Source organism: Actinomadura sp. KC06 (assembly GCF_004348735.1).
GTDB lineage: Bacteria > Actinomycetota > Actinomycetes > Streptosporangiales > Streptosporangiaceae > Spirillospora.
Genome location: NZ_SMKT01000014.1, coordinates 1 through 81,198, shown reverse-complemented (window position 1 = coordinate 81,198; position 81,198 = coordinate 1). Strand labels below are relative to the sequence as shown.

At 70.1% G+C, this 81,198-nt stretch carries 116 protein-coding genes and 3 tRNA genes; 18 read left to right on the top strand and 101 right to left on the bottom strand.

Going from position 1 to position 81,198, the window contains the following annotated elements; translation table 11 throughout:
- Positions 1 to 552 (top strand): hypothetical protein (locus tag E1287_RS07605; RefSeq protein WP_131964125.1); only part of this gene is annotated, 552 nt, incomplete at its 5' end.
- Here E1287_RS07605 and E1287_RS07600 read toward each other — a convergent pair.
- From E1287_RS07600 to E1287_RS07435, 35 genes are all read right to left on the bottom strand, one after another.
- Complete coding sequence (locus E1287_RS07600; protein ID WP_131964124.1) at positions 549 to 1,046, bottom strand: hypothetical protein; 498 nt, start codon at positions 1,044 to 1,046, stop codon at positions 549 to 551. The genes E1287_RS07605 and E1287_RS07600 overlap by 4 nt on opposite strands.
- Positions 1,047 to 1,888: 842 nt before the next feature.
- Positions 1,889 to 2,569, bottom strand: a complete 681-nt coding sequence (locus E1287_RS07595; RefSeq protein WP_165968918.1) for a DNA/RNA non-specific endonuclease — start codon at positions 2,567 to 2,569, stop codon at positions 1,889 to 1,891.
- A gap of 307 nt (positions 2,570 to 2,876) precedes the next feature.
- Complete coding sequence (locus tag E1287_RS07590; RefSeq protein WP_131964122.1) at positions 2,877 to 3,593, bottom strand: hypothetical protein; 717 nt, start codon at positions 3,591 to 3,593, stop codon at positions 2,877 to 2,879.
- Between the two features lie 264 nt (positions 3,594 to 3,857).
- Positions 3,858 to 4,121, bottom strand: a complete 264-nt coding sequence (locus E1287_RS07585; protein ID WP_131964121.1) for a hypothetical protein — start codon at positions 4,119 to 4,121, stop codon at positions 3,858 to 3,860.
- A gap of 75 nt (positions 4,122 to 4,196) precedes the next feature.
- Complete coding sequence (locus E1287_RS07580; protein ID WP_131964120.1) at positions 4,197 to 4,904, bottom strand: peptidoglycan-binding domain-containing protein; 708 nt, start codon at positions 4,902 to 4,904, stop codon at positions 4,197 to 4,199.
- Entirely contained in the window at positions 4,901 to 5,077 is a 177-nt protein-coding gene (locus E1287_RS43575; protein WP_165968917.1) for a hypothetical protein, read from the bottom strand. Before E1287_RS43575 ends, E1287_RS07580 begins: the two co-directional genes overlap by 4 nt.
- Positions 5,074 to 5,340 carry a hypothetical protein gene (locus E1287_RS07575; RefSeq protein WP_131964119.1) on the bottom strand — a complete coding sequence of 89 codons (267 nt, stop codon included), beginning with the start codon at positions 5,338 to 5,340 and terminating at the stop codon, positions 5,074 to 5,076. Before E1287_RS07575 ends, E1287_RS43575 begins: the two co-directional genes overlap by 4 nt.
- Positions 5,341 to 5,345: 5 nt before the next feature.
- Entirely contained in the window at positions 5,346 to 5,603 is a 258-nt protein-coding gene (locus E1287_RS07570; protein WP_131964118.1) for a hypothetical protein, read from the bottom strand.
- 80 nt (positions 5,604 to 5,683) lie between these two features.
- Positions 5,684 to 5,971: a hypothetical protein gene (locus tag E1287_RS07565; protein ID WP_131964117.1), complete on the bottom strand. Its 288-nt coding sequence runs from the start codon at positions 5,969 to 5,971 to the stop codon at positions 5,684 to 5,686.
- Positions 5,971 to 7,029, bottom strand: a complete 1,059-nt coding sequence (locus tag E1287_RS07560) for a hypothetical protein (RefSeq protein ID WP_131964116.1) — start codon at positions 7,027 to 7,029, stop codon at positions 5,971 to 5,973. Before E1287_RS07560 ends, E1287_RS07565 begins: the two co-directional genes overlap by 1 nt.
- 55 nt (positions 7,030 to 7,084) lie before the next feature.
- On the bottom strand, positions 7,085 to 8,017 hold the full coding sequence (locus E1287_RS07555) for a hypothetical protein (protein ID WP_131964115.1): 933 nt from the start codon (positions 8,015 to 8,017) through the stop codon (positions 7,085 to 7,087).
- Positions 8,017 to 8,559: a hypothetical protein gene (locus E1287_RS07550; protein ID WP_131964114.1), complete on the bottom strand. Its 543-nt coding sequence runs from the start codon at positions 8,557 to 8,559 to the stop codon at positions 8,017 to 8,019. Before E1287_RS07550 ends, E1287_RS07555 begins: the two co-directional genes overlap by 1 nt.
- An 8-nt stretch (positions 8,560 to 8,567) precedes the next feature.
- Entirely contained in the window at positions 8,568 to 9,512 is a 945-nt protein-coding gene (locus E1287_RS07545; RefSeq protein WP_131964113.1) for a hypothetical protein, read from the bottom strand.
- Between the two features lie 54 nt (positions 9,513 to 9,566).
- Positions 9,567 to 10,817 (bottom strand): hypothetical protein, encoded by a 1,251-nt coding sequence (locus E1287_RS07540; protein WP_131964112.1) that lies wholly within the window; start codon positions 10,815 to 10,817, stop codon positions 9,567 to 9,569.
- A gap of 12 nt (positions 10,818 to 10,829) precedes the next feature.
- On the bottom strand, positions 10,830 to 11,777 hold the full coding sequence (locus tag E1287_RS07535; RefSeq protein ID WP_131964111.1) for a phage tail domain-containing protein: 948 nt from the start codon (positions 11,775 to 11,777) through the stop codon (positions 10,830 to 10,832).
- A 9-nt stretch (positions 11,778 to 11,786) separates the two neighbouring features.
- Entirely contained in the window at positions 11,787 to 16,499 is a 4,713-nt protein-coding gene (locus E1287_RS46585; RefSeq protein WP_131964110.1) for an NlpC/P60 family protein, read from the bottom strand.
- Between the two features lie 20 nt (positions 16,500 to 16,519).
- A complete protein-coding gene (locus E1287_RS07525; RefSeq protein WP_131964109.1) occupies positions 16,520 to 16,864 on the bottom strand; it encodes a hypothetical protein in 345 nt (114 codons plus the stop codon).
- Between the two features lie 86 nt (positions 16,865 to 16,950).
- Positions 16,951 to 17,286: a hypothetical protein gene (locus tag E1287_RS07520; RefSeq protein ID WP_131964108.1), complete on the bottom strand. Its 336-nt coding sequence runs from the start codon at positions 17,284 to 17,286 to the stop codon at positions 16,951 to 16,953.
- A 90-nt stretch (positions 17,287 to 17,376) separates the two neighbouring features.
- Positions 17,377 to 17,955, bottom strand: coding sequence for a phage tail protein (locus tag E1287_RS07515; RefSeq protein WP_131964107.1), 579 nt, complete (start codon positions 17,953 to 17,955; stop codon positions 17,377 to 17,379).
- An 84-nt stretch (positions 17,956 to 18,039) separates the two neighbouring features.
- The gene (locus E1287_RS07510) at positions 18,040 to 18,459 is read right to left on the bottom strand and encodes a hypothetical protein (RefSeq protein ID WP_131964106.1); all 420 of its coding nucleotides are present in this window, start codon (positions 18,457 to 18,459) and stop codon (positions 18,040 to 18,042) included.
- A gap of 29 nt (positions 18,460 to 18,488) precedes the next feature.
- A complete protein-coding gene (locus E1287_RS07505; protein WP_131964105.1) occupies positions 18,489 to 18,896 on the bottom strand; it encodes a hypothetical protein in 408 nt (135 codons plus the stop codon).
- A 14-nt stretch (positions 18,897 to 18,910) separates the two neighbouring features.
- A complete protein-coding gene (locus E1287_RS07500; RefSeq protein WP_131964104.1) occupies positions 18,911 to 19,327 on the bottom strand; it encodes a hypothetical protein in 417 nt (138 codons plus the stop codon).
- A gap of 11 nt (positions 19,328 to 19,338) precedes the next feature.
- Positions 19,339 to 19,680 (bottom strand): hypothetical protein, encoded by a 342-nt coding sequence (locus E1287_RS07495; protein ID WP_131964103.1) that lies wholly within the window; start codon positions 19,678 to 19,680, stop codon positions 19,339 to 19,341.
- A 41-nt stretch (positions 19,681 to 19,721) separates the two neighbouring features.
- Complete coding sequence (locus E1287_RS07490) at positions 19,722 to 20,423, bottom strand: DUF6093 family protein (RefSeq protein ID WP_131964102.1); 702 nt, start codon at positions 20,421 to 20,423, stop codon at positions 19,722 to 19,724.
- Positions 20,424 to 20,543: 120 nt separating this feature from the next.
- Complete coding sequence (locus E1287_RS07485; RefSeq protein WP_131964101.1) at positions 20,544 to 20,819, bottom strand: hypothetical protein; 276 nt, start codon at positions 20,817 to 20,819, stop codon at positions 20,544 to 20,546.
- A gap of 16 nt (positions 20,820 to 20,835) precedes the next feature.
- Positions 20,836 to 21,105 (bottom strand): hypothetical protein, encoded by a 270-nt coding sequence (locus E1287_RS07480; protein ID WP_131964100.1) that lies wholly within the window; start codon positions 21,103 to 21,105, stop codon positions 20,836 to 20,838.
- 1 nt (position 21,106) lies between these two features.
- Entirely contained in the window at positions 21,107 to 21,379 is a 273-nt protein-coding gene (locus E1287_RS07475; protein WP_131964099.1) for a hypothetical protein, read from the bottom strand.
- A gap of 22 nt (positions 21,380 to 21,401) precedes the next feature.
- Positions 21,402 to 22,562: a Mu-like prophage major head subunit gpT family protein gene (locus E1287_RS07470; protein WP_131964098.1), complete on the bottom strand. Its 1,161-nt coding sequence runs from the start codon at positions 22,560 to 22,562 to the stop codon at positions 21,402 to 21,404.
- Positions 22,563 to 22,675: 113 nt separating this feature from the next.
- The gene (locus tag E1287_RS07465; protein ID WP_131964097.1) at positions 22,676 to 23,050 is read right to left on the bottom strand and encodes a DUF2190 family protein; all 375 of its coding nucleotides are present in this window, start codon (positions 23,048 to 23,050) and stop codon (positions 22,676 to 22,678) included.
- Between the two features lie 16 nt (positions 23,051 to 23,066).
- Positions 23,067 to 24,887 (bottom strand): hypothetical protein, encoded by a 1,821-nt coding sequence (locus tag E1287_RS07460; protein ID WP_131964096.1) that lies wholly within the window; start codon positions 24,885 to 24,887, stop codon positions 23,067 to 23,069.
- 36 nt (positions 24,888 to 24,923) lie between these two features.
- Positions 24,924 to 25,289, bottom strand: coding sequence for a hypothetical protein (locus E1287_RS07455; protein WP_131964095.1), 366 nt, complete (start codon positions 25,287 to 25,289; stop codon positions 24,924 to 24,926).
- 10 nt (positions 25,290 to 25,299) lie between these two features.
- A complete protein-coding gene (locus E1287_RS07450; RefSeq protein ID WP_131964094.1) occupies positions 25,300 to 26,325 on the bottom strand; it encodes a hypothetical protein in 1,026 nt (341 codons plus the stop codon).
- A gap of 5 nt (positions 26,326 to 26,330) precedes the next feature.
- Positions 26,331 to 28,046, bottom strand: coding sequence for a hypothetical protein (locus E1287_RS07445; protein ID WP_131964093.1), 1,716 nt, complete (start codon positions 28,044 to 28,046; stop codon positions 26,331 to 26,333).
- 14 nt (positions 28,047 to 28,060) lie between these two features.
- Complete coding sequence (locus tag E1287_RS07440) at positions 28,061 to 29,506, bottom strand: hypothetical protein (RefSeq protein WP_131964092.1); 1,446 nt, start codon at positions 29,504 to 29,506, stop codon at positions 28,061 to 28,063.
- 29 nt (positions 29,507 to 29,535) lie between these two features.
- The gene (locus tag E1287_RS07435) at positions 29,536 to 29,853 is read right to left on the bottom strand and encodes a hypothetical protein (RefSeq protein WP_131964091.1); all 318 of its coding nucleotides are present in this window, start codon (positions 29,851 to 29,853) and stop codon (positions 29,536 to 29,538) included.
- A 132-nt stretch (positions 29,854 to 29,985) separates the two neighbouring features.
- Between E1287_RS07435 and E1287_RS07430 the strand changes: the two genes are divergently transcribed.
- Positions 29,986 to 30,312 carry a hypothetical protein gene (locus E1287_RS07430; protein ID WP_131964090.1) on the top strand — a complete coding sequence of 109 codons (327 nt, stop codon included), beginning with the start codon at positions 29,986 to 29,988 and terminating at the stop codon, positions 30,310 to 30,312.
- A 112-nt stretch (positions 30,313 to 30,424) separates the two neighbouring features.
- Here the strand turns inward: E1287_RS07430 and E1287_RS07425 are convergent, their stop codons facing one another.
- Both E1287_RS07425 and E1287_RS07420 read right to left on the bottom strand, forming a co-directional pair.
- Positions 30,425 to 30,658 (bottom strand): hypothetical protein, encoded by a 234-nt coding sequence (locus E1287_RS07425; RefSeq protein WP_131964089.1) that lies wholly within the window; start codon positions 30,656 to 30,658, stop codon positions 30,425 to 30,427.
- Between the two features lie 257 nt (positions 30,659 to 30,915).
- Positions 30,916 to 31,281: a hypothetical protein gene (locus E1287_RS07420; RefSeq protein WP_131964088.1), complete on the bottom strand. Its 366-nt coding sequence runs from the start codon at positions 31,279 to 31,281 to the stop codon at positions 30,916 to 30,918.
- 524 nt (positions 31,282 to 31,805) lie between these two features.
- Between E1287_RS07420 and E1287_RS07415 the strand changes: the two genes are divergently transcribed.
- The 4 genes from E1287_RS07415 (at position 31,806) to E1287_RS07400 (ending at position 33,378) form a co-directional block, all read left to right on the top strand.
- A complete protein-coding gene (locus tag E1287_RS07415; RefSeq protein WP_131964087.1) occupies positions 31,806 to 32,060 on the top strand; it encodes a hypothetical protein in 255 nt (84 codons plus the stop codon).
- Positions 32,061 to 32,191: 131 nt separating this feature from the next.
- Complete coding sequence (locus E1287_RS07410; RefSeq protein ID WP_131964086.1) at positions 32,192 to 32,458, top strand: hypothetical protein; 267 nt, start codon at positions 32,192 to 32,194, stop codon at positions 32,456 to 32,458.
- Entirely contained in the window at positions 32,455 to 32,874 is a 420-nt protein-coding gene (locus E1287_RS07405; protein WP_131964085.1) for a hypothetical protein, read from the top strand. The genes E1287_RS07410 and E1287_RS07405 overlap by 4 nt, the downstream gene beginning before the upstream one ends.
- Positions 32,875 to 32,997: 123 nt before the next feature.
- The gene (locus tag E1287_RS07400; protein WP_131964084.1) at positions 32,998 to 33,378 is read left to right on the top strand and encodes a hypothetical protein; all 381 of its coding nucleotides are present in this window, start codon (positions 32,998 to 33,000) and stop codon (positions 33,376 to 33,378) included.
- 140 nt (positions 33,379 to 33,518) lie between these two features.
- Here E1287_RS07400 and E1287_RS07395 read toward each other — a convergent pair whose 3' ends face one another.
- The 7 genes from E1287_RS07395 to E1287_RS07365 all read right to left on the bottom strand — a co-directional run bounded on the left by E1287_RS07395 (position 33,519) and on the right by E1287_RS07365 (position 36,848).
- Entirely contained in the window at positions 33,519 to 33,755 is a 237-nt protein-coding gene (locus tag E1287_RS07395) for a hypothetical protein (RefSeq protein ID WP_131964083.1), read from the bottom strand.
- Entirely contained in the window at positions 33,752 to 34,003 is a 252-nt protein-coding gene (locus E1287_RS07390; RefSeq protein ID WP_131964082.1) for a sigma-70 region 4 domain-containing protein, read from the bottom strand. The genes E1287_RS07395 and E1287_RS07390 overlap by 4 nt, the downstream gene beginning before the upstream one ends.
- Before the next feature lie 191 nt (positions 34,004 to 34,194).
- Positions 34,195 to 34,422: a hypothetical protein gene (locus E1287_RS07385; protein ID WP_131964081.1), complete on the bottom strand. Its 228-nt coding sequence runs from the start codon at positions 34,420 to 34,422 to the stop codon at positions 34,195 to 34,197.
- A gap of 96 nt (positions 34,423 to 34,518) precedes the next feature.
- Complete coding sequence (locus tag E1287_RS07380; RefSeq protein WP_131964080.1) at positions 34,519 to 34,884, bottom strand: hypothetical protein; 366 nt, start codon at positions 34,882 to 34,884, stop codon at positions 34,519 to 34,521.
- Positions 34,881 to 35,135: a hypothetical protein gene (locus E1287_RS07375; protein WP_131964079.1), complete on the bottom strand. Its 255-nt coding sequence runs from the start codon at positions 35,133 to 35,135 to the stop codon at positions 34,881 to 34,883. The genes E1287_RS07380 and E1287_RS07375 overlap by 4 nt, the downstream gene beginning before the upstream one ends.
- Complete coding sequence (locus E1287_RS07370) at positions 35,132 to 35,494, bottom strand: hypothetical protein (protein WP_131964078.1); 363 nt, start codon at positions 35,492 to 35,494, stop codon at positions 35,132 to 35,134. The genes E1287_RS07375 and E1287_RS07370 overlap by 4 nt, the downstream gene beginning before the upstream one ends.
- 91 nt (positions 35,495 to 35,585) lie before the next feature.
- Entirely contained in the window at positions 35,586 to 36,848 is a 1,263-nt protein-coding gene (locus E1287_RS07365; RefSeq protein WP_165968916.1) for a DUF932 domain-containing protein, read from the bottom strand.
- Between the two features lie 304 nt (positions 36,849 to 37,152).
- On the opposite strand from E1287_RS07365, the gene E1287_RS07360 reads away from it, so the two are divergent.
- A complete protein-coding gene (locus tag E1287_RS07360; RefSeq protein WP_131964077.1) occupies positions 37,153 to 37,395 on the top strand; it encodes a hypothetical protein in 243 nt (80 codons plus the stop codon).
- Between the two features lie 738 nt (positions 37,396 to 38,133).
- Here E1287_RS07360 and E1287_RS07355 read toward each other — a convergent pair.
- Positions 38,134 to 39,114, bottom strand: a complete 981-nt coding sequence (locus tag E1287_RS07355; protein WP_131964076.1) for an ATP-dependent DNA ligase — start codon at positions 39,112 to 39,114, stop codon at positions 38,134 to 38,136.
- Between the two features lie 187 nt (positions 39,115 to 39,301).
- Here E1287_RS07355 and E1287_RS07350 point away from each other — a divergent pair, with 187 nt between their 5' ends.
- Both E1287_RS07350 and E1287_RS07345 read left to right on the top strand, forming a co-directional pair.
- Complete coding sequence (locus E1287_RS07350; RefSeq protein ID WP_131964075.1) at positions 39,302 to 39,772, top strand: ClpX C4-type zinc finger protein; 471 nt, start codon at positions 39,302 to 39,304, stop codon at positions 39,770 to 39,772.
- Between the two features lie 60 nt (positions 39,773 to 39,832).
- The gene (locus tag E1287_RS07345) at positions 39,833 to 40,189 is read left to right on the top strand and encodes a hypothetical protein (RefSeq protein WP_131964074.1); all 357 of its coding nucleotides are present in this window, start codon (positions 39,833 to 39,835) and stop codon (positions 40,187 to 40,189) included.
- 39 nt (positions 40,190 to 40,228) lie between these two features.
- On the opposite strand, the gene E1287_RS07340 is transcribed toward E1287_RS07345, so the two are convergent.
- Positions 40,229 to 40,813 carry a hypothetical protein gene (locus E1287_RS07340; protein ID WP_131964073.1) on the bottom strand — a complete coding sequence of 195 codons (585 nt, stop codon included), beginning with the start codon at positions 40,811 to 40,813 and terminating at the stop codon, positions 40,229 to 40,231.
- Between E1287_RS07340 and E1287_RS07335 the strand changes: the two genes are divergently transcribed.
- Together E1287_RS07335 and E1287_RS07330 are read left to right on the top strand one after the other, a co-directional pair.
- Positions 40,794 to 41,144, top strand: a complete 351-nt coding sequence (locus tag E1287_RS07335; RefSeq protein WP_131964072.1) for a hypothetical protein — start codon at positions 40,794 to 40,796, stop codon at positions 41,142 to 41,144. The genes E1287_RS07340 and E1287_RS07335 overlap by 20 nt on opposite strands.
- 108 nt (positions 41,145 to 41,252) lie before the next feature.
- On the top strand, positions 41,253 to 42,284 hold the full coding sequence (locus E1287_RS07330) for a hypothetical protein (protein WP_131964071.1): 1,032 nt from the start codon (positions 41,253 to 41,255) through the stop codon (positions 42,282 to 42,284).
- 149 nt (positions 42,285 to 42,433) lie between these two features.
- Here E1287_RS07330 and E1287_RS07325 read toward each other — a convergent pair.
- Positions 42,434 to 42,507: transfer RNA gene (locus E1287_RS07325), tRNA-Met, on the bottom strand.
- 196 nt (positions 42,508 to 42,703) lie between these two features.
- Positions 42,704 to 42,889, bottom strand: coding sequence for a hypothetical protein (locus E1287_RS07320; RefSeq protein ID WP_131964070.1), 186 nt, complete (start codon positions 42,887 to 42,889; stop codon positions 42,704 to 42,706).
- Positions 42,890 to 43,300: 411 nt separating this feature from the next.
- Here E1287_RS07320 and E1287_RS07315 point away from each other — a divergent pair, with 411 nt between their 5' ends.
- Positions 43,301 to 44,608 carry an FAD-dependent oxidoreductase gene (locus E1287_RS07315; RefSeq protein WP_131964069.1) on the top strand — a complete coding sequence of 436 codons (1,308 nt, stop codon included), beginning with the start codon at positions 43,301 to 43,303 and terminating at the stop codon, positions 44,606 to 44,608.
- Positions 44,609 to 44,932: 324 nt separating this feature from the next.
- Here E1287_RS07315 and E1287_RS07310 read toward each other — a convergent pair whose 3' ends face one another.
- The 13 genes from E1287_RS07310 to E1287_RS07255 form a co-directional block, all read right to left on the bottom strand.
- Complete coding sequence (locus E1287_RS07310; protein ID WP_131964068.1) at positions 44,933 to 45,877, bottom strand: hypothetical protein; 945 nt, start codon at positions 45,875 to 45,877, stop codon at positions 44,933 to 44,935.
- 22 nt (positions 45,878 to 45,899) lie between these two features.
- Complete coding sequence (locus tag E1287_RS07305; RefSeq protein WP_131964067.1) at positions 45,900 to 46,145, bottom strand: DUF6221 family protein; 246 nt, start codon at positions 46,143 to 46,145, stop codon at positions 45,900 to 45,902.
- A 248-nt stretch (positions 46,146 to 46,393) separates the two neighbouring features.
- Entirely contained in the window at positions 46,394 to 46,756 is a 363-nt protein-coding gene (locus E1287_RS07300) for a hypothetical protein (protein WP_131964066.1), read from the bottom strand.
- A gap of 7 nt (positions 46,757 to 46,763) precedes the next feature.
- The gene (locus tag E1287_RS07295) at positions 46,764 to 46,955 is read right to left on the bottom strand and encodes a hypothetical protein (RefSeq protein WP_131964065.1); all 192 of its coding nucleotides are present in this window, start codon (positions 46,953 to 46,955) and stop codon (positions 46,764 to 46,766) included.
- Complete coding sequence (locus E1287_RS07290) at positions 46,952 to 47,539, bottom strand: DUF5565 family protein (protein ID WP_131964064.1); 588 nt, start codon at positions 47,537 to 47,539, stop codon at positions 46,952 to 46,954. The genes E1287_RS07295 and E1287_RS07290 overlap by 4 nt, the downstream gene beginning before the upstream one ends.
- 15 nt (positions 47,540 to 47,554) lie before the next feature.
- Entirely contained in the window at positions 47,555 to 47,815 is a 261-nt protein-coding gene (locus tag E1287_RS07285; protein ID WP_131964063.1) for a hypothetical protein, read from the bottom strand.
- On the bottom strand, positions 47,812 to 48,297 hold the full coding sequence (locus E1287_RS07280) for a hypothetical protein (protein WP_131964062.1): 486 nt from the start codon (positions 48,295 to 48,297) through the stop codon (positions 47,812 to 47,814). The genes E1287_RS07285 and E1287_RS07280 overlap by 4 nt, the downstream gene beginning before the upstream one ends.
- A 268-nt stretch (positions 48,298 to 48,565) precedes the next feature.
- Complete coding sequence (locus E1287_RS07275) at positions 48,566 to 48,982, bottom strand: hypothetical protein (RefSeq protein ID WP_131964061.1); 417 nt, start codon at positions 48,980 to 48,982, stop codon at positions 48,566 to 48,568.
- Positions 48,983 to 48,984: 2 nt separating this feature from the next.
- Positions 48,985 to 49,755, bottom strand: coding sequence for a hypothetical protein (locus tag E1287_RS45465; protein WP_243718719.1), 771 nt, complete (start codon positions 49,753 to 49,755; stop codon positions 48,985 to 48,987).
- Between the two features lie 124 nt (positions 49,756 to 49,879).
- Positions 49,880 to 50,389, bottom strand: a complete 510-nt coding sequence (locus E1287_RS45460; protein ID WP_243718717.1) for a nucleotidyltransferase domain-containing protein — start codon at positions 50,387 to 50,389, stop codon at positions 49,880 to 49,882.
- Positions 50,389 to 50,586: a hypothetical protein gene (locus E1287_RS07265; protein WP_131964060.1), complete on the bottom strand. Its 198-nt coding sequence runs from the start codon at positions 50,584 to 50,586 to the stop codon at positions 50,389 to 50,391. Before E1287_RS07265 ends, E1287_RS45460 begins: the two co-directional genes overlap by 1 nt.
- Positions 50,583 to 50,888 carry a hypothetical protein gene (locus E1287_RS07260; protein ID WP_131964059.1) on the bottom strand — a complete coding sequence of 102 codons (306 nt, stop codon included), beginning with the start codon at positions 50,886 to 50,888 and terminating at the stop codon, positions 50,583 to 50,585. Before E1287_RS07260 ends, E1287_RS07265 begins: the two co-directional genes overlap by 4 nt.
- 7 nt (positions 50,889 to 50,895) lie before the next feature.
- On the bottom strand, positions 50,896 to 51,600 hold the full coding sequence (locus E1287_RS07255) for a hypothetical protein (RefSeq protein ID WP_131964058.1): 705 nt from the start codon (positions 51,598 to 51,600) through the stop codon (positions 50,896 to 50,898).
- 566 nt (positions 51,601 to 52,166) lie between these two features.
- Here E1287_RS07255 and E1287_RS07250 point away from each other — a divergent pair.
- Complete coding sequence (locus tag E1287_RS07250; RefSeq protein ID WP_131964057.1) at positions 52,167 to 52,442, top strand: hypothetical protein; 276 nt, start codon at positions 52,167 to 52,169, stop codon at positions 52,440 to 52,442.
- Between the two features lie 308 nt (positions 52,443 to 52,750).
- Here the strand turns inward: E1287_RS07250 and E1287_RS07245 are convergent, their stop codons facing one another.
- The 4 genes from E1287_RS07245 to E1287_RS07230 all read right to left on the bottom strand — a co-directional run bounded on the left by E1287_RS07245 (position 52,751) and on the right by E1287_RS07230 (position 54,896).
- A complete protein-coding gene (locus tag E1287_RS07245) occupies positions 52,751 to 53,362 on the bottom strand; it encodes a hypothetical protein (RefSeq protein ID WP_131964056.1) in 612 nt (203 codons plus the stop codon).
- Between the two features lie 493 nt (positions 53,363 to 53,855).
- Positions 53,856 to 54,350 carry a hypothetical protein gene (locus E1287_RS07240; protein WP_131964055.1) on the bottom strand — a complete coding sequence of 165 codons (495 nt, stop codon included), beginning with the start codon at positions 54,348 to 54,350 and terminating at the stop codon, positions 53,856 to 53,858.
- A 46-nt stretch (positions 54,351 to 54,396) separates the two neighbouring features.
- Positions 54,397 to 54,783: a hypothetical protein gene (locus tag E1287_RS07235; RefSeq protein ID WP_131964054.1), complete on the bottom strand. Its 387-nt coding sequence runs from the start codon at positions 54,781 to 54,783 to the stop codon at positions 54,397 to 54,399.
- A gap of 40 nt (positions 54,784 to 54,823) precedes the next feature.
- Positions 54,824 to 54,896 (bottom strand) — tRNA-Leu (locus E1287_RS07230).
- A 1,001-nt stretch (positions 54,897 to 55,897) separates the two neighbouring features.
- Here E1287_RS07230 and E1287_RS45455 point away from each other — a divergent pair.
- Complete coding sequence (locus E1287_RS45455) at positions 55,898 to 56,434, top strand: hypothetical protein (RefSeq protein ID WP_243718715.1); 537 nt, start codon at positions 55,898 to 55,900, stop codon at positions 56,432 to 56,434.
- Here the strand turns inward: E1287_RS45455 and E1287_RS07220 are convergent.
- The 32 genes from E1287_RS07220 to E1287_RS07070 form a co-directional block, all read right to left on the bottom strand.
- Positions 56,401 to 57,273, bottom strand: a complete 873-nt coding sequence (locus E1287_RS07220; protein WP_131964053.1) for a hypothetical protein — start codon at positions 57,271 to 57,273, stop codon at positions 56,401 to 56,403. The two genes, E1287_RS45455 and E1287_RS07220, sit on opposite strands and share 34 nt — an antisense overlap.
- Positions 57,273 to 57,659, bottom strand: a complete 387-nt coding sequence (locus E1287_RS07215) for a hypothetical protein (protein WP_131964052.1) — start codon at positions 57,657 to 57,659, stop codon at positions 57,273 to 57,275. The genes E1287_RS07220 and E1287_RS07215 overlap by 1 nt, the downstream gene beginning before the upstream one ends.
- Before the next feature lie 96 nt (positions 57,660 to 57,755).
- A complete protein-coding gene (locus E1287_RS07210) occupies positions 57,756 to 58,082 on the bottom strand; it encodes a hypothetical protein (protein ID WP_131964051.1) in 327 nt (108 codons plus the stop codon).
- Between the two features lie 107 nt (positions 58,083 to 58,189).
- Entirely contained in the window at positions 58,190 to 58,438 is a 249-nt protein-coding gene (locus E1287_RS07205; RefSeq protein WP_131964050.1) for a hypothetical protein, read from the bottom strand.
- Positions 58,435 to 59,070: a hypothetical protein gene (locus tag E1287_RS07200; protein ID WP_131964049.1), complete on the bottom strand. Its 636-nt coding sequence runs from the start codon at positions 59,068 to 59,070 to the stop codon at positions 58,435 to 58,437. The genes E1287_RS07205 and E1287_RS07200 overlap by 4 nt, the downstream gene beginning before the upstream one ends.
- Positions 59,067 to 59,726 carry a hypothetical protein gene (locus E1287_RS07195; protein ID WP_131964048.1) on the bottom strand — a complete coding sequence of 220 codons (660 nt, stop codon included), beginning with the start codon at positions 59,724 to 59,726 and terminating at the stop codon, positions 59,067 to 59,069. Before E1287_RS07195 ends, E1287_RS07200 begins: the two co-directional genes overlap by 4 nt.
- Before the next feature lie 211 nt (positions 59,727 to 59,937).
- Positions 59,938 to 60,354: a hypothetical protein gene (locus E1287_RS07190; protein WP_131964047.1), complete on the bottom strand. Its 417-nt coding sequence runs from the start codon at positions 60,352 to 60,354 to the stop codon at positions 59,938 to 59,940.
- A 550-nt stretch (positions 60,355 to 60,904) separates the two neighbouring features.
- A complete protein-coding gene (locus tag E1287_RS07185; protein ID WP_131964046.1) occupies positions 60,905 to 61,189 on the bottom strand; it encodes a hypothetical protein in 285 nt (94 codons plus the stop codon).
- The gene (locus E1287_RS43565; protein ID WP_165968915.1) at positions 61,186 to 61,404 is read right to left on the bottom strand and encodes a helix-turn-helix transcriptional regulator; all 219 of its coding nucleotides are present in this window, start codon (positions 61,402 to 61,404) and stop codon (positions 61,186 to 61,188) included. The genes E1287_RS07185 and E1287_RS43565 overlap by 4 nt, the downstream gene beginning before the upstream one ends.
- Complete coding sequence (locus E1287_RS45450; RefSeq protein WP_243718713.1) at positions 61,401 to 62,105, bottom strand: helix-turn-helix domain-containing protein; 705 nt, start codon at positions 62,103 to 62,105, stop codon at positions 61,401 to 61,403. Before E1287_RS45450 ends, E1287_RS43565 begins: the two co-directional genes overlap by 4 nt.
- On the bottom strand, positions 62,098 to 62,274 hold the full coding sequence (locus E1287_RS43560) for a hypothetical protein (RefSeq protein WP_165968914.1): 177 nt from the start codon (positions 62,272 to 62,274) through the stop codon (positions 62,098 to 62,100). Before E1287_RS43560 ends, E1287_RS45450 begins: the two co-directional genes overlap by 8 nt.
- Complete coding sequence (locus E1287_RS07165) at positions 62,271 to 62,792, bottom strand: hypothetical protein (protein ID WP_131964043.1); 522 nt, start codon at positions 62,790 to 62,792, stop codon at positions 62,271 to 62,273. Before E1287_RS07165 ends, E1287_RS43560 begins: the two co-directional genes overlap by 4 nt.
- A complete protein-coding gene (locus E1287_RS07160) occupies positions 62,789 to 63,085 on the bottom strand; it encodes a hypothetical protein (protein ID WP_131964042.1) in 297 nt (98 codons plus the stop codon). Before E1287_RS07160 ends, E1287_RS07165 begins: the two co-directional genes overlap by 4 nt.
- On the bottom strand, positions 63,075 to 63,797 hold the full coding sequence (locus E1287_RS44605; RefSeq protein ID WP_207934069.1) for a histone-like nucleoid-structuring protein Lsr2: 723 nt from the start codon (positions 63,795 to 63,797) through the stop codon (positions 63,075 to 63,077). The genes E1287_RS07160 and E1287_RS44605 overlap by 11 nt, the downstream gene beginning before the upstream one ends.
- Before the next feature lie 568 nt (positions 63,798 to 64,365).
- Entirely contained in the window at positions 64,366 to 64,734 is a 369-nt protein-coding gene (locus tag E1287_RS07150; protein WP_131964041.1) for a hypothetical protein, read from the bottom strand.
- A complete protein-coding gene (locus E1287_RS07145) occupies positions 64,731 to 65,048 on the bottom strand; it encodes a hypothetical protein (protein WP_131964040.1) in 318 nt (105 codons plus the stop codon). The genes E1287_RS07150 and E1287_RS07145 overlap by 4 nt, the downstream gene beginning before the upstream one ends.
- On the bottom strand, positions 65,045 to 66,397 hold the full coding sequence (locus tag E1287_RS07140; RefSeq protein ID WP_131964039.1) for a glycosyltransferase: 1,353 nt from the start codon (positions 66,395 to 66,397) through the stop codon (positions 65,045 to 65,047). Before E1287_RS07140 ends, E1287_RS07145 begins: the two co-directional genes overlap by 4 nt.
- Positions 66,394 to 66,558, bottom strand: coding sequence for a hypothetical protein (locus E1287_RS43555; protein WP_165968913.1), 165 nt, complete (start codon positions 66,556 to 66,558; stop codon positions 66,394 to 66,396). The genes E1287_RS07140 and E1287_RS43555 overlap by 4 nt, the downstream gene beginning before the upstream one ends.
- Position 66,559: 1 nt before the next feature.
- Positions 66,560 to 67,138: a hypothetical protein gene (locus tag E1287_RS07135; protein ID WP_131964038.1), complete on the bottom strand. Its 579-nt coding sequence runs from the start codon at positions 67,136 to 67,138 to the stop codon at positions 66,560 to 66,562.
- Between the two features lie 19 nt (positions 67,139 to 67,157).
- Positions 67,158 to 67,700 carry a hypothetical protein gene (locus E1287_RS07130; protein WP_131964037.1) on the bottom strand — a complete coding sequence of 181 codons (543 nt, stop codon included), beginning with the start codon at positions 67,698 to 67,700 and terminating at the stop codon, positions 67,158 to 67,160.
- A gap of 190 nt (positions 67,701 to 67,890) precedes the next feature.
- Positions 67,891 to 68,268, bottom strand: a complete 378-nt coding sequence (locus E1287_RS07125) for a hypothetical protein (protein WP_131964036.1) — start codon at positions 68,266 to 68,268, stop codon at positions 67,891 to 67,893.
- A complete protein-coding gene (locus E1287_RS07120; RefSeq protein WP_131964035.1) occupies positions 68,268 to 68,540 on the bottom strand; it encodes a hypothetical protein in 273 nt (90 codons plus the stop codon). The genes E1287_RS07125 and E1287_RS07120 overlap by 1 nt, the downstream gene beginning before the upstream one ends.
- On the bottom strand, positions 68,533 to 69,474 hold the full coding sequence (gene recT / locus E1287_RS07115) for a recombination protein RecT (protein WP_131964034.1): 942 nt from the start codon (positions 69,472 to 69,474) through the stop codon (positions 68,533 to 68,535). Before recT ends, E1287_RS07120 begins: the two co-directional genes overlap by 8 nt.
- Positions 69,474 to 70,460, bottom strand: coding sequence for a lambda-exonuclease family protein (locus E1287_RS07110; RefSeq protein ID WP_131964033.1), 987 nt, complete (start codon positions 70,458 to 70,460; stop codon positions 69,474 to 69,476). The genes recT and E1287_RS07110 overlap by 1 nt, the downstream gene beginning before the upstream one ends.
- A complete protein-coding gene (locus E1287_RS07105) occupies positions 70,457 to 70,657 on the bottom strand; it encodes a hypothetical protein (RefSeq protein ID WP_131964032.1) in 201 nt (66 codons plus the stop codon). Before E1287_RS07105 ends, E1287_RS07110 begins: the two co-directional genes overlap by 4 nt.
- On the bottom strand, positions 70,654 to 70,878 hold the full coding sequence (locus tag E1287_RS07100) for a hypothetical protein (RefSeq protein ID WP_131964031.1): 225 nt from the start codon (positions 70,876 to 70,878) through the stop codon (positions 70,654 to 70,656). The genes E1287_RS07105 and E1287_RS07100 overlap by 4 nt, the downstream gene beginning before the upstream one ends.
- A gap of 100 nt (positions 70,879 to 70,978) precedes the next feature.
- Positions 70,979 to 71,494, bottom strand: a complete 516-nt coding sequence (locus E1287_RS07095; RefSeq protein WP_131964030.1) for a hypothetical protein — start codon at positions 71,492 to 71,494, stop codon at positions 70,979 to 70,981.
- Positions 71,491 to 72,030 carry a hypothetical protein gene (locus E1287_RS07090; RefSeq protein WP_131964029.1) on the bottom strand — a complete coding sequence of 180 codons (540 nt, stop codon included), beginning with the start codon at positions 72,028 to 72,030 and terminating at the stop codon, positions 71,491 to 71,493. The genes E1287_RS07095 and E1287_RS07090 overlap by 4 nt, the downstream gene beginning before the upstream one ends.
- Positions 72,027 to 72,398: a hypothetical protein gene (locus tag E1287_RS07085; protein WP_131964028.1), complete on the bottom strand. Its 372-nt coding sequence runs from the start codon at positions 72,396 to 72,398 to the stop codon at positions 72,027 to 72,029. Before E1287_RS07085 ends, E1287_RS07090 begins: the two co-directional genes overlap by 4 nt.
- A gap of 2 nt (positions 72,399 to 72,400) precedes the next feature.
- A complete protein-coding gene (locus tag E1287_RS07080) occupies positions 72,401 to 72,673 on the bottom strand; it encodes a hypothetical protein (RefSeq protein ID WP_131964027.1) in 273 nt (90 codons plus the stop codon).
- Between the two features lie 17 nt (positions 72,674 to 72,690).
- Positions 72,691 to 72,927 carry a helix-turn-helix domain-containing protein gene (locus E1287_RS07075; RefSeq protein WP_131964026.1) on the bottom strand — a complete coding sequence of 79 codons (237 nt, stop codon included), beginning with the start codon at positions 72,925 to 72,927 and terminating at the stop codon, positions 72,691 to 72,693.
- Complete coding sequence (locus E1287_RS07070) at positions 72,924 to 73,166, bottom strand: helix-turn-helix transcriptional regulator (protein WP_165968912.1); 243 nt, start codon at positions 73,164 to 73,166, stop codon at positions 72,924 to 72,926. Before E1287_RS07070 ends, E1287_RS07075 begins: the two co-directional genes overlap by 4 nt.
- A 162-nt stretch (positions 73,167 to 73,328) precedes the next feature.
- On the opposite strand from E1287_RS07070, the gene E1287_RS07065 reads away from it, so the two are divergent.
- From E1287_RS07065 to E1287_RS07055, 3 genes are all read left to right on the top strand, one after another.
- Entirely contained in the window at positions 73,329 to 73,718 is a 390-nt protein-coding gene (locus tag E1287_RS07065; RefSeq protein ID WP_131964024.1) for a helix-turn-helix transcriptional regulator, read from the top strand.
- 134 nt (positions 73,719 to 73,852) lie between these two features.
- Positions 73,853 to 75,055 carry a hypothetical protein gene (locus E1287_RS07060; protein WP_131964023.1) on the top strand — a complete coding sequence of 401 codons (1,203 nt, stop codon included), beginning with the start codon at positions 73,853 to 73,855 and terminating at the stop codon, positions 75,053 to 75,055.
- Positions 75,056 to 75,070: 15 nt separating this feature from the next.
- On the top strand, positions 75,071 to 76,888 hold the full coding sequence (locus E1287_RS07055) for a hypothetical protein (RefSeq protein WP_131964022.1): 1,818 nt from the start codon (positions 75,071 to 75,073) through the stop codon (positions 76,886 to 76,888).
- On the opposite strand, the gene E1287_RS07050 is transcribed toward E1287_RS07055, so the two are convergent.
- The 4 genes from E1287_RS07050 to E1287_RS07035 form a co-directional block, all read right to left on the bottom strand.
- Positions 76,870 to 76,943, bottom strand: a tRNA-Ala gene (locus E1287_RS07050). The genes E1287_RS07055 and E1287_RS07050 overlap by 19 nt on opposite strands.
- A 73-nt stretch (positions 76,944 to 77,016) precedes the next feature.
- Entirely contained in the window at positions 77,017 to 77,553 is a 537-nt protein-coding gene (locus E1287_RS07045; RefSeq protein WP_131964021.1) for a hypothetical protein, read from the bottom strand.
- Between the two features lie 215 nt (positions 77,554 to 77,768).
- The gene (locus E1287_RS07040) at positions 77,769 to 78,389 is read right to left on the bottom strand and encodes a GNAT family protein (RefSeq protein ID WP_131964126.1); all 621 of its coding nucleotides are present in this window, start codon (positions 78,387 to 78,389) and stop codon (positions 77,769 to 77,771) included.
- A 94-nt stretch (positions 78,390 to 78,483) separates the two neighbouring features.
- Positions 78,484 to 79,710 carry an N-acetylglucosamine-6-phosphate deacetylase gene (locus E1287_RS07035; RefSeq protein WP_131964020.1) on the bottom strand — a complete coding sequence of 409 codons (1,227 nt, stop codon included), beginning with the start codon at positions 79,708 to 79,710 and terminating at the stop codon, positions 78,484 to 78,486.
- Between the two features lie 275 nt (positions 79,711 to 79,985).
- Here E1287_RS07035 and E1287_RS07030 point away from each other — a divergent pair, with 275 nt between their 5' ends.
- Positions 79,986 to 80,771 (top strand): DeoR/GlpR family DNA-binding transcription regulator, encoded by a 786-nt coding sequence (locus E1287_RS07030; protein WP_131964019.1) that lies wholly within the window; start codon positions 79,986 to 79,988, stop codon positions 80,769 to 80,771.
- Positions 80,772 to 81,198 lie beyond the last annotated feature (427 nt).

Genomic DNA, 81,198 nt, shown 5'->3' with positions numbered 1-81,198 from the left:
CCCGAGAACGTCGCCCGCACCGCCGCCCCCATCCTGGAGGCCATCAAGGACGACCCCGAATACCCGCGCCTCATCGCCGCATGCAGGCGCTACGACGAGGACTGGACCTGCACCGCCGGCACCCTCACCATCTCCCGGTGGGACCTCGCCGACGACGCCGAGCCGCTCCTCGAGGAGGCGCTGCGCGCCCTCGCCCTGAAGGCCGCCGTATACCGCCTCACCGGCGACGAGCGCACCGCTGAGATCCCCGTCGCGCGGCCGGTCGACGAGGTCCTGCACGCCGTCCTGGCGCAGCGGACCCTCACCGAGCGGATGACCGCCAGGTCCGGCATCCAGCTCATCCACATGACCGACACCGAGACCGAAACGCCCGCCTACGAGACCGGCGACTACACCACCATGTGCTACGCCAAGACCTGGGGCCTCGAGCCGCCGGCCCGGTACTGGATCGGCGCCGAGGAGCACGCTCGCCGTGTGCAGCTCATCGAGGACCGGCTCAGCGAGGTCGGTGTCAACGACCTCGGCCACCGCCACAACTTCACCTTCAACTAGCGGGGCCGGGCGAGCTCCACGGCCAGGACGCGGCGCAGCGCCTGGACGATCTGCTCGCCCGTGAACCGCTCGCCCGCGATGGCCTCCGCCTGATTCAGGGCGGAGGCCATCTCGTGGTGTGCGGCGGTGCGGAGCATCGCGATCAGCCAGCCCTCCAGGTCGTCTACCGACTCCGGCAGGACGAGCTGCTCGGGCGACGGCGTGAACACCGGCGGGCGCTCGACTACGGGGCGGGGCGGTTCATCGGGGTCCGGGCCGCGCTGCTCGGCGAGCGGGTGGCCGGCGGAGGCGTAAAGGCCGGGTGCCAGGCCGACACGGAACGGGTGCACGCAGACGGGGACCTGCGTGACCTGGTCGATGCGGCAGCCCACTTCGGCGTCGAAGGCGTAGCGGACCTGCGTGCGGTCCACCACGTCGAACTCGCCGAACCCGTGCTTCTGGGCGGGGCAGATGACGCAGCAGTCGTCGGCCCATTCCGGTCGTCGTGCCTGCATCCTCCGATGATGCCAGGCGATGGCGCGGCGATCCGGCTAGCCAGCGAGCGCCGCAGGCGATGCAGCCACAGATGACCAGGGCGCAGGCTTTGGGGTATTAATTACGTTCTGCTCGATGAGGCGCTGTTCGTCTGCGATGCACCGAATAGGCAATACGAAGTGATTTGCTTGATGGTCAGCTTCTGACCAGCACAAATTCCACCCCTCACGCACTCGCATTTGACACTTACCTTGATTCATTTTCCGCTCGGCGGTTTCGCGCGCTAGTCTCCGGGTCAGCCCGCCGAATGGGATCGCCTTGACGCGCGCGCAAGGTGAACCCCATCTGCGCGGGCCGCCCCGGCCGCCCCCCAAGGCCGGGTAGGAGGGCGCGTCATGGACGAGCCCGAAGAAGAGAAGGCCGTCGACCGCGGCGGACGGTGCTGGATGACCTGCGTGCTGCTGGAACTGGCCAGACACGGCTCGTGGGTCATGGCCCTGATCCTCATGCGGTGACGGCCATCGGCCCCTAGCGGCCGCGGGGCCTGGTACCGCGCACAGTCAGCGGGACCAGCGGGTACCAGGCCCTACCCTGAGAGAAATTCTCAGGAGTCAGCATCGTAAGCGCCTTTTCGCCGCGATTGCAGCGACGTTCCGAATGTTCTGTGTCTTGTGACACAGAACCTGCGTCGGTAGATGAATATCTACCGCGCCGGTGCAAAATTCTCTACCGACACGGGCCGAACCTCGGCGCTACCCAGGTTGCAGAAAGCAAAGGTTCCGTGGACGGTCACCCCTCGGTGACGTCCGGTCCGGTGGTGGCAGAGATGATGTCTCCGCGCCAGCGAAGGGCGAAGTCCGGATCAAGTGCAGCCGGCGGCGCGCAGCCCGGCGTTGAGTTCGGTCTTGATTGCCTGGGACTCGGCGGGGTCCAGGCGCCGGTTGGGGAAGGTCAGGTCGAGGCGCTGCTGCGGGTGGCCGTCGGTGTCGACGGTGACGTCGGCCAGGAAGCGGTCGGGGACCACCGTGGTGGCGTCGGGGTAGGTGACCTGGATGCTGTAGCGCAGGATCTTGCCGCCGGGCGCGGTCAGGCATTTCTTGGCTCCGGCCTCCATCTGCTGGTAGAGGCCGCGGTTGACGCTGGCCCACTGCGGGACCAGGTCGTAGCGCTGGTCGACACCGTGCAACGTCGCTGCGATCAGGTGCCCGCCGTCGTACCCGGCGGTGGGGGCCATGTGCCCGACCTTGGTCTGGCATGGGCCGCGGTCGGCTTCGGAGCGGGTCAGATTGGTGGCCTCGGCGGTCTCCGGTCGGCCCTGGGCGTCGGTGCGGAACTCCGCGCCGTGGGCGTGGTAGGTGGCGTTGGCGCCGATGTGCGGCTCGCAGGGAACCTGATCGACCTGTTCGGTTGGCGCGGCGGGACTGGCGGAGAAAGGCGTCCGAGCCGGGGAGGCGACGGCGGACGGGGCGATCGCCACGACGGCGATCAGCGCGGTGAGCAAAGCGGTGAGCAGGGCGGTGGTGATGGATCGGGGGCGGTCCACGGCATTGGTCCTCTCGTGGGGGCGTCTCGACAAGGGAACCACGTACCGCGATCACTTGATAGCTCTCGGTAACTACATAGCGCGGTAGCCGAGCGGCGGGCCCCGGCTTGCTTTCACGCCACTGGGGGCACAACTCACCGTCGGCGCCTACTCTCGCGGATCGCGACGACGGCGACGGCCATCGCTGCGGCGATCTGCGCGAGGTGGTCGAGAATGCGACTGCGGATCTTGCCGAGGTGCTTTCGGGGGTCCATAGTCACGAATCGACGCAGGTCACGGTGTTGGAGGCAGGATGTGGACGCGGTATCTAGGAAGTCGTGTCCACGATCTGGGGCCGTGTCATCTGGCCGTCCAGCATCTCGATCTCCACCACGACCGAGAACGGAGTCCTGGGCGGCGGGCGGAGGCTGGCCAACTGGCCAACCCCGTCCTTGGTAACCATCCTGGCAGCGGCCAGGCTCCCCAACGTGCCGCATCCGGCCAGGACGATGACGCGTCGACCAGCGCGAAAGGGGCTGGGCAGCAGGCTGATGACGGCGAAGTCGCGCGTGGTCTTGGCGTGGACGACCTGCTGGGCGAAGACCCGATCGTCAGAGACCCTGATCATGTCGGCCCGGTCCGGGTAGAGGCGGAATCTGTAGGGCAGCGCGACTTGACGGTCGAGCTCCTTGTACAGCTCGTTCGCATTGGGACCGCCGATGACGACCAGGTCGCTTGATGCGTCCCGGCACCGGGAGAAGTTCTTGGCCCGGATGATCCGGACCGTGCGCACACCCAAGACCTTCCGCAGGTACTCGGATACGAGCATCGCGGCCATCGCATCGCCCTCGTAGAGGGTCGGTAACGGGGTGTCGTGACCCGGCCCATCGGGCTGGACGATCACAACCTCGTCGGGTTTGCGCAGCCGCCACACGCGCCGGGCCGGACTGATGGACCGCCGCCGTTGGTAGAGGCCCTTGGCCGCGGCGCCGGCTAGGAAGGCCAGCAGCGAGGACAACAGGTTGATCACCAGTGCCGAAGTCATGGCCGCCTCTTCATCGGATGCGCCATCCGGTCCCCACCGGATCGTCCATCGTTTCGAGGGACTGAAGACGTCCGCGGTTCCACTGCGGCCACCGAAACACGCCACTGAACAGGCTGCGGGCGGCGGTGCCTGCGAGGGTTCACGACGGCTGACCTCGCCGAGGTGCTCCGGACACGCCGAAACGCCCCGCCTCCGCTCGCCGAAGCAAGGGATGCGGGGCGTCGGCCCAGGTCATCGATGGCCTGGACGGGGTTCGAGGTCGGCCTACCGGGCGACCTTGTCGTAGGTGGCAGGCGTCCGCTGGAGACCGAGTGCGACCAGGAACCGGCCGACGCCGGGCCAGCGCCGCTCGACCGCAAGGGCGAGCGCGTAGTAGCCGGCGACCACGGCGGCCGCCGCGCCGAGCTTGAGCTTCGTGCTGGCGTCGGCGTCCACGACGACGCCGTAGTGGAGGGCGAGCCAGGCCAGTGCATTGCCGATGCCGATGGGCACCCACGTCCGGATCAGGCTCACGATGTAGTCATTCATGGCGACCTCCTCGGGTCGACTTGCGTTGCGGGCGGCGATTTAGAAGCGGCCGCCCATCGCCTTGAAAAGTGCAGGTCAGTGCACCCGCAGCAGGACGGGCCAGGTCTTCGGGCCGACGATGCCGTCGGCGTCGACGTCGCCCCACCGCTGGACCGCCTTCACGGCCGCCTCGGTCTTGGCGTCGAACCGGCCGGTCATCGCGACCTCGGGGTGGCTGCGCGCCATGAGCAGGCCCTGCAGCGACTGGACGTGCTCGCCGCTGTCGCCCTTGCTGAGCATGGGGAGTTTCTTCACCATTTCCACCGTCCAGTTGCTCCCGCCGTACGCGGGCCGTCCGTAGCCCGCGATGACGCTGGCGCTCCTAATGCGGCGCTTGCACGCGTCGCCGGTGTTGGCCTCGATGGTCTGGAGCCGCCCGCCGCCGAGGACGACCTCGACCAGGCCGACGTGGTCGATCGCGCCGATGTTGTTGGTGGCGCCCCAGTCGAAGAAGACGATGTCGCCGGGCTTGGCCTGGTTGACGCTCGCGGTCGTCCCGCTGTGCCAGCGTCCGGCCTTCTGGAAGTCCTGCGCGTGCCAGACCGTGTAGGCGCGATCCCCGCCGGGCAGCACCGCCGCGGCGTTGCCGCTGTGCCGCGCCCAGTAGGTGATGGCCATGTCGCACCAGGCCGCGCGCAGGAACTCCTCCCCGTGCCGTTCCGCGTACTCCTTGGTGATCTTGTTCGGGCGCCCCGACATCCCGATCGACCGGCGCGCCTCCGTGATCATCCCCGCCGCGCTCATCGGTCGTCCTCCTCGCCATCTTCCTCGGCGGGCGCAGCCGAGGAGGACTGGAAGAATCCGTCAGTGTTGGGCTCGCCGTACAGCTCGCCGAGGACTTGCCCCTCGTCGGCTTCAGTGGGCTGGTGGACACCCGGATTGACGTCCACTTCATCCATGCGTTCGGATTGGGTCATCGCCCCTCACATCCCAGGTCTTGGCGTAGCTGATGGATGTCGCGCTGGACAGCCCGGCCACGCTCGGTGGTGGCGGGCTGGTCGGTCTGATCGAGGCGGCCGAGCAGGGAGCACCACAGCAGGTCCTGCCGGTGCCGCTCCTCGGCCTGCTGCTGGGCGGACTGCTCGGCGACGTACCGCGTGTACGCCACCGACCCGACGAGGCTCGCCACGAACAGCAGCCCGCCTACGGCTGCGACGGCTAGCGCGTAGCGGGCGCCCATTCAAATCACTCCTGCGGCGTAGAGGATGAGGGCGGCAAGGGCGACGGTGGCGGCGGCTGTGGCACGGAGGATCCACCACCGGTAGGCGGCTGACTCAGCCAATGGGCCGCGAACAGGCTCGGCACGTACATGAGGGCGGCCAGGAACCCCAGGACGGCCAGGTCCGGTTTGCCGCTGGCGAGCTGCCAGATGATCCCGCCGGCCCCGATCACCATGCACACCACGTCCCGGACGACCTTCAGCCACGCCGGACCAGTCCACACCCGATCACCTCTTCGCGATTTCGCTGTTTCGGATTTCTCCGCTGCTTCTCAACCGGTCATGGAGACCGGACCGGGGCTGGTTACGTCCAGGCCCCGCCGATGAGCTGGTAGACGGGGATGGCCCGCCACGATCCGTCCGCCTGCAGCTGCCACAGGCCCGAGGCGGGGATGGAGTCAGCGGCGGCCGGTGCGGTGAAGGACGCATGCGACAGCCGCAGCCGCGCGGTGCCTGCGGACGGGGCGGTCAGCGTGGCGTAGGAGAGCCGCATGGTCCGCGGCTCCGGGACCGCGAGCTCGGCGTACGAGAGCCGGGCCCGAGGTGTCGGAGGTGCCGCGAATTCGGCGTAGCCGAGGCGCAGGGTCGCCATCAAGACACCGTCGCCGACACGCGGATCCGCAGGTCCGCGTAGTCGGTGATGTCGGCCGCGTCCACCTCAGCGAGGGTGTGGCTGAAGACGGTCGGTGTGTCGGGCACGTCGTTCTCGGTCCAGGTCGCGATGGTGGTGGCGCCCTGCATCAGGGACACCACGGCGCTGGATGAGGTGGCGCCCCCAGCGGTCCACAGGACGTACCGGAGCGTGTGGCCGGTATGGACCCCTGGGTCGACCATCGCTTGGAACGCCCACTCCCCGACCTCGGCCGTGGGGTTCGCTGCGGTCTCCAGGTATGTGGCGTCGTCGCGGATCGACTCGCCGATGCGCGCGGCCTGCTGCCCGCCGCCGGCGTCGGGGACAGCGGTGGTCCAGTCCGTCACGTCGGTGACGGGCCTTGCGGTCTGCGTGTCGAGGCGCGGAGCGAGAGCGACCGTGTAGGTGATCGCGGACCCGCCGGACACGTCGCATTCCCACGTGTCGCCCCCGTGGGTCCCGGCGGCCTCGGCGGCGTTGGTGTCGCCGAGGCCGATGGCGGGGCTGGAGTCGGCCCGGAACACCTGGGCGCGGCGGGTGAATCCCGCGGGCGGGGTGTAGTTCGTACCGGCGAGCTGCTTGCTGGTGACGATCTCCACGATCCAGCAATCCGCCAGTGTCGTGGTGATCTCCGGGGTTGCCCGCACCGTGCCGGTCGTCGCTATCACGAGGTCGTCGAAGAGGTGGACGGGGTCGACCTGGTCGACGCCGGGGTAGACCGCCACGAGGGACACAGTCCGGGGCGGGATGGTGCCGCCGACGTCGACCGTCACGGTGCTGCCGGGGCTGTTGACTCCGGACTCCTGCACGATGGCCTTGAACAGGGCGGTGATGACGCCGGACCCGGCCTGTTGCGGCGGGCTGACCACTGTCCATCCGGTCGGCGTGGTGATGGTGCCGTCCGGCTGCGTCGCGATCACCAGCAGCATGCCCTGCCCGGCTTCCGCGCCGGCGGGGATGATGACATGCGCGTTGCTGGTGCCGTTGCCGGTTGCGGTCAGCGGCGCGGCGATGGGCATGAGGCTCTCCTCGGCATGCTGAAGTCCCCGCGCACGGCGGGCAGGCGGTGTGGCGTCAGAGGGTGTAGGTGGCCCAGTCGCGGTAGTAGGTCGTGGCGATCGCGCCGGCAGCGGCCAGGGCCTGCGGTGAGCTGGACGGAGTCGCGGGCCCGAAGGCGTCCTCGTCGAGTCCGACGGCGCTGTTGAACCAGACCAGCGCTTCGCAGCCGGGCCTGCCGCCGGAGCCTTGCGTGGCGGCCCAGTCGGCGACGGACGTCATCCAGTTCGACTTGCGGGTCGCGTCGCTGGGGTGCTCGTCAGCGCCGGACTCAAAAATCCCCCACGGCACGTTCCGTGACCGCGCCTCGGCCAGCCCACCGCCGAACAAGGTCTCCGGGTCCGGCCAGGTGGCGTAGCCGTAGCCGTCCTGGCCGTAGATGTCGACCTGCCCGTCACCTGGCCACACGTCTTCCGGTGCCGGGCCCCGCGTGTTGATCGGATCCCACAGGTACGAGGTGTGCGACAGGTAGATCCAGACGCGCGGCTTGCCGACCGCGCGGACGATGCTGGCGAAACGTGTGTGGGCGGCCCGCCACTGCGCCGCGGTGAAAGCGCCGAGTCTGACGTGCCGGTCAGCTTCGGCCCACAGCGCGAGCATCGCGACGTGCGTGTCGGGAATCGAGCTGATGAGGTTCGTGACCTGGGCGTCCAATGCCCCGGACGCCATCTGCGTGATGTTCGGCTTGAAGCTCCACACGCTCGCGCGTTTGCCGACGTCGCTGCCGGCCCCGGTCACGGCCCAGGACGACGGCACGCCCGCCGCCTCCGAGGAGTAGGTGCGTCGGACGGTCTGCGGCCCGGGCACGGTGGCGGCGTAGGTGAGCCAACCCGACTCGTTGCTGTTCGGGATCGTGTTTGCGGCACCGACCAGCATGGTCGTTGGTGAGGGGCCGACGTCGCCGAGGGGCGTCCACACCCCGGATCGCAGCTGGTGGAAGGAGGCCGGCATCAGACGATCGTTTTCATCCAGATGTCGCCCTCGGCCGCGTGGCTGGAGCTGACCGGCGGCGCGGACGGCCCTACCCACTCCACCCGCTTCCCCGCGAGTTCCGGGGTGCGTTCGGGGTAGGCGGACGCCCCTGCGTCCCACAGGATCGCCGGAAGCCGATGCGTCTGCAGGTCCTCGATCGCGGCCGTGTGCTCCTCGACGACCGCCAACGCGCCGCCCAGGTCGGTCGCGACCATCTTGAAGCGGACTCCGCCGTCTGCGGACGCCCACATCTCCGTGATGTTGTCAGGGCCGGAGAACTCGGGGATGGTCCCGATGGGTAGCCCGTCGGACCCGTCGGATGAGGTGATGGCCGTGACCGCGGCCCCGTCCCCGTTCAGCAGGTCGGTGTACTGGATGCCTCCCGTCTGGGCGGACCAGAGCGTGATCGTGGCCGGGCCGGTCGCGATGACCGGTGCGGTGGTGACTCCTTCGCTGGTTGCGGAGGCGCCCAGGCCCATCGTCCAGTCGGTCAGGCTCTGACCGAAGGTGTGCCGTGCCATGAGACTCCTCAGCCGACCGGGAATGTGGCCTGCGCGTAAATGCGGCGGTCCTTCGGCAGGTCCTGGTTCAGCGGATAGATGCGCACCTCACCGTTGCTGTAGATGTAGAGCTGCAGCGCGTTACGAGCGTGGTTGCCGTGGCCGAGGACCGGCGGGCTACTGGACGACGGTCTGAACCCGATCGGCAGCACATACGCGGTGGAGCCGTCCGCGTCGGACAGGCCGAGCTGGACCGAGACCCGCTGGATGGACAACCGCAGGTGGACGACGCCGTCAATGCGGCGGTAGACCAGCGGGTTGTAGGGGGCCGCGTCGTTCCATGCGCCTTTGTCCTTGCCGTTCAAGCTGAGCTGGGCCCAGCCGGTGTCCTCGCGGACGACCTGCCAGGCCGCGCCGTCCGCCCACAGCACCCTGCCCGTGTCACGCTCGAAACCGTGCCGCCGGATGGTGGCGGGCGGGCGGGCATCGGACCGGAACTCGATCGGGGACGCCGCAGCGAACTGCCGCTCGTCGACCAGCCCCGACAGCGACCCGTCCGACGCCGCCGTCCACCGCGCGATCGGGATGTCGTAGTTCCCGCTGGTGGACTGGGTCAGGGCCGGTATCTGCGGGTTCGCGGACGGGGTCCCCTCGATCACGACGGGGGTGATCCAGTCCGCGGCCGTCACCGCAGTCCGATCGAGGCGCAGCGCGAGCCGGTCGATGCGGTTCTGCGCGTCGGCCGCCGGGATCGGGGTGGCCGTCGTCGACGGGTTGTCGACGTGGAACCCGCGGATTTGCGCGGCGCCCGTCCCCAGCACGGCGGTGCGGGCACCGGCGTTGAGGGAGGGGACCATCTCGTTGAGGACGCCGGGGAGGACGCCGTCTGCGGAGAACCCGGTGAAGAACCCCTCCCACTGCGCCATCGTCGACAGCACGGACGCTGAGGTGGGGTAGGCGTCATCGATCGCCAAGACGACCTCCCGGCAGGGTAGGCGGGCGCGGCGCCCGGAAGCGGACCGTTGGTGTCAGGAGCGGGAGCGGAGGGCCTGTTCGAGCTGCCGGACGCGGGCGGACAGCTGCGCGACCGCGGTGGCGTCGTCGGCGGGGGCGTCGCCGCCGGCGTCGTTGTCGCCGATGGTCGGGACGACGGTCTCGGTGTAGGGGGCGAGGGTCGCGTCGGCGGTGAGCTGCACGGCGGTGACCTTGTCGGTGTAGGTGATGCCGTCGCGGATGTCGGCGGCGACCTGGTCGCCGATGCCGTAGCCCTGGACGCCGGTGGCGTCGCGGCCGAACCGGGCCTTGGGGATGTCGAGGGCGGCGAGCGCGACCCGTGTCTGCGCGGCGCCGCGGGCGACCTCGTCCAGCTGCACCTGGGTGATCTGCGCGGCCTCGGTGGTGGAGGACTGGTCGGAGAAGTGCTCAACGCGGCGCCACGGGTCGGTGGCGGCGGCGCCGTGGGTCTCGGTGAACGCGCCGGTGGTGGCGGCGGACTGCATGAGGATCGCGTTGGCGGTCGGGGTGGCGTCGGTGATGGCCCACGACCGCAGCGACCCGAGCCGCTCGGAGAACACGACCTTCTCCGTCAGGTCGCGCGGCAGGAAGCAGTCGAACTCCAGGCCGCCGTCCACGAGGGTGAGGGAGACGCCGATGTCGGACTGCCGTGCGACCGACCGGATCATGTCCATCAGCGATTCACCGGCGGTGGTCGTCTTGTCGGTGCCGGGCTCGGCGGCCGGGTCCCCGATCGAGATGGTGTAGGTGACGTCGCCGCCGCGGGCCAGGTCGGCGGCGACGCTGAAGCCGGGGACGCGGCGGGCGGTGTCGCCGGCGGTGACGACGTTCGCGGTGACCAGCTGCTTGATGACGGTTTCGGCCTTGCCGGTGACGGTGGTGGTCCCGGGGGTCTGCGCCGTCCACGCCAGGGCGGCGTTACGGAAGACGAGCCGGTCGGCGAGGAGAGAGAGGAAGTCGGCGCCGGAGAACACGATCGTCTCGACGACCTCACCGGCGTCGTTGATCACCTTGGACGGGTTCGCCTGTTCGGCCTTCAGCGGGATCTCGAAGATGCCGTTCCAGTCGACGAAGAACCCGGTCTTGGGCTTCAGCACCCCGTCGACGTCGAAGTCGACCAGGTCCCAGGTCACATCGGTCGCCGGCAGGGTCAGCGAGAACGCCCCGACCTGGTTGTAGCGGACCGCGTTGATGTCGAGCTTCACCCACGGCAGCGGCTTCAGTTTCGCCCAGCCGGTGGTGAGTGGCTCAACGGTGACCGCCACAGCCGCCCCCTCTCACGCGCGGAGCCAGCGGCGGACGTAGGACAGTTCGATCTGCGACGCCGAGGACGACCCGGACAGCACCAGGTTGAGCTGATTGGGGCCTTTCACCAGCTCCCACAGGTCCCGGGGGCTGCTTTTGACGAGATCGGTCCAGCGGTCTGCGCCGGTCTGGTCGATGGCGTAGGCGCCGCCGTCTGGGGCGGTGTCGATCGTGACGGTCTCGCCCTCCTCCAGCGCCGTCGCGAGTCCGAACTCGCGGCCCAGGGTGACGTTCTCCAGCGTCGGGGTGCCGGGGCCGGTGATCCGCCACACGGGGTAGGCGGGGGCGTTGCCGGTGTTGTTCACCGTCACGGTCCCGAGTACCGAGTAGGGGGACAGCACGACCGGCGGCATGGGCGGCACGCCTGCCGCCTCGTCGGCGCCCTGGAAGACGAGGGTGATCGGGGTGGCGTCCGACCAGCACGGGTCCAGGCTCCGGAAGGTGACGACGAAGCTGGTCCAGGTGAGGCCGCTCTTGTCGCGGTCGTCGTCGTTCAGGTCAGGGCCATCGGAGACGAGGACCTTGATGCGGCGGCCTGTGCCGTCCGGCCGCTGGATCACCAGCGTGCCCGGCGCGGGCACCCCGAGCCGCTCCGTCCAGAACGCCTGCGCGAGCCGGTCGGTGAGAGTCAGGAACTCGGCCTGGGTGGTCGCGCCGGCGACCAGGCCGACGAGGATGGTGCGGCCGGTGCCGACGTAGTTCTGCGGCAGCGACGCCCCGGACGGCATGGCCAGGGTGGTCAGCGACACCGGCGGGGATCCGTATCCGGCGACGTTGGTGACCTGCACCGGCCCGGCCAGGTCGGAGAAGTCCCACTCGACGCCGTCGGGGTCGATGTACAGCAGCCGCAGCGGCCTCGGCCTGGTCGAGACCGGGCCGGGACCGGGCCCTGGCCCGCCTACCCCAACGGGAAGCGGCATCCGAGCCTCCTATCCCCGTCGGCCGATGCGGAGGCTCTGCGCCTGAGCCATCTGCATGCCCTTGAACGCGACCCGGACCTCGCGGGACAGGACGGCGGCGGTGATCCCGTCGAAGTGGGCGTGGTACTCGTCGCCGCCGGCGGCCGGGAGCGGGTCGGCCAGCTCCAGCGGCCCGGCCGCCGCGGTGGCGGCCATCCGCAGGGATTCCTCGTGCGGGTACACCGCCTCGCCGCCGCGGAAGTTCACCAGTTCCGGGCCGCGTTCCCCGACCCACGCCCAGCCGCGGCGGGCGTGGTCGGTGCCGTCGGCGTACCAGCCGGTTCGCTGCGAGTGCGCCCATGCGCGTGCCGGGGACCCGTACCGGCGTTTGATGTAGTCCAGGCCCCAGCGGATCTGGGTGGCCCAGTTCGTCCGCCAGTCGCTGCCGAAGCTGGCCATCTTGCCGGGCGGGAGCGCCTGCGGGATGCCGTACGCGCCGCTGCTCTTGTTGCGGGCGTTCCACTTCCAGTTCGACTCGCGTTCCCACAGCCGGTTCAGCGGCGCGAACTGCGCCGCGGACCAGCCCAGGTCTCCCAGCTGCGCCTTGGCGAACCCCTTCGGGGTGCCGCCGCCGTACCAGGATCCGCCGCCGCCGGCGATGTGCCGGAAGTTGCCGCCGGTCCGCCAGCCCGCGTACCGGACGACGTCGCCGGTGCGCGGGGCGTGGACCAGGGCGCGGGACCCGCCCATGCCGGTGACCATCATCACGTGGCCGCGGTGCGGGAAGTACAGGTCGCCCGGCATCGCCTTGGCCCGGGACGTCGGGGTGCCGTAGGCGATCTGGTCGTAGGTGACGCGTGGGATCTTCACCCCGGCGGCCTCCCAGGCGCGCATGGTGAGGCCGGAGCAGTCCCAGGAGTTGGGGCCGGTCGCGCCCCACACGTACGGTTCGCCGAGCTGGGCCTGCGCGAACCTGACGGCCTTGGCGCCCTTGCCGTACCCGCCGGTGAGCAGCGCGGTGAGGAACGTCGCGCCGATCGCGGCCTGCCCGGTGGAGTAGGCCATCATCCCCGCGAACCCTTGCGCGTTGCCCTGCCGGGCCTTGGTGATGGTGGGCGGCGGGTCGCCCTGGTGGTGGTAGGTGTCGCTGAACGACGGCTTGAGGAGCCCGCCGCCTGCGAACGCGGGCAGCGCCTCCTGCCCGCGCGGCCGCAGGCTGGGCAGGCCACCGCCGGCGAACGCACCGTCCGAGCCCGCCGCCGGTGTTGGCGCGGGCAGGGTGGGCCCGGAGGTGTAGCCGCGCCCCTTGTAGATGGTCCCGGCGTTGCCCTCGTCGTTGATCGCGGTCAGCAGCGGCAGGTACCGGCTGGTGGCCGGGGCGTTGATGACCATCTCGCCGGCGGAGATGTGGGTGAGGTACCTGTCGTCGCGGGGGCCTCCGCCGCCGTGGATGTAGCCGCCGCCGGCGTTGAAGATGTCGCCGAGGATGGGGTCCTTGGCGAAGACGTCCAGGCCCTTCATGGAGAACTTGCCCTTGGCGTTCACCGACACGTTGGTCTTCGCCGACTTGGGGATCTTCACCAGTTGGTCGACGTACTTCTCTGCGGCCTTGCGGCTGCCGGTGAACTTGGTCGCCAGGTCGATGAGCTGTTCGCGCTGCCCCCGGAGCCGCTTCAGGTTGCCGTCGGTGACCTGGTTGTTCTTCACCAGGTCGTTGGTGTAGTTCTGCAGGACCCGCGCGGCGTTCAGGACTTGCTGCCGGTTGTCAGTCGCTGCGCGGCTGTTGCCCCAGAACGCCCGCCCGTTGCGGTTGAGGGCGTCGCTGCCGGCGAGCAGCGCCTGGTTGAAGTCGATGATCTGCTGCTCGGAGTTGATGAACCTCTGTGCGTTGGCGGCCAGGGCCTGGTTCTGCCGATGGATCTGAGCGGTGAAGGCGTTCGCGGCGCCGCCCCCGTTGTAGAGCTGCCGCGTGTACGTCGGGAACAGCGCGTTGACCTCTTCGACGCCGCGGCCGTTTGCCTGCAGCGAGGCTGACAGCCGGTCGAAGGCGGCCTTGGCGACGTCGGCGTTCCCGGACTGGGTGAGCTGGACCAGGGCGGTGTCGATGCCCTTGAAGTTCTCTTTGGCCTGCCCGGCGATGCCGTTCGCGCCGTACAGCCCGTTGATCAGCCCGGAGAAGAACTGGGCGGTCTGCTCCGACTTGGTGGGGTCGGTGAGGATGCGGGCCTGCTCGTTCATGTCGCCGAGCCCGTCGGAGAACTGCTTCAGCAGCGGAGTCGACGTCTGCCCGGTGCGGCCGAGGTCGATGAGGGCCTGCTTCAGCTGGTCGCTGCTCGGCTTGGCGTCTTTGGCGGATCCGGCGAAGTGGTTGATGGCCTCGGTGGCGGCGTAGAACGCCAGCAGGATCCCGGCGGCGCGGCTGAGGCCGAGCAGCGCCACGCGGGTGGTGGCGGCCTGCGCCGATACGCCCATCATCACCGCGCCGAGCCCGCGGAGGATGACGCCGAACCGCAGCATCGCCCCACCGGCCACGCCCGCGGCTGCGGCGGTACCGGTGAAACCGGCGACGAGGGACGAGATCGCCAGGACCCGGATGGCCTTGGACACCAGGAGCGCCGCCGCGGCGAACTGGATCAGGGTCGGGTACTCGTTGGCGATCTTCGAGATGGTGTTGGCGAGGATGGTGAGGGCGCCGAGATGGATCGCGGCGAGGGGGGCGAGGGCTTGCCCGACGTCCAGGAGCGCGCCGCCGAGCGCCCCGACCGTGGATACGACCTGCGGGCCGACCTGCTGCACGTACTGGATGAAGGAGATGAATCCCTCGCTGCCGCCGAGGCTGGTGCCCCACTCCTCGAACTCTTGGGTGAGGTCCTCCACCGACCCCAGGAGCAGGTTCGTGAACGGCAGGAAGGCGTTGATGACGCCGGCGACGCCGGTGAGGGTGTTCCCGGCGATCCCGCCGAACCGCTGGATCGCCTCCGGCGCGGCGATCCCGACGTTGTTGATGAAGTTCGTCCAGAACGGGCCGTCGAGCGCGACCGCCGCCCGCGCTTCCAGGATCCGGAACGCGGCGGCCGAGGACCGGACGAGCGGCTTGACCCGGTCGAGTTGTGTGGCGACCAGGCCGAGGCCGCCGGACAAGACCGGCAGCACGTCCGGCTCCAGGTCTTTGACCCAGTCCCGGTACACATCGGAGAATGCCTTCCAGTTGTTGAGCAGTTCTTTCTCGGCCGGGGTGAGGGCGGCCATGGCGCGGCCGAGCCGCACGTTCGCGGCGGTCGCGCCGTCGGCGGCGTCCGCGGCCTGCCGCTGCGCGTCGGCTTGCTGCAGCGCCGCGATCCGGTCCTGGATCTGCTGCTGCCGGACGTTGCGTTGCGCGTCGGCGACCTGCTCGAGGGCGTCCCGCAACCGCTGCTTGGCGGCGACAACGTCCTGGGTGCCTTCGACACCGGCCTTCCGGGCCTTGGCCTCATCGGCGGTGAGCCGAGCGACGAGGATTCGCTGCTGTTTGAGCTGGTGGACGGCCTGCTCGTAGGCGAGCTGCGCCTCCTTGCGGTCCAGTTCGTGCGCGGTCTGCGACTCGCGGGCCTGTTTGAGCGCGGCGGCTGCCGCGTCGGCGGCCAGCTTCGCCTGGTTCTTGGCCAGCTGGGTGGCGTTGGGGTCCCCGAGGACGAGCTGGAGACCGGTGTTGGCCCGGGCGAGGTCGGCTTGTGCTTTCTGCACCGCCAGGGAGTCCTGGCGGGCGGAGGTCAGCTGGTTCAGGGCCTGCTTGGCGCGCTGGACGGCGATCTCATCGGCGCGCAGCGACAGGCCGGCGCCGATCAGGTTGTTCTGCATGTCCTGCAGCGCGCGGGCCCCGTCGACGCGGGCCTGGTTCAGGTCCCGCTGCGCCTGCCGCGCGGCCTGCTGCGCCTGGGTGACCTGCCTTTCGGCCTGCGCCATCTGCGTGGCCTGCTGCCGCGCCTGGAGCGTGGCGATGGTGCCGGCGTTCAGCGCGGTGGTGCGGCCGCGGGTGGAGGCCGCGACCTGGTTGTCGGCGGTCTTCTGCGCCTGCAGCGCTTCGGACACCCGCCGGACGCCGGGGATCGCGACGGCGAGGATCCCGCCGATCCCAGCCGCGGCCGCGGTCGCCGATGCCGCGATCGACCCGATCCCCGCCGCGAGGACGGCGCCGAGCGGGATCGAGGCCAGCGCGGCCATCTGCGCGCCGAGGATGACCAGGTTGCGGCTGGCGCGGGAGGTGTTGGCGGTGACATTGATGTTGACGCTGGACTGCGACAGCAGCCGCACCTGGGCCTGCAGCCGGGCGATCTCGGCGCGCGCCGCGGCCGTGTCGGCGTCGACGTTGAGGGTGACATTGAACGGGCCGAGGCTTCCGAGTTCCTGCCGGACCCGCGCCAGCGACGCCGGGTCGATGGTGACCCGGGCGCGGATGTTCGCCTCGGGGAGGTTCCGGAGCTTCAGCTCAAGCTCGGCCTTGACCGACCGGGCGATCTGCGCGCCGAGCCGCCGCCCGAGCCTGCCCGCGGCGACCTCCAGGCGGGGCGTCGCGTCCCGCATCGCCTCCTCGAGGCGGCGGGGCGCGAACCCCGACTTCATGCCGTCGGCGAGTGTGCGGCCGAGGGCCCGCCCGGCCCGGTTCACCGTCGGGTCCAGGCGCCGCTGGATCTCCTGCCCCCACGCCGCCGCGCTGATCCGCGGAACGACGTCGATGCCGACGGAGCCGCCGTCCTGCTCGGCCACGGCACCCCCCGGGCGGTTCGTCAGGGCGGTGGGTCGTCCGCCGGGGGCTGCTGATGGGACGGGCTGTACTTGCGGAGCGCCGCGACCCGCGCGAGGTGCGCGGCCTGTTTGGCCTGCTCCTCAGGAGTGGGTTCGGGGCGCGCGTAGACGGGGGCCCGCACGGGCGCGGTCTTAGGCGGGCGGCCCTTCAAACGCAGCCCGACCCACAGGACCTGGATCACCGTCTGCAGGTAGGTGATCTGCGCGGCCTGCATCCATTCCCGTTCGGACCAGCGGCGGCCCTTCTCGTCGCCGGCCTGGGCGGCCTTGGTCGCCGATTCCTCCGGCAGCCACCCGTAGTACGAGGCGAGTTCGATGAGCGGCACTTTCCCGGCTCGCCACCCAATGAGGGGGTCTTTCTGGCCGGGGAAGTAGTGCGCGAAGTCGGCGTGCAGCTTTGACGGGTGCTCCTCTACGGCGTGGAGGAGCCCTGCGATTCCGGGCGCTTGACGTCCTTCATGACTTCTAGGAGGAGGTCGCGCATGTCGCCGAGCTGCAGCTTGAGCGCCTTCAGTTTGGCGAACTCGGCCGGTTCCATGATCCGTTCGAGGGTCGCCAGGTCCCTCACCGCGACGCCGGTCTCGACGACGTCCTCGTAGGTTTCGGCGTCCCAGAACGCCATGCGCGGAATCTGGACCAGGACGTTGCCGTCGTCGTCCTCGATCTCGACGTACTCGCCGCCGAGTGCTCTGGCGCGCTGCTGGCGCATCTGCGACAGACGGAACCGCTTGCTGTTCGGCTTGCCCATGCTGCTCCTCGCGGATCTTCATCGCGGGCCTTGGAGGAAGGTGGCGGCCGGGGCGAAGACCCGCGAAGGAACTCCCCGGCCGCCGGCTCATCAGGTGGGCAGCGGAACCTTCGACACGAACCGCTTCACCGGGGTGCCGCCGGTCGTGGGGACCATCGCGGTCATGGTCAGGCCGTACTGGTGCAGCGAGTCGGCCTTGTCCTCGATGTTGTCGCGGTCGGAGACCTTCGCCCTGGGGACGACGTAGCGGAACTGGCGGCCGGTCTGCTCGTCGATGACGTCGAGGCCGAGCGCCACGTAGATCGCCTGCGCGGTCTCCGGGTCGTCGAACTGCACGCCGATGTCGGCGCCGGCGCCTACGGTGGCCATGTCGGCGATCGGCACCGAGTAGTAGAGGCTGAGCGCCCGGGCCGTGGTCTCGGTCAGCGTCAGCTTGAAGGTGATCGTCCGGGACTTCGGTTCGATGCGGACCGGGCCGTTGTAGCCCCACCCCATGAAGGTGGTCTCGTCCTCGTTGAGGGCCTCGGTGAGACCGTCGTCCAGGATGATCCCGCCGTCCTCCCAGCCGGTGCCCCACGCCGTCGCGATGTCGGTCGGCGCGGTCACGCCGACCTCCCCGAAGTACGCGAACCCCTTCGCGCCGACGGTGATGTTGTCGGTGTTGGCCACAGCAAATCCCCCTTCTTGCGGGCATGCGGAAACGCCCGCCGACCAGGGCGGGTCTCAGGATTCGCGGGTCTTACGGGGCGGCCGTCAGGGGCCGATGGACCGGACCGTCACGGCGACGGTGAACCCGATCCGGGTGATGTTCTGGCTCGCGTCGGGGCGGCGGCCCGGCCCGGCGACCTCTTCGGGGTCGCTGAACCCGGCGCCGTCGCGGACGGTCCCGCCGATGCCGAGCAGCGCGGCGCGCAGTTCCTTCACCGCGAGGTTGGCCTGCTGGCGGGAGCCGCCGTACACGTCGACGTCTATACGGGCCCGGTCGGTGAGGTAGCCGTCGGCCCAGGTGCGGCGGGTCGCGTTCCCGCCGATGCGGGTGTACTGCGCTACGGGCAGCCGGGAGTTGAACTCGGCGACGGGCGGCAGCTCCAGGCAGGAATGCACTGACGGGACCAGGTCGAGCTGGTAGGCGACGATGATCGGCTCGACGTCGGGGAACTCCTGCTGCGGCACGGCGGCTCCCCTCCCGTGCTACTCCTCGGTCAGGAGCCGGCGAAGTGGGCGCTGAGCTGGGCGCGGCTCATCTTCTCTGCGGCGTCGGCTTCCATGCCCTGCCCGGTCGCGTAGGCGACCCAGTCGGCGTGGGAGGCGCCGCGGCCGGGCTTGGCCGACGGCCCCTCCTCCCCCGCCGCGCCGGCATCTGCGCCGTCGGCACCTGCTGCGCCGTCGCCTGCGGGCTGGGTGGGCTCACCGGCGAGCCCCGCGTCGACCTGCGCGGCCCTCTGCGACGCGGCGGGCCCGCCGGCGAGCGGCTCCGGGGTCCCGGCTTCGCGGGCCTGCCCCTCACGGATCAGCATCCGCGCCAGCGCCAGGTCGTCGACGTCGACCTCGTCGCCGGGCTGGTGCTTCTGGCCGTTGATGCGGGGCCAGGCGGTGACGTGAAGTTTCACGCGGGTCTCTCCTTCTATCCGTTGCGGGCGGCCTGCAGCGCGGCGCCGGACATCACGCGGTAGGCGGGGGTGCCGGGGTGGCGGACCATCCGGGCGTAGATGACCCGGCCGGTGCCCGGGTCGACCCACCGCAGGTACCGGCCGTTGCGGGGCAGGATGATGTGCGGGCGGGTGCCCCACTCGATCAGGGGCGCGTACCAGGCGGTGGTGTCGTTGCCGTACAGGATCCGCCGGGCCGGGCCGCGTTTCTCGACGCGGACGGTGGAGGCCAGGTGTCCGGCCGGGTTGCCGTTGCGGCCATCCTCGCTGCGCGGGCACACCGCGTCGGCGGCGGCGCGTCCGGCTTCGGCGCGACGGTCCAGGTCGGCCTGCACTTTCGGGTGCACGACGAGCCGCTCGAGCTCCGTGTGGTTGAACGTCCAGACCGCCACCACGGCCCCCTCTACGGGTGCTGGAGCAGCGCAACTTCGACGTCGGCGACAGCGGAGAAGTCCACGTACATCACCGCGGTCGAGGCGAGCTGCCGGTAGTTCTCCTCGTCGAACGGGCCGAGGTACTTCGTCGCGCCGGCGGCGACGGTGCGGCCCGGGGACGTTGGTGTGACTCCCTCGACGGTCTTGGCGATCTTCGGGGTGACGGTGATCTCGGATACGGACCCGTTGATCACCTTGAGGATCATCTTGCCGTTGTTGCGGAACGAGACGCCCTCGGCGTCCGGGGTGACCGGCGTCGGGACGAGCCCGGCGGTCACGAACGGCTGCGGCGTCAGGGCTGTGCGTGCCACGGTGGCCCACCTTTCTCCAGAGTGCGGGGCTGTGCTGGTGGTCAGCCGCCCAGGTCGATGCGGAGCCGGAGTTCGATGTGGTGGCCGGTCCCGGTTTCGGGCTGAGGCCACGCGCGGGGCTCGCCGTCGATCTCCCACGCGCGGGCGTCCCACTCGATGCGGTCGGTCACGCGCACGTCGGTGCCGGCGGGGACGAAGCAGGTGTAGAAGCTCGTGACCTTGTCGCGGGCGCCGGTCTCCTCCGTCGAGGTTCCCGGCTGCAGCCCGGCTGCGACGGTGGTGCGGGCGGCGTTGTCCCAGTCGTAGACGAGGCTGTTGCCGTACCCGGTGACGAGCGGGGCGCGGACGATGGTGACCTCGTCGGACAGGACGGGCAGGCCGGCGCCTTCGTCGTCGGCGTACAGGTCCCGCTCCCACTGCTGGGTGCCGTACCGGACCTGCTTGACGATCAGCTCGCGGCCCACCAGGCCGCCGTCGACGGCAGCGGTGACAGTGACGACGTCGCCGGGCTCAACGGTGTTGGTGTCGTACCGGACCGTGACCAGGTACCGGACGACCAGGAGTTTCTGATCGCCGATCATCGCGACCTCGTTGGAGCCGTCGGCGATGACCCGGCACGCGCCGGCGTAGATCTGCGTGCCGCCGCGGGTGATGGTGCACTGCCCGGTCATGGTGTCGGTCGCGGTGGGCCGGTGGTGCTGCGACCAGTCCGGCGGGAACACCCGGGTCGTGGGCAGCGGCATCAGTATGCCTCCGGCTCGGTGGCCTCGGGCCCCCAGCGGCGGGTGAACGGGTCGACGAAATCGACGATGTCCAGGCCACCGCCGTCGGCGAGGTCGTTGTCCTCGTCCTGGTCGGCCTCGTCACGCAGCTTCGCTGCGCGGTCGCGGAGTTCCTTGGCGACGGCCGGGCCGTCGGTCTGCAGGTCCTTGTCGCGCAGCTTCTTGCTGACGAGCGCTTCGGAGGAGGCGATGGTCTCCAGTGCGCTCGCGGCGGCCCGCTTGATCAGCGGTGTGCCGGTGCCGCGCCAGGGCGAGGAACGTGTCGATCTGCTCGTCGGTGAGCAGGAACGCGTCCTCGGTGGTGTCGGGGATCAGCAGGCGTACCCGGCCGAGGTCGCTGGTGTAGTCGATGGCCAACGCCTGCCCCTTCCGATCAGGTGTCGATCTGCCCGGCGGCGCGCAGCGACGCCAGGAGAGCGTTGACCGTCGTCCGGATCGCGGCGACGTCGGTTCGCAGCGCGTTGTACTCGGCCTCGGTGGGCGCCTCCCCGCCTGACGCTGCGGAGGAGGTGAGCGCGGCGACATCGCTGACAGCGGCGCCCTGCGAGAAGCCGCCCGCGTCGCCGAGCTGCTCGGCGGGGACGTGGCCGTCGGCGTCGAGGGTGGCGAGGCCGCCCGATTCGCCCTTGGCGGTAAGGCCCATGTCAGGTGCCCTTCCTGGTTCGGGTGCGCGGCGGCGTCCGTGCCGCCGCCTTGCGGGCTGGTGGTTTGCGGGCCGGACGAGCCGGCTCGGTGAGCGGGCGGGGCGGGGTGGCCGGTGGTGGCGCGGGCTCGCGCAGTTCCACCGGCTGCCCCTCGGCCGGCTGTTCCGCCTTGGCGGGGAGCCGGTCGCAGATCTCGCCCAGCCGGTCGTGGATCGCGGCCAGGTAGTGGTCGGTGACCGAGATCGGTGGCGGCAGCGCACTCACTGCAGCCACCGATCACGCCCGCCTAGGGCTGTCACGACCCGGCGCCGGTGGAGGCCACCGAGGACTTGGGGTCCATCTTGGTGCCGCCGAACACGTACCGGACCTTGTAGTCGATCGCGTCGGTGCGGAAGTCGCCGTCCATCGGGTCGACCGTGCCGCCGCCCACCCGGACGGCGTTCGGGGACTGCATGAACAGCTCCGGGGTCTCGTGGCCGACGAGAAAACCGATCTCCATCGCGGGCCGGCCCACCGACGGGTCGGCGAACAGGTACCAGGCGGAGTTCCCCGAGGTGGTGTCGATGATCGGGAGCCACGGGTCCACGACCAGCGTGACGCGGTTGCGCATCCAGTTGGTGACGCGGAGCTGGTTGTTGCCGGTGCCATCGCCGCCGCCGTCCGCCGCGAGGATCTCGGTGGCGTTGATGATGTTCAGCGCCGTGATCTCCAGCGCGGGCGGCACGACGAGAGTGACGGCGTTGATGTAGATCGGGTTGCCGTCTGTGTCCTTCTGCGCCGCCAGCACATTGAAGGCGGTGTTCAGGCCCGGGATCGCCAGTGCGGGGTTGCCGGTGACGATGTTCTTGTTCCCGGTGCTGTAGAAGTCCGAGTCGGGCCCGGTCGACTCCGCGAACAGGCTGGTGAAGAACTTCTCCTCGGAGAACCGGGCGGAGTTGGCGAGACGGTCGGGCATGTCCCGCAGCGCGTCCAGGTCGTCGTTGATGAAGTCCTCCCACGTAAAGGGGAGGCGCTTGCCGTACTTCTTGACCGAGTACTCGTACTTGCCGTCGGTGACGGCCGCGGCCGGGTACTCGGTGTTCTGCGGCACCTCGTCGAGGACGGCCTCGCCGCCGTCGAGGGTGAACCGCTTGACCTTCCGGAAGTCGCGGACCCTGCCGCGGCGCGCGATCCGGTCCCACATCACGTTCCGGTGCTGGTACTTGGCGAGCAGCTGCCGGTCGAGGATGTCGGCGAACAGGTACTGGAAATCCGAGGTGGTCATCGCCTCCTGGAGGCGGTCGACCTTGACGTCGCCCTTCAGGACGGCGCCGTACAGGCGGGTGGCCTCGACCAGGGCCCGCTTGTACTTGGGGTCGTTGCGGCCGCCGCGGACCCGGCGGCCCTCCCGGGCGTACAGGGTGCGCTCGGAGGCGTCCCTGTGGTTGTAGCTCTCGATCAGGTCGAGCAGTTCCATGAGCGGTTCCTTTTTGCTGCGGGCGCTCCGCGCCGGGGCATGAAAAAGCCCCCGGGCCGTGGGCGCGGAGGCGAGGAGAAGGAGGACCGGCGTCCGGTAAGGCGGGCGGGCGGTCAGTTGGACAGGCGGACCGGGATCGTGGCGGTCGCGCCGGCGGCGACGAGAGTGCCGGAGTAGCCGGGAGCCTCGAAGGCGTAGCCGACGAACCTGCCCGAGGTGGTCTTGGAGATGGGCGGGGTGTTCGCGTCGACGTAGTAGAGCTTGTCGCCGGGCGCGACGGCCGAGTCCGACCCGGTCGTGCCCTTCACGCTCAGCAGGTGCACACCCTTGAACGTGACCGACGTCTTGCCGCTGTCAGCGTCCTCGGTCGTGGTGGCGACGCCGACGATTTCGCCGTACCGCACCGGGTCACCCGAGACCGGGGACGTGGGGTGCGACACGGTGACCGACAGGTCATCGCCGTCCTTGAAGATCTCGTTCTTGGCCATCTGTGCTGATCTCCTGTCAGCGGCCCGCGGCCGCGATCTTGGCTTCGTCGGCGTTCATGCCGATGTCCTCCAGCGACTCGGCGAGCGCCTTGTCCAGGTCGCCGTCGCTTTCGCCGGACGGGGTCGGGTCGGAGGTGAGGCCGCGCGGGAACCCGTAGCCGCGGGCCTCGTCCAGCTCGGCGAGGTAGGTCTTCTCGCCCTGAATCGCGGCCTTGACGGCCTCGTCGAACCTGGTCTCGTCGAGGACGCCGGCGTCGCCGATCGGCAGGCTGACAGTGGCCTCGCGCAGGACGCGCGGGTGCGCCTGCGTCGGGAGCCCGGACGTGGCGAGGGCCTCGGAGCACAGGGTGCGGGCGCGCTCGGAGTTGTCCCGTGCGCGGTCGCGCTTGTCGGCCTCGGCGAGCCGGGTCTCCAGGGTGCCGATCTGCTTGCCCTGCGTCTCGATGAGCTGCGTGGCCTGGTCGAGCTTGCCGATGGCCTCGTCGAGGCGGGTCTTGGTGTCGGCGGCCTCGTTGAGCACCTTGAGCTGCTCGTCGCTGATCTCGGGCATCGCGCCCTCCTTCATCTTCTTGGGCGCGGGCTTGCTGCCCGGCGCGGTCTTGGCCTTCTTGGCGGCCTTCGGGTCGTCCTCGTCGTCTTCGTCGTCTTCGTCGTCGGGAACGTCCCGGCCGGCGTCGTCGCCGGAGTCCTTGGGGTCGTCGTCGCTCTTTTTGGTGAAGGGCGGGAACGGCGGCTTCTTCTTGGCGTCGGCCTCCGACACCGGCGCCTCTTCGCCGTTCTCGTCGGACGGGAACGACCAGGGGCCGCGCTGGTAGAGCTGAGGCGCGTCCTTCTCGACCCTGCCCACGAAGGTTCCGAGCGCGTCCCCGAACGCTGACGACAACGTGATCCGCTCCTCGCGGGTGAGGCGCCCGTCGCAGTACAGGTCGTCCGCCATCACCGTCCACGCGGTATGGATCCGCGCCTCAAGGCGGCCGCCGATCGTCGCGCCGGCCTCCCGGAGCTCATCGCGGGTGGGCGGCTCCGCCGACTCCTTCGCTGCCGTCGGAGCCTTCGCCGAGGCCCAGTCGGCAGGGAGCAGGTCGATCTTCCCCAGGGCCTTCGCGCGGCGGGTGATGTGGGCACGGAGCTTGTCGTGGTCGGCGCCGCCGCGGCCGACCGCGCGGATCGCGTTGCGGAGATCCTGCTCGTCCGCGATCGGGTAGCTGGGCTCGCCTTCGTCGTTCTTCATCGCCTGACCCTTGGCGAGCATCGCCTTCAGCTGGCCGGCGTCGTACTTGGCCTCCCAGAGCCGAGCGATCTGAGCGCTCTCGTCGGCCTGTCCCCGAGCGGACTCGATCAGCTCAAGCACGCGCCCACCGGCGCCCGCCTGGGTGACCCAGTCGACGGAAATCCCCTCGGTTAGGGACTTCACGATCGGGCCTTCACGGCCGTCGACCTCACCATGCTCAGCGACCCCGAGTGCACGGATCGACAGCCCGACGCGCTCGACGAACTTCTTATTCAGCAGGCCCTGCCATTGCGGGAACACCTCGACCTCGGCGACCAGGCCCCGCTCGGCCTCGTCCCAGACCGGGTCGGTCACGATGACCGAGGCCCAGTCCTGCACCTTGCGCTCGGGCAGCTCGATCTGCTCGGTCTGGGTCGGGTGGTTGAGGTACTGCTGCGTCCCGGCCGGCCAGCACTTCGGCCCGTCCCGCTCGAGGACCTCGCGCGGGTAGTAGCCCGACGAGCCCCAGCCTTCGCGGATAAGCAGCGCGCGGTACCGGCCGGTGCCGGTGCCGCGCGGGGCGAGGGTGGTGGCCGGGGACGCCTCGTTCAGCGTGAGCCGGTCCATGGTCAGACCTCCATCTGCGTGGTCGGGGGCGGCCGGTCAGCGCCGCGCGGCGGCGGCCAGCTCGGCGGCGACGGCCCCGTACGAGCGCAGAGCGCGGAGAAGGTCCGTGGCCGCCATCGGTAGGCGCTGCACGCCGCCGGTGGACGCCGGGTGCTCGCCCGTGTCAGCGCGGAGCAGGGCTACGCAGCGGGTGTTCAGGTCGCTGATGGCCTGCTGGGTGCCGGTGGCGAGGGCGCGGGCGTCGGCGGCGATCTGCGCGGCCTGCTCGGCGAGCCCGGACTCGGTCCCTGCTTCGGACGCCGGGCCGGACGGCGCTTCGGTCGGCGTGGCGTCCTTGGCCGGGGTCTCGTCCTCGGTCTTGGCCTTGGCGGGCGTCTTGGCAGGGGCTTTGCGGGTGGCCACAGAGTTCTCCTCAGGTGAGGTCTCGGAGCGGTGCGACGGTGAAGGACGGGCGCCAGCCAGGGTTGTCGCGGCGGCGGGCGAGGTCGGACCAGGTGATCTGGCCGGTGTCGAGGAGGTGGAGGCGGCCGGGGCCCATGATGCGGAGCTGGTCGGCGCGCGGCAGCGCCCGGAACACGGTTTCGGCGTCCGGGGTGGCGTCTGCGGGTGCGGTGCCGGGCAGGCCGAGGTCGGCCCACGGCTTGACGACGGGGACGCGGCGGCACCGGCCGGCTGGGTGGTCGAGCGGCCCGGGCTCGGTGAGGGGATGGTCGGTGCCGTGCATCGACCAGCACGCCGGGCATGTCGTCGAGGACAGTTCGGAAATCCACCGCCAGCCGGTGAGCAGGGAGGCGGCCGAGTCCTGCGCGGCCTGGGCTGCGGCGCGGTGAGCGTCCATGATCTCGGTGCGGGCGACGAGCAGGACCCGGGCGAGCGATGCGGATGTGTGCCGGCGGGCGGCGGCGAGGACCTGCGCGACTGCGCGCGCAAGGTCGGCGTGCCCGTGGATGATCTCGCCCTGAACGGCGCCGACGACTTCGCCCGGCAGGTCCCGCAGGGTCGCGGACGCCGACTGCGCGGCGCGGCGCGCGATCTCGGCGATCTGGTCGTCGGTGACGGTCGCGGCGCCGTCGGCGAGTGTCACACCGGGCGGGAGCTGCGCGGCGATCATCCTCGCCTGCGCGGCCGCGGATTCCCGGGCTGCGGCCTCGGCCGCCGCGCCGATGACGGACGCGGCACGGTCGGCGAGCCGCACGAATGTCTGCTGCAGCATGGCGATCGTGATCTGCAGCCGGAACGACGCGGTGAGCTGCCGGCGGGTCGGCCATGCCCCGGCCGCGGCGAGGAGACCGGCGAGCACTGACCCGAGCTGTGCTTCCTGCGCGGTCCACGTGGTGGCCCACGCTGCGGTGAGGTCGCGGGTGACCTGGTCGATCCGGTCGCCGGTAGCGGCACGGTCCGCGGATGCGGCATCGAGGGAGGCCGCGGTGACCGGCATCGTGGTCAGGCGTTCGCGGGCTCGGGTCGGCGTGCGTTCTCGTCCTCGGGGTCGTCGTCGGCGCTGGTGGGTTCGCCGCGGTCACGGCCGCCGACTGCGGCGGCGGGGTCCTCACCGCGGTTGAACGCGTCGATCGCTGCCTGCCCGGCCGCGCCGAGCGCGCCGCTGGGCGAGAGGAACTCGCCGTTGTCGTCGGTGACCTGGTCGAGGATCTCGTCGACGTTCTTCAGGCCGAGGGCCTCCAGCAGTAGCCGGACCACGACCAGCGGCGGGATGTAGGTGGTTCCGTCCGCAGTGGTGATCGCCTGGATCACCTGTAGCGGATCGATGTCGTCGAGGTCGGGCCAGGTGATGTCGACGGTGCGGTCGGTGTCGCCGTCCAGCTCGATGACCTCGCGGCCGTCCTCGTCCAGGGTGATCGTGCCGCGCAGGGGGCCCATGGGTGCCTTCACGGCCTGGTCGATGACGTAGTCGAGGATGGTGCGGCGGACGTCGGTCCACAGTTCGCGGCGCATCTGCATGGCCAGCTCGGTCGGCTGGTCAAGGGTTTGGGCGGTGGCTCGGTTCCCGGTGACGCCGGGGTCGCCGAGCAGCATCGTGACCGGCAGGTCCAGGGCGGCCGCGATCATCGCCGCGAGCGGGCGGCCGGACTCGCTGTCGATCGTCGCGCCGGACTTGGGGACGGATTCCAGTGCCATGTCCGGCGGCAGTAGCGCCGTCGCGCCGGCGGTGTTCGGTTCGCCCGAGAGCCGATCGTGGGAGGGTGTGGCGCCGATGCGGGCGCGGGCCTGCGCTTGCTTACGGCCGGGCGTGGTGAGCTTCCACGCGAAACGCGACAGGGCCTTGATCAGCCGCGCCCAGTCCGTGAGGAACTCGGTGTAGGCGCGTGCCCAGTCCACGGCGGCGTAGGAGTCGGGGATGCCCCATTTCCAGTGCAGCGGGCTGTTGACCGCGACGTGGAGGACGGGCGCGTCCCATAGCACCTCGACCAGGCCGCCGTCGCCGTGCCCCGGGAACGACAGCTTGCGGGGACGGAGGCGGGGCCGGTACCCGAGCGCCGGGTAATAGGCGATGCGGCGCCGGTCGACGACCCCGGAGCCGGTCTGCTCCTCCTCGTACCATTCCCGCCGGTAGAACCACGGCTCGGACCTGTCCTGCGGGTTGCTGATGACGTCGGTGATCTCGTCCCACGGCAGCGTCCGCACCTGCACGCGGCCGGTCTTCGGGCGGGTGAACAGCGCGAAGAACAGGTTTCCATCGCTCCCGAGCGCCCGCTCCAGGTCCTCGCACGCACCGAGGCCGGTGAACGTCCGCCGGTTCGACGGGTCGTCGAGCCACCGCTGGACGACGGCGTTGACGTCCTGCTCCCCCGGCCGTTTGCCCTGGGCGCGGGCGGACGTCTGGACGCCCTGCCCCCAGATGTAGCTCGCGCGCAGCGACAGTCCCCGTTTGATCAGGCTGTTCTTGATCGCCATGATCCGGCAGACGGCCGTGATCTGCCGCAGCCCCTCGCGGCTGAACTCCTGGTCCGCCAGGGCTGTGAGCCGCTGCCAGCCCGGCTCGTTCATCCGGTTTTCGAGGTCCGAGATCGTCTCTTCGAGGTGGAGCCGCATTTCCCGCTCGGCCCGCGCCGACTCGGCCAGCCACAGCCGCGCGGACCGGCCGGTGGCCCGGTCGTAGAGCCCCTGGACGCTTTCCTGGAGGCGATCGAGGACGGTCACGGCCACCTCCCGCGCTAGTAGTCGCTGATCGAGTAGCCGCCGATCTCGTCGTCCAGGTCCTCGTCCTCGACTAGCTCCTCCGGCGGCAACACGTGGGCCTTGGCGAGCATCACCGCGTCCGCCCGGTCCGGAGACGGGACGCCGCGCTTCTTCATGTCGTCCTTGGACTCGATCAGCACCTGGCCGCGGGCGGTGTACTTGTACTTCACCGTGCCGAGCTGCGCGGCGAGCTCGTCATCGTCGGGGTCGATGTCGATGTCGCCGTCCTCGAACCGCTGCCGCAGGCCCCACCACCACTCGGCGCGGGCGTTGGCGTAGTGCTCGGAGTCGAGCGCGGCGGCGCCTGACTGCATGTCCACCACGTCGTGGCCGGCTTCGAGGAGCTGGTCGACGACGCCGGATCCGACGCCGACACCGTCCACGCGGATCTCGTCGACGCCGTGCTCGCCCTTGGCGACGATCACGTGGCCGGTGGTCTCGGTCGTGCGGAGCTTGGCGTGCTCCCCGACGATCCTGACCACCGGGCCGCGGGCCAGCGCGAGGATCGTTTCGTCGGAGCCGAACCGGGCCACGTCCACGCCGAGCACCGACCACGGGCCGGGTTCCAACGCGCGGGCCTGCGCGGCCTCGATCCAGCGCGGCGAGATCAGGGTGTCGTTGCCGATCTCGGGGAAGTCGCCAAGGCACTTGGAGATGAAGCGGGGGGAGTTCTCACCCCAGCGGCGCCGCTTGTCCTCCACCCACTCGGGGGACAGCATCAGCTCGCGGACGGCGTCGGGGACTTCCTCGCCGGTGAAGTTCGGGGTGTCGAGCCCGGAGATGCGGATGACTTTCCAGCCGGAGCCGGGTTTGCAGACGTTCCCGAACTCGGTGTTGGGGTCGTCGGGGTTCCCGATCGCCAGGATCCGGCACGTGTCGGTGGTCGTGATCGCCTCGACCGCGGTCCAGAGCTGCTCGGGGATGCCGCACGCCTCGTCGAGGATGACCAGGACGTACTTGCGGTGGATGCCCTGGAAGCCGTGCTGGTCGGTGTCTGCGGGTTTGCGGCCCCATCCGACGAGGGTGCCGTCGTCGAGCTTCCACTCGTCGCTCTGCAGGACTCGGCCCGGTAGGGGATCACCCTGCGGGTTCTTGGCCGTCTTGCGGATCTCTTCCCAGAGGATCGCGTGCACCTGCGGATACGAGGGGGCGGTGGAGACGATGAAAGCTTCGCCGGGCGGGTGGACGTCGATCCAGTAGCCCGCGATCTGCGCCGCGATCCACGACTTGCCGGCGTTGTGGCACGACTTCACCGCCGTGCGTTTGTTCGCCACTACGGACTCGGCGATCTCGCGCTGCTTCGACCACAGGTGCGCGCCGAGCCTCTCGGTCATCCAGCCGACCGGGTTCCCCAGGTACGGGCTGACCGGGGGCGGGTCGAACTGGCGGGCGGCGTACTCCCATGCGAGGTCGACAGCCACGATTCACCCCCGGCGCCTCGGTGAGGCGGTCAGAGGATGTCGTCGCAGGGGTCGAACAGGTCGCGCAGGTGTACCGGGAGCGGGGGCGCGCCGGCGCCGGGGACGACATGGACGCGGGCCAGGACCGGGGACGAGTCGTCCCGCTCAATCTCGGTGACGTACAACGGGGCCGTGGCACCGGCGCGCGGGTCGAAGGTGACGCGGTAGACCACGTCCGGGTCGGGCGTCGCGTCCTGCAGCCAGCCGAGCACCTCGGCGCGGGCCATGTCGGGGAGGGTCTGGACCTTCTCCGAGCGGAGCGTCAGGTACGGGGCTTCGGCGGCGGGTGCGGTGGTGGTGTCGGGCATGGCTTCGCGGGCCTTTCGGTGTGGATGGCGCCCGGGCGGGCACGTCGCGCGACCGCCGGCCCGGGTTGTCCGATCTGGCCTCATCCGGCCGAGGCTGCGCAGCCCGGCCGTTTCGGCTGGAGGATGCGGGACGTGAACAACGCACGAGCCCTCGGCCTCGCCGCGACCGGCGCGCTCATCCTCGCGATCGCGGTCGGGTTCTGGCCGGTCCACGCCAACGTCGGCGTCGGCACGGCCAGCTGCGGATCGGCGCTGCGCCCTACCTACGCATTCGATACCTACGACGTCGTCACCGACGCGACCGGCGCCGGGCTCGTCGCCGTGGAGGCGGTCGACGACCGGTGCGAGGCGGCGCGATCCGGGCCGGCGTACGCGTCGCGGGGTCTCGGCGTGGCCGGTCTCGTGCTGCTCGTCGCCGTGGCGGCGTCGAAGCGGAGGAACCGCGCCGCCGGAAGCTGAGCCCGCGGAAGCCGGGGTGTCGCGTCGGGCTTTCGCAGAGGAATGGCGGGGGTCTGAACGTGCGCGAGCCCGGCGCGGTGGCCGGGCTCTGAAGATACGGGTGGTACTGCGATCAGGGTGCTATAAGGGCGTCCGTTTCCGCAAGTTTCCGACGCCGCTTCGGTGTGGCGAGGGTCATTTCGCGTACTTCGTGCGACCAGTAGAGGGCTCTGCGGGTGCCGATGTCGCAGGCCACGGGCGTGCATCGCGCGCGGATGGTGGCCTGTGAGCGGCCGTGTTCCACCGACAGCGCTTCACGGTCGGCGAGGATCCCGCCCGGAACTCGTCTGACGATCACAAGGTTCATGATGCGTCATGCGCGGCTGCGGCGGCCGGCGGCCGGCGGCCGGGTGTGCCGGCTGGCGTTCTCGGCTTGGTGGGCTGTGGGCGCGGCCGGCTGCGGCGTATCCTGGAGTGAGCCTCCCTGTTGAGGTCGATCTGCGATGGGGCCGGCGGTGTCTCACCAGGCGTTCGCGCCTGTACCGCCGGCCCCGTTTCTTGTGCTCGCAGGTTGTTTCGCAGGGGAAGGGGGGCGCCCCGGCTGGGTGCCGGGGCGGCGGGTGGTCACTTCCGGTCGTGCATCGCCTTCACGAGGTGCCAGCTGGCGGTGATTCGTTCGGCTTGGATGAGCGCGAAGTCGGTCTTCCAGTCCGCGAATTCCTCCTGCGCGTCGAACAGGTAGTCGGCGGCGGAGATCCAGTCGATCACCATCACCTTGACCTGGGCCCTGAGCGGCTCCTGCATGGGGAGGTCGTTCAGGAGGTCGTAGGTGCGGGTGAGGCTCTCGTGGATCTCGGCCGTCCACATGCTGTCCAGGACGGCGGGAACCTCGATGGGGATGGGCAGCATCTGCAGCGCCTTGATCACCAGCCCGTAGGTGGCGAGGAGACGGAGCTTCGCGGCCTCGATGGCCCGGTTGTGGTCCTCCATCGGTCTTCCTTCCACTGTTGATTTGTCAATCTGCGAGCGCCGGTCCGGGGGTCTCACTCCCTGTCCCGACATCACTAACTATACCACAGTTCTGTACCGTGATGGCAAGTAGGGCGGCATAGAAAACCGGCTAAAGATTCCTGTCGCAGAAGGTCTTGAGTCAGTACAGAAACATGGTATAGTTATAAGTGTCAGGACGAGGGAGTGAGACCCCGGACCCCGGCACTCGCAGATTGACAAATCAACAGTGGAGGAACCGTGGGGAACTACACGGCCGAGCACGAGGCGTCCCTTACGGTCCGGCACGCGGGACCGTACGAGGGTGTCGTCGAGATCGTCCAGACGTTCATCCAGATCCTGATGCCGGGCGTGGTCATCACCGTCGCGGACAAGTGGGCCGCACGCGACCTGTTCAAGGCGTGGGTCGAGGCCCGGATCATCGGGAACCGGGTGATGACCACCCCCAAGACGGCCCGCCTGTACCGGCAGGGCACACCGACGATCTACTCGGCGGTCAGGTTCAGGTGGGCCCAGCCGACCCCGGTGGTCCTGGCAAGTCACCTCGCCAGAGCCCCAGCGGCTGCGGCCAGGTCGTCGTCAAGGTCGGGCGGCTCACGACCGTTTGTGACGACCGGGCGGCCCTGCAGGAGCAATGCCGGATCTGGCGGTCGGTGTACGACCTCGGCCGCGAACTCTGGCAGCTCGCACCGGTGGACAGCTTCGAGCCCATCGCCGAGTCCCGGATCACCGAACGGCTGTTCCAGGAAGGTCGCCTCTGACGGACGGCGGGGCGGGCCAAACGCCCGCCCCGCTCCCGGGCCCAACGGTTTTCCACACATCCGCACAGACACCCGCACGACCCACCGCACCTAGCACAGTGAGAAGCAGCCCGGCAGCGAAGGAGGCCAACATGTTCGAGATCTGGCAGACCAACAAGCCGCCCGTGATGATCGGCGACGCGTCCGGCATCGATGACGCGCTCGACCAGCTCGACGACGCATGCCGCCGCAGGCACGAGCAGGCTGCGGCGAACGGGGAAGGCACCAGTCACATCCGGTACTGGTTCGAGGTCCGCGACGACCAGGGGCCGGCCGCGTGCCTGACGTACGCGCCGGACACCAGCCGCCCGTACGAGAGCGTGGCCGCTGTCTTCCGCGCCGCCGGGGAGATGCCGTGATCCCGGCGGGCCGGACGGCGGTGGACGCCGCGGGTGCGGCGCAGTTGCTCGGGCTGGCGTACCAGACGTTCCGGAACGCCGGTGTCGCGCACGAGGACGGGTTCCCGGCGCCGTTGAATCCCGGGCGGCGCAAGCTGCTCTACGACCGGGACCAGGTCGAGGCGTACCGGGACGGGCGGGCTTTGCCCGCGCTGCCCGCGCCGGGGGACGCCGACGATCTGCTGGACGAGCGGGACATCGCCGACCTGCGCGGGGTGGCGCACACCACGGTGACCAAGGAACGCCATGTGGGCCGCCTGACGGGGTTCGTTGAGGTGTGCGGCGTGGTGCATCTGCGGCGCGGTGACTTGGACGAGCAGCTACGCGCGCGGCCGGGCCGGGGCGTCGGCGGCGGGCGGCCCCCGAAGAATGCGTGAGAGACTCCTGCATTCCCCTTGCCAACTCGGTACAAAACTATGGTATAGTTAGTGATGTCGGGACAGGGAGTGAGACCCCCGGACCGGCACTCGCAGATTGATAACTCAAGAGAGGAGTTCGTGGTGGACGACCACGAAGACCGCCAGCGGGAAATCGGGGAGAAAGTCATCCTCGGCTACCTGGCGATGGTCAAGGTCCTGGGAATGCTTCCCATCCCGATCTCGCTTCCCGCGAAGATCGATGAGGAGTGGACGGGGGCGGACGCCGCCGCAGCGATCGTCCGGTCCCACGACATGATCCTGGACCTCCCCCTCGCGGAGGAGACCAAGGTCCTGCTCGTCTGGATGATCCTGGACTGGCTCACCGCCCTGACGTTCGGAACCCTGGACCAATCCCACCCCGCCGTGTGGCGGCTGGAATGCGCGGACTACGCCATCCTCCGCCTGCAGGCTCACGCGGAGGTCGTGATCGACCACCTCACCTCGGGCCCCGATCTGGAGTGAGGCCGAGCCCGCCCCGGGCACCCAGCCCGGGGCGGCAACGCACGAACAGCCCTTTCCAGAGCAATCAATCTGCGCCAGGGAAGACGAAGGGGCCGGCACCGGAAATCCCCGGATGCCGGCCCCTTCTCTGCTGTGCAGCGTCAGCGCCGCGGATCGTCGATCAGCTGGAAGCCGCGCAGCCCGTCACCGGATCGTGCGGCGTAGAACTTGCGGCCCGGCAGCTCGTTTGCGGGCAGGCCCGCGTCGCGCGCGATGTCGGCCGCGGGCACCCGCAGCGGGTTCCGGTAGTCGTGTTCGGGGGTGACGACCTCGGCGATGCCACCGACGGTCAGGAGTACCTGCACGACGATGCGTTCAGGGTCGGGATGCATGGTCATGGGCCTGCCTTCCGGTCGTTGTCTTGCAGGTCGGTGCGCGCGCCCTGGCCGGGACGCTTGTGGTTGATGATCGTCGCCGGCCGCCAGACCGGGGACTGGCCGAAGCGGTCGTCCTCGGCCGGCAGCTCCCCGCGGCCGCGGCTACGGTAGACGCGGACCGTTTCGACGGTGACGCCCAGGTAGGCGGCTATGTCGGCCGCGGTCCAGAATTCCTTGGCCGGGTCGCCGAGCGGGCGTTCCTCCCCCATCACCGCACCTCTCCTTGCCAACAGCGAATCGACAAAGTCTAGGGCGGTGGGACGAAGCCGCGCGGCCGGAGGGGTGGCCGGCGGGGCGGGTGTCGCGATGTGATGCACAGCGTCTCCCCAGAGGATGTTGGCGGCGCTCGAGCCGGACGCCGGCGAGGCCGGCGCCCGGCGATCAGCCCCTGCGGGGCGTGTCAGAGGGTGCGGTCCGGGTCGGGCGGCGTCTTGGCCCACGCGGCGAGGACCTCCTCGCCTCGGACGCCGGCGGAGTGCTTGTGGTAGGCCGCCTCGCACAGGTGCGCGAGGGCCTTGGCCGCGTCGTCGGAGGTGACGGGCGGGCGGCCCTCGCCGCGTAGCTGCGGGAAGAGGTATCCGGTCAGCTTGTTGATGGCGTAGACGTCGGTGTTCGTGGTGACGGCCACGGGGGTCCTCCTGTCAGGGTTGGGGCCTGGTCGTGCGCCGGGCCGGACTCGGGGAGGCCAGCGGCTGCTGGCCTCCCCGGGCGCCGGTGGGGTGCGTCAGCGCGGCGTGGCGGTGATGCCGGTGGCGTCGAGCTCGATCCAGAACGTCTCAGCGAGGTCGGCGTGCTCGACCCGGACGGCGGTGCCGGTGACTGCGCCGGTGATGGCGTGGTCGAGGTCGGCCTCGTCGAGCGGGACGTGGGTGGAGCACTCCACCGTGACGGTGCGGCGGTAGATGCGGCGGGGTTCGCCGGGCGGAATCTCCTCGGCCGGGGCGGCGGGGTCGAGGCCATGCTCGGTCAGCCAGGTGGTGACGGTGTCGACGACGTCCGCGCCGGGCCACGACCCGTCGGGGTGCTCGATGCGCTTGATGCGGCGCAGGAGGTTGATGAGGGGCTCGGGGATGCGGTGCCACATGGTCACGGCCATCTCCTGACGTTGATGCCGCGTTTGGCGGCGTGGGCGGTGAACTTGTCGAGGTCGGCGACGTAGATCTGGCCGCGTACACCGGCGGGCGGGCCGCCCTCGGCGGGCGTCTTGTCGTCGTGCCAGTAGGCGTAGAAGGTGATGCGGTTCTCGGAGTCGGGACGGTCGTCGAGGATCTCGACGAGGTGTTCGTCGCGGCGGAACTCGTCTCGGGCGGGGATCGCCCGCCCGGGGGTGTGCGCGGTCACCGGCGTCGCCCGCATCCGGCGTGGCCGCAGCCGCCGCACCAGCCGTCGCCGGAGTTGCAGGCGCACGCGCATGGCGCGGGCGGGCGGGCCGCCCGGGGTACGGCGCAGGGGTCGGCGGTCTGGGCGAGGAGGCTGACCAGCGCGTTCGCCAGCATGAGGGCACGGTCGGGGCCGTTGGCCATCCAGTCCCGGGCGGTGTCGATGTGCTTGCAGGCGTAGCCGGGCTTGCGGCGGTGGCGGTGGATGTAGTCGGGGCAGGTGCAGGAGTAGCAGCATCCGCACGGCGCGACGGTTACGTGGTAGTCGGTGCCGGGGGTGTTCTCGGAGCTGACGGAGAACGCGGTCGGGGTGACGGTCATCGTCGTCATGGCAGGTCAGACCCTTTCCTGTGTTGGGGTGGGGGCCGTCCCCCCGGGGCCAGGCCGCACCCTGGCCCCGGGGGGCGGCCGGTCAGCGGCGGGTCAGGGTCAGCAGCCGCCGGTGCGCGGTGGTCTTCAGGTCGTCGTCGGTGCCCTCCACCAGGGCGGTGGCGCGGACGACGTCCAGGGCGCGGTCGCGGCCGAGTTCCTCGGTGAGGGTCCGGCCGGGGCGCTTGGGCGCGACGTGGTCGAGGTAGTCGGTGACCGCCTTCTCCGCCGCGTAGGCCGTGCGTCCGGCGCGCTCGGCCTCGGCGCGGAACATGGCGTCGAGGCACTCGCGGCGGCGCTCGTCGTAGTTGCGGGTGCGGGTGGAGTCGTCCTCGGTGGCCGGGTCCCACAGGTCGGAGATCACCTTGTGGAACTCGGCGATCGCGAGGTCCGTGCGGGCCAGCGCGGTCTCTTCGGCCGCGAACGTCTCGGCGTAGGCGACGGTCAGGCCGAGGGTGCGGCGGGCCTCGTGGAGGCGGTCGAGCGCGCCGGAGGTGTGGCGGATCTTCCACCGGGACACGGCGTCGCGGACGGCGAACCGCTCGGTGTTGCCGCACACCGGCCGCCACGGGGTGACGACGGCCTGAGCCGGGGACTGCCCGTCGTGGGAGTTGATCGCGACGATGAACAGCTGGACGGTGTCGTCCAGGCCACCCGGGTCGACGATCACGTCGTTGGGGACGCGCATGGACACGAACACCTTCCGGCCGCCGCGCAGCGGCCCGGCGGACTGCCAGATCACGCCGTGGCGGGCGACCAGGTCTTCCAGGAAGGTGAACAGCCGCCGGTTCTGGAAGACCTCGTACTTGCGGCCGACGTTCCCGAGCGCGTCGCCGGTGTCGTCGCGGACCGTGATGAAGGAGTCCGGCTTGGTGCGCAGCTCCCCGTTCCAGGTGTACTGGTCGGCGACCTTCTCCACGCCGAACTCGATCCCGCCGAGGCGCAGGACCTCGGCGATGTCGCTGATGCCGCCGGGGATGACGTTGCCGAGGCCGTGCCAGGCGGGGACGGCGGAGTAGAGAGCGGCGTCACCGTCGGCGGTGGTGTCGAGGCCGTGGTCGGCGATGACCTCGGTGATCTGCCCCGCCAGGTTCCGGTTGACGGTGAAGACCTCGCCCGCGTCCCAGCCCTGCGTGACGCGGTAGGTGTTGGGGCCGTCCAGGACCATGCGGCCCTGCTCGACCTCGTTGTCCAGCCACGCGACCCGGTCAGCGTTCGCCTGGACCTGCTGCTCGCGGGCCGCGCGCTGTGCGTCGAGTTGGCCGGTCTTCTCGGCGGAGAACGCCGCGTTCACGTCGACGGTCATCAGGGTTCCTCCCGATCCCTCGGAACCTTGTTGTTCCGGTATTAGCAATGTAGCTCTACGTATCAACCTTGTCAACACCGTATTAGCGAGGTCGAGAGTCGTCTTCACCGCTTAACAGCAGACCAGCGCAAGCCAGGCAGGCAGGGCGAGCCTTCGGCCACCTAAACCAGCCTCCCCAGCCGGTCACAGAGAGCTACGTCAACCGGGCCGGCGCGGCAACCTCTGCAACCCCGACCGGACCACGCACGATCACGCCCAGCGATTGGGCCTACAACGACGAGATCGGAACGCGCAGACTGCCCCCATGTCCGAGCCAAGGTTCCTGACCGGCCCGGACGGCCTGCGCGTCGAAGCCGTCACCCTCGACGACGCAGACCTCATCTACGCCCAGGCCCGCCACAGCGACGCCCGCGCCGGCCAATCCTGGTTCCTCATCACCAGATACGGCCGCCTCGTCGCCTACTGCCGCGATATCGAAGAAGTCGCCGAACACGTGGACCTCGCCGCCCTGCAAGGCCCGGGCGACGCCTCACAAGACGCCGGGTAGCTGGTCATCCGAGACCGAAGCCCATCGGCACATCACCAGGCCGCAGCCGCACGAACCTGACCGCGCGCCGCGACTGTCCCCCGCCCCACCGCGGCATCGCCGCTGATCTCCACCACCGCCTCCGGCGCCACCCGCGTGCACTGGACCGGGTCTCACGTATCGGGACAGCACGGGCCCGCCGACGCCTCCTTGCGCGGCGGGCCCTTCGCGTGCGAGGACGGTTAACGGACCAGAGCGACCAACAGCGCTCCCATCGCACCCACTGCGCCAAACGTGGCCGCTAGCTTCGGGTCGCGGTAGGCCGCAAGGGCGATTAGAACGAGCATGAACACGATCAGCAGTGCACCGACACTGATGGACACCTGGTCCGGTGGCTGCGCTTCACCTAGCAGTGGACGTACGCTCATCGAGAGCTCGACCTCCAGATAGCGGATTCGGGTTCTCGGCGGCTCTCGGTGCACCACCACCGGGGGCCGTCGCTGCTTCTCCGACGGAACCAGCGAGCCGCCGCTTGGGTGGGAGCCTTCCAAGAGTCGAACGCCAACTGGCGGCGGCCACCGTCTGTTGAGCATCGGATTTTCAAGGGGTTAGAGTAAGCTCCACTTACGCCTGACGCCGTATTCGCTCCCCCGCAGGCCAACCAGGCTCAACAGCCCATAGAGGGCTACTGTGCACCTATCAGTGAGAATCTCAGTTGAAGGGACGATTCTCGACTGGAAGGAGCAGCGGAGAGGGGCCTCACTCTAGGCCCAGGTCTCTGGGAACAAGCATCGGATCCAACTCCGCGCGTAGCCGCACGAACCGCACCGCATGCCTCCACCGGCCGCGCTCCACTGCGGCGTCGGCGCTGATCTCCACAACCATCTCGGGCACGACCCTCGTGTACTGGATCGGCTCCCCTGCGCCGGGCAGGCCGCCCGCCCAGCCGGCTGGTAGCTCCACCGGCCACGGATGCTCATCGCCCGCCGGGACGAGCACGGCACCCAGCCTCAGCCGGTCGCGGGCCTCCAGCGGCGTCGATCGCGCCACTACACGCAGCCGGCCTTCGCTCCCGTAGCGGCCGAGGAGCAGCGTACATGGCGCATCTACCGGCCCCGTGACCCCACCAACGATCGCTTCGGTCGTGACCCGGTGCCGGACCTTCCACCAGCCGCGCCGTCCCTCCCGGTACGGGTCGTCCGCGGCCTTCACCACCAGGCCCTCCACGCCCTGTGCGACGAGCAGCTCGAACCACAGCCGCGCCTCGCCGATGTCGCGGAGCTGCGGGCACAGCACGACGCGGGACGTGCCGGGAAGGTCGCCCAGGAGCTGCTCGAGCTCGGCGCGGCGCTCGGACAGCGGCGCAGGCCGCAGGTCCTCCCCCGCCGCTTCGAGGAGGTCGAACACGACGTAGTGGCAGGGCTCGGTGATCGCGAGGTCGGCGCGTCGGCGGCCGGCGACGTGGCGGCGTTGGAGGGCGGAGAAGTCGAGGCGGCCGTCGGCGGACCAGCGGACGATCTCGCCATCCACCACGGTGGCCGGCGGGAGCGTGTCGTGAACGGCGGACACGATCTCCGGGAACGCGTCGTTGAGGCGCTTGAGGTTGCGGGACCACAGTTGCACGCCGCCGTCATCGTTCACGTTGGCGATGCAGCGGAACCCGTCGAACTTGGGCTCGTACCGGCACCCGCCCGAGCAGGCCCACTCCTCGGGGATGTGCTCGATGCTGGTCGCGGCCATGGGCGGGACTGGTCTTCGGATGTGCACAGCCCCGCCCCCTGACTCCGGTTGCTACGCGCGCTACCCGGACAAGCCCAGCCGAGAGCGCCTCACCAGGAGGTTTGAGCCTCTCTTGGTCAGGCCATTGCGCGCGGCCGGATCCGGCCCCGCAGTGGATTCGCGCCCCGTACGGGACGAACCTGACGGGATGGCACGTGACAAAGAGGCACACAACGATTCCGGCACGCAACAAACCGAGCGGTCATCTGCCGACTTGCACGAGGTCCGATGCTCGTTCTGCGGCGCCGACGCCGGCGACGTCAAGAAGATGATTGCGGGGCCGCGGGGCCTCCACGTCTGCAACGAATGCGTCGTGCTCGGCACCTCGGCAGCAGGCGAAGGGCAAGCTTCCAACAGCCGCACGACGCTGTTGCGGGACTCGACCACCGAGGAGTACGGGCAACTAAAGCGTCTCGCAGAACAGCTCGGCGAGTTGCTAGCAAAGGCAGAGGAGGACGCCGAGAGGTGCAGCTTCTGCAGCAAGAAGTTCCGCATGTTGTTGCGCCCTGCCGCCGCTCCCGACGTCACGATCTGCCTCGAGTGCATCGATCTCTGCCTGGAGATCCTCTACGAGGAGAACGTGATAGGAGGGGTCCCCGGCCCTTCAGGCGGGGGATGACGCGGGTCTCCTGCTGGCTGAACTGGTCGAACTCAACGCGCGCGACGTAGCGTTCGTCTCGTGGAGGCGCATGAGTCCGCTGTTGTGACCCTCGGCTTGTATTTCTCGATGTTTGGGCATGTCCGGCGCCCGGTCGTGGAGCGGCAGCGTGACGAAGGCTGGGAGACGTACAAGAAGGGGTTCGAGCTACGGTTTCGGCTGCGGCCCTCCGACGTGGACATGGTCCGGGCGCTGATCGCACGGGCGGGCTTCAGGCCCCCGAACACCTACACCAAGGGCGCCCGGCTCATCCAGCCGGTATATGACCCACAGCTCGTCACGCTGATTCTCCGGGCCTGCGGCCAGGACGCGGATCCGAACACGCAGCGCGAGAGGTCACCCGAGCGTAGGTCCAAGTACAAGCCTGAGCCCGGTTAATAGGGCTGACGCCTGAGAGTTGACGCCGAGGAAGCCCGGTCAGGGAGCAGAGGCGACACCAAGGGCTTCCTCGATCTTGGCTCGGTAGTCGTCGGCGTACAGGTCGAACGCGGTCAGGCTGTGCCCGAACCTGTAGTCGGCCCAGCCGTCCGGGGTCAGCTCAAGCAGCGCTCCGCGCTCGCTTCGGAGCCGGAGCCCGGCCATGGCGAGAGTCCACCGTTCGGACTCGGGTAGCTCAGCCCAGAGATCACCAACACGCGTCTGTTTCCAATCGGCGCGCTCGGTCTCATCGAGAGCCGTCCACTCCTCTGGAGCCTCGGCCGCCCAGTCAGGCCGCAGGTCGGTACCGGCGGGTGGCCGCCATTCGGCTACGAACTCGTTGGGGAACCCGTCCATGGTGCTGTCGGACATGACGACGGGTTCGTCGTCGCGGGCGCGGAGGAACGCAGTGACGTCGTCCCAGCCAAGGTCCCGGGTCGGCCACTCCTCCTGCGGGATGTCGGGGTGCGGCTGGTACCGCAGGGAGCGGCGCATGACGCCGTCGTCCAGTCCCTGGTCGATGATGTCGGCGAGCCAGGGCGCGGTTCGGGCCCTCCACGTAGCCGTGAAGCTCGCACTGGCCATGGAGCCGGGCCAGGAGCTTCACCGCGTCACCGCCGACGGCGATCGCCGTGTTGAGAACGAGGGAGAACGCGTCGATCGGGTGCCCCTGGTAGGCGAGCAGGGGCAAGGACCCATCGCTGACAGTGAGAGACCTGTCGAACCAGAACGCCCACCGGATCATCTCGCCGGAGGTGTCCGCACGAGCCATGTCATGCGCGGGATTCAGCAGCTCGCGGAGCCGCTCATGGTGGTGGAACGCGTCCACGGCCCCGGCGGCGATGCGCCGGACGATCACGCTAGCGTGGGCGTGTTCGGCGCCAGTTCGGCGGTGCCGGACGGTGAGTGGAAGTAGACGCGGCTCATGGCCTACTGGTGCCACCTGGCCACGCCCGCCACGTTCGGTCACGCGAAAGCAAACAATCGAGTCGCCAGCAGACGGAGCAAGGCTCACAATGACGACGTGAGCACCCCCGAGGACACCGACACCCCCGAGAACGAGTCAGGCGCCGACGAGGAGTCTGCTGCCGGGTCGGCCCGGCGGGGACGTCCGCTGAGCGAAGCGTTCACGGGGATGCAGCGGCGACGCGCGCAGCCTCTGAACCAGTTCTTGAGCCCTTTGTGGCAGCGAAATCTGAACCTCATCAAGGTCCCGCACTTCAAAACGCAGGTGTCGCCGGAGATCCTCCGCCTCCGCGCCACGGCCGAGCGCTTGAATTCGATTTTTAAGGTGCCCATCCCTCGAAGCATGTTCAACACTCCCAGTCCCGCCTTTCGGGAAATCGCCGAGGGCATAGACAGGGTGATGCGGTCCCAGTTGGTGCCCGCCCTGTCGCGGCTCAGCGTGACCATTCAGAATCTCTTCCCGCCCAACTGGGGTGAGGCGCGGCCCCGTGACTGGGACGAGTTCGAGCACATGCTCGCGCACGAGGGCATCCCCGTCCTTCGGGTTCCCGGCCCCGAGATCATCGCAGCGATCTTCGCGGCCAAGACGCCTTCTGATCGACGCCGGGTGCTCAGCAGTCGTTGGAAGGGCATCGTCACCGACTGTGAGACGGTCCTCAATGGGGTCACGCACCAGCGCCTCGCCGACGAGCGTGAGTTCGCCCTGGACTGCGTCAAGGCTTTGCGCAGCGGCCACACCAACGCTGCTCAGGCGCTGGCAGCAAACCTCCTCGACAGCGTGATGCGGAAGTTCTTCAGCAAGGAGGTGCGCGTGAAACTCACAAAGAACAAGTTCAAGGACAGCGGAGTCACCTTCGACTTCGACGACTTCCACTTCCGTGCGGCGCTCACGTTCGCGCCGGTCTGGTGCGCGCACGCCGAGTACTGGCCGGACAAGGGCGACCCGATACCAGCGGACTACGGCCGCCACCCGAGCGCCCATGCTGTTTCACGGAAGCAGTACAAGCGAGTCAACGCAGTGATCGCCCTGATGCTTGTGACGTCGGTGATCAAGTTTTTCGATGACGAGTTGAAGCGCCGGGGGTCCTAGTCGCCCTGCCAACTGCCCGAGAGTCCCGGTCCCCTTGGCCGTGACGGCCGCGTCGGAGACCGGTCCCTCGACCACGCCGTTGCCGCTCAGCTTCGGGCCACGTCCGTCACGGAACCTGAGCGCGGTACGGCTCACGCCAACCTGGACCGTGGCGGAGGACGGATTCGAACCGCCGACCTCTGGATTATGACCCCAGCGAGCTACCGAACTGCTCCACTCCACTTCGAGGGACCCGAGCCCTCAGCGCGCCGGGGGAACCAGCGCCAGCGGTTCCGTTTCAAGAGGCTCTGCGCGATCCGGCCGATGCTGGCTTCCGCCGTCCCGCCGGGTGCCTCGTCTCGCGCCGTCGCCGCCCCGACCCGATCAAGGCTCGGATCCTCCTCCCCTGTAGGTCGCGCTTCGTCACGACGCATGTGGATTCAATCGCCCGCCGCGCGAAGGATGCGCTGGTCGATGAGCGCCCACCGGACGGCGGCCTCGTCGGCGTGCAGGCGTTCGTTGCGGCGGTACGCGCGCCACAGGTGCCGGCCTTCGAGGTACGCCTCGTGGGTTGGGTAGGCGTAGAAGTGCGGGCCCTCTTCCCGCACGGCGAGTTGCTCGGGCATGTAGGGATGGTGCTGGTCGGTGTGGGCCTCGTTCGTAGCCCCACGGGCCCAAGCAGCCGGGGCCGTGTACCCGGCAGCTCAGGCCAGCACTATCCGCTCGCAGTCAGGCATGAGGTCCCCGAACCGCTTCGCCTCCTCACAATGCCAGAACCCGCCCACGTAACGCGGATTGCGCACGGCCGGCTCTGTGCCCGTTTGCCCAGGGTGGAGTGCTGATCGGGACCTGGAGATAAACCGCTGCTGGTCGTTGACCTCCGCCCCGAAGGGAGTACGAACGCGCTGTTGAGGTGGAGTTTGTTCAAAGTGAGGCAGGTAGAGGGGGAGGCCGGTGCCATCAGGCGCCGTGTCGATCGGCCGGACACCTTCCGCGGGACCGACGATCACCCATCACGACAAGGACGGGAGACTGAGATGAACAGTAACGCCCAAGGGCCACAGTACGACCTGGTCGTCGTCGGCGGCGGAGCCATCGGGCTCGCCACCGCATGCCACAGCGCAAGGAAGGGGAAGAAGGTCCTGGTCCTGGAGGCACGGAAGTTCTTCCATCATTCGGGAAGTTCCGGCGACATCATGCGGATGTTCCGAATCCTGTATTCCACACCGGAGGACACCCAAAGAGCCATCAATTCCCTGAAGATGTGGCATGAACTGGAGAAAGACTCCGGGGAGAAGCTGCTCTGGATGACAGGGCAACTGAACTTCGGAAGCAATAAATCCACGGCGGGCGCGCAGGGCGAATACAAAAAGGTAAAGGAAGCTCTCACGAAGCTGGGCAGGCCATGCCGACCACTAAGCAAAGAGGAGATCGAGAAAGAATTTCATCTCACGAACTTCAAGTACGATGGATACTTCTCGCCAGACAATGGCGTGATGAACGTACCGTTGATCCTGCGGACCTTCTACAAGCTGGCGCAACGAAACCTCGCGACCCTCATCGAAAAGGCCGAGGTCACGGCCGTTAAAGTGGACAACGAATCAGTGACCGTTAAGGCGACAGTGAAGGAGGATAAAGACAGATTCAGCGATGCAGGCACACCGAGAACATACACGGCCAAGAAATGTGTCATCGCGTGCGGTGCCTATACCAACGAGGTTCTGAAGAACATCCAGCCCCAGAAGAAATACAAACTCAATTACGCGGTCTGGGACATGGTTTACGACTACTATGCGACCGATCCGAAAATCGACAACATCTACCCGGGCATGTGGGTCTATTTCGGTGAAAGAACAGACGAACTGTACTATGGCTTCCCGCCCGTCCCATGGGGACCGCCCAACCTCGCTAAAATCGGCTGGGAGTCGACCACGCAGAAAACCATGAAGTTGCCCAACCGGACGGACGAGAGACAGGACCTCGTACCAGCTCGTGACGATGTGAAGAAAACCGTTGACTTCATCAAAAATCACTGTTTGGGGGTCGAACCTTATCCAGTCTACTCCGGAAACTGCGTGCATCCGCATTTCGGTGACCACAACGCCGTCTTGGATCGACTTCCGGACCCACATCGCAACGCCGTGGTGTGCGCCGGAGGCTGGTCGTTCAAGTTTCTCCCTCTGTATGCCAAGTTGATCTACCAGGTGACATTCGAGAACAAAAACATCGAGGACCTCTGGAAGGAACTCTCAATCAACAGAAAAGCACCGGACCCCCAGAAAGCAGAAAAGGAGAAACCCGTGCTCCAATACGATTCGGGTGAGGGCTCCAGCGGCAGCTCATGACGTACCCAAGGCTTGACCGGGCGTCTCTCTTGCCAGGGCGTCTTTGAGGAAGCCCCAAGGTCATGTGTTCGGCTCAGCTAGGCGCTGGATGGATGGTCTTCAGAATGAGCTGCGGCACCGTCGTCCCGCTCCGGACGGTCGAGCGGTGAGCCATCAAGACCGACCGAGCTCCGGAATCTCAGTGCGGAGATCGATCTCCGGCCGCGCGCTCAATCGCGCCCGCGATCGCACTGAACGCTTCAGTGATGCGTCGGAATGCGGCGGTCGCGCGCTCGAGTTGTTCGGATGTGAACTCGGGCGTGAGCTGGGGCCCGGGCGCATGGCTCATGTGTTACCTGCTTTCGCTACGTCTTCGAGGAGCTTGATCCAGGAGCCGCGGGGGTACCGTTCCCCGCATCCCGGTTCGGCCGGGTACTCAACCGGCCCCCACTCGTCCCCTGGCCAGCCGGGCCCGGTCACGTGCGCGGTCGGGTAGCCGGCGCACCAGACGGCGGTGGATGCGTCGGCGCGGACGTGGAGCGTTCCGCCGCACTGCCCGCAGACGAGGTCGCGGAGTTTGACGATCGGGGCGTCGTAGCCGAGGCGGATCCGGCACGTCGACACCCAGCCCCGAACCTGATGGACGGCGTCTCGGGCGGTGTCGTCGTCGACGTCCAGGAGCAGCCCGACGCATTCGCGGAGCGCGTCTGAGGGCGCTTTGCGGCCGCCCCAGGTGCGGCCCGCGGCTTGGCGGAGGTCGCGGCGGAGCCGGTCGATGCCGCGGCGGATGTCGTCGTACAGTTCGACGGCGCTGGTGGCCGGGCTGGCGGATTCGAACCCGAGAGAGCGGAGCGGGTTGAGGGCGCCGTCGCTGTCCCATCCGGCGCTGCCGCCGGGGACGGCCGCGCCGCCGGCGACGACGCCGAGCCTTCCGGCCGGGCGCTGCTCGGTGCGGACGTGCTTCCAGCGGCCGTGCGCGCATTTCAGCCCCTGCCTCGCCGACTCGCATCGGTCGTCCTCCCCCTGGTGGTCGCTCACCCACTGGAAGATCCGCACCGGCACCGTCGCCTTCGCCGACTTGATCGCGTGGAGCTGATCGAGGAGGCCGACGTCGCGGGTGATGTGGCGGGCGTCCGGGTCGACGACCTTGACGGTGCGGCCGCCGCCGCGGCTGACCTGCTTGTACCGGGTGACGGCCTCGTCGGTGGTGACCTCGTCGACGAGCTCGGTGACGAGCTGGGCGAGTTCTTCGGCCGGGCTGGTCGGGATGGTGGCGGCAGGCTCGGTCAATGACGGCTCCCCTCGTGGTGGTTCATGGACGCCATTCGGGCCGGTAGTCGGGGTGGGATGCGTACGGCAGGGCGAGCAGACGAAGCGTCTGGACGGGCCAGTGATCGTCGTCGCCTCCGCCGGAGTAGCCGACGTGCTGATCAATCAGCCGCCGCTTGGTCTCGACTTCGGCCAGCACGCGCGCCGGGCCATGGCGGACGATGTGACTTGCGACCGTAGTCGGGACCTCCTCGGCGTAGTGGATCGCGAAGTTGGGCAGGTCTCCCACGTTCTGCGTTGGATAGTGCTCCCTTGCTCCGAAGGCTCACCGAGATGCCCTCGCTTTCCTCTCCCACGCATTCGTTCTGGGCGGGGTCAACAAGGAGGACCTGTTCCGTGTCGGGGTCGATCCACTGCCAGTGGTCTCCGGCCGGTTGTCCTTCCTGGCCGCGTAGGCGGCTGGCTTCGCGCGCCCACCACTCGTCCTCGGCCAGCCGCGCGCCCGCAGGAACTCCAGCAGGTCGTTCGATGCGGCGCTCACGATACCGCCAGCGGGATGCTGTAGTGCGCGGCGATGGCCTCGACCGTCCGGCACGGCCAGTCGGGGCGTTCGGCCTCGTAACCGTCGATGTCATCGCCCTGGCAGGTGCCGTCGTGCCCCTCATCGTGGAGGTCGAGAATGGTGCGGGCGAGCGGGTCGGTGATCGCGGCGAGCTGCTCACGGGCGGCAACGAGGACCTCGGCGCGCGCCGCTGCCCGCCGCTGGTACTCGGCGGCGGAACGTTCCGCTTCGGCGCGTTCGGCTTCGGTCGGCTCGACGAGGCCGTGGTCGAGCAGGATCTCGCGGGGCACGGCGAGGATGCTGGAGCGCTTCGTGGCGGTGATGCGTTCGGTGGTCATGATGTCCTCATGCGTCGATGGGGCGTTCGGTGTCGGGCAGCCAGGCGCGTTCTTGGGTGCCGAAGGTGCCGCCGCCGAACCCGAACGGGCCAGCGTCCGGGCGAACGTCCTCCACCTGCGCGGGCTCGGGCTGAGCGACGGGGCGGGTCCAGCACACGGAGAGGACCTCACGACCGAAGGCGTACAAGGTCACGATCATCCGGCTTCCGTGTCCCGATGCGGCGCGAGCTCGGCAGGGATGTCACGCCGCTTCAGCTTCGCGAGCCGTCCGTCCGGGTGGTGCCAGACGATGCCCTCGTACGGGTGCGCCAGGAGCCAGGCGGCGAGGCCGTCGAAGTCGAGCGGGACGTCGTCGAGTTCGTGGGTGCCGTGGCGGATCAGGAAGTGCACGCCGAACTGCTCGGGGTCACGGTTGATCTTCGGGCCGCACAACTCGTACGTGCCCAACTCGAATTGGGGTCCATGCTCAAGGGCGAAGTTCAGCGCCTCGACGTGCACTTTGGCGTACGGAGTGTCCTCGATCGGCTGCCAGCCCGTGCGCTTCCCGGTCCGGTCATCGACCTGAACGAGCTGGAAGTTGGGCGGCGGGGTCTTGCCGGGCTTGACCTCCCGGCGCCCCCACCACCGGCCGTCCTCGTCGAGACGGGTGGCGGTCCCGTCGAGTTTGCGGGTCGCGCGTCCCTCGCCGGCGAACACCCAGGCGCAGTCGGGGTTCGGTTCGCGGGTGACGCGGGAGGGGTCGTTCTCCCAGTCACGGACGAAGATCGTCGGAATCTTGCGCATGGTGGGGCTCCGTTCCTAATCGGTGGGCGGCGGTAGGAGTTCGGACAGGTCGGGCGCGTCGATCGGAGTGACGCGGTACCCCTCGGCTGCGAGGAGGTCGAGGAACAGCCCGGCGCCGTGCGAGGACGAGATGACGCCGTGCTCGCGGCGGTTCCACTCGTCGAGGACGTCCGCGACCGTGCGCTCGGGGCCGGGTAGCTCGGCGAGCTGGGCACGTGTCATCCGGTCGAGGGCCTCGCCGTCGGGCTCGTAGTCCTCGGGGTTGATGTAGGTCATCGGCGGCGCCTCCTGGCCTTGCGGCGGCGGGCGTAGCCGGCGCCGTCGACGAGCAGCGGCGCCGGGTTCCCGGCCGGGTTGCAGCGGCGGCAACGGCGCCAGTGGACACGAACAGCCCGCCGGCGTTCCGGAGTCGCTGGCGGGTAGTTGTCGTCGATCTCGATGGGGCGGGTCATGCCGTACGCCTGGGTGACCGCCCGCCGGTACAGGGCGAGGGTGTAGTCGATGAGGTGGTCGCGCGGCAGTAGCCGCTGCCGGCCGAGCGGCTCGGCGACCATCAGTTCTTCGTCGTCCCACGCACCGGTGGCCAGCGGCGGGCACGCGGATGTCCCGGTCCGGTCCGCGCGGTCGAGACCGCCTGGGGCGATCCCTTCGGCTACCCACTCGGCGCGGGTGCCGTGCCCAACGGGCGCGTCGACGATCGTCCACCACTCGATGTACAGATCCCGGGCCCGGTCAGGCTTGATCAGGAAGCGAGGCATCAGTCCGAGTCCCTCCGCGCGGCAGCGAGGATGCGTTGCACCGCTGCAACCTCCCGGCGCCGGTCGATCCCGGGCCCCGTGCAGGTGAGCCATCCAGCCGGATCAGCGGGTTCGCAGTCTTCTGCGGCGTTCGCAGCTGAGAAGGGGCTCCGATCGGGCAGGCAGTTGATACAGCCCCGCCCCATGCACACGAGGCACATGTCTTCGAGAGCCCGGTTGAGGTCGTCGAGGATCCAGCGGTCCGCCAGGTTCCAGTAGTCCGAGGGCGTCATGGCGCCTCCTGGATGATGCACGCGGCCATCTGGACCATCGCGCCGATGTGCGCGTTGATCGCCTCGTCGGGCACGGCCTTCACGAGGTCGAGGAACATGTCGCGGTCGCCGTTCGCCCGGGCGGCCAGGAGTCGACAGGCCCACTGCTCGGTGACGGGCACGCCAATGTCACCGGCCTGGACGCGGCCGGTGACGGTGTCCATCCACGACAGCCGAACCGGCCCGCCCCCGGGAGGCATGATGGGCGCGAGCGCGGCGTCGCACCAGTGCATCAGCGCGATCGGGATGGCGGCGGGGCCGTGCTCGTCGAGGAGCTGGTTGAGGGCGCGGTCGGTGGCGGCGCGGTCGCCGGCGCGCATGGTGTCCAAGGCAGCCATCGCGGCGTCCTGCAGCTGCTGCCGGTCACTGGACATGGTCAGAAGTCCCCTTCAGCGACTTGGAGGACGGTGAGGCCGAGGTCTTCGCGCCACATCCGGATGACGGAGGCGCGGTCGTCGAGGACGGCGGTGACGGGCCCGACCGGCGCGACCCACCGCTCGTACAGCGCCCGCTTGACCACGTGGTCGGGGCGGTGGTCACCGGCCGGGCGCATCAGCAGCGCCTCCCCTGACACGCCGATGTGCGCGGCGATCCACACACCGGTCGCGGCGCGACACTCCTCCGAGCGGCCGGACAGGTAGATGATCCGGTGCCCTGCGGTATCGAGCGCGCGGACGACGGTGACGATCGGGGTGTGCGGGACGTCCTCGCCAACGCGGTCCCAGTCGTATGGGGAGCGGACGTCGTCGGTGTCCTGGCGGAGCGCCATGGTGCCGTCCAGGTCCACCAGGAACAGGGCGGCGTCAGCCGGGGCCGGGCGGTGCTGGAGTTCCTCTACGTGGTCGCTTAGCTCGCTGATCTGGTCTTCGTGGCGCATCTCGAACCGGCACCGGGAGCTGTCGCGCGCGTGCCGCAGGATGTCTTCCGCCCAGGTGAGCCGCTGCTGCGGGGGCGCGCTGTTGAACCGGTGCAGCCATTGCCCAGGCGTCGGCTCGCAGCCCGGGTCGCGGGGTGTGGGGTCTTCGCCTTCGTGGAGGCGGGCGGCCTCGGCCGCGTGCGGGCAGGGCCTGGCCTGGTCGGGTAGATGGGCGGCGCGGACGGAGTGGAGCCATTCCTCGACGCGGGCGCGGTCGGGCTCGTCAGGCAAAGGTGTGCGCGCGGCGGCAAAGTCGACCTCGGCCTCGGACAGGACGAAGCGCGCTTCCTCAAGGTCTCCGCCGGCGACGCGCTCACCGAAGTCCAGGTACCACTGCGGGTCGGCGAGGCGGACGTCAAGGTGGCCGGTGCGGTACAGCTGGAGGCCCCCCCTGGTGGACGAGCCGGGCGAGGTGGCGGGCGTGCTTGGCCGTACGTTTGCGGGTGTCCGCGCTGAAGGAGCCGTCGCCGCGGGTCTCCAGCCGTTTGAACTGGGAGACCGCGTAGCCGAGGTAGGCGTCTTTGACCCGGCGTGCGGACAGGAACGCGGTCCGGATGCTGATGAGCTGCTCGCCGAGGGCAGTGCGGGTCTCGTACAGGCCGTCCGGGAGCCAGATCAGTTCCGTGACGGTTGGGTTCATCCCGAGGCAAAGCGCGGCGCACTTCCCGGCCTCGTGAAAGGTCACGTCGGGCTTGGTTGTGACCGTGGTGGCGTCGCGGCCGGTCGGCGGGTGAAGGCCGTGGAACGCGGTCGTTGGGGCGGCGTACACGCCGAGCCTGTCGATGTCGGAGCCGGGCCCGGCGAGACCGTAGGCGGTGGATCCGACGATGCCGGCCAGGAGCACGTTTGCGGGTTGGGCGGCCATCAGGTCGCCCTCACTGCGGGCTGCTTGGGCCGCTCGGGCGGCTGCCGGTAGGTGCGTGCGTCCTCGCCCCAGGGCACGAACGTCACATCCATCTGGTTGTCGACCGCGTGGCGGAGCGCGTCGATCTCTTCCTCGAACGGGCAGATCGACGAGCCGTCGGCGTATCTGGCAACCCAGACGCCTGTCTGGTCTCTCATCGGTCGAGCTCCTTCCGGGCGGTGGTGCAGCCACATACGCACCAGGTGCGGTCGACGCCGCGGCGTTCGCCGTTCTCGTCCAGCGGCCGAGCCGGGTGTGCTGCGAGGCGCGCGTGGAGCGGCTGGAACTCGCTGTGGGGCACGTGGCTGAAGATCTCGTCGCTGAGGGGGCCGGGCTGGACGATGCAGGTGTGCGAGATCTGGTGGTCGGCGCACACCTTGCAGAGCGGGCACAGGCCACCGCCGACGTCGGCGCGGTCGTCCAGCGCTGCCGCTGAGGGTGGGATCGTGAGGTCGCTCATGGTTCTCCTATGCGGCGTTGTGGCCGGAGGCGAGGGCGCGGAGCACGGACGGGACGAGCTGCGGGACGAGCTGCTGCTGGTCCGGGGTGAGGTTGAGGCCGTCGAGGATCTTGCGGACGGCGCCGGCGAGCATCGCGCCCTGCTGCTCGGCGAGCTGGATCTGGCGTTCGGCGATGCCCATCTCATGCGCGACCTTCGCGTACTTCACGACCCGGTCGCGTTCCTGCGCCTCGAGCTGGACGAGGCCGCGGATCGCCTCGCCGGACGCGAAGATCCCGTACTCCTTGTCGGCGGAGTAGGTGTGACCGATGAGGCCGGCGCCTTCCCCTACCGGCGGCGCGCCCTTCACGTACGGTTCGCCGTTCTCCTCGCGGTCTGACTGGGCCCGCAGTGCCTGTTCCTCCAGCAAGCCAGCGTAGAAGTTCGCGCGGAACCACGACATGTTGAGCATGCCGATGATGGCTTGCTGCGGGGTGACTGCAACCTCGTGGTACGCGGCCGTCCACGCGTCCATCGCTTCGCCCTGCGCCTTGGCGACCTCGGCGGAGAAACCGGCGTGGTGGTAGCAGCGGTCGAGGCCGGGGATGGCGGGCTGGTGGCAGCGGCCTCCGCCGCGTTTGGCGCGCCGGTTCTTCACGCATTCCCACCGGTCGTGGTCGGCGCACCAGACGGCGCCGACCTGCCGGACGGGCGCGGCTTCGTCGTCGGTCAACTGACCCTCCCGTCGCCCTGTGGAGCTGAGTCGCCACGTTGGGCGACTTCCTTAGACGTGCGAACGCCAGGGCGGGGCGGCTCGTTCCCTCCTGGCTGGCGGGCGGGACGTTGTCGGTGGTTGCCTCGGGCCACCGGTAGCCGCAGCGGGTGCACTGCCGCTCCAGGTGCTCGATGCGGACGAGCTGTCCTGCGTGCATGTTCGGCGGCCGGTAGCTGGTGGTGGCGGCGCAAGCCCCGCACTTGGCGCATTGCGAACCGGTGCCAGTGAAGGGGGGGCAGTGCGGTCGCCGATGCGAGTTCGGGTTCTGGACTCATGCCTCATCTGCCTTTCGGTCCGGGGCGTCGGAATGTCGTTCGGCGCGGAGTAAGCAGGTCCTGCCGTGAGCCGCGCTGCCACGCCCGTCGGGGCCGCGCATCGCAGGCGGCCGTCATCGGCCGAATGGGGTGCCAATCGGCTTCGGGCGGTGGACAATGCAACCCGCGACCGAGCCAACACGAGGGGAATGGAGCACTATGGCGGACTATGAGGCACCGTGGACACCAGGTCCTGAGGTGCCGTTCCCAGTGCTGCTGCTCAACCCGGAGGGTGATCGCCACATGGCGTTCGACCCCGCCAACGGGCAGTTCTACCGGCTCTGGCAGCACAAGGCACCAGAGCAGATCAACGGCGGCGAAGCGATCCTGCTTCGTCCTACCGATATCGACCTGGTCCTCAAGCAGGCGATGACATGGATCATGCAGCACCCCGGCACCGATCGCGCCTACCGGCTGGGCGATGAGATCATCGCTGGCGCCAAGACCGCTGTGGTGTATTTCGCCCAGCGGGCCGGGGCCGTCTAACGGTAGATCCCTGCGCGGCGCGAGTCTGCCGGTATCAGGCGGGGTCCTCGCCGGGTTCTCCTCGACCCCGGGATGGCGGAGGCCGGTGAACGCTTCGCGGGCGACGAACTCCTGGTTGCGGTCGGTGTCCCCCCGGACGGCGCGGTCAGATGGGATGGAGATGGCGAGGCGGCGGGGCGCTGAGATCGTCTGCGGTGACTCCGGACCGTTGTCTGGTGAACGCGATACGTGATCACCAGTGATCGTCGCGCGTTGATCGAATCCGGGCTGCGCAACCCCATCCCCGCCCCGCCGGACCACGCCTGCCATCACCGGCCCACCTGACCGAGCGCCCGGATCGCCTCGGCGATCAGCCGCTGCCCCTTGCGCTCCTGGTCGCTATCCAGGCGGTCGAGGAGACCGTCCTCGTCGAACGTCGCAGTGATGCGCCCGGCCTTGGCCAGCGCCGCTATGAGGTCCCAGTCCCAGCCCGAGTTCCCGAACGGCCGCTTCCCCGAGAACCCCTCGCCCGTGCTCCACAGGGCGGTGAGAAGCGCGGTCAGGTACTCGCGGATCGTGGCCGCGCCGGCGTCGTTCTCGCCCATCCGAACGTCCAGGACCGTCGCGCCGTCGCCGACCCGTTCCCACCCGTCGGCGCGGTACCGGTACGTGCCCGGCGCGAACGAGCCGGTCGCCAGGGCGATGTCCAGGACGGTGAGCGTCTCGCGGTGGAGTTCGCTCAACTCGTCTTCGCGGTCCCGGTCGAGGTCGTCGAGGTCGATGTCGAGGAGTTCGGCGATGTCGCGGATGACGCTGCTGTTGCCGTAGGGGCGCTTCGGGTCGATGGTGGGTGCGCCGAATTCGCAGTCGTTCCAGCTCCAGTGGGCGTTGCGGAGGAGGGTGAGGTGGTCGTTGGTGATTTCGAATTCGCGGTCAGTCATTCTGTGTCCTTTTTGACGGGTACCGGGTGCCATGTGGTGTACGGCTTTTATTGGGCTTTGTGTCCGTTTATTAGTTCAGTGGCGTGGGTGTCGTGTGCCTCTCATGTCGGGTTCTTGAGGTCAGCGGGTGCGCGTCGATGAGGGTGGCGCCGAGGTCCGGCAAGCGGGCGAGTGCGGCGGGTGGCGTCGACGACGGGGCCGGGCGCCAGGGCGGTTCCCACAGGCGCGGGTCGGGTTTTCCACAGGCGTGTCGCCTTCCAGCTCAGCCATAAGAGACAGAAAGCGGGGTTTTGGCCTGGTGTCTTTCCTTTGGTCCTGGTGCCTGTAGTTGGCATGGTGGGCGGGGGCGAGCCCCCGGTCATTCCTGGAATCACCGGGGGTGAGCCCCCGGTCATTCCTGGAATCACCGGGGGTGAGCCCCCGGTCATTAGTTCGGGCACGACGGGTTGTCCACAGGCCAGCCGCGGCGAGTTATCCACAGGCGGGCTGTGGGTCATTTCGGTGCTCGCGGCTTCCGCTCCGGGCCGGTGTCGACACCCGGCGGCACGATCAGCGTCTGCTCTTCCGGGTCGAGGTGCGCGACCCGCTCCAGAAGGTCGGCCGGAGCGGTCAGCCGGTACTCCGCGGACCACCCCGGCCCGCCACGGCGCCCCGGGGAACGATGCGGCGATACCAGCTCCAGCAGGTTCAGCCGGCGCAGGCGTCCGATGACGGCCCGGACGGTCCGCTCGTCCAGGTCGCACACCATTGCCATCCGCGCCGCCGAGGGCCGCACGCGGGTCCCGTCGAGGTTCCCGTACGTCGCGAGCACCAGCGCGACGTCCTGGACGGTCAGATGCCGCACCCAGCGCCGCGGGTCCCGGGTCTTGCCCTCGTAGAACCCGAGGCGGCACCGCCGGACGAGGCGCTCCCAGTCGAACCGGCGCATCCATTGGACGTCGAGCCCGGCCAGCGCCACGGCATCGTCGCCCGGCTCCTCGTCGGCCACTCATCACTCTCCCGTCCTCGTCACGTTCCAAAGGCCGCTGCCGGGCTCACCCCGGCACGGCCTCCTCCAAATGCGTCCACGGGGGCCTGCTCGGGCACTCGATATGCGGCTCGGCGCACCAGTGCAGCCCGGCGAGCTCCACGCCGCCCTCCACGTACGCCAGGACCGCCAGGCCGCGAACCAAGGCACCAAACGCTGCAGCGGGCCGGCCGCCCTTCACGCCGTACAGCAGCTCGTCCGCAGCCGCGCCGCCGCGCATCAGCTCCTGGACCCACGCGGCGTCGTTCGCGCGCTGCCGATCCGTCCAGCCGCGGATCTCCAGCATCCGCAGCGGCACAGCCGCCCGGAGCGCGGCGGTGAGCTTCTCGTCCAAGCCCGCGTGGAGGGCGGGCCCGTCGGCGAACGCCGCACTCAGGTCCTCAGTGCGGGTCATTTCGGCCCCCGGTCGCTCGCCTGCTTGGCCTGCCGCCAGGTGCCCGGGGCGGGATTCGAACCCGCAGAGATGCCGCCTTTAAGGCGGCTCCGTCGCCGTTGCGCCACCCGGGCCTGCTGCGTGCCCGCTCCCTCTTCCGCCACCTCGATGAGCAGATCGAGCTGGCCAACTGCGGACGGTGCCGCACGTCTCCGCTTCGGAGTGGGCGCGCCCTGCGCTGACGGCCGGTCTCCATCAGGTACCGGCACCGGGGGTGGTTCCTCGGACGCGGCGTGCAGCTCCTGGCTGTCGCTGCGGTCCAGGAGCGCGTCGAGGCGGGCGGCTTGGTCGCGTTCGCGGACGGCGTGGCGGAGCTGTGTCCACACAATGCCGCGGCCCGGGAGTTCCGAAACCGAGGGTTCGCCTTGGGCGCCTCGCACGGTCGACACCATGGGCGCGGTTGGGGGCTGGTTGCGGTTGACGAGGATGACGGTGGGGGTGCCGTGGCCAGGGAGTAGGCGCCGGAGGTGTCGATCACCCAATGCAGGTCCAGCCCTGACAGGTACTTCTCGACGTACGGCTTGCCGAACTCTCGTTTCATGAAGCTGTTCGCGGTGAGCTGCGCGCACCAGCCTCCCGGCTTGAGCAGGTCATTGGCCAGCGCGTGGAACGGCAGTGAGAGTGCGTACTTTCGGTGGCACACGTCCGGGTACCGGGCGCGGACCGCGTCCCGGGCCAGGGCGTCCTTCGGGGTGATGTAGGGCGGGTTCATCACCACCACGTCGTAGGCACCGCGCGCCAGCAATGGCTCATCGTCGGCGAGCAGGGAATCTGCGGTGGCCACCTGCACCGGCAGATCCGCGGGTAGCCCGGCAAGGTCGGTGCCGCTCATCGCGGCGGCCAAGGCGCACAGCCGGTACCGGGCGATCAGCGCCGCGTACGGGTCCAGGTCGCATCCGTGGACCTGCGCCAGCACGTCCGGCACTAGGGCACCGCGCACGCGGGGTGCCCCTGGGTGCAGCCACTGCCACGCTTCCAGCCGCAGGAAAGTCTCGACTAGGACGTGCCCGGTCCCGCACGCCGGGTCGATGACCTTCAGCGAGCGCAGTCCATCCCATCCGGCTTCGTCGGCGGCATGGTCGAGGGACAGGGACAGGAGCAGGTCGGTGACCCATGGCGGGGTCTGGCACAGCGCGCGTCCCTTACGCGCCTCTTCGCTGAGCTGCTGGTAGAGGTCACCGATGCGGTACCCGTCCGGGACGCCCGGCAGGTCCACGGTCGTGTGCTCGGCGTACAGGGCCGCGATGTCGGCCGCCGCGTCGCCAGGGTCGGCGTCCCACATCGGGTTCGCAGCAGGGTCAGCGAAGCCGGCGAGCGCCGGGTTGCACGAGGCGAGCTGCTCAGCCTGTTTCCGGATCGCAGCAGAATCGTCGAGGTTCTCGGCCGAGATGAGCCCATAGCGGCCAGCGTGGTCGACGACGGCGGCAGTGTGGACCCACGCCACCGCGGCACGCTCGCCGATCCGACCAGCCAGCTGGCTGGTCACCGCCTGCGCGGCCTTCCACAGCGCGGCCTCGCCATGCCGCGCCTGCACGGCCGCATCCCGCCATGTGACGCCGGTGAACCCTGCGATCCCGATCACGCAGCCGCCCCCCGCTTCTTCGCGCGGTAAAGGGCGCTGCGGTCACGACCGCACGCCTTGCACCTGCCGGCAGCCGTGAGGATGTCCGGGACGAGTCGGTGCCCGTTGGAGCAGTGGGTTCGAGGCGGCTTGGCTGGCTTCGGTTCGACCTCGGCCAACGCGCGCCGTTCGCGCTGCTGCCGCCGGTTGACCAGCAGCTGAACACCGCTACGGCGGCCCCGGCGCCGGTCGCCCTTGCCCCAGAACCGCGACGGTGTCTCGCCCTCGTGCCACAGTGTGAGGAACTCGCGGCGGGCGTTCTTCAGATGGGTGTTGAAGGTGTTGTAGCGCTTCCCGACCGCGGCCGACGCTGCGACGGGGTCCTCGTAGGCGGCCAGCGCGAGCAGCATCGCCTGATGTGTGGCGGACAGCCGTTCCCAGATCTGCCACAGTGCTACCCGATCCACTACCCCGTCCTCGCAGGAGCGGTGGGCGCGACGGTCGAGTTCCCAGTACTTGCGGAATCCCCGCATGCCTTCGAACCCGGCGTCGGGGTTTCGGCGGTCGTAACCCCATGTGTGCCCGTAGTCCTGCTGGAGCCGGTTCACGGCGTCCGCGCCGAGCCGCTTCAGCTCCCACGGGTCCGGGGCGTCAATGGCCGTGTAGATCCCTTCGACGATCGCGTACCAGGCGGCTTCGTACCGGTCCTGGTAGTCCATCGCCTGCGCCCTCGCCGCTCTCACCGCGATCCGCGCGAGCCGTTCGATGTCAGCGAGGTTGTAGCCGTGCCGCAAGGTGTGCGCATCGTCTGGGGCTGGCACCCACCTGGGCTCGGGCGGCAGGGAATCCGCGGCCTGTCCGGTCGGCTCGTAGTAGGTGAGCTGAACCATCACGCACCTCCCTGAGCACCGCGGCGGTGCGCCGCGTCGCGGTCCTTCTGTTCCTGGACGGCCGCCTTCGCCGCGGCCTTCTCCTGCGGGGAGGCGCGGCGTTTCCCGGAGGCGACCGCGCGGGCGTCGACCGCTGGCCACGCCAGGCTCTGCGCCGAGTAGGACTCGCGGCCGTACGTCTCATAGGCGGGGCATGACGGCTTCCCGCAGTGGCACCTCGCCAGCGCGCACGTGCCCGGCGGCGGTTCGGGCAGGCCGCGCTCGGCCGAAGGGATGTGCAGGACGCAGCGGGGCCCCTGGATGAACAGCCGGGTCGGTGTCGCCCCGCACGTGCGCTCTTCAGCTGCGGAGTAGTGCACGCACGGCTTGCTCAACTGGTCAGTCACGGCGCACCGCCGAGCGCGCCGAGCGCGGCCGCATCGGCACGGGACACGCAGCCGGCGAGGCGCTGCCGGTGGAGCGCCCGCGCGACCGGGACCGGGCTACCCATCGCTGTCCCCGTCCAGAGGGCGGATTCCGGCGGCGGCGCGGGCGACGGCGTCGTTCAGGTCGTCCAGCCGGACGACGGGTGCGCCGTTCAGCGCGAATACCGGCAGGTCGTCGAGGATCTCCCTGAACGCCTGCACAGTCACTTCGGCGGGGACCTTCCCCGCCCCGGGGCAGCCCGCGCGCAGCGAGCCGTGGCTGTAGATCAGCCCTGTCGCGGTCATGGCCCTGGTCTCACCGCAGTGCGAGCAGGTGCCGGTGCGTCGCCGCGCCTTCGGCGTCGATGATGGGCGCGGCTCGGACGCGGCGGCCTGCACGATCACCGCCCCCACGTGATCAGGTCGGCGATGAACTCGATGAGGTCACCGACCCAGCCGCCGCGGCGGCGTCTGTCGCGGCGGGCGCTGCGGTATCTGCGCATGTGGTCTCCTCAGAAAAGGGCGTGCTGGACCACGTCCAGGCCCAGCTCGTAGGTGTCGATGTCCTGACCGTCCGCACGGGCCCGCGCGACCCATTCCGCGGCCATGTCCCGCGCGTTGCGAACCGCCTGCTCGAACCCGGCGCGGTGGTTCGTGCCACAGCACACGCACCGGCAGGGCTCGTGCTCAGCGTCGTAGCAGGCGCGGCCGCATGAGCCTGCGACGGAGCCGCCTACGCGGACGGTCAGGACGGAGGTCACAGGAGCTTCGCCTCCTTCAGCAGGCGGCGGGCCTGGTCGAGCCGCTCCCAGTCGTCCGCGGTCCCGCCGGTGTCGGGGTGCAGCTGCTTGGCCAGGAACCGGTACAGGCCGTTCGGGGTGGCGGTGTCGGCGTCCTTGGCGTGCGGGCTCGCCTGGTCGCGCATCCAGCGGACGGCGTCATCGGAGGAGGCGAACCCGCCCTCGGCGGCGGGCAGCGCCCGGAACCCGACGTACTGCTCCGCGCGCCTGGTGACGCCGTACCGGTCGACCGCCCGCAGCGCCTCCAGCGTGAGAGCGATCGCCCGGACGTTGGCCTGCCACGCCGGTAGGGCCCCGCCCCATTCCTGCTGGTAGGTATCCGCGGCGTACCGCAGCGGCCCGTGGTCGCTGCTGAAACTGACGACGACACCGGGGAACTCGACGTGCGCGCGTGCGCGAAGCATCCCGTCCTGCCGGATGTCCGCCTTCCCGGCGTCAACCTGGAGCACGACGAGGTCGGCGCCGAGAAGCCCGGCCTCCCGCTGCAGGAGATCGAGGGTGGACTTCCACGATGCGCGGAAGACCCCGGACGAGCGGCGCGGGCTCGTCACCGGGTCGGTCCATACGGTCAGCGGCTCGATCTGGAACCTCACGAACGTCCTCCGGCTGGCAGGTCGGGCGGGGTGAAGCCCGGCTTGGAGGTGACGTCGTCGAGGAACTCGGTGATGGTGATGGGGCCGTCGGTGGTGTCGAGCTCGATCAGGTCGAGGGCGCGCCACAGCTCGACGTCGTGCTCGTCGGGGACGATGCCCTGCCGGAGGGTCTCGTCGCGGTGCTGGGAGATCACCCAGGCGAGGCGGAACACGGTCGTCACCTGCCGGGTCTTCCGTGCCGAGTTGGCTGGGGCAGGCTGTGGGGACGGCAGAGCAGCCGCGTTGTTCAGGGCGTTCTTGGCCTCGCTGAGGCGCCGCTGGAGGATGCGTCGGTAGCCGATCGCGCGGCGCCGCCATTCCTGATGCTCGCCCTGCGCGGCGAACCACTTGTCCTTGCCTGCGGGGCCTGCCTGGTGGCATTCCTGCCGGAAGCTCTCCAGGTCGGCGCGGCGCTCGGCGAGTTGGTCCTCGACATCACGGAACGCCGATCCCAGCGCGGCGTGGGTTCGGCGGACCATCTGCGGGTGAAGCAGCAGGTCCCACAGGGACGGGTGTTCGTCCCGGTCGAGGTTGTTCTCGATGAGCGTGCGGAAAGAGTCGTCCGGCAGTGTGGACAGGTTGTGGAGCTGCGTCGCGGGGTCGGTCGCGGTGGTCATGTCGTCCTCCTGGATTTGCGGCGACGCCGCTTGGGGGGCTTGTCGCTCTTCGTCCAGCCGCGGCCGCGTAGCCGCCCGGGCCGGCGCTGACGGGACAGGGCGGCCTCGCACACCCGGCAGCCGACCGCCGGGCCGGTGTGGCCGCAGCGGGTCCGCCCTTCGGGTGTCCCAGTGGCGACCTGGGTCAGGACCTGACCGAATTTGCGGGCCATCACAGCCCCTGCCGTCGGGCGAGGTCCCCGGCCCACGCCTCGCACGTGGACCCGAGGTTCAGGACGGCGGCGTGGAGGCGCTCCGGGTCGGTTTCGGCGAGCGCCGCGTACAGCCGGGCCCGCACCAGGTCGGCCCAGGTGCTGCAGCCGGCGTCGATCGAGCGCTGCAGGTGCTGCTCTGTCCGGGCCACGATCGTCGCGAACGGCGCGCCGGTGCCGTCCCGCTTCGGGAGGTCGTCCGGGACCGCGGTGACCGGGCCGGTCCGGAGCCCTGTGACGATCGGGGCGAGGACGGTGGCGGCCCTGTCGACCCACGGGCCTGGGATCGCCGTCTCGAGCGCTACGGCCAGGCCCTCCCGGATGGCCTCGACGCGCGCGCCCGGGACCGGAGCCTCACCGCCGTGGAGTTCGTTCACTTGGCCGGCCCCTTCGGGGTGGGTGAGCCTGGTGGAGGCGGACTCTGTGTTTCGCCGCCACCCGTGCCTCCGCCACCCGGGGGCGGGTCGTCGTCCTTACCGCCGTCCGGCGGCGGGGACGTCTGCGTCGCAGACGGTGACGGCTCGGCCCGGGTCGGAGCCGGTGTTCCAGGCCGGGTTGCCTGTTCTGTCCGGCGGGGGCGGGGCTTCACGGTGGCCGCCGGGGCCGTGGGCGTGCGGATACGTGACGGTCCGGGCGCGGGTGGCGGAGCGTCGAGGGCTCCGGGTGGTGTCTCCGTCACCCCGGCGGCCGGGGGTGAGGCAGGGTCGGCGCTGGCTGGGAGACCGGCGACGTAGCCGCCGAACATGGCCGCCGCAGCGAGGCACGCGACCAGCCCACAGAACGCGGCCCTGTGACCGACGATCCAGCGGCACAGGTCGTCCAGGAGAGTCCGCCACCGGGGGGCGTCGGCATGGTGGCCGCGGCGCCGCTCAGGCTCGTACTCGACGGGCGGCAGCATCGCCGTGATGTCGTTGTCGTCGCGCCCAGTCACGGCGTGGACCTCTTACAGGAGGGGTCCTGCGGGACGACGTTGAGCGCGCCGTAAGGATTGTCGCCGTGGTAGACGACGTAGATCCGGTTGCCGTGCCGGTCGCACTTAGTGGCGACGTTCGAGAAGCCGTCCGGCATCGAGTAGACCTCGGCCGCGCTGTCGTCCTTGGACTTGATCGGCGCGTCGTTGAACGGCTCGGTCATCTTCGCGCAACCGCTGGCGAGCGCCAGCACACCAGCGGCGCCTGCCGCGGTGAAGAGGACACGTAGACGCAGGTTCATGAGGTCTCCCGGGTGGGTGGGGTTGGTGTGAGGGTGATGCGGAGGCCAAGCGCGGCGGCCCACTCGTCGAGCGACGCCATGTTCGGAATGCGGGAGCCGGCCTCCCATGCGCCGACCGTGGACGGCCACCGGCCCATGCGTTCGGCGAGCTGGGCCTGATTAAGGTCCTGGGCGTACCGGGCCTTGATGAGTTGCTGCACGAGCGGGTGCCTCACCGGCCCACCTCCGCGGGCTCCGGCGCGGTCAGGAGGATGCCGCGGAAGTGAGCCGGGCCACGGCTCACGAACCCGGCGCGCTCCAGCACGCGCAGGTGGTAGTGAACGGTGGATGTGCTGGTGACGCCGACCGCCGCGCAGATCTCCCGGACGGTCGGCGGGTAGCCGCGCCGCTGCACGGACTCGCGGATGGATGCGAGCACCGCCCTCTGCCGCATGGACAGGCCCGCCTCAGCGCGCTCATCGGCGAGCGCGGCGCGGTCACCGTCACTCTGGTCACGGGTCTCGTCCAGTTCAGCGCGGAGACGGTCGACCTCGTCCAGCAGTGCCGTGACGTGCTCGGCTGAGCGTTGGATCCAGCGGGCGACCGGGTTGTCGATCCCGCGGATCGAGTCGGGGTCGTATGCGGCGCGCGGCACGATCATCTCGGCAGCGCGGCGCATGACCGCGTGCTCGTCGGGGCCGCCCTCGTCGCGGAGCATGAGGTCGGCGTAGATCGGGGTGCCGTCGGCGTCCTCGGCCTGGGCGCCGTGCTCATCGAGCGGGTGGGCAGGGCCGAGGATGTACTGCCAACCGGAGTGCGTGGTCGTCAGGAGCGGGCCGGTGGTGCGGTGCCCGATCCACTGCCATGGCGGCGCGGGGACGGCGGCGAGGTCCGCGCGGATCTCGGCGAGCTTCTCATCCGGCATCCGGTCAGCCACGTCCCACCGCCTCCGGGAGGTCCCAGCCGAGGTCCTCCGCTTCCTTCCACACGGCCGCCAGGTCCGCGCGCGCCCGCTCGACCCGGTCCCGCAGCTCCGCCAGCTCGTCCGGGCCGCCGGAGAAGGGACACTGCGTCCGAGCGCGGACGCGGTTCCGCAGCACGATCACCGGGACACCGCCTCGGCCAGCTCGTACCGGGCGGTCTGCGTCACCACAGGCCGTGCCACGGCGGGCGAGCACAGGACACGGGCGGCGGGGCCGGTGTGCATGAACGCCGGGAGCGGCGCACCGTAGGTCCGGCCGTCCTGGCTCCTGAAGAACAGGATCCGCCGGGCCTGGTCAGCGCCGGGGTTGCTGATGTGGACGGCGCGCCAGCCCCGCACCTCGGCGCGGTCCCCGATGCACGCCGCGGCCTCGAGCGCGTGCAGGACCTCCGCCTCGATCTCGACGGGCTCGTCGGCCTGGACGGGGTCGCGGCCGAGAACGATCGGCAGCTTCGCTATCCGAAGGGCCAGGATCGCTTTGCCGGCGCGGAGCCAGCAGTAGTTGCACACCTTCGCGGCCTCGTCGGTGAGGTCGTGCAGGTGGATCGACTCGTTGTAGTGGAGGTGCTCGGCGATCTTCTCCAGCGCCTCCTGGTTGTGGACACCGGCGAGCTGCCTGGCCCGATCCTCTTCCCTGGTCATGTGTGCCTCCGGATGGGGGTGACGTTGGCGGGCAGCACCTGCTGGGCTGGGCCCTTGCAGGTCGCGAAATGGGGCATGAACGTCTTCTCAAGGGGGTGGCGGGCGTCGCCTTCGACTGACGCCAGGGACCGAGCCCTCCAGGCGCCGAGCGCGTCCTTGAATGCCAGGACGTTGCCCTTCGGGTTCGGCTCCGGGTCGAGCGGCTGGTAGGCGCCGGACTCGGTCAGCGCGAAGATCACCGGCTGGCTGCACAGCCGGCAGGCGGGCGCGTTCCTATGCCTTCTATGCGCCATCAGGTGCCCCCGGATGGACGGCGTCGTAGCGCTCGACTACCTCGCCGGGGATCCGGCCGCGCGGGTGGACCTTGATGCCCTCTCGGGCAGCCCACGCACGGATCGCCTGCGACCGCTCGCGGTCCATGCTCGGCGCGTTGCTCTTGCGAGTGGGCTTGCCGGTCAGCGCGGCGACCTCGGCCTGCGCCGCCTCCAGTTGGGCCCGCAGTTGCTCGGCGCGGGCCTCGACCTCGGCGAGCTTGGCGGCGCGTTCCTCGGCCTCCTTTTTCTCGGCCAGCCACGGCTCGTAGAGCGCCACCAGCGCGTCGATCGCCGTCGAGGCTTTGGCCGCGGCGCGCTCGAGCTTCTTGTCGCCCGAGGCGTGGGCGTCCGCGAGGAGCTGCTCGATCCCACCGGCCACCATCTCGGTCGGCGTCGGCGTCGGCGTCGGCGCGGCTGCGGGCTGTCCCTGGGGAGCGGGACCGGTGGTGGCGGGTGCGGTCGGGTTCTCAGCAGACATCGGGGTGGCCTTCTCTTCGGCTTGGGCGGGCTCGGCCGGGCGCTCGCCTGCCCGGTCGGTTGAGGGGTCCACAACCCAGCCTTCGGCGGTGATCCGGGCGATGAGCTGCGGCCGTGGGATCTGGAAGGCGGCGGCGACCCAGCCCACGGTCTTGCCGTGGAGAAGGGCCTCTCGCTGCCGGTCTGTGAGTTGGGTGATCTGGACGGAGGGCATGGTCACCGCCTCCCGGGGTGGGTGATGCCAGGGCCCGCCACCGACAAGGGAGAGCGAGAGTGACGGGCCCTGGCGGTTGGTGCGGGCAGTCGCGTACTCGCGACTGCCCGGGTCTTGGCCCGCCCGGCCCCCGGGGAAGGCAGGGCCGGGCGGGTAGCGGCGGAGGAGCTCAGCTCAGGCGCGAACGCCGTGCACACCGCCGCGTCGGGTGCGGACCAGCCAGACCCCCCTGCTGGCCGGTCCGCGGTTTGGGCCCTCGGCGCCCGCATGGTGTGGGTGCGGGCGCCGAGGGTTGCAGCCGATCCCGCTCCCCCGAACGGGATCGGCTGCTGGCCGCGCCTCCACCCCCCGGTCAGGGGCGCGGCCACGGCGCTGGAGGGGCCCGCGCCGCACGGGGTGCTGTCCGTGCGGGGGCGCTCGCTCCAGCGCGTCTGTGTAGTCGGGGCCCCGCCCACCGCAGGGATCGTGACGGTGGGCGGGGTTGCCGAGGAGACCTGGGAGCTGGACTCCTCGGCGCGCGTCACCAGGCCGGAGGCATGGCCCGGGACGCGGTACAGGGTGCGGGGCGTCACAGGGCGCTCCGCAGGTAGCCGGCCACTTTGGGCCGGAGGGTCGGGCACAGGTGCTGGGTCGCGGCGTTGGTGATGGCGTGGATCTCGCGGCCGGTCAGGCCCTCGACCGGTCGGGGCTCCACCACCGGGTCCGGGACGCGGTCGATCGCGGCGCACAGGCCGAGGCCGATGCGGAGCAGCTGGGCGTCGGACGCGGCCCACAGCTCGGGGGCCTCTGTGCGGGCCCACCCCAGGTACGCGCCCTCCTCTTCAGTGGACAGGCCGGTGGTGTTGAGGTCGACGTCTTGGGTGCTGATCTGGGGCACCAGGAGCAGGCCGCCGCAGGCCGCCGCGACGATGGGCAGGAGGAACGTCCGCCAGTTCATGCGCGCTGCCTCCTCGATGTGCCGAGCGGAGTGTTGGCGAGGCGGTCCAGGCGGGCTGCGACCAGCGGCAGATGGTTGGTGCGCAGGAACTCGGCGACCGCGGCGACCTCTTCGAGGACCTCGCCATTGCGGAGGACGGCGCGAGAGCGGTGTTCTTCGGCGATGACCGCTCGGGCGCGGGATCGTTGAGCGTCGGCGGCCTCCGCGTCCGCGCGCACCCGCTCGGCTCGCACCTTCTTCCGGAGGTCCCGGACTTCCCAGATCAGGCCCACGATGGCCGCGCCGAGGAGGACTAGGACGATGACCTCGGTCATGAGGCGCCTCCGAGGGTGACTTCGACCTCGGCGCGGGTGCCCCAGCCGGTGCGCAGGCACGTCGCCATCGCGTACCAGCGGACCGGCCGCAGGATGAAGTAGGCCCACAGCGCAGCCAGGGGCGCGAGCATCCAGGTGGCCCACTGTGAGCAGACACTCTGGTCGGACCGCCAGACGGTGAGGTACCGCAGGCACTGCGCGTACCCGATCAGGACTGTCATGGCCAGCAGGGACAGCGTCAGCGCTCCGTCCACCACCGGCTGCACCAGGAACAGCGCCGCGAACAGCATGGTGGAGACCGCCATCGAGACCCACCGGCTGAAGTGCAGCCAGTACGCCAGGGACGTCACCGGCAGGTAGCGGAAGCGCCAGAGGCTACGGACCGTCGAGCCCCGCATCCAGCGGGTGTACTGGCGGAAGTGGTTGCCCACCTTCTCCGGCATCGCGGTGAAGACGAAGCTGGACGGCTGCTGGACTGTCCGGCCCTCGAGTTTGGCGAAAAGCGTGAGCATGCTGTCGTCGGAGAACCGGACCTCGCGGCCAGCCAGCGTCTCGTTCAGGTAGGTGTCCAGGTACTGCCGGACTGTCTCGGCGCGGTAGAACGCCAGCGGCCCGGAGTTGACCAGCACGCTGCCCATGGCCGACAGGGACGACCGGTCGATCAGCTGGGAGGTGACGTACCAGAGGTCGGTGAACCTCGCCAGCAGGGTGGTGCGGTTGTTGGCCGCCAGGACGACGCCGGCGACCGCCTGCACGTCCTTGCGAGCCAGTGGTTTGAGGCCCTCGGCCACCGCCTCCCGGTCCAGGATGGCGTCGGAGTCCACGGTGAGGAACGCGTCGGCGTCCGGTGCCATCGAGATCGCCGTCCCATGCGCCTGGCGCTTGCCCCGATTCGGCGTGCGGACCCAAGAGGTGCGGAGCCCCGTCCGTGCACCCTCGGCCAGGAACCATGCGCGCACGGCTGAGAGGTCGACCTTGTCGGAGCCGTCGTCCACCACGAGGATGTGGTCCGGCCGCCGGGTCTGGTTGCCCAGCGACATGAGGCACCGCACCAGCAACTCGGGGTCCTCGTTGTAGGCGGGCACCAGCACGGCCAGATTGAGGCTGTCGAGATGGCGCTGCTGCCGGCGCGTGACGGTGAAGGGCCGCTCGGCGTGCGCGAGGACGAGCTGGAAGACCAGCATCGCGGCGGACAGGGAGTAGACCATCCCGAACTTGCGGGTGTCTCCGTTCAGGGCCTGCATCGTGACCATGGCGTGGTGGATGGACCATCCGACCGCCGCGACCAGGAGGCCGAGCATGACGGTGATCAGTCGCCCGCGCGCACGCCGAGCCTCGTAGATCTTCACGAGTGGTCGGCCTTCTTGCCGCGCCGGAAGGTCAGTTTCATCAGCACCGCACCGGCCGCGACGAGACCGACGGCCACCGCGATCAGCCAGAGCTGGCCGATGTAGATGCCGAATGCGCTCACACCAGCACCGGTCACAGGGAGGGTTTTGCCGTAGTCCATGTCAGTGGTTCTCCGTCGTCTGATCGCGGTTGGGGAACTCCTGGGGGCCGCTGCCCGTGGCGACGGGAACGGGGTAGCCGCCGGTCGCGTCCGGGTGGGCGCCGCTGGTAGGGGTGCCGTTCGGCGGCGTCCCGCCCGACTGGGCTGCCAGCTCGAGCGCGGCGGGCGCGTACGCGCCGAGCACCGTCTCGAGGTCCTGCACAGCGAGCTGGGCATGGCGCTGCGCCTGGGTGTGCTGGTCGGCCTGGCCGTTGGCGTTCCTGGCCGCAGTGTCGATGCGGGTGATCTCCTGGCGGATCGCCTCGATCTCCCGCTCGCGCTGGGCGCGGAACTCCTCGATCTCCCGCTCCTTTTCGGCGATGAGCTGCTCGCGGGAGTTCCTGTGGCGGAGCTGCTCCTCGGCGTCCTGGCGGCGGGCCTGGGCCTCGTGGCCGTGGTGGTCGACAGCGTTGCGCTTCTCGGCCAGGAGCTGGGCGAGGTCCCGCCCGGTGTCCGGCGATTTGAAGGCGGGGGCGATCTGTGCCGGAGGGTGCGCGATCTCTTGCTGTGTGTTACCACGCATGGACCGGGTGTTCTTCATGGGTTGCCTCCTTGAGGGGTTAGTGGTCGTGGTTGAGGGGTGCGAAGGGGTCGTCGGGGAGGCGGCCGTGCCATGCCTGCGCGACTCGCCGGATCAGGCCAGCGCGGTCGTTCGCGCGCGTGAGGCGACCGAGGAACGACTTGTCGTTGCGGTGCTCGGCGACGAGGTGGGCGTGCATGACGCGGATGCGGTTGAGCCGTCGGCGGGCACCGGCGAGCGCGGTCTCGGCGGTGTCGGGGCTGCAGGCGGCTTGGGCGAGGATCGCGGTGAGCGCCCCGGAGTCGGTGGTGACGGCGATGGAGTTGAGGGCGTCGCGCATGCTGGTGCCGTGCTCGCCGTCGAGGTGGGCGATGACCTGGTCCATCTCCTTGGCGGCGCGCTCGGCGGTGGCGAGCATGTCGTCCAGCACCGGCCGCTGCGCCCGCACCGCAGCCGCACCGGCGTCGGGCAGGGAAACGATCAGCCGCGCCGCCGCGCACTGCAGGCAGTCCCCCGAGTTCGGGTGCCACACCAGGTGTTTCGCGAGCCGGGCCCGCGTCTCCTCCGCCGTCGCGCGAGTCACGGTGACACCTCCGCGTCGATCCGTTCGAGGCGGCCACCACAGCGGGATCGGTCGCACACCGCGTCGCCGCCAGCGACCACCTGGCGGCGCTGCTTGGCGGACAGGCGTGTGGTGGTCCGGTCACAGCGGACGCAGATACGCGGCGAGCACGGCGTGGACCGAGACAGCAGGCCCCTCAGCACGGAGATCATCAGGGACCGCCCAGAGGTGCATACGGGTCGGCGGGCTCGTAGCCGTACCAGGCGTTGGCGAGCAGCTCGGCGGCCTTCTCCAGCCCGGCGCGGTTCGCGCCGTGCCCGTTGACGGCCTTGTTGACGAGCTGGGCGTGGGCTTCGCGGATCCGCCCGTCCCGCTCCGCCTGGGCGGCCTTGAAGTGGTCGCGCCAGTTGAGGAGTTCCGCGACCGGCGAGGACACGTCCGACTGGGTGTACGGCGCCTCGTACTCGACGCGCGCCGGGTCGACTTCCTCGGTCAAGAAGCCAGCGAACCCCTCCCCCTCGACCTGGTTTCGCATCGGCCCGTACGCGGCGACGTCCGCCCCACCGTCGCTGACCTTCACGACCCACATCAGGCCGCCTCCTCATTCGTCTTGTCGGCCTTGGAGGCAGCGGACCGGTACCCGGTCACGATCTGGACGGCCGCCGCGTGGGTGCACTCGTCAGCGCCGCAGGCGCAGGACCACACGTCGCCCGTCAGCACGACCTGGTAGGTGCCGTGGTGGCCGCGGACCAGCGCCCTGACCTCGTCCGGGCGGGTGGCGCCGGGCGGGGTGTCGGCGTGCAGGATCCGGACGTTCTCGTCCCTCAGGTAGGAAAGGGTCTTGCGACGGACGTCACTCACTCGAACCGCCCCCGGCCTCGGCAGCGGCCTGCGCGGCGGCCTCGGCGTCAGCGGCGGCGAGCGTGGCCTGGTCGCCGCCGTCCACCTCACCCGGGATCGCGCTGGTGACCTCGGCGGGATCGATGTCGGGGCTGACATCGAGGCGCAGGCCCTCGTCAACCGACATCGCGACAGCCAGGTCGGTGGACTTGGGGAGCAGCTTGACGAGGCGGCGGACCATCGTCTTGTGCGCCATGGCCTCGAAGTGGTCCTTCCAGGGGCCGACCACGTCGCCGTTCTTGGTCTTGGCCATGGCGTGCTTGTCGCGATGCTTTTCCATGTCCGCGACGGTCACGGGGTCGGTGACGCCGTAGCCGCCGCGCTCCAGCCGGGCCACGGCGTAGTAGAGGCGGGGCTCCCCCCGAGTGCCGTCGATGTTGGGTCGGTGGATCAGCTTGTCGCCGTCCAGGCCGTACTCCAGCTCGTAGTGGTCGTTGGTGAACACCGTGCGGGGGGCGATGTTCAGGACTCGGCCGGAGCGGTAGCACAGCTCGGCGTAGCCCTGGTAGCCGATGATGAGCTGCGCGCGGTACCCGCCCATCGGCTGTTTGGTCCGCTCGTTGACGGGTCCGGCGTTCCTGTCCCAGAACGGGATGAGCCACGCGTGACCGAGGGATCCGACACCAGGACGCAGACCGAGCTGGGCACAGGTCATCAGGCCGCCGAGGACGGATGCGGCCTCGCACTCGGCGAGGTTCTTGGTGGTGCGGATGCAGGTGAGCGCGTCGCGGACGAGTTGGCCGGCCTCGGCGCCTTTGGGCATCGCGAGCTGGTACTGCTTCTGCATCTGGTTGATCTGCTGCGCGAGGGTGAGCTGTTTGGCAGGCGCGTCGCCGTTGCCGTTCTGGTTGCCGCCACGCTGGGCGGCGGCGCGCTGGGCGAGGTCGCGTCCCATCAGGGGGTCTCCTTGATCTTGTTGAGGAACTTGCGGTACGGGGTCTCCGTGACGACCTCGGCCGCGACGTCCGGGTGCTTCTCGCGCAGGTCGGCGACGGAGGCGGTGGTCTTGACGTGGTTGTTGCGGGTCGCTACCAGCTCGCCGCGGTAGTACGCCTCGGTGGCGTTGCCCATCACGTACGCCAGCTCGTCACGCAGCTCGTTCTTGCGCCTCTTCGCGTTGCCCTCGGCCTTCGTCAGCGCCTTGTGCTCGGCGAGCTTGGCCACGAAGGCGTCGTCGACGTCGATCGGCTTGCCGGGGACACCGGTCGGAAACAGCCGGTTGACCAGGTCTTCGGACGCCCGACCACCCTCGAGCGCTGGCGGGGTGCGGGCTTCGACCATGCGCCACAGGTCCAGCTCCATCGCGCAGATCGTGTCGATGAGCGCCTCGTCGCGGTCCACCCGCCGGATCACCGGAGGCTCCCCGCCGATCTGCGCGACCACCCACGCGTGCGGGCGGCCGGTCACAGCGAGGTAGTGCTGAGACTGGGCCTCGGCGCCGTCGGAGACCTGGTCGTCCTCCCACTCGTCGCGCCGGTGGTAGTTCGTGTTCTTGATCTCGACGAGGCCGCCGTCTGCAGCCGCAGCGTCGACCGAGGCCATCTGCCACGAGCGGGACTTCGACCTCATCAGCCCGACACGGGTGGCGGGGATGCCGGTCTCCTCGTTGAACCACTCGAGGATCGCGGGCTCAACGACCTGGCCCCACCGCATCCGCTTCGTCTGCTCTCTGGCCGGCGCCTGCCCCACCTTGTCGAGGTAGACCTCCAGGCGGGTCTTCCACGGGTCCAGGCCGAGGCAGGCGAGGGCGTCCGAGCCGCCTACCCCTTCTCGGCGGGCCTCGAGCCAGACAGGCCGCGGCGCGTCGTAGGGAAGGACGAGCTCGGCGTCCGGGAAGCCGTGAGCCACACCGCTCACCACGGGGCCGTCGAGGATCGTCATGACCCGTCACCCCCGGCGCGGGCCGCCTTGTCGAGCGCGGCCTTCGCGAGGCGGATGTTGCGGCGGGCATCAGCGAGCGCCTTCGCCTGGCCGGTGGTGAGTTCCGGGTCGGACCAGTCGGACTGCAGTTCCTGCTCGGTGTCGCCGAGCATCCGGTGGGCGTTGCGGCGAATCGTCTCGAAGGAGGGGAGGGTCATGCCGCCACCGCCATCTCGGTCGGCTCGCACACCAGGTCGGGCACCGGAGCGGGCTTGCGGGCCTTGGCGTGGCTGCCGTGCGTGCGCAGCCGGTTCGGGCGCGGCCGGGACCAGACACGCTTGCCGTGCTTACCGGAGTGCCCGAGGCGCCAGCACAGCGCAGCGACGTACAGGTAGGCGGCGACGATGATCGCCAGGGCGAGGACGGCTCCAGCGGCCACGTTCACCACCACCCGCAGTTGGAGCAAGTGGAGCCGCTCTGCTGCGTCTGGCAGATCGTGCAGGTCCATTTGGGGCCGTGGAGGACGGTCAGCAGGCGCTTCACGACGCACCCCCGTACAGGGCGTCCGCGGCCTCGATGACGCGGCGTTCGGCGTCCTCGACGAGGGTCTGCCGGTCCTGACCCGGTCCGGGCGCGACCTCGCTGCTGTCGACGTCCTCCTGGTGCTCCAGCTCCGACACCAGCTCCCCGAGCCGCTCGGCGCGGTCGTGGTCGGACATCTGCGGGGCGTGCTGGCGTAGCTCCTCGAGCGCGGCCTGCTCGCCGATCTCCTGCTCCCAGTACCGCTGGGCCGTCGCGAGGATCGCTTCACGCGCGACCTCGTGGCGCACCCGCGCGAGGGTGGTCTCGTCGACCGTCCATGCCGGGACGGTGCGGGTGAGCGGTTCGGCGTCGTCGCCGTTCACGAGGAACTCGGCGACGGTCTGCGCCATCAGCGTCTCGTCGCCGACCGGGACGACGATGTCGTCCATGCCCTGCCGGAAGCGGACGGCGTACTCGGTCTTCGTCCCCAGCGGAGCGGCAGCAGCGCGGGTCTCGATGGACTGGAGCGTCATCGCTGCTCACCACCCGGCGCGCAGTCCGGCAGGTGGTGGGTGACGTCTTGGTCGTCGACGGGGCAGTCGCAGGTCGGCCACTGCGGGCACGACCGCGCGTGCATCACGTTCTGGAACGGATCGGTGTCCTGGCACTCGCACACCGACACCCGCCCCACGCACCGCACCAGGCCCCGCCGCTGGTGGATCTCCTCCGGGGTGCCCGGCGTGTTGCCGTACGCGCCGCCGTCCAGCGGAATCAGGAGGACCCTCCACCCCTGGGCGTTGCAGCCCAGCATGTCGGCGGGGATGTCGATGTCCGCGTGGTACTTGGTGGCGAACCACAGGTGGCCGTCGCCGGTGGACCAGATCTCGCCGGGCCGGGGGTTCTGCGCGGGCGCGACCCGGCCCACGGCCAGCGACGGGGCGGACAGCGGCACCGTGAGGCGCCCGTTCGGGGTGGTGATCTCGACGGACGGGCCCTCGGGGCCGACCACGACGGGAGAGGTCTGGCCGACCCGGACGATCTCGCCCGGCTGGTAGGTGGGGGTGGTCATGCTGTACCTCCTGGGGGGATGGCGAGGACGGGCATGGGCTCGGTGGACACCGAAAGCGCGAGGGGCTGCGCGGCGGGGTTGCAGGTCGGGTCGCACACGAACCCGTGCACGCCGTTCCGGTAGGTGGGGACGGTCGGCAGCGGCCACGACTTGCCGCACTCCAGGCACATGCCGCCCGCCGCCGCGCGGTTCTTCATTTCGCTCAGGTCCCGGAGGGCCTGTGCGGTCGCGGTCGGGGCCGCGCCCGCCAGACGGTCCAAGAGCCACACCCGGTCGTCGTCGCCGGTGAGGGTGAGCGCCTCTCGCAGCTCCCGTATGGAGAGGCGCTCACCCCGGCGGCGGGGCGGCTTCGTGCGGAACGGCCACATGGTCAGGCCACCTCGCGGGGGCGGGGCAGCAGCACCTGGACGTCCTGGGCGCCGGCGATCGCGCGGGGGGCGCGGCGGGCGTGCTTGATGACGACGGAGCCGGGGCCGAGGGCGTCGGTGAGGTAGCCGAGCGCCGCCATTTCGGTGATCGCGGCGGGGCCGTGGGGGTAGTCGATGACGTCGCCGAGCCGCAGCTGCGCGCCGGGGATGGTGGCGACGCCCTTGTCGGTTTCGGGCTCGTCGGTTGTCTGCTCGGTGACGGTCTGGGCGGTCATGTGTGCCTCCATGAGGGTTAGGAACGGCGGCGGGAGTCGCGGCGCGGCGGGGCGGGGCGGCGCTCACCGTCGCGGATGGCGTCGGCGATGGCCTCGTCGCTGAACCGCCATTCGCGGCCGACCTTCGTGCCGCGGATCTCACCGCGGGCGGCCTTGCGCTTGAGGGTGATGACGGAGCAGCCGATGCGGGCGGCTGCGTCTTCGGCGTGGTGCGTGTGCGGGCAGGGGTCGCACACGGCGGCGGTCATGGTCATGCCGACTCCTGCAGGAGGGCGGCGTCGGGCACGGGGTAGGTGATCGCGTCGAGGGGGACGCCGAGCCTGTCGGCGAGCCGCTTCGTGGTGGCGTTCAGCTCGGGCACCTCGACGGCGTTCTCGATCCTGGACAGGTAGCTCTTGCTGATCCCGACCTGCTGGGCGAGGGCGTCCTGGCGGATCCCGAGCGCCTTTCGGATGGCCTTGATGGCCGGTCCGTGCGTGATGCGGCTTGCCATGCGCGCAACTCTACGAAACTTAAGTAAGAAGATGCAAGGCATTCACGGAACTTCAACGTAACTCAACGGCAACACTGCAACTCTGAGCAGGGGACATACCGGACCCGGGGCAGGTCAGAGCCCTGCTTGACTTTCGTTCAGTTTCGTAGAGACGATGAGAGCATGCCGACCGACAGACCGCCGATCGGACTAAAGATCAAGCGCGCCCGCGAGCGCCAGAAGCCACGCATGACACAGGAGCAGCTCGCGGACAAGATCGGTGTCTCCCAGAAGACCATCGACAACTGGGAGAACGACCGCTCCTACCCGCGCAGCTCGATCGGAGCCCTCGAGGAGATCCTCGGGCCGCTCACCGACGGCGCACCGCCCCCCGCCTTCGACGGCACCCCTTATCCCGACTGGGCCGTCGGCGATCGGTTCTTGGAACACATCCTCGACTACGCCGGCCCCGAGGTGTCCGATGACGAGAAGATCTTCGCGGCGAGGGCCGTGCTGACGTATCGAGACTCCCAGAGTGGCCAGTACCGCGCGAGCGAGCAAAAACAGGCGTGATCGCCGCACTTGACCCGGTTGTAACGTTTCAGAAACGAGCAAGTTAGGCAGTCAACGCCCAAACCACCTCACGCATCACAGATACGTACGTCACCTATGTGGGCCCGGGGGATACGGATCGCATAGGGAACGCGATGGAGGACACGTTCGCCCTCTGGCGACAGATCAAGGAGCTGAAGGACCGGGTCGCGACCCTGACACAGGAGCGCGACCTCAAGGAAATCGACAGGCAATGCGCGGTCGCCGGGCTGGCGCACGCCTATCAGCTCAAGCGGCCGCCCGGCGACGTCCCGGCAGTGCTCGTCCACGCGCTGCGCAGCATCTCCCCGGAGCCGTTCCAGCGCGTCCGCCTCGACATCGACGGACAGCAGCTGCACGCCCTCGTCGACGGCGCCGCCTGCTGCGCCGACCCGGGCGCCGAAAGCAAGGTGTGGGACTGGCTCGCCGACCACGCCGAAGCCCCACCCGATCACCCGTTCGCACGGGAGAAGATGCCGGATCGCCTGCTGGGTGCCGCATGGCCGGACGGGCAGATCGCGGTCAGTGCCTCGCTCTCCGGCCGCGAGGTCGTCGACGCCCGCCGGGCGCTGCTGGCCCGCCGTCGACGCCGCAACCCGGTGCGTGCTCTGAGCACAGCGCTGCTCCCCGGCGCCGCAGTCGGGCGGGGCATCCTCAACCTCCTGCGCGACGCCCAGGCCGCGACCACAGCCGTCGCGGGCGTGAGCTCGGCGCTGCCTGCGGTGACCGCTGCGGCGATCTCGTGCACGGCCGTCACCTCGTGCGCGCCCGCGATCACCATCGACCATGGGCCGCCACCGGCTGTGGTCCGCGAGGTCGACTACACACTGCCCAAGACAGAGGACGAGCCCACCGATCCCCCGGCGCGTAAGCCTGGCCGCCGCCCCACACTCCCGGCGGAGGTCGAGCGGGAGGAGGTCCCGGCACCAGCCTCCAATCCGGCACCGGCGAAGTCCGCGCCCCTCACAGAACCCGGCGACGGCTCAACCGCCCCCACCGACGAGCCTGCAGACGAACCCGCGGCTGAGCCGCCACCGCAGCCCTCAACCGACGAAGGGCCAGCGCCGACCCCGGCACCGACCGAAACCGCGACAACGGACCCGGGCCTGGCCGCAGACCCGCCCTCGACGGGGACACCTGTGGACCCAGCAGACGAACCTGTGGACCCAGCAGACGACGGGAGCCTGCTGGAGGCACCAGATTCACCCGGTGAGGCCGACGTGCCCGGCGCCCCGAATACACCGCCGGCCACGGCGACCATGCCCGGACCAGGCTTCGAGCAGCTGCAGCCGGCGCCCCTCATCGCCCTCTTCTTCTGACACGCAAGGATTCCCATGGCGTACGTCGAACGGCGCGGTGACTACTACCGCGGCCGTTTCAAGAACCCCCCGGGCGTCAAGCCCCGGTGGGGCACCGTGTCCGAGACCCTCGAAGGGTGGCCGTTCACCGAGAAACAGAAGGCTTTGGACGCCGCCAACGACAAGGAGTCGTGGGTCCGCGGGCTGGTCGGCGAGTGGCGGCGGCTGGTCGACGCCGGGCATGCCGAGCCGACGGCCGACGGCGTCACCTTCGAGAGGTGGCTGCAGCTCCTCCAAGGACTGCGGCGCCGAGCGAACGGCGGCCGGGATCCCAACGCCGGCGACATCTCGCTCGAGGAGTACGTGCACACCACGTGGTGGCCCGCGCAGGACCTGGAGGTCCGTACCGACGACCAGTACTCCTACCGGCTCCGGCGCATGATCCTCCCCGCGTACGGGCACCGGCCGGTCAACACCCTCACCGACGAGGCCGAGATCGCCGCGTGGGAACTCGGCCTCCGCGTCGAAAACGGCGGCCGGTACGCGCAGAGCACGGCTGCGGACTCCAGGTCGCTGCTGGCGACCATTCTCGGCGACGCCAAGGCGGCGGGCCTGGTGGACGACAACGCGGCCGCGCGCCGCCGGGGCAGAGGCAAGAAGAAGAACCGGCAGAAGGGCCGCAGGCGCCGCGCCGTCGGCAAGCAGTGGGCGACGCCTCTCGAAGTGATCCTGATAGCGGAACGGTGCTCGCTGCTCACCGGCCAGGACGACGATTTCGTGATGTGGGTGACGGCGGCGTGGTGCGGGCTGCGGTGGGGCGAGGTCATCGGATTGGAGCTGGAGAACTTCCGGCTGTCGAAACTGCACCTCGAATGGCAGCTCGGAGAACTGAACGGGAAGTTCTACAAATGCGACCCGAAAGACGAGGCATTCCGCAACGACGACCCCGAGTTCTTCGGCGCGTTGGACCTGCCACCGTTCCTGTCGGACCTGCTGTCCACGCACGTGCAGCGGCGCAGGCCGCGTCCGTGCCGGTGCCGGTACGACTGCGGCGCCGGGCCGCGACTGCTGTTCCTGGGGGCGGAGGGCGGGCACCCGTCCCGGTCGGACTACTCCCGCCGCTACTGGCGGCCCGCCTGCGACGGGGTCTTCCCGGGCGAGGACGGCAAGCGCGAGCGCCCGGCCCGGCCCGTCCTGGTGGACGCCGCCGCCGGGTTCCCCGGGGCGCCGCTGAAGCCCGCGTGGCCCTACGCGGAGGGGGACGACTGGGAGCCGCCCAGGGGCAAGGGCTGGCAGCGCTGGGACGTGCCCGCGGTGGACGCGTTCGCGGTGGCCTGCCCGGTGCCGGCCTGCACCGCGGCGATCGGGAAGGCGTGCCTGTCGGGGAGCGGCCGGGAGACGGCGCCGCACCGGCCCCGGCGGGAGCTGGCCGTCTCCCGGGGGCATGTGACGGAGCGGGCACTGGCGTCGTGGCTGCCGGTCCGCACCGGGTTCACCCGGCACGAGCTGCGGCACGCGCAGAAGACATGGATGATCGAGGACCGCATCCCCGACGTGATGTCCCATGACCGGCTCGGTCACGTATTCAGCGGGATCGGAGCCACGTATTCGCACGTGACCGACGGGATGCGGCAAGATCTGAAGGTCGCGCTACAGACCAGGTGGGAGACCGCTTTGAGTCAGCGCGCCCAGATCTGTCCGCACTCGCCCGTACGGTTGGTCGATGAGCTACTCGTCCCCCACCGGGAGCCGCGTGGGAACGTCGTCTCCCATACGTCTCCCAATCATGCGAAAGGCCCCGTCTCCCGGCGGGGAGAAAGAGCCTTTGACCTGGGTGGAGCTGAGGGGATTTGAACCCCTGACCCCCTCGATGCGAACGAGGTGCGCTACCGGACTGCGCTACAGCCCCGAGGACTCCGTAAGGTTAGCAAACTTCGGGGGGTGGTCGCGCACGGGTTATCCGGGGCGGACGCGCGCACGGGTCATTCGCCGACGGCGCGGCGGTCGTCGGCGTACTGGTCGAAGACCTCCTCGGGGGTGAGGAGTTCGATGACCTCCGCGGTCTCGACGGGCTCGGCGGTCTCGGCGGCGCGGCGGGCTTCCAGGGCCTTGGCGCGGGCCTCCGCGGCGGCGCGGCGGCGGGCGGTGTCCATGCCCACGGCGACGCGGAGGAGGGCCAGGTGGCCGGCCATGAGGACGGCCGGGGGCATGGTGATCCACCAGGGGGCGAAGCCGGACGCGACGACGGCCGCGGCGGTGAGGATCAGGGCCGTGAGGCCGGTGGTGCGGCGGCGGCGCCGGGCGATCACGGTGGCGCGGGTCGTCCGGCGGCGGGGACGCGGCTCCGGGATCTCCTCGGGCTCCTCTTCCGCTGCCTCGTCCTCGACGAGGGTCTCGTCGGAGCGCTTGTGGAGGAGCCGGGTGATGCCGGTCGTCTCGGTGTCGCGGCGCAGCCACATGGGCACGAGGACGATGCCCCAGACGGCGACAATGGCGAGGTACAGGACCGCGCTGCTCATCGGCCCCACCGTCCCAGCGCACGCTTGACCGGCGGGCCGACTTTCGGCGCGCGAGCGTGCAATGGGAGCAGGGTCACGCCCCGCACGGTACGAGGGGCTGTCAGAGGTTGACGAGCATAAGGGGCGGTGTGTCGCGAGATCGATCTCGCCGTTACTCTCCGTTTGCCCGGCCTTGTCGGTCGCAGGATTCTTACGGAGAGAAAGTCACGGCGGACTCAAGTGTGCCGGGGAAATGCCTGTTTGCGCTCGGCGAGCCAGCGTGCGCGCAGGCCGCCGGGAACGTCCTCGACGGTCAGGGCGTAGCAGATGTGGTCGCGCCACGCCCCGTCGATGTGCAGATGGCGGCGGCGAATTCCCTCTTCCCGGAATCCGAGTTTTTCCACGACGCGGCGGCTCGCCGTGTTCTCGGGACGGATATTGGCTTCCAGGCGGTGGAGGCCGACGGTGAAGAAACAGTGGTCGACGGCGAGGGCGACCGCGGTGGGAATGACGCCGCGGCCGGCGACCTGCCGGTCGACCCAGTAGCCGATCTGGGCGGAGCGGGCCGAGCCCCAGACGACCGCGCCGATGGTGAGCTGCCCGGCGAATTCGTCCTCGTGGGTGACGACCCAGGGAAGGGCGAGGCCCTGGCGGGCTTCGCGGCGCATGGTGTGGACCATGCTGAGGTACGGGCCGAGGCCGCTGCGGAAAAGCGGCGTCTCCGGATTGGTGGGCTCCCAGGGGCGGAGCCAGTCGGCGTTGCGCACGCGCAGCTCCCGCCAGACGGCGGCGTCGCGGTGCCGGAGCGGGCGCAGCCCGACGGCCCCCTCCGTCAGGGTGACCGGCCATCCCCGCAAACGTTCCACGCTTCCATGATTCCCTGGTCGGACGTCTGGACGCCATCAATTGTCACCGAGAAATCGGGCACGCGGGACGTTCTGGCTCCGTTCGTCACACGCGGATGCCGCGCCTCATCACCCAGTCGACACGGAGGTCGGCGTCCAGGACGACGAGGTCGGCGTCCTTGCCGGGTTCCAGCGACCCGACACGCGAGGAGATGCCGAGCGCGCGCGCCGGGGTGAGGGACGCGGCTTCGGCCGCCTGGTGGACGGGCACGCCGACGTCCCGAACCGCCCGGCGGAACGCGTCCGCCATGGTGATGGTGCTGCCCGCGATCGACGTCCCACCGGCGAGGACGGCGCGGCCGTCGCGGACCTCGACGTCCATCCCGCCGAGGCTGTAGTCGCCGTCGCCCATCCCGGCCGCCGCCATCGCGTCAGTGATCAGCGCGATCCGCGACGGGTTGTCGAGCGGGGCTGGTCCATTGAATGGCGGTGGGTGGGGGCTGGAGGAGGGGCTGTCGACCGGAGCTTGTCCTTTGAATGGTGGTGGGTAGGGGCCGGAGGACGGGCCGGCGGCCGCGAACGCCAGGCGGACGACGGCGGCCTCGACATGGAGGCCGTCGTTGATCAGCTCGACGGTGACGCGGGGGTCGTTCATCGCGGCGGCGATCGGGCCGCCCTCGCGGTGGTGTAGCGGTCGCATCGCGTTGAACAGGTGCGTCGCCACGCGCGCTCCCGCGTCGAACGCGGTCCGGGCCGTCGCGCCGGGGGCGTCGGTGTGGCCGACCGCGGCGATCACGCCGGTGTCCGCGGCCTCCCGGACGAGGTCGAGCGCGCCCGGCAGTTCCGGCGCCAGGGTGATCATGCGGACATGGCCGCGCCCGAGCCGGACGAGGCGGCGGAACTCGACGAGGTCGGGGTCGCGCAGGAGGGACGGGTTGTGGGCGCCGCAGCGGTCGCGGGCGAGATAGGGGCCCTCCAGATGGACGCCCGCGATCACGCCGTCGGCGGCGAGGTCGGCGAGGCTCGCGACGGCGGAGGCGAGGTCGTCCGGAGCGCCGGTGACGAGGCTCGCCATCGTGGTCGTCGTCCCGTGCGCCAGGTGGTACGCGGCGGCGCGGCGCACCTCGTCGGGCCGTCCGAACTGGTAGGACGCGCCCGCCCCACCGTGGACGTGCATGTCCACGAATCCGGGGACGACGTGGCGCCCGCCGAGATCGATCACCTCCTGGCCCGGGGTCGACGCCGCTTCCACGATCTTGCCGTCGGAGATGTGCAGGTCGCCGTGGTGGACGCCGTCCGGCAGGACGATCCGGGCGTCGGTCAGGACGGTCATCGATCTCCCTTGGGGGCACGTCCCGGCATGAGGGCGCTTGGTGGGTGGCGCTGTTCGGGTGGTGGAACGTCCATGATCTCGCAACGTCGATCGGCGCCCGTTCGCGGTGTTCGCGGTGTTCGCGGTGTTCGCGGTGTTCGCGGGAGCCGGTCTCGGGCTTGATCGTTGGCGGCGGGTGTATGGCGGGAATGTGCAGGTAAATCCGGAGATGCTCGGGGCTAGAATCCCCTGATGCAGGTGCTCCCGCAGGCCCGTCCGCTGGAAGGGGGACCGGTGTGAGTCGGCACGAGCGCTGGAACGCACTGCTCGAACTTCTCGCGGACGCCGGGCGGCTGACCGTCGAGGACGCGTCCCGGCGGATGTCCGTCTCGGCCGCGACGATCCGCCGCGACTTCGACCAGCTCGCGCAGCAGCAGATGCTGACGCGGACCCGCGGCGGCGCCGTCGCGCAGAGCGTCAGCTACGACCTGCCGCTGCGCTACAAGGCGGCGCGGCACGCGTCCGAGAAGCAGCGGATCGCGGCGGCGACCGCCGAGCTGGTCAGGCCGGGCTCGATCGTCGGGCTGAACGGCGGGACGACGACGTCCGAGGTCGCGCGGGTCCTCGCCACCCGCGCCGACCTGCACGGCGACGGCTCATCGCCGTCGCTGACGATCGTGACGAACGCGCTCAACATCGCCAACGAGCTGGCCGTCCGCCCCCATGTGAAGATCGTCCTGACCGGCGGGGTGCCGCGGCCGCAGTCGTACGAGCTGACGGGGCCGCTCGCCACCGGGATCTTCGATCGGGTGACGCTGGACGTGGCGATCCTCGGGGTGAACGGCGTGGCGACGCCGCATGGCGCGACCTGCCACAACGAGGGCGAGGCCGACGTGAACCGGCGGATGGCCGAGCGCGCCGACCGGGTGGTCGTGGTGGCGGACGGCTCCAAGATCGGGCGCCGCGCCTTCGCCCGGATCTGCGCCACCGACGAGATCGACGTCCTGGTGACGGACGCGACCATCCGCGATGCGGACATGGCCGCGTTCACCGAAGCCGACATCCGCGTGATCATCGCCTAGCCGCAGCGGGCCCACCCGAGCGGGCCTGACGCAGGCGGGCCTGGCCCGGCACGGGCCTGGCCCGGCACGGGCGGACCTGGCACGGGCGGACCTGGCGCGGGCGGTCCCGGCGCAGCGCGGCCGGTCCCGGCGCAGCGCGGCCGGTCCCGGCGCGGGCGGTCCCGGCGCGGGGCGAGCAAGCCTTAGCCCGGCGCGGGCGGTCCCGGCGCGGGTTGGCCTTAGCCCGACGCGGGTGGGCCCGGCGCAGCGCGGGTGCCAGCGCGGGCGGACCTGGCGCGGTGCGGGTGAACTTTAGCCCGGCGCGAGCGGTCCCGGCGCGGGTGGGCCCGGTGCGGCGCGGGTGGTCCCGGCGCGGGTGGGCCCGGCGCGGCGCGGGTGGTCCCGGCGCGGGTGGGCCCGGCGCGGGTGGGCCCACCCGCGCCGGGAC

Bases quoted from the DNA above. Each gene is read 5' to 3' on its own strand.
- E1287_RS07110 (WP_131964033.1), bottom strand. From the start codon at position 70,460: ATGACGATCCTCGACGGCCCCGTGGTGAGCGGTGTGGCTCACGGCTTC.
- recT (WP_131964034.1), bottom strand. From the start codon at position 69,474: ATGGGACGCGACCTCGCCCAGCGCGCCGCCGCCCAGCGTGGCGGCAAC.
- E1287_RS43575 (WP_165968917.1), bottom strand. From the start codon at position 5,077: ATGACCCAATCCGAACGCATGGATGAAGTGGACGTCAATCCGGGTGTC.
- E1287_RS07450 (WP_131964094.1), bottom strand. From the start codon at position 26,325: ATGCCGGTCACCGCGGCCTCCCTCGATGCCGCATCCGCGGACCGTGCC.
- E1287_RS07590 (WP_131964122.1), bottom strand. From the start codon at position 3,593: ATGACTTCGGCACTGGTGATCAACCTGTTGTCCTCGCTGCTGGCCTTC.
- E1287_RS07055 (WP_131964022.1), top strand. From the start codon at position 75,071: ATGGCGTACGTCGAACGGCGCGGTGACTACTACCGCGGCCGTTTCAAG.
- E1287_RS07490 (WP_131964102.1), bottom strand. From the start codon at position 20,423: ATGCCGCTGCCCACGACCCGGGTGTTCCCGCCGGACTGGTCGCAGCAC.
- E1287_RS07195 (WP_131964048.1), bottom strand. From the start codon at position 59,726: ATGACCACCGCGACCGACCCCGCGACGCAGCTCCACAACCTGTCCACA.
- E1287_RS07275 (WP_131964061.1), bottom strand. From the start codon at position 48,982: ATGTCCAGTGACCGGCAGCAGCTGCAGGACGCCGCGATGGCTGCCTTG.
- E1287_RS07290 (WP_131964064.1), bottom strand. From the start codon at position 47,539: ATGCGCAAGATTCCGACGATCTTCGTCCGTGACTGGGAGAACGACCCC.
- E1287_RS07395 (WP_131964083.1), bottom strand. From the start codon at position 33,755: ATGACCATGCATCCCGACCCTGAACGCATCGTCGTGCAGGTACTCCTG.
- E1287_RS07095 (WP_131964030.1), bottom strand. From the start codon at position 71,494: ATGACGCTCCAGTCCATCGAGACCCGCGCTGCTGCCGCTCCGCTGGGG.
- E1287_RS07220 (WP_131964053.1), bottom strand. From the start codon at position 57,273: ATGGTTCAGCTCACCTACTACGAGCCGACCGGACAGGCCGCGGATTCC.
- E1287_RS07600 (WP_131964124.1), bottom strand. From the start codon at position 1,046: ATGCAGGCACGACGACCGGAATGGGCCGACGACTGCTGCGTCATCTGC.
- E1287_RS07565 (WP_131964117.1), bottom strand. From the start codon at position 5,971: ATGGCGACCCTGCGCCTCGGCTACGCCGAATTCGCGGCACCTCCGACA.
- E1287_RS07580 (WP_131964120.1), bottom strand. From the start codon at position 4,904: ATGAGCGCGGCGGGGATGATCACGGAGGCGCGCCGGTCGATCGGGATG.
- E1287_RS45460 (WP_243718717.1), bottom strand. From the start codon at position 50,389: ATGGCCGCCCAACCCGCAAACGTGCTCCTGGCCGGCATCGTCGGATCC.
- E1287_RS07480 (WP_131964100.1), bottom strand. From the start codon at position 21,105: ATGGGCCTTACCGCCAAGGGCGAATCGGGCGGCCTCGCCACCCTCGAC.
- E1287_RS07550 (WP_131964114.1), bottom strand. From the start codon at position 8,559: ATGGCACGGCACACCTTCGGTCAGAGCCTGACCGACTGGACGATGGGC.
- E1287_RS07145 (WP_131964040.1), bottom strand. From the start codon at position 65,048: ATGACCGAGGTCATCGTCCTAGTCCTCCTCGGCGCGGCCATCGTGGGC.
- E1287_RS07065 (WP_131964024.1), top strand. From the start codon at position 73,329: ATGCCGACCGACAGACCGCCGATCGGACTAAAGATCAAGCGCGCCCGC.
- E1287_RS07520 (WP_131964108.1), bottom strand. From the start codon at position 17,286: ATGGGCAAGCCGAACAGCAAGCGGTTCCGTCTGTCGCAGATGCGCCAG.
- E1287_RS07070 (WP_165968912.1), bottom strand. From the start codon at position 73,166: ATGGCAAGCCGCATCACGCACGGACCGGCCATCAAGGCCATCCGAAAG.
- E1287_RS07045 (WP_131964021.1), bottom strand. From the start codon at position 77,553: ATGAGCAGCGCGGTCCTGTACCTCGCCATTGTCGCCGTCTGGGGCATC.
- E1287_RS07355 (WP_131964076.1), bottom strand. From the start codon at position 39,114: ATGGCCGCGACCAGCATCGAGCACATCCCCGAGGAGTGGGCCTGCTCG.
- E1287_RS07320 (WP_131964070.1), bottom strand. From the start codon at position 42,889: ATGCCCGAGCAACTCGCCGTGCGGGAAGAGGGCCCGCACTTCTACGCC.
- E1287_RS07265 (WP_131964060.1), bottom strand. From the start codon at position 50,586: ATGAGAGACCAGACAGGCGTCTGGGTTGCCAGATACGCCGACGGCTCG.
- E1287_RS07370 (WP_131964078.1), bottom strand. From the start codon at position 35,494: ATGACCGTCACCCCGACCGCGTTCTCCGTCAGCTCCGAGAACACCCCC.
- E1287_RS07535 (WP_131964111.1), bottom strand. From the start codon at position 11,777: ATGCCGCTTCCCGTTGGGGTAGGCGGGCCAGGGCCCGGTCCCGGCCCG.
- E1287_RS07280 (WP_131964062.1), bottom strand. From the start codon at position 48,297: ATGCCTCGCTTCCTGATCAAGCCTGACCGGGCCCGGGATCTGTACATC.
- E1287_RS07365 (WP_165968916.1), bottom strand. From the start codon at position 36,848: ATGACCGTCGACGTGAACGCGGCGTTCTCCGCCGAGAAGACCGGCCAA.
- E1287_RS07060 (WP_131964023.1), top strand. From the start codon at position 73,853: ATGGAGGACACGTTCGCCCTCTGGCGACAGATCAAGGAGCTGAAGGAC.
- E1287_RS07340 (WP_131964073.1), bottom strand. From the start codon at position 40,813: ATGGCCAGTGCGAGCTTCACGGCTACGTGGAGGGCCCGAACCGCGCCC.
- E1287_RS07560 (WP_131964116.1), bottom strand. From the start codon at position 7,029: ATGCCCATCGCCGCGCCGCTGACCGCAACCGGCAACGGCACCAGCAAC.
- E1287_RS07125 (WP_131964036.1), bottom strand. From the start codon at position 68,268: ATGTGGGTCGTGAAGGTCAGCGACGGTGGGGCGGACGTCGCCGCGTAC.
- E1287_RS07435 (WP_131964091.1), bottom strand. From the start codon at position 29,853: ATGCCCGACACCACCACCGCACCCGCCGCCGAAGCCCCGTACCTGACG.
- E1287_RS07300 (WP_131964066.1), bottom strand. From the start codon at position 46,756: ATGACCACCGAACGCATCACCGCCACGAAGCGCTCCAGCATCCTCGCC.
- E1287_RS07460 (WP_131964096.1), bottom strand. From the start codon at position 24,887: ATGGACCGGCTCACGCTGAACGAGGCGTCCCCGGCCACCACCCTCGCC.
- E1287_RS07090 (WP_131964029.1), bottom strand. From the start codon at position 72,030: ATGACCACCCCCACCTACCAGCCGGGCGAGATCGTCCGGGTCGGCCAG.
- E1287_RS07555 (WP_131964115.1), bottom strand. From the start codon at position 8,017: ATGCCGGCCTCCTTCCACCAGCTGCGATCCGGGGTGTGGACGCCCCTC.
- E1287_RS44605 (WP_207934069.1), bottom strand. From the start codon at position 63,797: ATGCCCTCCGTCCAGATCACCCAACTCACAGACCGGCAGCGAGAGGCC.
- E1287_RS07165 (WP_131964043.1), bottom strand. From the start codon at position 62,792: ATGACCAGGGAAGAGGATCGGGCCAGGCAGCTCGCCGGTGTCCACAAC.
- E1287_RS07035 (WP_131964020.1), bottom strand. From the start codon at position 79,710: ATGACCGTCCTGACCGACGCCCGGATCGTCCTGCCGGACGGCGTCCAC.
- E1287_RS07080 (WP_131964027.1), bottom strand. From the start codon at position 72,673: ATGACCGCCCAGACCGTCACCGAGCAGACAACCGACGAGCCCGAAACC.
- E1287_RS07260 (WP_131964059.1), bottom strand. From the start codon at position 50,888: ATGAGCGACCTCACGATCCCACCCTCAGCGGCAGCGCTGGACGACCGC.
- E1287_RS07085 (WP_131964028.1), bottom strand. From the start codon at position 72,398: ATGTGGCCGTTCCGCACGAAGCCGCCCCGCCGCCGGGGTGAGCGCCTC.
- E1287_RS07425 (WP_131964089.1), bottom strand. From the start codon at position 30,658: ATGAACCTTGTGATCGTCAGACGAGTTCCGGGCGGGATCCTCGCCGAC.
- E1287_RS07150 (WP_131964041.1), bottom strand. From the start codon at position 64,734: ATGAACTGGCGGACGTTCCTCCTGCCCATCGTCGCGGCGGCCTGCGGC.
- E1287_RS07315 (WP_131964069.1), top strand. From the start codon at position 43,301: ATGAACAGTAACGCCCAAGGGCCACAGTACGACCTGGTCGTCGTCGGC.
- E1287_RS07465 (WP_131964097.1), bottom strand. From the start codon at position 23,050: ATGGCCAAGAACGAGATCTTCAAGGACGGCGATGACCTGTCGGTCACC.
- E1287_RS07285 (WP_131964063.1), bottom strand. From the start codon at position 47,815: ATGACCTACATCAACCCCGAGGACTACGAGCCCGACGGCGAGGCCCTC.
- E1287_RS07470 (WP_131964098.1), bottom strand. From the start codon at position 22,562: ATGGAACTGCTCGACCTGATCGAGAGCTACAACCACAGGGACGCCTCC.
- E1287_RS07245 (WP_131964056.1), bottom strand. From the start codon at position 53,362: ATGACTGACCGCGAATTCGAAATCACCAACGACCACCTCACCCTCCTC.
- E1287_RS07350 (WP_131964075.1), top strand. From the start codon at position 39,302: ATGGCACGTGACAAAGAGGCACACAACGATTCCGGCACGCAACAAACC.
- E1287_RS07160 (WP_131964042.1), bottom strand. From the start codon at position 63,085: ATGGCGCATAGAAGGCATAGGAACGCGCCCGCCTGCCGGCTGTGCAGC.
- E1287_RS43555 (WP_165968913.1), bottom strand. From the start codon at position 66,558: ATGGACTACGGCAAAACCCTCCCTGTGACCGGTGCTGGTGTGAGCGCA.
- E1287_RS07105 (WP_131964032.1), bottom strand. From the start codon at position 70,657: ATGACCCTCCCCTCCTTCGAGACGATTCGCCGCAACGCCCACCGGATG.
- E1287_RS07360 (WP_131964077.1), top strand. From the start codon at position 37,153: ATGTCCGAGCCAAGGTTCCTGACCGGCCCGGACGGCCTGCGCGTCGAA.
- E1287_RS07585 (WP_131964121.1), bottom strand. From the start codon at position 4,121: ATGAATGACTACATCGTGAGCCTGATCCGGACGTGGGTGCCCATCGGC.
- E1287_RS07235 (WP_131964054.1), bottom strand. From the start codon at position 54,783: ATGACCCGCACTGAGGACCTGAGTGCGGCGTTCGCCGACGGGCCCGCC.
- E1287_RS07575 (WP_131964119.1), bottom strand. From the start codon at position 5,340: ATGGGCGCCCGCTACGCGCTAGCCGTCGCAGCCGTAGGCGGGCTGCTG.
- E1287_RS45455 (WP_243718715.1), top strand. From the start codon at position 55,898: ATGGTCGAGGGACAGGGACAGGAGCAGGTCGGTGACCCATGGCGGGGT.
- E1287_RS07390 (WP_131964082.1), bottom strand. From the start codon at position 34,003: ATGGGGGAGGAACGCCCGCTCGGCGACCCGGCCAAGGAATTCTGGACC.
- E1287_RS07410 (WP_131964086.1), top strand. From the start codon at position 32,192: ATGTTCGAGATCTGGCAGACCAACAAGCCGCCCGTGATGATCGGCGAC.
- E1287_RS07075 (WP_131964026.1), bottom strand. From the start codon at position 72,927: ATGACCATGACCGCCGCCGTGTGCGACCCCTGCCCGCACACGCACCAC.
- E1287_RS07185 (WP_131964046.1), bottom strand. From the start codon at position 61,189: ATGAACCTGCGTCTACGTGTCCTCTTCACCGCGGCAGGCGCCGCTGGT.
- E1287_RS07420 (WP_131964088.1), bottom strand. From the start codon at position 31,281: ATGGAGGACCACAACCGGGCCATCGAGGCCGCGAAGCTCCGTCTCCTC.
- E1287_RS07295 (WP_131964065.1), bottom strand. From the start codon at position 46,955: ATGATCGTGACCTTGTACGCCTTCGGTCGTGAGGTCCTCTCCGTGTGC.
- E1287_RS07135 (WP_131964038.1), bottom strand. From the start codon at position 67,138: ATGAAGAACACCCGGTCCATGCGTGGTAACACACAGCAAGAGATCGCG.